Genomic DNA, 108792 nt, shown 5'->3' on the forward strand with positions numbered 1-108792 from the left:
TCCCCCGTCACCGGACCCGGCTTCAAGACCGAGATCCGCCGGGTCACCACCATCGACGAGTTCCCCCAGGACAACGAGTGGATCCGCAAGGAACGGGCCTGGCGCGAGGCCACCGGCCAGCTCTGAGAGGCGAGGACCATGGCTGACCCCACCGGCCGGGAGGCCGTCGCCGCCGTCTGGCGGATCGAGTCCGCGCGGATCGTCGGCGCGCTCGCGCGCTACACCGGCGACTTCGCGCTCGCCGAGGACCTGGCCCAGGAGGCGCTGGCCGAGGCCCTGGTGACCTGGCCGCGTGAGGGCGTGCCCCGCAACCCCGCGGGGTGGCTGCTGACCGTGGGGCGGCGGCGCGCGATCGACACCTTCCGCCGGCGCGCCGCCCGCGACGAGCGCTACGCCGTCCTGGCCCGTGACCTGGGCGAGGGCGGCACGGCCTCGGGGGGTGCGCCCGCCGACCCGGCCCGGGAGGCCGAGGACGTGCTGTGGGATCCGGACCAGATCGACGACGACGTGCTCGCGCTGATGTTCGTCTCCTGCCACCCGGTGCTCTCGCGCGAGGCCCGGGTGGCGCTGACCCTGCGGGTGGTCGGCGGTCTGACCAGCGACGAGATCGCGCGGGCGTTCCTCGTTCCGACCGCGACCGTGCAGGCCCGGATCACCCGGGCGAAGAAGACCCTGGGGGCGGCCCGGGTGCCGTTCGCGGTGCCGGCGGCCCGGGAGCGGATCGCGCGGCTGGGCTCGGTGCTCAACGTGGTCTACGTGATCTTCACCGAGGGGTCCTCGGCCAGCTTCGGCAAGGACCTGCTCCGGTGGGACCTGGCGGGTGAGGCGCAGCGCCTGGCGAGGCTGTTGAGCCGTCTGGTGCCCGAGGAACCGGAGACGCACGGCTTGTTGGCGCTGCTGGAGCTGACCGCGGCGCGTTTTCCGGCGCGTACCGGGGCGGACGGGCGGCCGGTGCTGCTGGAGCACCAGGACCGGCGCCGCTGGGACCGTTCGGCGATCGTGCGGGGGCGGGCCGCCCTGGCCCGGGCCGAGCGGGCGGGTCGGGGCCTGGGCGCCTACGGCCTGCAGGCCGCCATCGCCGAGTGCCACGCGCTGGCCCCGTCGGTGGAGGAGACCGACTGGGAGCGGATCGTGGTCCTGTACGAGGCCCTGGGGCGTCTGGCGCCCTCGCCGGTGGTCGAGCTCAACCGGGCGGTGGCGGTCTCGATGGCCCGGGGGCCCGCCGCGGCGCTGCCGGTGGTGGAGGCGCTGGCGGACGCCCGGGAGCTGGCGCACTCGCACCTGCTGCCGAGCGTGCGCGGGGAGCTGCTCGTGCGTGCGGGCCGCAGGGAGGAGGCGCGCGTGGAACTGGAGCGGGCCGTGAAGCTGTGCGGCAACGACGCGGAGCGGGCGGTGTTGGAGGGCAAGATCGCCGATCTGGGCTGAGGAGGGGCCGAACCAGGATGCGGTGGGGGGCGTCGTACGGTGTCAAGGCGGTTGTGCCCTGAGTGTCCCGACACGAGCAGGAGAACCACGATGACGTTCCGGCCATACCACGACGGCACGGTCACCTCTCTGTCCCGGCGTCGCTTCGGCCGACTCGCGGCCCTGGGGTTGGCCGCCGGGGTGGGCGCGGTCGCGGGGCCCGGCCCGGCCGCGGCCGACGGAGGCGGCGGACAGGCCTACTACGACCGCGCCCGCAGGCGCGCCGGACAGGACCCGGTCCTGTCGGCCCTGGTCAGGGCGCTGTCTCCGGATGTCGTCTACCCCGAGCTGGACGCGCCCGCCCCGGTGATGCTGTTCGACGACCTGGCGATGCTGAGCGTGGGTTTCGTGCACGCCATGGCGCTTTCGACCAGTGACGGGATCGTGCTGATCGACGCGCTGCGCTCCGAGCGGGACGCGGAGGAGGTCATCGTCCCGGGACTGCGTGAGCTGGGCGCCGACCCGCGGGATATCCGGTACGTCGTGGTCACCCACGGCCACTACGACCACTTCGGCGGTGCCCGCCACCTCGCCGACCGGTACGGGGCGCGGGTGCTGATGTCGCCCGCCGACTGGGACCTGGTCGAGAGCACCCGGCCCGAGGACGCGCCGGTGCGGGACCTGGAGATCGCGGACGGGCAGCGGCTCACGCTGGGCGGCACGACGGTCGGCCTGCACCACACGCCGGGCCACACGCCGGGCACCGTCTCGCCGGTCTTCCCGGTGCGCTGGGGGGCGCGGCGCCACACGGCCATGCTGTGGGGCGGCACCAACCCTCCCGGGACCCCCGCGGAACTGCGCACCTATCTGGCGTCCATCCGCTCCTTCCGTGAGCGGATGCGCCGTGCGGGGGTGGACGTGGAGCTGTCCAACCACCCGATCGACCACGGGCTCCAGCGCGCCGAGCAGGTGCGTGACCAGCCCGAGGAGAACCCCTTCGTGCTCGGGCGGTCGGGTACGGACCGGTTCATGGCGGTGATGGATCTGATGTTGCGCGGCAGGCTCGCCGACGCGGAGGCGGCGGGGAGCTGAACCCGGGTGCGCTCGGGGGTGGGGGGCGCGCGGGTGCGGGCGTAGAATCCGGCCAAGGTTGGCGCACAACAGCAGACGGGGTCGGTCATGGCGGAGTTCGTGCACGTGGTGGTTCCCGTCTTCGCCGCGGTGGCGAGCGGCCTGTTCGCCGGGTTGTTCTTCACCTTCTCGGTCGCGGTCATGCCCGGTCTGGCCCGGGCCGGTGACCGGGTGATGATCGAGGCGATGCAGGGCGTCAACGTGGCCATCCTCAACCCGTTCTTCGCGCTGGTCTTCATCGGTGCGCCCGTCGCGGTGCTGGCCTGCCTGGTGCTCCACGCCAGTGTCGGCGCGGCGGCCGCGGCGGGGTGGAGCGCGGCGGCGCTGGCCTGTCTGGTGGCCGCCATGCTGATCACCTTCGGGGTGAACGTGCCGCGCAACAACGCCCTGGAGCGGGTGGGCCCGCCCGAGCGGGTCGCCGACCCGGCCGCGGTGCGCGGGGCCTTCGAGGGGGTGTGGGTGCGCTGGAACCACCTGCGCACCCTGTTCTCGGTGGTCGGCCTGGTCTGCGCGGTGACGGCCCTGACGGTGCGCTGACCGGCGGCCGAGTGCGCCCGCCACAGCCGTCGGCTCTGCGACCTGTGACACCGGGAGTTCCCGCAGGGGAGGAAACCCGTGGTGGTGGGTATTGTCGAGCCGACACGGTAGGGCGATCCGGAAGGCTCCAGTGGACGCGGTGGTGGTACTCGCTCTGGTGGCGGGGTTCGTGCTGTTGGTCGCCGGAGGGGAGTCACTGGTTCGGGGCGCCGGTTCGCTTGCCCGGACGCTGGGCATGTCCTCGCTGGTCGTGGGTTTGACGGTGGTGTCCTTCACCACGTCGGCGCCGGAGCTGGCGGTGAGCACCGACGCCGCGCTCTCGGGGTATCCGGGGCTGGCCGTGGGCAACGTGGTGGGCAGCAACATCGCCAACATCCTGTTCGTGCTGGGGGCGGCGGCGCTGTTCGTGCCGTTGGCGGTGAGCTCCCAGGTGGTGCGCGCCGATATCCCGGTGATGGTGGTGCTGTCGGGTGTGGTGCTCCTGATGGCGCTGGACGACCGTCTGAGCCGTCTCGACGGGGCGATACTGTTCGCGGCCCTGGTGGTCTATGTGACCGTCACGGTGCTCCTCTCCCGCAGGCGCGTGCTCGCCTCCGCCTCCCCCGCACCGGAGGACGCCCTGGGTGGGGATCCGGCGGGTGCCGACGGGCGGGTCCGGTCGGTCCTGAGGGACCTGGGGTTGGTGGTTCTGGGCACGGTCATGCTGGTGGCGGGTGCGCGGCTGCTGGTGTACTCGGCCAGCACGATCGCGGCCGCGTTGGGGGTGAGCGACCTGCTCATCGGGCTGACCGTGGTGGCGGTCGGTACGTCGCTGCCCGAGCTGGTGACCTGTGTCGTGGCGGTGCTGCGGGGTGAGCGCGACATGGCGGTGGGCAACATCGTGGGCAGCAACGTGTTCAACATCGGGGCGGTGCTCGGTGTGACCGCCGTGGTCGCCCCGGAGGGGATCGCGGTGGCGCCCGCGGCGCTGCGGTTCGACCTGCCGGTCATGCTGGCGGTGGCGCTGGTGCTGGTCCCGGTGGCCCTGACCGGGTTGGGCGTGGCCCGCTGGGAGGGGGCGCTGTTCGTCGGCTTCTACGCCGCCTACCTCGCCTACCTGGTGCTGGAGGCCACCGGGCACGCGGCGCTGCGGCCCTACAGCGCGGCGATGCTGTGGTTCGTCATTCCGCTCACCGCACTGTGGCTCGTGGCGGTGGCGGTCTACGAGGTGGGGGCGGGGCGCCGCGGAAGGCGGTCCCGGGCGGCCCGGGAGCCGGCTGAGAGGGACTGAGATCCGCGGCCCTCGGGGCCGCCCGCGCGGGCGGTCGGCGGAGGAGCGGCCGGTCCGATGGTCGCGGGAGCCCGTGGGGCCACCGGTTCAGGTGAGTTCGGCGCTGCCCTCGCGGTAGATCTTCGCCGAGGCGATGCGTCCGTCGCGCACCCGGTAGAACCCGGCGATGGGGAAGGTCCGCTCCCGGCCCTCCACGGTCAGCGTCTCCGTCATCTGGCAGGCGACCCGGTCGTGCGCACAGAGGAGTTCGTGGAGGGTCAGGGTGGGCAGCAGGTGCCTCATCGCGTCGGCGAACAGCGCGGTGAGTTCCTCCCGCCCGCGGGCCGTGGTGGTGCCGGTGACCCAGGAGGCGTCGGCGGTGAACCCCGCCATCAGGGCGTCGAGGTCGCGGGCGTTGAAGGCGGCCACGTGCGCCCGCACGGCGGCCGCGGCCTCGGGGTGGTCCATGGTGGGAGTCTGGCAGGCCCCCACCGGACGTGCCACGGGTTTATGTGCTCGAGGCGGTCAGGATCCGGGAAGCGCGGGGGTCCCGGGCGCGGCTAGCGTCACAGGCGTTGCACACCGATCAGACCAGGAGGGCGGTAGCGATGGGCACGGACACCGGTGCGAGGGGCACGGGCGGTTTCTCGGAGGAGGAACGCGCCTCCATGAGGGCGCGCGCGGAGGAGCTGCGGCGCGAGGCCGGCGGGGGGCGTGGCGCCAAGGCGGCGGCCGCGGAACTCGAGGTGCTGGCCAAGATCGCGGAGATGGAGGCGCCGGGCCGGGCGGTGGCCGAGCGCGTGCACGCCATCGTCACCGCCAACGCCCCGGAGCTGGCGCCCAAGCTGTGGTACGGGCAGCCGGCCTACGCGAGGAGGGGCAGGGTCGTGTGCTTCTTCCGGAGCGGGCACGCGGACAAGGAGCGGTACTCGACCTTCGGCTTCACCCCCGAGGCCGCTCTGGACGAGGACGGCGGCCTGTGGCCCACGTCCTATGCGGTGACCGAGTTGGGCGAGGAGGCCGAGCAGGCGATCGCCGCCCTGGTCAGGAGGGCCGTGGGGTGAGGCCCTGCATGCCCGACAGCAGGGCCTGGACGTCGCGCACGCACCCGCCGCAGCCGGTGGTGGCGCGGGTCTTGGCGGCGATGGCCTCGCGGGTGCGCGCCCCGTCCATCCAGGCCTGTTCGATGTCGGTGCGGCTGACCGCGTTGCACCGGCACACCAGCGCCTCCCCCTGGTCCCGGCCGGGTGCGTCGGGGGTGGAGGTGGGCAGTCCCTGGAGCAGGGCCAGCCGGTCGGCGGGGACCGGGGTGCCGGTGTCGTAGAGCTGGGCCAGGGTGGCGGCGGCCTCGGGGAAGCCGAGCAGGACCGCGCCGACGACCTTCTCCTGGCGCACCGACAGTTTGGCGTAGCGTCCGCCGTAGGGGTCGCTGATGGTGACGGTCTCCAGGCCCTCGGCGTCGTCGTCCTCGTGGACCTCGCCGAACGCGGTCAGTTCGATGCCCTCGGCCTTGAGGCGGGTCAGGGGCCGGGCCCCGGCGTAGGCCGCGTGCGGGGCGGTCCCGGTCAGGCGCCGGGCGAGCACGGCGGCCTGTTCCCAGCCGGGCTGGATGAGCCCGGCGCCGCCTCCGGGGTGTTGGGCGCAGTCGCCGATGGCGTGGACGCGCGCGTCGGAGGTGGCCAGGTGGTCGTTGACCAGGACGCCGTGTTCGGTGGCGATTCCGGCGTCCTTGGCCAGTTCGATGTTGCCGCGCACTCCGGCGGTGACCACGAGGGCGTCGCCGGGCAGGACGCGTCCGTCGTCGAGTTCCAGGCCGGTGCCCGGGATCCACCGGGAGGCCACCCGCCAGGAGTGGACCTCCACGCCCAGGGCGGCGTAGAGGTCGGCGAGGATGCGCGCGGCGGGCTTGTCGATCTGGCGGCGCATGATCCAGGGCGAGGACTCCACCACGGACACGCGCATGCCGCGGCCGACCAGGCCGCGGGCGGCCTCCAGGCCGAGGATGCCGCCGCCGAGCACGACCACGGGGGCGCCGGGGCGGGCCAGGGCGAGCAGGCGCTGGCAGTCGGCCAGGTCGCGCAGGGCGGTCACCCCCTCCCCCGGGGTTCCGTCGGCCTCGGCCACGCCGGTGATGGGGGGGAAGGAGGCGCGTGCGCCGGTGGCCAGGACGAGTTCGTCGTAGGGCAGGGTGGTGCCGTCGTCCAGGGTGAGGGTGCGGTGTTCGGTGTCCAGGGCGGTGGCGGTGATGCCGGTTCGTACGCGCACGCCGGGGCTGTCGGGGACGGGCAGGCGGATCTGGTCGGGGGTGTAGTCCCCGGCGACCACGCCCGAGAGCAGCACCCGGTTGTAGGCGGGGTGGTGCTCGGTGCCCACGACGGTGACGCGGACCCGTTCGGCGGCGGGGTCCAGGCGGGCGACCTCCTCGGCGAAGCGGGCGCCGACCATCCCGTTGCCGACGACGACGATCTGACGCGGGGACGCGCCCTGCACGGTGCTCAACTGCGGCCTCCTGGGGTGGGTGTGTGCGCTCCCGGGCGGCGTCGGCCGGGGTGGTGCGGGTGGGGGTCGGTCGGCATCAGGACTCGGTGGCGGGTTCGGGCTCCAGGCGTACGGCGCTGACCTTGAACTCGGGCATGCGGCTAATGGGGTCCAGGGCGGGGTGGGTGAGGTTGTTGGCGGCCTGGGTCCCGGGGAAGTGGAAGGGCAGGAAGACCGTGTCCAGGCGGGCGGTAGGGGTCAGGCGTACCCGGGCGCGGGTGCGGCCGCGCCGGGAGGTGACGCGGGCCCAGTCCCCGGCGGCCAGTCCGGCGCGGGCGGCGGTGTCGGGGTGGACCTCGACGTAGACCTCGGGTTCGGCGTGGTCGAGTTCGCTGACGCGGCGGGTCTGGGCGCCGGTCTGGTAGTGGCCCATGAGCCGTCCGGTGGTGGCGACGAGCGGGTAGTCGGTGTCGGTGGTCTCGGCGGGGGACCGGTGGGCGACCGGGATGAAGCGGGCGCGGCCGTCGGGGTGGGCGAAGGAGTCCAGGAACAGGCGGGGTGTGGGCTCGCCGTCGGCGCGTACCGGCCAGTGCAGGGCCTGGCCGCTGTCCAGCCGTTCGGGGGTGACGCCGGAGTAGTCGGAGGCGCCTCCGGCGGAGGCGCGGCCGAGTTCGGCCAGGACGGTGTCGGGGTCGGTGGGGAAGCGCGGGGCGGGCTGGCCCAGGCGGGCGGCCAGGGCGGAGAGGACCTCCAGGTCGGTGCGCACGCCCGGGGGCGGGGAGGTGGCGCGGGTGCGGCGCAGGACGCGCCCCTCCAGGTTGGTCATGGTGCCCGACTCCTCGGCCCACTGGGCCACGGGCAGGACCACGTCGGCCATGGCGGCGGTCTCGGAGAGGACGAAGTCGGCGGCCACCAGCAGGTCCAGGGAGGCCAGGCGGGCGCGGACGCGTTCGGCGTCGGGGGCCGAGACGACGGGGTTGGAGCCGAAGAGCAGCAGGGCGCGCGGGCCGTGGTCGGTGCCCAGGGCGTCGAGGAGTTCGAAGGCGGACCGGCCGGGGCCGGGCAGGGTGTGGGGGTCCACGCCCCAGACCCCGGCCACGTGGGCGCGGGCGGCGGGGTCGTCGATCATGCGGTAGCCGGGGAGCTGGTCGGCTTTCTGGCCGTGTTCGCGGCCGCCCTGGCCGTTGCCCTGGCCGGTGATGCAGCCGTAGCCGGAGCCTCGGCGTCCGGGTAGGCCCAGGGCCAGGGCGAGGTTGATCCAGGCCGAGACGGTGTCGGTGCCCTTGGCGTGCTGTTCGGTGCCGCGTCCGGTCAGGACGTAGGCCGACCGGTTGCGGGCGGCGGTGCCCAGCAGGTCGGCGGCGGCGCGGATGCGGGCGGCGGGGACGCCGGTGACCTGTTCGGTGCGTTCGGGCCACCAGGCGGCGGCGTGTGCCCAGGCGGCCTCGAAGCCGGTGGTGCGGTCGGTGATGAAGGTGTCGTCGCACCAGCCCTGGACGCGTGCGGCGTGCAGCAGGCCCAGGGCCAGGGCCAGGTCGGTGCCGGGGCGGGGGGCCAGGTGCACTCCCCCGTTGTCCAGGGCGACCTGTGCGGTGGCGGAGCGGCGGGGGTCGATGACGATGAGGGTGGGCGCGGACAGGTGGCCCATCATCGGCGGCATGGTCTCGGCGGGGTTGGCTCCGGCGAGCAGGACCACTTCGGCCTCGGCGACGTCGGTGAGGGGGAAGGGCATCCCCCGGTCCAGGCCGAAGGCCCGCATGCCCCCGGCGGCCGCCGAGGACATGCAGAACCGGCCGTTGTAGTCGATCTGGGAGGTGGCCAGGGCCAGGCGGGCGAACTTGCCCAGAGTGTAGGACTTCTCGTTGGTGAGGCTGCCACTGCCGAAGACCGCGACGCTGTCGGGGCCGGACTCGGCGCGCAGCGCCAGGAGGCGTTCGGCGACGTGGTCCAGGGCGGTGTCCCAGTCGGTCTCCTCCAGCTCCGAGATACGGTCCTTGCGGATCAGGGGGCGGGTGAGGCGGTCGGGGACGGTGAGGACCTCGGCTGAGGTCCAGCCCTTGCGGCACAGCCCGCCCCGGTTGGTGGGGAAGGGGGCCGGGCGGGCGGCCAGGCGGCCGTCCGGCCCGGGCTCCAGGTGCATGGCGCACTGCAGCGCGCAGTAGGGGCAGTGGGTGGTGGTCATCGGTTGGTGCTCTCCACGCTGGCGGCGGCCGCGGCGGGGGTGGTGGCGCGGGAGGGGCGGCGCAGGTACACGGTCCAGGTGACGGTAGCGCACACGAGGTAGAAGAGGCCGAAGGCGACGAAGGCGGGGGCGGTGGTGCCGGTGGCGGCGAAGGACTCGCGGAAGCCGACGTTGACCCCGACCCCGCCCAGGGCGCCGACGGCGCCGATGAGGCCGAGCACGGAGGAGGCGACGCGCTTGGTGCGGGCCAGGGCCTGCTCGCGGGGTTCCCCGGCGGCGATGGCGTCCTCGGCCCGGGCGGCGTAGAGGGAGGGGATCATCTTGTAGGTGGAGCCGTTGCCCAGTCCGGTGAGGACGAACATCACCGCGAAGGCGCCGATGAACAGGGCCAGTTGGGCGGCCTGGACGGCCAGGACGAGGACGGCGGCACAGGCGGCCATGGCGAGGAAGACCCACAGGGTGACGCGGGCCCCGCCCAGGGAGTCGGCCATCCGGCCGCCCACGGGGCGGATGAGGGAGCCGATGACCGGGCCCAGGACGGCGATCCCGGCGGCCTGTACGGGGGCCAGGCCGAACTGGGACTGCAGCAGCAGGCCGAAGGCGAAGCCGGTGCCGATGAAGGAGCCGAAGGTGCCCACGTACAGCAGCGACATGATCCAGAAATGGCGGTCGCGCACGGCCGACATCTGGGCGGCGACGTCGTTGCGCACGTGGACCAGGTTGTTCATGGAGCGCGCGGCCCACCAGGCCGAGAGCAGGATCAGCGGCGCGTAGAAGAGGGGCACCAGGTAGCCGGAGGAGGTGGTGAACAGGGCGATGACGCCCAGTCCCACCAGTTGCACGGTGGCCACCCCGATGTTGCCGCCGCCCGCGTTCAAACCCAGCGCCCACCCCTTCTCCCGTTCGGGGAAGTAGGAGTTGATGTTGGCCATGGAGGAGGAGAAGTTGCCGCCGCCCACGCCGGCGGTGGCGGCCAGTACCAGGAACACCCAGAAGGGGGTCTGGGGGTTGCTGATGAGGAAGAGGGCCGCGGCGGTGGGGACGATGAGGGTGAGGCTGGAGATGATCGTCCAGTTGCGGCCGCCGAAGGCGGGTACCGCCAGGGTGTAGGGCACGCGCAGGATGGCGCCCACGAGGGTGACCACCGACAGGAGCAGGAACTTCTGCTCGGGGGTGGTGGTGAAGCCGTTGTCGGGGGTCATGAAGAGCACGAGCACCGACCACAGGCTCCACACGGAGAAGCCGATGTGCTCGGAGGCGATGGAGGCCCACAGGTTTCGCCGGGCCACGCGGCGTCCGCCGTCGTTCCAGAACCCCTCGTCCTCGGGGTCCCAGCGGGAGATCCAGCTCTTGCCGGTACGTGGTGCGCGCTGGCCAGGGGTCACGTCCGTGCCTTCCTGCTTGAGGGCTACTGACGAAACCGAAGGTAGGGAGGCCGCGTTGCCTGGAGGTGTCCAGCCGTAACACACGGGAAACAGTAGGCTCACCCGGAGGGTGTGACCTCGGTGAGAACCCCGTCGTCGCTGGTCATCGCGGTGCGCTGGCGGTCAGGGTGTGGTGTTCACCACGTTGGGGTTGGGGCTACTCCTTCTTCCTTCCCGTGGCCTGGCCGAAAGCCACGCCCAGGGCCAGGCCGACCGCGACGCCCACCGCCGGGTCGTCCAGGGCCATGCCGATGGGCAGGCCGAAGGCCACCCCCAGGGCGAGGCCGAGTCCGAGGCTGTTCTTCTTGTCCATGGTGTCTCCTCACGTGTTCGTGGTGCCGCGTCTGGGACGCGGGGCGGCCGGGCCGGGTTCCGTTCAGGGCGCGGGGTCCAGGGATTCGGAGACGTGTTTGCGGGCGCTGTCGTAGATGATCTGGCTGCGGAAGGCGGCCACCTCGCGGCGTTGGGTGAGCCGGTCGATGAGGAAGCTGTGCAGCGCGTCCAGCGAGGGCACGGACACGTGCACCAGGAAGTCCTGCTCCCCCGCCACCACATAGACCGCCATCACCTGGGGCAGGGCGACCATGGCGGCCTTGAAGCCCTCGATCACCTGGCGGCTGGGCGGGCGCAGCTGCACCGAGACGAAGGCCTCCACCTGCCGGTTGAGTGCGGCCGGGTCGATGTCGGCGTGGTAGCCGCGGATCACGCCGCGCTGGTGCAGCAGGCGCACGCGCTCCAGGCAGGTGGAGGGCGCCACCCCGAGCTTGTGGGCCAGGGCGCGGTTGGTCTGCCGGGCATCCTGCTGGAGTTCGCGGACGATCGCCGAATCAAGTTCGTCCATACGACCCACACTAGGGCCATGGCCGAATAGTATTCGCCGGACTCTCCATCGTATTGTTCTTATGGCTAATTTCTTTCCCGTTCACACGTCATATGAACGGGGAAAGTCATGCGTATGGCCACCAAGATCGTCGTCGTCCTGCGCCAGGGCCTGGAGCCCGCCCTGGCCGCCAACGCCGGGGTGGTGCTCGGGCTGGCGCTGGGGGCGCGGCTGGAGAACTCCCTGGCCTCGGACGGCAAGGACGCGGGCGGCGGGGTGCACGCCGGGATCAACCCGCACCCGGTCCCGGTGCTGCAGGCCTCGGGGGAGCAGCTGCGCGAGCTCAAGGCCGGGGCCGACGACCTTGCGGTGACGGTGGTGGGCTTCAACGAGGTGGCCCGCCGCTCCCGCGACTACGTGGAGTACCTGGAGGCCCTGGCGGTCACCGAGCCCCGGGACGTGGACTACGTGGGACTGGCGGTCACCGGCCCGCGCAAGGAGGTCAACAAGCTCACCGGCAAGCTCGCGCTCCTGCGCTGAGGGACGCCGCGCCAGAACGCCCGGGGGCGGCACCTCCGTTCGCTCCGTCCCCGGGAGCGCTGGAACAACGGCCGGCCGGAGACCACTCCCCCATCCGTCGACGGGGCTCGGGTCACCCGGGGTCCGGGGGCGCTTGCGGGGGCCGGGTGTAGAGGACGTCGCGGGCCTGTTCGGCGGCGCGCAGGATGGTCTCGCTGACGAAGTCGCTGAAGCGGGCGATGTTCTCCAGCCGCACGGCGGCCGGGGTGCCCGGGCCCAGGATAGTGACGCCCTGCCGTGCCGTCTCGGCGACCTGGGCGGTGCCCCGCGCGCTGGCGACCGTGGACTGGTACCACACGCCCTCGTCGGCGACGTAGCGCTCGCGGCGGCCCTGGTCGCGCTCGCGGCGGACCAGGCCCTGCTCCTCCAGGAACGTGATCGCCTTGGACACGGAGGCCGGGCTGACCTGGAGGCGCTGGACGAGTTCAGCGGCGGTCAGGCTGCCCGTGTCGGAGATGAACAGGCAGGTCAGGACCCGGGCGGTCATCTTGGTCAGGCCCTGGCGCATCAGCAGGGTGGCGAAGGCCTCCTCGTACTCGCGCACCTCCTCGGGGTCGCGCCCGTGGGCCCGCACGGGCGCCCCGGGGCCCCGGGGCGCGGTCTGCCTGCGGCGGCGGGCACGGTGTTCGCTGGCTCGGTGGGCCAGGTCGGCCCGGTAGCCGGTGGGGCCGCCGTTGCGCATCACCTCGCGCGTGACCGTGGAGGTCGGCCGGCCCAGGCCCCGGGCGATCTCCGCGTAGGCCAGCCCCTCGGCCAGCCCCGCCGCGATCTGCTGCCGTTCGGTCTGGGTGAGTCTGCGTCCCGACACCGTGGTCCCCCTCGTGCGTCCTGTGGCCCGGTGGCGCCAGCGTAGCGTTCCCCCACAACCCAACGCAACAAACAGCACGTCCGTCGTTGCGTCTACATCAAATCCATCGCAACGAAATATTAGCTATGAGCTGTGCTTATAAGACTTCCGTGCAACATATTCGTTGCACGATCTGTGAACACAACGTAGCTTTTCTTTCGTTGGAAACGAAGGGCGCCAAGGCGCCCCGGACGCACCCTCCCCGCCGCCACCCGGACGGGCCCGGCGGAGCGAACACCGTACGCACAGGAGGCTCATCATGGGACACGGCAACCGAGGCCTCTCCAAGGCGGGGCTGCGCAGAATGCGCGACGTACTGGAACGGCATGTGGGGTCCGGGAGGATTCCCGGCCTCGTCGCCCTGGTCGGCCGGGGCGAGGAGACGCACGTCGAGGCGATGGGGACGATGCGCCACGACGGCGGTCCGCCGATGCGCCGGGACACCCTCTTCCGGATGGCCTCCACGTCCAAGCCGGTCTCGGTCGCGGCGGCGATGGTCCTGCTCGACGAGTGCCGCCTGCGGCTGGACGACCTGGTGGAGCGGTGGCTGCCCGAACTCGCCGACCGGCGGGTGCTGAAGCGGGTCGACGGCCCGCTGGAGGAGACCGTCCCGGCACGGCGGCCGATCACCGTGCGGGACGTGCTGACCTCCACGTTCGGGCTCGGCATGGACCACACCTCGCTGGGCACCCCGATCATGAACGCGCTCTTCGAGCAGGGGCTCACTCCCAACCTGCCGGAGCCGATGCCCGAGTCGGACGAGTGGATGCGCCGCCTAAGCGCGCTCCCGCTGACGCACCAGCCCGGGGAGCACTGGCAGTACCACGTCAGCAGCGACCTGCTCGGCGTGCTCGTGGCCAGGGTCACGGGCCGACCGTTCGAGGAGTTCCTGCGCGAGCGCGTCTTCGAGCCCCTGGGTATGGGGGACACCGGTTTCCACGTGCCCGCCGACCGGATGGACCGGCTGCCGCCCCTGTACGCCCCCGACCCCCAAAGCGGGGAGTTCCTGGTGTGGGACGAGGCCGAGGGGGGACGCCACAGCCGGCCTCCGGCGTTCCCCGGCGGCGGTGGCGGGCTGGTCTCCACCGTCGACGACTACCACGCCTACTTCCGGATGCTGCTGAACCAGGGCAGGCACGGGAGCGAGCGCATCCTGTCCCGGCCCGCCGTCGAGCTGATGACCACCAACCGCCTCACGCCCGGGCAGCGGGCCGCGCGCGACGCCATGGCCGCCGACCACGTCCACGTGTCCTTCGGTCAGGGGCAGCACGGCGGCTGGGGCATGGGGATGGCGGTGCGCACCTACCGCGGCGACTACGCGCCCGTGGGCCAGTTCGGCTGGGACGGGGGAAGCGGCACCACCGCCTACGCCGACCCCCACCACCAGCTCACCGGAATCCTGCTCACCCAGGTCGGGATGTCCGTCCCGGACTCGGCGCGGCTCATCCACGACTTCTGGACCACGCTCTACCAGGCGGTCGACGACTGACACCGCGGCCGCCTGCGCCCCCACCCCCCGCTCACCCGGGGCTGGGGGCGCAGGCGGGGCGGCCCATGAACCCGCGTTCGCGCAGCGGGGGCAGGCCCAGCCGGGCTCCGGTCTCCTCGTCGAAGCCGTCCAGGAAGTCGTGCAGGATCTCGGCGAGCCGGTCCAGGTCCTCCACGAGGTAGAGCACCGGCTGGTATCCGGCGACCTGGTAGGGGCGGGTGGCGATCTCGCGCAGGTCCCAGGGGCGGACCTCGGCCCGCTCCAGGCGTTGCAGTTCCCCGAAGGAGGACAGCAGTGCGGCGCCGTAGGCCCGCACTCCCCCGGCTTCGCGGACCACCCCGTATTCGAGGCTGTGCCAGTAGACCCGGCTGACCAGGTCCAGGGCGTCCTCGCTGTCCACCCGCGCCGCGGCCCGGCCGACCGTGCGGTACAGGTCGGCGAAGAAGAGCGAGGTCAGGTGGGTGCCGTGGCCGAAGACGTCGTGGATGACGTCGGGTTCGGGGGTGTACAGGGGCATGGCGGGGTGGCGTACGTACTGCACGGCGTGGAAGTAGCCGTCGGCCATCGCGCCCAGGAAGCGTTTGTTGGGCACGATGCCGCCCGCCAGGGTGAAGGAGAACCCGGTCAGGGCTCTGAGCCGGTCGCCGACCTCGGCGTGCTGGGGGATGCGGTCGCCGGGGATGGGCGCCTGCTCGCGGGCGCGTTCGACGGCCCTGCACACGCGCCCCTCGTGGGCCCGCCGCAGGGCGCGGTGCACGGTGCGCCAGGTCTCGTGCTCGGACTCGGTGTAGTCCACGTGCGGCGCCGGGGCGCCGACGCGGTGGCCCTCGGCGCGTGCGGCCAGAAGGTCGCGGCGGCGGACGTAGTCCGGATCGGCGAAGCCGGGGTGCTCCTCGGCGGGGCCCAGGCGGCCGTCGGGTGTGACAGGAGTCTGTGTCAGTTCGTCGCTCATGTCCTCATCGTGTGCCAGGAGGCCGCGATGACCTGCGATGACGCGCCGCTGAGGGGCGGGCGGAGGTGTCAGCGCCAGGTGATGACGCCGCCGCCGGTGGGGCGGAAGACGCCGAAGCAGGCGTGCACCAGTTCGTCGGCCTCCTCGTCCCCCAGGTCCGGATGGAACGCGCGGGGGCGGTGCTCGGGTTCGGGGCTCTGGTGGACCGGAGCCGGATCGGGGGAGTTGTTGGCGTCCATGCGCACCTCATCGGCAGCGGTCACCTGTTGCCGCGACTCCACGCCACGCTCGGTCTGGGAACCGTGGTCGGGGCGCTTCTCGCCGCGTTCCTGGCGAGCGTGTCGGTGCCTCTGCCGAGCCAGAGCCTGGGAATGGCCGGCCTGCTGGTGTTGACGGCTCTTCTGCTCAGGCGGGTTGCCCAAGGCCCCGACACGCATGTCACACGCGCGCCCGGAGACCTGCTGCTGGCCTCCTGGCGTGAACGGCGGACCCTCCTCATCGGAATATGCGTCCTGGGGTTCGCCTTCACCGAAGGCACGGCCAACGAATGGATCGCCTATGTCTGGTCGACGGTTACGGCGCCGCCGAGCACATGGGAGCCCTGGCGTTCGCCGCCTTCGTGGCGGCCATGACGGCGGGGCGCCTCACCGGAGGTGCTCTCGTCGCCCGCTTCGGCCGCGCCGGCGTCCTTCGCGCCTCAGCCGGACTGGCCCTGTGCGGCGTACTCGTCGTGGCCTTCAGTGACGCGGTCGCGTGGGCTCTCGTGGGAGCGCTTCTGTGGGGCCTGGGGTCCGCCATGGGGTTCCCGGTCGGCATCGCGGCGGCGGCGGACGATCCCGCGAGAGCCGCGGCGGGGGTGTCGGTCATCAGTTCGTTGGGCTATGCGGCCTTCCTGGGCGGTCCGCCGCTGCTGGGGTTGCTCGGCGGGCTCTACGGCATCCAGCAGGCGATACTGATCGTCTGCGCGGCGCTTTCGGTGACCTTCCTCGCGGCGGGATCCACCCGGCAGGTCACCGCCACCGCGGACAAGGGGAAGCCCGGCGGGCCCCGGTAGGGAGGGGACGGGTCGCGGCCTCCCCCTGGCGAACGCGCTCACCGGGGCCCGGCGGCGTACAGGTACAGCAGCGCGCTCATCGAGGTGCCGCTGACCAGGCGGCCCCGGCGCACCAGCTCGGGGACCCGCTCCAACGGAACCCACTCCACCCGTTCGGCCTCCCAGGTGTCCTCGGGCTCCCCGATCCGCTCGGCCTCCTCGGCGAGGAACACGTGGTGCTCGCTGTCGGTCAGCCCGCTGGAGGGCTGGGTGTACACCAGCGGGCGCAGCGGCCCCGGCTCCCACCCGGTCTCCTCGCGTACCTCCCGTGCGGCGGCCGCCTCGGGGCTCTCCCCCGGCTGCACCCCGCCCATGGGGATCTCATAGCCCCAGGTGTCGGTGATGAACCGGTGCCGCCACAGCAGCAGTACGTGCCCGGAGCCGTCGCGCACCACCGCTCCGGCGCCGGGCGGGCGCCGGATGAGCCGGTGGTCGAACCGCTGGCCGTCGGGCAGTTCCACGTCGGCGGCCCGCAGGTCGATCCACGGGTCGGTGTAGAGGGACTTCTCGGAGTGGACCATCCAGCGCACAGGCGACTTCTTCCCGGTCGAGGGGGCGTGGACACCAGCCTTCCACGGCGGTCGGCCCATCGTTTCCACGTTCCGCGGATCCCCGTGCGTCCACGGCGCATCACAGTGGACATGACCGATGGAGGCATTGGCACGCTCCTGGTGGACGACCTGCTCGTCCTGGCCACCACCCCCGCTTCGGGCGGGTCGCCACCTCCCTCAGCTACGACACCGCCCTGGTCGGCTCGGTGCTCACCGAGATGGTCCTCACCGGAACCGTGCGCTTGGAGGGAAAGCTGGTGCTGCCGGGGACGGCACCGGCGCCCTCCCCCGCGCACGAGGTGTTCGCGGCCGGGATCCGGGAGCAGCCGCGACGGCGCGGCCCCGCGTGGTGGCTGGCCCGCTCCCGGGACCCGCGGAGGCTCCGGCGGGTGTGCGAGGAGGCGGTCGGACGCGGTGCGGTGCGGCACTCCAGCATCCCCGGCACCCTGGACCTGTACACGGTCGACCCGCGGCGGCGCGCGGTGCTCGTCGAACACCTGGGCGCGGTCCCACCGGCCGGGGCCCGCTCCGCGGCGCTGTTGGCGCCGTGCCACGGAGCGGGCCTGGGGCACCTGGTCGCCTCCGGCCTCACGGCACGGGAGCGGACCGTGCGGATTCGGCAGTTGCTGGAGGACACCCCCATGTCCGTGGAGGCGGACGTGCGTACGGTCGTCCGCTGGGGGCTGGTGGGCCGGTCGGCCCTGGCCGAACCTCACGGCCGAGGGTTTCCTCGCCTTCTTGTCGGGCCTGTGGTTCAGCTGAGGGGCCCGGCCGCCTACGCCGGGGTCTTCCCGGGCGCGTGCTCCTGTCGGGCGGCCTGCCTGCGAGCTCGGTAGGCCGCGGCCTTGACCCGGTTGCCGCACCCCTCCATGCCGCACCACGTACGGCGTGCGCCGCGGGAGCGGTCCAGGTACAGGCGGGTACAGCCCGCACGAGCGCACTCCTTCACACACGCGTGGCGGTCGGCGAGCACGACGATGCCGCTGCGTGCGACGTGGGCCAGCGCGGAGCGCAGGTCTCCCGATCGGCGCAGACCCGTGTCGCTGAGCTCGACCTTGGGCGGTGGTCCGGCGGCGACTCGGTTGACGAGGTCCAGGCTGGTCGGCGTGAAGCGACGGTTCCGCACGCGGTCGAGCGCCAGCTGGTAGAGCGCCTCGCGCAGCCGCACCGCGGCGGCGAGGGCCGGGGCGTCGGCGCTCACCTGGTCGGGAAGCTCGTCGCATTCCAGGACCCACCGCTCAAGGTCGGCTGGGGCGGCCAGGAGGTCGACGGGCCTGTCCCGGCGGGACTGCACGGTGCCGACCAGGTCCAGGGCTGGGTTTCCACTCACGAACGCGAACCTCACGTCACCATCTTGACGGGTGACGCGGGGCTCGGCAAAGATCGTCACCAGTTGAACTGGTGACGCGATCGGGTCGTGACGAGACCGGCCGCCGTGGACGGGAGGGCTGATGAGTGGGGTGGGTGGCATCGAGGCCGTGGTCCTTGACGTCCTCGGAACGATGGTCGATGAGCCGGGCGGGCTACGGGAGGCCGTACGCGAGGCGGTACCCGCGTGTGACGAGGCCTCTGTCGAGCGGCTGCTCACCGTGTGGCGGGGGCATGTCGAGCACGAGCAGCGACGTGTCGGGGAGGGGCTCCGGGAGTACGCCAACAGCGAGGTCCTTGACCGTGAGGCGGCCCGACGCGTGGCTGACCGTGCCGGGGTCACCGACCCGGAGGCCGTTGAGCGCCTGGCCACCGCGGGACAGCGCCTGGAACCCTGGGCGGACTCCCAGTACGGACTCATGCGTCTGGCTCAACGGTTTCCCGTGCTGGGGCTCTCCAACGCCAGCCGCACGGCTCTGGTTCGGCTCAGCGCTCACGCCGGACTGCGCTGGCACCACGCCCTGTCGGCCGAGGAAGCCCAGGCCTACAAACCCGCGGAGCGGGTCTACCGGCTCGCGGTCAAGGCGGCGGGATGCGCACCCGAGCGCATGTTGATGGTCGCCGCCCACGCCTGGGACCTGCGCGGAGCCCAGGCGCTGGGTATGCGCACCGCCTACGTCGAGCGCCCCGGCGGGGATCCTCCGAAGAGGACCGACACCTTCGACGCGAGTTCAGCCAGCCTGGACGCGTTGGCCGCCGCACTGGAGTGAGGCGGGACGGTGTAGCGCACGAGTGGCTCCCCCGGCGACCCGTGCGCCGTCCGGGTCCTGACTCCCCGGATCGGGCTGCTCGCCCCGGCCGCCTACGCCTCCTGGCGGGCGGCGTTGGCGGCGAAGGCCTCGCGCAGGAAGACGCTCAGGCCCTCGGCGTGGGCGTCGATGGTCGCGGTGAAGCGCTCGTCGTCCACGTACATCCGCCCCAGGCACCGGTGGATGTCGGTGCCGCAGTCGTAGAACCAGCGGGTGATGTGCGCGCGGTGCCGCTCGGCCAGGTCCATGGCGGCGGTGCTGTCGGGAGCCGCCCCCTCCTCCATGGCCCGGGCCAGGTCCCGGTAGATCTGCTCGGCCTCGGCGTTGATCCGCTCCCAGTCGGCCTTGGTGTAGGCGGCCGTCCTGCGCTGGGACGGGGCGTAGGCCTCGGTGCGGCCCCAGCGCTGGCGGACCTCCTCGGCGTACTCGTCCGGGTCGTGGTCGCCGAAGAGCTCGAGGCGTTCGGCGGCGGTGAGGTTCAGACGCATGGTGTCGGCCTCCATCAGCCGTTCCAGGGCCTGCGCCATCTCGCGCAGGCGTGCGATGCGTGCGGTCACCAGTCGGTGCTGACGGGTCAGGTGGGCGCGGGTGTCGGTGGCGGGGTCGTCGAGCAGCGCGGCGATCTGGTCCAGCCCGAACCCCAGTTCCCGGTAGGTCAGGATCTGGCGGAGCCGTTCGAGGTCGGCGTCGCTGTAGCTGCGGTAGCCCGCGCGGGTGCGCCCGGCCGGAACGAGCAGTCCGATCCGGTCGTAGTGGTGCAGGGTGCGCACGGTCTGCCCGCTGAGCCGGGCGACCTCACCGACGGTGTGTCCCATCTGCGGTGTGTCCTCACTGGTGGTGACGTGCGCACGACGCTAGGGGCTGACGCCGCGTCAGGGTCAACGTGTTTTCCGGCTGGCCGGGCGCGGTCTCCCCCATTTGCTTTACTGGCCGGTAACATCGGCTCATGAGTCTTGACCACACCGCCGAGGGCTTCCAGTTCGACCGGGACACCCGGGTCGAGAAGCGGGCCGACGGCGAGTTCGCAGCCACCCTCACCGACGCCTGGACCACCTTCACCTCCCACCCCAACGGCGGCTACGTGTTGGGCGCGGCACTCAACGCGCTGCGCCAGAACCTGAGCCAGCCCGATCCGCTGGCCGTCTCGGCGTTCTTCCTGCGCCCCGCCGCCCCCGGTGAGGCCACCGTGCGCACCGAGGTCGTCCGCGAGGGGCGGCGCACCGCCACCGGGCAGGCCGTCCTGGAGCAGGGCGGCAAGGAGATCGTGCGGGCCACCGCCACCTACGGCGACCTGACCCCCGACCCGGCGGCGCGCGTGCTGGTCCTGGACGAGCCCCCGCGCCTGCCCGCCCCCGAGGACTGCCCCGTTCCGGCCGAGTTCGACAGCCCCCGAGGGCTGGGCATCGCGCACAGCGTCGAGTACCGCTACCCCCAGCGGCCGGGCTGGCTGGACGGTAAGAAGGACGGCCGCCCCCACGCCGAGTTCTGGATGCGCTTCGCCGACGGCCGCGAGGCCGACACGCACTCCCTGGCCTCCATGGTGGACTTCGCTCCCCCGGCGGTGCTGGAGATCGGCGAGTTCACCACCATCACCGTGGAACTGAGCGTGCACGTGCGCGCCCGGCCCGCCCCGGGGTGGCTGGCCTGCCGGGTGTTCACCAAGCACGTCTCCGGTGGCCTGCACGAGGAGGACATGGAGATCTGGGACGCCACGGGCACCCTGGTGGCCCAGTGCCGCCAGCTGGCCATGCTGCTCTGAACACCCCGTGCGGGGGCGGGCCCCGCCCCCGCACGGGGGGCGTGCTCAGACCACCGCGCGAAAGTGCGTGGTCAGGCGGTGGTCCTCCCCCAGCACGTGGAAGGCCACCCCCGGCGGCTGGTCACGGTTGGCGGCCGGCTCGCCCTCCCAGGGCATGCGCAGGGTCCAGGTGACCCCGGGGGCCAGCAGCAGGGGCCGTCCGGCGAAGGTGGTGGCGCCGCCGGTGTGGGCGTGTCCGACCAGGATGCCCGCCACCCGCGGGTGGGCCCGCAGCAGCCCGGCCAGGTCGTCGGCGTTGTCCAGGCGCATGGAGTCGGGCAGCGGGTGGTGCACCCGCACGGGCGGGTGGTGCAGGGCCAGCAGGGCGGGCATGTGGGCGGGCAGGTCGCTCAGGGTGTCGTTGATCCACACCAGGGTGGCCGGGTCCAGGTGGCCGCCGTCCTGTCCCGGAACCGTGGAGTCGCAGGCCAGCACGGCCGCGCCGCCCACCTCGCGCACCCGGTTGAGCGGTTCCTTGGCGGGCCGCTCGCCCAACAGGAGCGCGCGCATCGCCCCGCGGTCGTCGTGGTTGCCGGGGCACAGCAGCACCGGGAAGGGCAGGTCCAGCAGGCGGGCCGCCTCCCGGTACTCCTCGTCGGCGGCGTGCTCGGCGATGTCCCCGGAGACCAGCAGCGCGTCCGGCGCCTGGGGAAGGGTGCGCAGGTAGTCCAGGGTGCGCGCCGCGCGCTCGCTGGCGCGCGCCGTTCCGTCCAGGTGCAGGTCGCTGACGTGGGCGAGCAGAAGCGTCATGGGCGTCCTTCGCGGTCGTGAATGTGTTCACGGTCCCGAGGCGTTCGGCGGCGGTCACGGGCCTCGTGCGGCGGTCACGGGCCGCCCCGGGGCGGCCCGTGACCGCCGCCTCCTCCTCGGATAGCCGCAGACTAAACCGCGCTTTCGGGGCCGAGCAGGAGGGGACGACGGCCGCCAGCGGCCCGTGGAGCCGGGCGCGGAGCGGGCCGAAGACGGCGGGTGGGTCCCTCCCAGCCGGGGAGGGACCCACCCGCGCTGGTTCTCAGGCGACCCGGATCATGCTGGAGTCGTAGCCGCCTCCGCCCAGGTAGGACCACGCGCCGGTCACGCTGTCGCCGTCGGCGCTGAACTCGCCCCGGTAGAAGGCGGGCGAGCCCTTCTCCCCCGCCCAGATGGTGAGGGTGCGGTCCCGCAGTTCGTAGACGTAGTCGAAGGTGTTGCCCTGGTTGTCGTAGAAGCGCGACCTCAGGTCCTCACCGGGACGCTCGGCGCCGAAGGGCCGCTCGCGGCCGATGACCTCCATCCCCACGATGTCGTGGCCGTCCTGATGGAGCCGGACGTCCTGGATGAGGAAGAAGGAGCCCTCCATCCAGCGGAAGGCGACGGTGCCCTCGGCACCGCCGCTGACCTTCCAGGTGCCGACCAGGCGGTCCAGGGCGCTCAGGGCCTCGTCGGTGTGCGCGGTGCGCTGCGCGTACTCGGTCACGGTCTGCCTCTTTCGGGTTCCGGGGCGGCGGCACGGCGCCGCCACCCGCTGACACCCCTATGACCGGAGCGGAACGGAAAAGGAATCGGTCGGCGGAGGAGGGAGTTCCGGTTGCGGAGCCGGGCCGCCGGGGAACGCCGTGTCAGAGGGTCGGCGCCAGGCCGAAGGCGGGGAGCAGCTCGGGACCGAACGTGGTGATCTCCGCGATCAGCCCCTCCTCGACGCGCAGCACGTCGATGTTGACCGCCGTGTGGACCGCCTCCCCCGGGCCGCGTACGTAGTTGGCCGCGCCGGGCTGGCGGTTGGCGTCCAGGGGGGCCGTGATCCAGTCGCCCCAGGCCTGATCACCGGAGAGCACCGGGCGCCACATGTCCAGGATGGCCGAGCGCCCGTCGTAGACCAGCGACGCCGGGGGCATGGTCTGGCGCGCGTCCTCGCGCAGCAGGGCGGCCAGCGCGTCGAGGTCGGCGCGCTGGGAGGCCTCGACGTAGCGCCGCAGGACGGCGCGCTCCTCCCGGCTGGGCGCGGTGGCCGCGCCCCAGGCGGCCCGGCGTTCGGGCAGGACGCGGCGCAGCGTGCCCCGGGCCCGTTGCAGGGCGCTCTTGAGGGCCGGGACCGACATCTCCAGTGCGCGCGATGCCTCGGGGGCGGGCCAGCCCAGGACGTCGCGCAGGATGAGGGCGGCGCGCTGGCGGGGCGGCAGGTGCTGGATGGCGGCCAGGAAGGCCAGTTCCACGGTCTCCCGGGCGATGGCCGCCGACTCCGGGCCCTCCTCGGCCGGGGCCGCCCGGTCCAGGACCTCGTCCGGGCAGGGCTGGAGCCAGGGGACCTCGGCGAAGGCGGAGGCGCCCGGCGCCTGCGGGGAGGGGACACGGCGCGAGGCCAGCGCGTCCAGGCAGGTGTTGGTCGCGATCCGGTACAGCCAGGCCCGGACGGTGGAGCGCCCCTCGAAGGTGTCCCGGTGGCGCCACGCCCTGAGCAGGGTCTCCTGTACCAGGTCCTCGGCCTCGGTGAAGGAGCCGGTCATCCGGTAGCAGTGCACCCGCAGTTCGTGCCGGTGGCGTTCGGCCAGCGCGGTGAAAGAACCCTCGTCTCCCACGCCTGCGGGCTCGCGGTCGCCTTCCCATCCCGTGCCTGCGCCCACCGTAGTCTCCCCGTTCCGTGCCGTCGGCCCGAGCGTAGGGCGCGGCGGCGACGTTCCGCGGGGCGGGCGGGCTCAGCGGGAGGCGGCGCGCGCCCGGAGCCTGCGGGCGGCGCGGCCGCGCCGGAGCACGCCGTGGCGGGGCGCGAACAGGTAGGCCAGGGCGAACGCCCCGGCCTGGGTGAGCACGATGGCGCCGCCGGTGGACACGTTCAGGTGGAAGCTGGTGAAGACCCCCGCCACCGCGGCGGCCACCGCCACGGCCGCCGAGATGCCCAGCATCCGCTCGAAGCGGTCGGTGAGCAGGTAGGCGGTCGCGCCGGGGATGATGACCATGGCCACCACGAGGATGATGCCCACCGCCTGCAGCGCCACCACCACGGTCACCGCGAGCAGCCCCAGCAGCAGGGTCTCCAGCAGGCGCGGGTTGATGCCCAGGGCGTGGGCGTGGACCGGGTCGAAGGCGTACAGGGTCAGGTCGCGGTGTTTGTACCAGACCACCGCCAGGACCACCGCGGCCAGCAGCAGGACCTGCCAGATGTCGGCGTCGGAGACGCCGAGCACGTTGCCGAAGAGGATGTGGCCCAGGTCGGTCTGGCTGGGTACGCGGGAGACCAGGACCAGGCCCAGGGCGAACATGGCGGTGAAGACCACGCCGATGACGGCGTCCTCCTTGACCCGGGAGGTGCGGTTGACCGCGCCGATCAGGGCGACCGAGCCGGCGCCGAAGACCAGGGCGCCCAGAGCGAAGGGCAGGCCGAACACGTAGGAGAGCACCACGCCTGGCAGGACGGCGTGGGAGACGGCGTCGCCCATGAGCGACCAGCCCACCAGGGTCATCCAGCAGGAGAGCACGGCGCACACCACCCCGGCGGCCACGCTGACCAGCAGGGCGCGCTGGACGAACTCGAAGCCCAGGGGCACCGTGAACCACGCCGCGACCGCGGTCAGGGCGTCCATGCGGGTTCCTCCTCCTGGGCGGGGGCTCCGAAGGCCGCCATGAGGGTCTCCGGCCGCAGAACCTCCTCGGGTGGCCCGTGGGCCAGGACGCGTTGCTGCAGCAGCACCGCCTCGTCGCACAGGGCGGGCACCTGGGCCAGGTCGTGGGTGGACACCAGCAGGGTGCGGCCCTCCTGGCGCAGGCGCAGGAGAAGTTCGGTGATGTGGGCCTCCGAGCGCTTGTCGACCCCGGCGAAGGGCTCGTCGAGCAGCAGCACGGCGGCGTCCTGGGCGATGGCGCGGGCGACGAAGGCGCGTTTGCGCTGGCCGCCGGAGAGCGCGCCGATCTGGCGGTCGGCCAGTTCGCTCAGGTGGGTGCGTTCCAGGGCGTGGGCGACGGCCTCGCGGTCGGCGGTGCGGGCTTTGCGGCGGCGCCCCATGTGTCCGTAGCGGCCCATCATCACCACGTCGCGTACGCGTACGGGGAAGGCCCAGTCGACCTGTTCGGACTGGGGGACGTAGCCGACCAGGCCGCGGCGGCGGGCCACGGGGCCGGTGCGGCCGAGGACGCGTACGCGGCCGCGGTCGGTGGGGACCAGGCCGAGCACGGTCTTGAACAGGGTGGACTTTCCCGACCCGTTGGTGCCGAGCAGGCCGCAGACGCGGCCCTGGGCCACGGTCAGGGTGACGCCGTCCAGGGCCAGTACGTCTCCGTAGCGGACGGTGGCGTCGGTGACCTCGATGGCGGCGCTCACCTGTCCTCCTCCTTGAGTCCGGTGACGATGGCCTCGGCGTCGTGGCGCAGCAAATCCAGGTAGGTGGGCACGGGTCCGTCCTCCTCCGAAAGGGAGTCCACGTACAGGGTGGGGCCCATCCGCGCGCCGGTCTCGCGGGCCACCGAGCGCTGGGCGCCGTCGTTGACGGTGCTCTCGCAGAAGACGGCGGGGACCTCGTTGTCGCGGACGAACTCGGTTACGGCGGCGGTCTGCTGGGGGGTGCCCTGGGACTCGGCGTTGACCGGCCACAGGTACATCTCGGTCAGGTCGGAGTCGCGGGCCAGGTAGGAGAAGGCGCCCTCGCAGGTGACCAGGGCGCGGGAGCTGTCGGGGACCTCGGCCAGTTCGGTGCGCAGGTAGTCGCCGACCTCGCTGATCCGGTCCTTGTAGGCCTCGGCGGCCTCGGCGTAGGCGGCCTCGCCCGGGGGGTCGAGTTCGGTGAGGGCGTCGCGGATGTTGTCGACGTAGACGTGGGCGTTGTCGGGGGACATCCAGGCGTGCGGGTTGGGTGCGCCCTCGTACTCGCCCGAGGTGATGGGGATGGTCTCCACGCCGTCGCTGAGCACGGCGGTGGGCGCCTGGACGCGTTCGGTGAACTGCTGGAACCAGGCTTCCAGGCCCAGGCCGTTCTCCAGGATGAGGTCGGCCTCCTGGCCGCGGACGAGGTCGTCGGGGGTGGGCTCGTAGCCGTGGATCTCGGCGCCGGGACGGGTGAGGGAGGCGACCTCGACGCGTCCGTCGGCGACGTTGCGGGTCATGTCGGCCAGGACGGTGAAGGTGGTCAGGACCAGGAGGCGTTCGTCGTCGCGCGCCTGTCCGGCGGAGGCGGAGCAGGCGCCCAGGGTCAGAGCAAGGGTCAGGGCGACCGGGAGTCCCGCCGCCCGGCGGTGTGAGGAGACCTTATCTCTGAAGTTCGGCACGCCTAACTTTTTACCATAACTGAGCCAAACTACACATCTCGTCCGCGGTCTGTTCCTGGTCGGGGACCCGCTCCCGTCAGTGCGGCTACCCGGTTCCGGGCCCGGCACGCCTGCGGCTGCCCCGCCCCGGGATCGGTGGGCCCGGCGCCGCATCGTCGGGACACTTCCGGGGCAGGCTCCAGGAGGGACCCCGCGCACGGCCGCAGCGGGGCCCGGTGGCGGTACGCCGCGATCCTGCCCTTCCGTGGCCCTGAGGAGAACTCCGTGAGCGCCACCTCGATCACCGCCAGCGTCCAACTCTCCATCAGCCAACCCGACGCCGACGACGTCAAGGTGTTCTGGCGCGAGGACAACCCCGAGCTCCTGGCCCTGGCCCTGGTCGACGTGGCGCCCGGCGTGACCCTGCACCTGCACGACGACAGCAGGGACCGCCCCTACCTGGACAAGCTGATCGCGACCCTGTCCCAGGTGCGGGAGCGGATGTCCGACCAGGGCTAGCCGGCGGCGGAGGAGTTTCCGTGCGGGGCCGCGCCGCCGCTGCCGGATCCCACCGCCCCGGCTGCACGGTCCGCGGCCAGCCGGGCGGCGAGGCCACCTGGGGGCCGCCCGCCCGGGCCGCGCTGCGGCGCCTCACCGGGGGCCTGGGGGCCTTCGGCTGACAGCGGGGCGCACCACCACGCGGGTGCGCGGTGTGCGGCACGTCCCCGACGTGTTCAGTCCAGGCCCGCCAGGCGCGTGCGGGCGGCGGCGGCCCAGTGCGCGGCCCCGGCCCGGTCGGCCACCTCCAGGGCGAGGCGGTGGTGCTCGGCGGCGCGTTCGCGGCGGCCGAGCGCACGGGCCAGCTCGCCCAGCTCCTGGGCCACCGGGCCCAGCGCCAGCAGTCCGCTGCCCGCGCCGGCCACCTCCCCTGCGGCGGGCAGCAGCTGGTGGTAGGCGCGCTCCATCGCCCCGTGGTCCGCGGCGGCCCTGGCGGAGCGGGCGGCCAGGCAGGTCAGGGCCTCCTGGAGCAGGTCGGGAGGCGCGTCGGGGGCGGGTTCGCCGGGATCGGCCAGCGCGCGGGCCCAGGGGGCGTAGGGGCCCCAGTCCTGGCGCGGGTCCACCCGGGCGGGTTCGCCCGCCTGCAGGCGCAGGCACAGCAGCGCCAGGGGCAGGATGCCCTGTTCCAGGCCGGGCATCCCGGTCCCGGCCAGCCGTGTGCTCGCGGCCCGGTAGGCGGCCTCGGCCTCGGCCGTGCGCCCGGCCACGGTGAGGCGCACCGCCCGGTACCAGGCGGTGAACACGCCCACGAGCGGGATCTCGTAGCGGGCGCCCAGCCGGCCGGCGGCGGCCGCGTGGGCGTCGGCGGCGGGCAGGTCGGCCAGGGCGGCGCGAGCCTGGACCAGGACGAGGTGGCCCAGCACCTCGAAGGTCACCAGCTGGTGGCGTGCGGCCAGGTCGACCAGTTCGGCGCCCAGGTCCGCGCGCCGGGGTGCCAGCCCGGTGGTGTCGAAGGACTGCAGGAAGCGGGCGTTGAGCGCCAGGGCGAGCAGGGCCGGGTCCCCCAGCTCGCGGGCGGTCTCCTCCGCCCTGAGGGCGGCGCGGCGGCCGCGGCCCCCGGTGTCGGCGCGCAGCTCCAGGGCCAGGGTGGACAGTAGGCGGGCCCGCTGCTCCCGGTCGCCGGGGGGCAGGGCGGCCAGGGTGCGTTCGGCGGCCTCGGCGACCCGGCGGGCCAGTTCCTCGTCGTCGGTGCGCGTCCACAGGGCGGGGACGTCGAAGGCGGTGATGACCCGCGCGGTCAGGGCGGTGTCCCCCAGTTCCTCGGCGGCGGTCACGGCCGAGGAGCGGTGGCGGCGGGCCTCCTCCAGCCGTCCGGTCACGGCCAGGGCGCGCACCATGCCCATGACGGCCTCCAGGCGGCCGCGCGGGTCCGGGTTCCCGGACCGGTCGTGGGCGGCCAGGGCCTGGCGCCAGAGGCGGGCGGCCTCGTGGGGGGCGAACCGTTCCTGGGCCCGGAGGGCGGCCAGGCGAGCGTGGTGCGCGGCCCGGTCGGCGGTGGCGCGGGTGGCGGCCTTGGCGAAGTGGTGGGCCAGCAGGGCGTCGCGGTCGGGGCGCAGGCCGTGGAGGGCCTCGGCGACGGCCGTGTGCCAGTGCGCGCGGCGCGGGCCGGACAGGTCCTCGTAGACGGTGTCGCGCACCAGGACGTGCGCGAAGCGCAGGGCGCCCCCGTGTTCGGTGAGCAGACCCGCGCGCAGGACCTCGTCCAGGGCGTCGAGCAGTTCCTCGGCGTCGGGGGCCAGGGCGCCCAGGAGGTCGGGGTCGACGTCGCGGCCGATGACGGCCGCCTGGGTGAGCAGGCGCCGGGCCGGGGGTGTCAGCGCGGTGGTGCGGTGCCGGATGACGTCGCGGACCCCGTCGGGGACCGTGTCCAGGGCGGCGGCGCCCCCGGCGGCCAGGAGGCGGGCCAGTTCGCGGGAGAAGAAGGGGTTGCCGCCGCTGCGGCGGTGCAGGGCCTCCAGCACGGGGGCCCCGACCTCCCCGTGGACCAGGGAGCGGACCAGGCGGGCCGTCGCCTCGGCGGGCAGGCCGCCCAGGTAGAGGCGGACCGGTTCGCGCGGGGCCAGGCGGGCCAGGGCGGCGGACAGGGGCGGGGAGACCTCACCGGACCGGTGGGTGGCCACCACGAGTACCGGTCCGGGCAGGGGTTCGGCGGTCAGGGCGGTGAGCAGTTCCAGGGTCTCCTCCCCCGCCCGGTGCAGGTCCTCGAAGACCAGCAGGACCGGGCCGCGTTCGGCCGCCGCTGCCAGCAGGCGCACGGCCGAGCGCAGGGCCCGGAAGCGGGCCCGTGCGGGGTCCGGGGGCGCGTCCGCGGGGGCGTGCGGGGGGTCCTCGGGCGCCGTGCCGGTGAGCGCGGTGGCGATCTGCGTCCAGGGCCAGTCCCCGGGAGCCCCCTCGTGTTCGGGGCCGCGGCCCCAGGCGGCGGCCCACCCCTGCCGGCCCAGCCGCCGGGTGAGCTCCTCGGCCAGGGCCGTCTTGCCGGCGCCGGGGTCGCCCGAGACCAGTGCCACCCGGGCCGCCGCGTGCGGGGCGGCGGAGGCGGCGGCCTCCTCCAGCAGGGCCAGCTCCCGGTCGCGGCCCACGAGCACGGGTGGTGCGTCGGGGGAGGCCGTGCGGGCCGGGGCGGGCGGGGTGCGGGGAGCAAGGCGGGGCGCCTGGGCCAGGATGTCGGCCTCCAGGTCGCGCAGCGCCGGGCCGGGGTCGACCCCCAGTTCCCGTACCAGGGTCTGGCGGGCGCGGCGCAGGGCCAGCAGTGCGTCGCCCTGGCGGTCCGAGCGGTACAGGGCCAGGGCCAGGTGGTGCCAGGCCTCCTCGCGCAGGGGGTGCTCGCGCACGTGGGCCTCCAGGGCGGGGACGGCCTCCCCGGCCCGGCCCAGGCGCAGCAGGGCCTCGGCGTCGCGTTCCACGGCCAGCAGGCGCAGCGCGTCCAGGCGGTCGGCCTCCGCGCGCGCCCAGGGGTAGCCGGTGAACTCGGCGTAGGCGGGTCCGCGCCACAGCTGCCGTGCCTCGCGCAGGGTCGCCAGCGCGTCGGCGGGGCGGTGCTCGGCCAGGAGCGCGCCGCCGCGGGCCAGGGCGGTCTCGAAGCGGTGGGCGTCGACGTCCTCCGGTGCGGTGTGCAGCGCGTACCCGGGTGGCACGGTCACCAGCAGCCGAGCGGGCCGGCGGGCGGGCCGGTCGGGTTCCAGGGCGCGGCGCAGGGCGGAGACGAAGGTGCGCACCGAGGCCACGGCCCCTTCGGGGGGCTCGGGCCACAGGTCCTCGACGAGGCGGTCCACGGGGACGACCTGCCCCCGGGCCGCCACCAGGCGGGCCAGTACCGCGCGGTGCCGGGGTCCGGGCAGGCGCAGGGGTCCGTGCGCGTCGAGGGCCTCCAGCGGTCCCAGCACCCGCAGGCGCACCGCCGCGCCCCCTCCGACCTGCCCCGTCATGCCAGCCAATGTAGCGGCCCGCGCGTGCTCATCGGTCGCTCATCGAACGCTCATCGGCGCCCGCCAGGCTCGGAAGCGAGCCCCCACCGAGTGAACGACCAAGGAGACCGCCATGGAACCCCGGATCCCCGGCTTCGACTACCAGCGCGTGCCCGTCGCCGAAGGGGTGTCGCTGAACGCCGCCGTCGGCGGCTCGGGCAGCCCGCTCGTGCTGCTGCACGGCTTTCCGCAGACCCACCTGATGTGGCGGCACGTGGCGGCCGACCTGGCCGCCGACCACACCGTCATCTGTCCTGACCTGCGCGGTTACGGGGACAGCGACAAGCCGGCCGACACCGACGGGCGGGCCTACTCCAAGCGCACCATGGCCGAGGACGTCGTCGCGCTCGCCGACGCCCTGGGCTTCGGGCGCTTCGCGCTGGCCGGGCACGACCGGGGGGCGCTGGTGGCCGTGCGCGCCGGACTGGACCACCCCGGGGCGGTCACCCACCTGGCCTCGCTCGACGTGCTGCCGACCCTGGACATGTGGGAGGTGCTGCGGGGGACCTCGGCGGCGGTGGGCTTCCACCTGTACCTGATGGCGCAGCCGCCCGGTCTGCCCGAGCAGCTGATCGGTGCCAGCGCGGACGTGTTCTTCGGCCATTTCCTGGACGTGTGGACGCGCGACCCCGGGGCGATCCCGGCGCCGGTGCGCGCCGCCTATCTCAGGGCCTCCCGCGAGGCGGTGACCTCCATCGTGGCCGACTACCGGGCCTCGGCCGGGATCGACGTCGAGCACGACGCCGCCGACCGCGCGGCGGGCAACCGGCTGCGGATGCCGGTGTCGGTGCTGCAGCAGGACTGGGGTGCGGCCCTGGGCTACGACGCGGCCGCGGTGTGGCGGGCCTGGGCGCCGGACCTGGAGCACAGCACGGTCACGTGCGGGCACTTCATGGCCGAGGAGGCCCCGGCCGAGGTGGCCGGGGCGCTGCGCGACCTGCTGGCCCGGTAGGGCCCCGGCCGCGCTCCCACGGTGGTGCGGGCGTGCGGGGCGGCCTGGGCGGGCCCGGGCGGTGGACCGGGGCGGGGGTGAATTCTCCCCTCCCCTTCCGGCGGGCCGCGGTCCCGGTACCTGCGGTGCCGCCCGCCCGGCCGCCCCCCGGGGGCCGGGGCCCGGGGGGCGGAGCGGTTCGGGGCTGGTCGGGGTCTCAGTACTATGGTCGCCCGGCGAGCGCGGAAGGCCCGCTGTCCCCGTGCGCCTTCGTCATCCACGGGGTCGTGACGGCCCGTACCGCAAGGGAGTCCCATGGGGTCCGAGCCGCACCGCGTACTGCGTGGCCGCTACCAGCTGCTGGCCGAGATCGGCCGGGGCGGGATGGGCCGGGTCTGGCGGGCCCACGACACCGAGCTCAACCGCACCGTGGCGGTCAAGGAGATCCTGCTGGGCCCGGGCCTGGACGAGGCCGAACGCGAGCGGATGGCGGCCAGGGCCCGGCGTGAGGCGCAGGCCGCCGCGATGGGCGGCCACCCCAACATCGTGGCGGTGCACGACATCGTGCAGGACGACGGGCGCCCGTGGATCGTCATGGAGTTCCTCACCGGGCGGTCCCTGCAGACGCTGGTGGGCCAGGACGGCCCGCGCGGCCCCCGGGTCGCGGCCGCGTGGGGGCTGGACCTGCTCAGCGCGCTCACCACGGCGCACGGGCGGGGCGTCACGCACCGCGACGTCAAGCCGGAGAACGTCATGGTCACCGACTCCGGGCGGGTGGTGCTCACCGACTTCGGCATCGCGACCATCGCCGACACCAGCGCCGTCACCCAGACGGCCGGGGTGTTGGGTTCGCCCGCCTACCTGGCGCCCGAGCGGTTGGCGGCGCGTCCGGCGACCCCGGCCAGCGACCTGTGGTCGCTGGGCGCGACCCTGTACCACCTGGCCACCGGGACCTCCCCCTTCCGCCGCGAGGGCATTCCCGCGACGCTGCACGCCATCACCTCCGAGGAACCGCCCGACGTCCTGGGCCCGGGGTCGTTGGGCCAGGCGGTGCGCGGGTTGCTGATCAAGGACCCGGAACGGCGGATCGACGCCGACCGGTGCCGGGAGCTGCTGTCCGCCGAGGCCGGCGGCGCGACCGCCGCGGCGGCCTTCGCTCCTCCCGCCGCCGCGACCGGTTCCGTGCCCGCGGCGCCCGCCGCGGGGGCCGCCACCGTCCCGACCCGCCCGCCCGTACCCGCGGTCCAGGCCGCGGGGGCGACGGTGGCGTCCGCGCCGCGGCGGAGCGGACTGTCCTGGCCGCTGGTGGTCCTCACCCTGGGGCTGGCCTCCGTGGTGGCGGCGGCCGTGCTGCTGGTGGTGCTCAACCCGTGGGAGGGCGAACCCGGGGGCACCGACGCCGCCTCCGGCCGGGAGAGCGGGACCGGGGCGGGAGCGGAAACCGCGTCGGGGGACGGCGTCGGGTCCGGGGACGGGCAGAGCACGGCCCCCGGGACCAGTGAGGCGGCCGAGAGCGGCGCGCCGGTGGAGGGGGGCGCTCAGGAGGGCGGCCTGGCGCAGGAGGCGGACTGGAACGACGATCCCCGGGGGTTCGGCATCCGGGTCCCCCAGGGGTGGGTCCGCAGGGAGTCGGGGAACAGCGTCTTCTACGACGCCCCCGACGGAGTCAGCTACCTCCAGGTCGACCTGACCGAGCACCCCACCGACGACCAGTACCAGCACGTGCTGACCCTGGACCGGGAGACCCGGGACTCCTCCCGGCTGCCCGGCTACGAGCGGTTGCGCCTGGACGACCTCACCGGGGCCAACGACTTCTCCTCGGCCGCCGAGTGGGAGTTCACCTGGGAGGGGGACGGGGGACGGCGCCGGGTGGTGACCCGCACCGTCACCGTGCGGCCGGGAGCGCACTACGCGATCGCCTGGGCCTCCGCCGAGTCCGACTGGTACGCCCAGGGGGAGCTGCGCGCCGCCGTCCTGGACTCCTTCCGCCCCGCCTGACCGGGCCCCGGCGGGCGACCCCGGGAACCGGGGGAACACCTGCCCCTGACGGTTGCTCCGTCGAACCGTGTCGCGAGAACGCGGCGGACGCCCCGCAGGGGGCGGTGTGCGGTTTCGTGCGGGCTGCACCAGCCCGGGTCCGCCCGCGGCGGACAGCCGGTTCCGACCTCGGAGGCCCGCGCCCCGGGTGAGCTGGTCTGGAGGGCGAGCTGCGCCAACTGGAGCTGGCCCGCCGCCTGCGGTTGACCAAGAGCACGGTCAGCCGCCCTACCGGGGTCGGCCGGTGCGCCCGCCTCCGGGGGTGGTGGCCAGGTCGGTGAGTTGGCGCACCAGCGCCTCCTCGGCCCAGGCCCGCCACCGCCGCGGTGTCCAGCCGCGGTGCACGGTGTGGAGGGTGTACACCTCCGGGCTGAGCAGGGCGAGCGCGGTGTCGGCCGCCTCCTCCACGTCCAGGCCGGGGCGCAGCGCCCCCCGGTCGGCGAGGGCGGTGGCGAACACGCGCTGCACCGCGCGGCGCTGGTCGACGTTGGTACGCCACAGTGCGGCCAGGTCGGGATCGGAGCCGGCCGCGCCGCGCACCACCTCCACCAGGGCGGCCACCCGCTCCAGGACCACCGTGGTGCCCGCCACGTGCAGGCGGATCTGCTCGCGCGCGTCCCCGGCGGCCAGGGCCCGGCGCACCCAGGGACGGTCCAGGGTGGCCACGGGCTCGGCGTCCCCGGCCACGGCCTGGTCGAGCGCCTCCTTGAGCAGGGCGGGCTTGGTGCCGAAGGAGTTGTACACGGTCTGCGCCGCCACGCCCGCCTCCCGGGCGACGCTCTGGACGCTGGTGGCGGTGTAGCCGTGCTCGGTGAAGAGGCGGGCGGCCACGGCGGCGACCCGGGCGCGGGTGGCGCGGGAGCGGGCGGCGCGCCCGTCGACGGTGTCCATGCGGCCGATTCTACGACTTGACTGTAGTGGCACTACACATATCTTTATGGAGTACCACTACAGAAATCTGGGTCGGAAGGGCGAGGGCGCCCCGGAGGAGGACGGCATGCGGATACTCATCCTGGGCGGGTACGGGGCCGTTGGTGCCCCAACCACCGCCCTGCTGCGCCGGGCCGGGCACACCTGCTGGACGGCCGGACGCGACCGGACCAGGGCCGACCGGCCGGTGGACCTGGCCGAGCACGGCCTGGGCGGCTACCGCGCGGCCCTGGCCGGGGCGGACGCGGTGGTCAACGCCTCCGGCGCCGAGGACCCGGCCCTGGCCGGGGCGGCGGCCGAGCACGGCGCGGCCTTCGTCGACGCCACCGCCACCACCGCCTACGTGCGGAGCCTGGAGCGGCTGGCCCCGCGCGCACCGGTCCTGCTCAGCGTCGGTCTGGCCCCGGGGCTGACCAACCTGCTGGCCGCGGACCTGCACGCCGCCGCCCCCGGCGGCACGGAGATGGACCTGGCGGTGGCGCTGGGCGTCGGGGAACGGCACGGCGCCGCCGCCACGGCCTGGTCCTACGGTCTGCTGGGGCGCACGTTCGCCGATCCGGCCACGGGCGAGCCGGTGCGCAACCTCACCCGGCCCCGGACCTTCGACCTGCCGGGGCTGGGACGTCGGCGGCTGTACCGGGCCGACTTCTGCGACCAGCACGTGCTCACCCGCGACCTGGGCAGGCCGGTGCGCACCCGCTTCGGGGTGGACTCGCGCGCGCTCACCGCCGCCCTGGCCCTGCTCGGCCGTCTTCCGGGCGCCCGCGGCCTGCCCACCGGAATCCACCTGCCCGGCTCGGACGCCTGGGTGGTGCTCGCCCAGGCGGGTGGACACCGGCGCTGGGCGCGGGGGCGGGGCCAGTCCCTGGCCACCGCGGCCCTGACCGCCTGGGCGGTCTCGCTGGTGGGCGGACTGGATCCGGGGGTGCACCACCTGCACCGGGTGGCCGCGCTCGGCGACCTGCCCCCGGACCTGCCCCTGGACCTGGGCGCCTCCGGTCCCGCCCGCCGGGAGGACCCCGGCCGGGCTCAGGAACCCAGGTAGCGCACCACGGCCCCCGGTGCAGCGGCCGGTGCGGTGCTCCTCCGGGCGGGGGGTGGGGTTTTCCGCAGGGTGGCGCGCACCGGGGTGAGCCTTCGTGCTCACGGGCGCAGCAGGTGTTCCCCGGCGAGCCGGAGGACCTCCTCCGTGGTGTACCCGGTGTGGTCCGCGACGATGAAGTGGCGGCCGATGGAGAGCGCGAACGCCAGGGTGCTGCGCGCCTCGACCTCGTCGGGGTCGTCGACGAGCTCGCCGAACACCTTCCGCAGGAACTCCATGCGCGTGTTGTCGATGCGCCGCAGGCGCGCCGCGACGGCCGCGTCCTGGCGTGCCCAGGCCCGGACCGCCAGGTCGATGCGGTGCAGGTCCTCGGAGAAGGTCAGCTGGCCGACGCGCCGGAACTTCTCGGCGGCGTCGCCGCCCTCGGCCTCGGTCTGGGCGATGACCTGCCTGGTGGAGCGCCGCTCCCACTCGTCGAGCATCTCCGTGAGCAGGGCGGAGCGTCCGGCGAAGTACCCGTAGAACCCGCCCTTGGTCACACCGAGCCCGGCGGCGAGCGCCTCGACGCGGACCGCCTCGGGGCCTCCCCGGGCGAGGGCCTGCAGGCCCGCCTCGATCCAGCGGGCTCGTGTCGTGCGGGTCACAGCGGGAATCGTGCCACCTCCCCTGGTTCGTCCTGGCTTTATACGCTACCGTACACATCAAATATACGGAGGCGTACAGATGAGAGGCCCGGTCATGCCGAGACGCGCACAGGCCGACCACACCGAACAACCGTGGCGCGTCCACGAGTTCACGAGAGACTTCCGGGTCGAGGACGTGTGGTCCTTCCGCGCCCCCGGAGCCGGGCCGGACGACTTCCCCCGGATGCTCGCGGTGATCAGGGCCGCCGACGGCCCCCAGGAGCAGTCCTGGCCCGTGCGCTTCCTGTTCGCGGTGCGGTGGAAACTCGGCGCACTCCTGGGCTGGGACGGACCAGGGGCGGGCACCGGCGGGCGGGTCGCCTCCCTGCGCGAACGCCTGCCCGAGGACCTCCGTGACGCTTCCCCCGGGCCGGACGAGGAGGGCTCGCCCTTCACTCCCGTCTACGAGCTCCACACCGAGTCCGCCCGCGAGCTGGCCAACAGGACCGTGCACACCGTGATGCACCTCGGCTGGGTACCCGGGGCCAGTGGCGACCATGAGTTGCGGATGACCGTCCTCGTCAAGCCCAACGGATGGCTCGGACGGCTCTACATGGCGGGCATCGCGCCCTTCCGCCACCTCGTGGTCTACCCGGCCCTGACCCGGCAGTGGGAACAGGCCTGGCGCGACCGTGGGGTGATCGCCGGGCACGGAGGGGAGAGCGCACGATGAGGCCCACCGGGCGGCTGCTCCGCTGGGCCGGCGCGATCATGCTGGTGCTGGGGGCGGGACACCTGTCCCTGCTGGCGTTCCTCACGTGGGAGGACGTCACCGGCTGGGTGGAGGCGGGGGTGTGGGCGGCCGTCCCGATCGCGGACGGGGGCGGTGCCCGGACGCCGGAGGCCCTCCGGAACGAGTCCGCCTTCTGGGCCGGGCCGGGGAGCTTCTCCGTGCCCCTGGTTCTCCTGGGCTGCCTGACCTGGCACCTGGCCGAACGCGGGATCACCGTGCCCGCCGGTATCGGCTGGGGCCTGGTGGCGCCCGGATCCGCCGAAACCGCCTCGTCCCCTACCAGGTGGTTCTCGGGCCGCGCGAGGCCGCCGACGGGCGCCTGTCCCTGCGCCTGCGCGACGGGCGCCGCCTCGACCCCCTGCCCGCCGGGCAGGTCCTGGACCGCGTCGGCGCGCTGGTCGGCGCGCACGGCACCGAACTGTGGGACGAGGAGGTCCGCTGACCGGTCCAACCGTTTCGTCCCGGGTGGGGCCCGCGCACCGATAGCCTCGGTCCCGTTCCCTGTTGCAGGAGGTGCGCGGTGTCCCGGACCTGGACCGCGATCGACTTCGAGACCGCCAACCACGACCGCGGCAGCGCGTGCGCGGTCGGGCTCGTGCGGGTGCGCGACGGCGTGGTCGTGGACCGCTACAGCACGCTGATCCGGCCGCCGCGGCAGGTGGGTTTCTTCTCCCGCCACAACACGGCCGTGCACGGCATCACCGCGGCCGACGTGGCCGACGCCCCGAACTGGCCGCGGGTGCACGCGCGCATCGTGGAGTTCTGCGACGGGGATCCGCTGGTGGCGCACAACGCCGCCTTCGACATGGGGGTGCTGCGCCAGGCCTGCGGGCACACCGGGCTGTCCCACCCGGCGTGGGAGTACGCGTGCACGCTGGCGCTGTCGCGGCGCACCTGGGCCGAGCTGCCCGACCACAAGCTGCCGACCGTGTGCGCCCACATCGGCCACCGGATCACCCGCCACCACCGGGCCGACGCCGACGCCGAGGCGGCCGCGCACATCGTGGTCGCCGCCATGGACCGCTACGGCACCGCCTCGCTGACCGAGCTGGCCCGCGCCGCCCGGCTGGACCTGCGCCGGATGGGGGCCGCCGCGCCCCGGCCCGCCCCGGCCGCGGCGCCGCCGGCCCCCGCGGGCGGGGACCGGTTCGGCCGCTGGCAGCGCGACGCCCAGGCGCCGCTGCCCGAGCCCTCCCCCGACGCCGACCCCTCCGGGCCGCTGTACGGGCGCACCGTGTGCGTCTCGGGCGACCTGGTCTCCATGGACAAGCCCGAGGTGTGGCGGCGCGTGGCCGAGGCGGGCGGACACCCCGCCAAGAACGTCACCCGCAAGACCGACATGCTCGTGTTGGGCCGGCACGAGGGCCCCGGCCGTACCGCCAAGCACGTGCGTGCCGAGGCCTACCGTGAGCGCGGCCAACGCATCGACTTCGTCACCGAGGCCGAGCTCCTGGCCCTGCTGGGCATGGCCACCGGTTCCTGAACGCGCGGGAGCCGCCCGCGCGTGTGACGCGGGCGGCTCGCCGGGACGGTCAGGCCTCCTCGCGGGACTTGGGGAAGCGCAGGACGGCGCCGTTCTCGGAGCTGGTGTGGCCGTGGTCGAGGACCTCGGTGAACTCGGCGTCGGAGACCATCGCCGAGCGCAGCATCAGCGCGCTGGCCGGAGCCCGGAACGCCGCGTCCGGGTCGTCCAGCTCCGAGGCCTTGGCCGCGACCAGCACGGGCTCGTTGGGCGAGCCCCACAGGTCGGGTTCGCCGTCGCGCTCCGCGCCCAGCAGCAGGGTGCGCACCCGCGCCTCCGAGAGCATCGGCAGGATCTGCTCGGTGCCGCGCACCGCCTGTTCGTTGGCGAGCTTCTGGTGGAAGTCGGCGAGGGCGTCGTCGTGGCCGTCGATGACGAAGTCGCGCAGCGCCTCCGCCGCCGCCTCGTGCAGGCGCTCCTCGGCGTCGGGGCCGCCCCGGCCGCCGGGCACCAGCTTGATCGGGATCTTCAGCTGGCGCTCGCCGATGTTGTCGCGCAGGAAGGCGATGGCCTCCTCGTCGCCGCCGACGAAGATGACGCGGGCGTCCACCTCGGCGACCGCGTCGCGCACGTGCTGGGCGATCCTGCTGGCGTTCTCCCGCCAGGTCTCGCGCGGGAAGTGCTTGCCGTCGAAGCGGCCGTTGTACCCGCTCAGGACCCCGGGGCCGCCCCGGCCCATGGTGTCGATGTTGCGCAGGTCGGCGCCGGAGAACTCCTGCTCGGAGACCGGTCCGGCGGCGGGCCGGGCGGTGTAGGCGAACACCTTGGCGTTGACCCGGTCCAGCGCCACCAGCACGTGGGGCAGGTAGCGGCCCCGGTCCACGACCAGGGGCAGGGGATCGGGGACCGGCAACAGCCGGGCGTAGCTCTTTCGAGGCGCCTCGGAGAGGGTGAACGATCCCAGCAGTCGTCCCTCGGAGGCGAACAGGGAGTGTCCGTGGTTGCCGAAGGCCCGGGAGGAGCCCTCCCGCACCGCCTCCTCCAGCACGTCCAGGGTGGCCTTGTCGGCGCCCAGCGAGGACAGGTCCTCGCGCAGGTGGCGCCAGCGCAGCTCCAGTTCCTTGCCCGCGTCGGTCCGGTCACGGCTGGTGTCCAGGTGCACCGACGCGACCGGTGCGTCGCTCTCGTACAGAGGTCGCAGAAAACCCAGGTCCATGTATCCGCGGGGCGCGTTTCCCCGCCCCGCCCACCTCCTTCACGGGGTCGGTCTGCGGGCCATCCTCGGGCCCATGCTGCTCACTCCGGGTACGCCACGTCGACCCAGACACGCTCGTTGCCCAAGGATTTGCTGGCCTTGGGCCTCCCCTACCCCGTCCGGCGCCCGGCAGTGGTGGACCGACCGCAGCGGGTCGGCAGGTGTCGGGTGCGGTGGGGCCCGAGTTCCTAACGTCGGTGGTGAACGAGGAGGAGGACACCATGCTGGACCGGCTCAACCGGGCGCTGGAGAAGGTCGAGGAGGACACCGGGGCCCCGGTGGACGCGGCGGAGATGGCGCGGATCGCGCTCACCTCCGAGCACCACCTGCGCCGCCTGTTCTCCGCGCTGGCGGGCATGCCCCTGTCGGAGTACGTGCGGCGGCGCAGGCTCACCCTGGCGGGCGCCGAGGTGCTGCACGGCACCGACAGCCTGCTCGACGTCGCGGTCCGCTACGGCTACGGGTCCGCCGAGGCCTTCGCCCGGGCCTTTCGCGCCCTGCACGGCGTGGGGCCGGGCGAGGCCCGCAGGACCGGCGCGGTGCTCACCTCCCAGCCGAGGATGACGTTTCGTCTGACCGTCGAAGGGAGCACGCCCATGCGTTACCGCATCGTGGACAAGGAGGCCTTCACCCTCGTGGGGCCCAGGGCCAGGGTGCCGTTGGTGCCCGAGGGGGAGAACCCGGCCATCACCGCGTTCGTGCGGGGTCTGGGCCGAGGGGTCCACCGGAGGCTGGCGGAGTTGTCCGACCAGGAGCCGCGCGGTGTCCTGTCGGTCACCGACAACGTGGACTCCTCCCGGGCGGAGGGCAGCGAACTGGACTACTACCAGGCCGCGGCCACCTCCTCCCCCGCCCCGGAGGGGATGGAGACCCTGCGGGTGCCCGCGGGCACCTGGGTGGTCTTCCCCTTCGCCGGGTCCTCGGGGGACTTCCCCGAGTCGCTGCAGCGGATGTGGGCCGACGCGTTCGGGCAGTGGTTCCCCTCCCACCCCGCCTACCGGACCGCGGCGGGGCCGGAGATACTGCGGGTGGAGTACGGGGAGGACCACGCCTCCGCCGAGGGTGAGCTGTGGCTGCCCGTGGAGCGCGTCTGAGGACGGTGCGCGGTCCCGCGTGCGGCCCCTGCCGCACGCGGGACCGCGCACCGGCCGGTCTTCTAGACGCGGGTGCGGCAGCGGTCCAGGAAGCGGCGCAGCACCGCGTTGAAGCGCTCGGGGCGTTCCAGGTTGGGCAGGTGCCCGGCTCCCTCGATGATCTCCACGACCGAGTCGGGGACGAGCACGTGCATGGACTCGGTGAAGTCCGGCGGGGTGAACGTGTCGTACTGACCGCCCACGAGCAGGGTCGGCGCCGACACCCGGCGCAGCAGGGGGACGTAGTCCTGGCGGCGGGCGCGGCCCAGCAGCGCCGCGGCGGCGCCCTCGGGCGGGGCCGCGTACATCATGGCCCGCACGTGGTCGGCCACCTCGGGCAGCTCCCGCACGTTCTGGGCGGTCATCATGCCCACGAGCATCTCGTCGGTGTAGCCGCGCATGCCCTCCACGCGCAGCCGCCGGGCCAGGGCCGCGCGCGCGGCCCTGCCCTGTTCGGTCTCGGCGCGCGGGTTGGTGGCGGCCAGGGTGAGTGAGTCGACCCGGTCGGGGAAGAGGCGGTAGAGCTCCAGCGCGATCTGGCCGCCCATGGACAGCCCCACCACGCTCACCACGTTCAGCCGCAGGTGGTCCAGCAGGGCTGCCAGGTCGCGGGCGAAGGTGTCCAGGTTGGTGGTGCCGGGCACGACGGTGCTGCCCCCGTATCCGCGCAGGTCGGGCACGATCACCCGGTAGCCGCGTCCGGCCAGCGCCCGGACCTGCGGTTCCCACATGGTGCGGTCGAAGGGGTGGCCGTGGATGAAGAGAATCGGGTACCCCGCCCCGCGGTCGGTGTAGGTGACGCTGATTCCGCGCACGGAGGCGATGTCCGGGCCGTCACTGTTCGCGGTGTTCGTCGTCTGGTGTGCCACAAAAGACGATGCTATTCAGGCACGCAAGGGGCGCTTCCACCGGGAGGGGGACAGGTGCGGCGCGACCGGGGGCCGGGCCGCGGGCGTTCCCGCGGTGCCCCCGGTCGCGTGCCCGCCGGGACGGGGCGCGCGCCGCCGTCCGTCAGAGGCCCGTGGCCGGGGCCGAACGGACGCCCCCGCGCCCCAGGAACAGCGCCGCCACCAGGTAGGGCACGGCGAACAGCGCGAAGGCGCCGCCGTGCCCCACCAGCGCGAACACACCGGCGTAGAGCAGGTAGGCGGAGGTGGTGCACGCGTCGGTGCCCAGTCCCGCCAGGGAGGTGACCGTGGCCCGGCTGGGCCCGGTGATGCGGTCCTGGAGACGGGCGTCGGCGACCACTTCCGCCATCTGGCACACGCCGAAGCCGACGCCGAGCAGCACCCATCCGGGCGGTCCGCCCCACAGGGCGCCCAGGGCGATGGCGGGGGCGGCCAGACCCAGCAGCAGGGCCAGGGTCCGCACGGGCAGCCGGGAGGCGGGACCGGCCAGCAGGCCGCCGGCGGTGATGCACGCCCACACCACCAGCACCACCAGGGGCACGGTGGCGGTGGGGACCCCGGCGTCGGCGGCCAGCAGGGGCACGTACTCCTCCAGCATCTGCCAGAAGGAGGCCACCACGACCACCAGGAGGATCGCACCGCGCACCCCGCGGTGGGAGCGGGCCTCCCGCAGCCCTTCACGCAGGGCCTCCCGGTAACCGGAGGGCTCCTCCCCACCGGCGTCCGGGCCCGGGGCGCGCCGCTCGGGCAGGGCCAGCGCGGCCAGGGCGCACAGCACGCACGCGGCCACGCTGCCCGCGCCGACGGCCGGGTAGCCGCCGTGGGCCATGACGGGGACCGCCAGCAGGGTGGCGGCGCCGACCGCGGCCACGTCCAGTGCGCGGGCCCGGCCCATCACCCGGGCGTAGCGGTCGGCGGCGCCCCGGTGCGCCAGTTCGGTGTAGACCAGGGCCTCCAGGGCGCCGGAGGAGAGAGCGCCGCCCGCACCCCACAGGACGAAGCCCAGGGCGAAGGCGGGGTAGCCGGGCCAGAGCAGCCACAGCGAGAACCCCGCCGCGGCCAGTAGCGGGGAGGCGGCCAGCAGGTGGCGGCGGGGCACCACGTCGGCCCAGGCCCCGGCGGGGACGGAGACGGCGACGGAGGTCAGCGACCAGAGCACGAACAGCGAGCTGACCTGGGCCACGGACAGGCCGCTGGCCTCGAACAGCAGCGCGTACAGCGGGTAGAGGAGCACGAACTCCCCCAGCGCCGCGTAGGCGTACAGGGGCCAGGACAGGCGGGAGACGCGCGCGGCGGGCGCACGCGGGGACAGGGTGGTCATCAAGGTCCTTCGGTCGGGCGGGAAAGGGGTACCGGGGCGCGGACGTCCCGGTGGGCCCCTCGCTCGGGCCGAGGACCCGGGGAGGACTTAATGTCGCTGGAACATGTCTCCAGCCTAGACCCGCGGGCCCCGCGCGGGCCAGGGGTTCGCCGCCGACCGCGGGGCGGTGCGGGCCCGGCGCCGGTACCAGGCGGTGAACAGGGCGACGCCCAGGAGGAGTTCGGCCAGGTCGCCGCCGTAGTACATCAGCTGCGCGGCCTCGCGTGCCCCCGTGGTGTGCCCGTGCCCTGGCGGCCAGATTCCGGGATGGGCGTACAGGAGCTTGGCCAGGAAGGCGTGTGCGGCGGCGGCGAGGAACAGCGCGGTGAGGCGGGTGGCCGTTCCGGGGCGGCGGGGCGCGGGGTCGGGGCCCGCGACCGACCAGGCGAAGAGGTATCCGGCGGCGAGGTAGTGCAGCAGGACCAGGGCGTGCACTCCGGGACGGGTCTGGGCCGCCGCGTGCAGGGGGGTGAGGTGGACCAGGTAGAGGCCGCCGGTGTCGAGCAGCAGCGCCGTGAGGGGGTGTCCCAGGACGTGGAGCGCGCGGCTGCGCAGCAGGCGGGCCAGGGGGCGGCGGCGCCGGGGGCCGAGGGCGGCCAGGGCCAGGCTGACCGGCGCGGCCATGGCCAGGGCCAGGGGCGTGTACATGCCGATGAGCAGGTGTTGGGCCATGTGTGTGCGGGGGTCGTGGCCAAGCAGCGGGGGCAGTAGGAGGGAGGCGGCCACCAGCAGCGCCCCGAGCGTGAAGGAGGCCGTGCGCGCGCGGCTCCAGCCGCGCGGCGCGCGCCGCGCGGCCAGGGCGTAGGCGGCCACGGCCAGGGCGAGTAGGACCAGGACGGGGACCACCCCCCACCCCGCCCCCTGGTGCGCGGCGGAGGCCGCGGTCACCGTGTGCGGTCGGGGGCCCGGCGGGCCCGGACGAGCACGACCGTCCCGGCGGCCAGCAGCAGGAGTGCCGCGCCGTTCCACGCCAGGTCGTAGGGCAGCAGGTCGACGCCGTAGCGGATCTGGTGCAGGCGCAGGAGCTTGTGGTCGACGATGCCGTCGAAGAGCTGGAAGCCGCCCAGTCCCAGCAGCAGACCCGCCCAGGCGGCCCCTCGGTGCAGGGCCTGGTGGCGGCGCAGGTCGGCGAAGAGGAAGAAGCCCGCGACCAGCGCGAGGAGTTCACCGGCGTGCAGCAGCCCGTCGGAGAGCAGCCCCACCATCGGGGTGGAGCGGTCGTAGAAGTGGTGCCAGCCCAGGATCTGGTGGAAGACGATCTCGTCGACCGCGGCCATCAGGCCGACGCCGATCACGGCCGTGGCCGCCAGGGATCGGCCGAACCGTGCGCCGTGTTCGCGGTGCGCTCGCCTGGGTCCCGTCGCCATGGTCCCTCTCGGGGGGTCGGTGCGTGCTCGCGCGGCGGGCCCGCCGCGGACGAGCGCCACGATGCCACGGCCGGGCGTCCGGGAGGCGGCGCCGCGCCGGGCGGTCAGCCGCCGTGCAGTTCGCGGGCCCAGGCCTCCAGCCCCGCGGCGAAGCCCTCCCGCTGGCTCGGGGAAGCCGCTCGAAGGTCCGCAGCAGGGGTCGGGCCCTGCGGGCCATGAAGGTGCGCATCAGGTCGCGGTGCTCCCGGGACACGCGGACCAGGACGCGCCGCCGGTTGACGGGGTCCTTGCGGCGGGTCACCAGGCCCACCTGGACCAGGTCGCCGACCAGTTCGCTGACGGTGGAGGCGCCCACCTCCAGCCGGGCGGCGAGCTCTCCCATCCCCAGCTCCTGGTCGGCGAGGACGCTCAGCGCCGCGTGCAGACGCCCGGCCTGCTCCGGGCGGACCGGGCGCGCCAGCGACTCCAGGGAGGGGCGCGCGAAGGCCGGGGTGCGCCCACCGGGCGGGCCCAGGCGGTCGCCCACCCTGATCGCGGGCAGCCCGCGTAGGCGACCGATCTCCCCGGCCCGCAGCACGCGGTCCCGCTCCTGCTCGGCGCCCACCACCTCCAGGTGGGTGAGGCGGCCCCGGTGGGGTTCGGCGCCGGGGCGCTCGAAGACGACGCGGTCGCGCACGGCCAGGCTTCCCGAGCGCAACCGCAGGTAGGCGGTCTTCTCCCCCGAGGCCGAGCGCTCCACGGAGAACACCGTGCCCCGGGGCGCGTCGTCGGCGGCCCCGGGGCGCTGCCCGGAACCAGGTCGGCCAGCGCGGCGGCCAGTTCCCGGGTGCCCCGGCCGGTCAGGGCGGACCCGAACATCACCGGGTACACCCGCGCCCGGGCGGTCTGCGCCGCCAGCCGGGCGCGCAGGTCCTCCGGGCCGGGCGGGGCAGGTCCTCCACCAGGCGCGCGAGCAGCTCCTGGTCGTGCTCGGCGAGGACCTCGGCGGCCTGCCGTGCGGTGCCGGGGTCCTCCAGGGCCAGGGGCAGGGTGCGCGCGGCGGCCGTGCCCGCGCCCCGGACCCGGTTCAGGGCCACCGTGTGCGGGGACAGCAGGCGCCGGATGTCGCGCAGCACCTCCTCCGGACGGGCGCCGCGGCGGTCGGTCTTGTTGACGAACAGGACGGTGGGCAGGTCCGCCTCAGCCAGGATGCGCATCAGCACCCGGGTGTGGGCCTGCACGCCCTCGACCGCGGACAGCACCAGGACCGCCCCGTCGAGTACGGACAGGGCGCGCTCGACCTCGGCCACGAAGTCGGTGTGGCCGGGGGTGTCAACGAGGTTGATCTGGACGCGGCCCACGCGCAGCGTCGCCACGGCGGTGCGCACGGTGATGCCGCGGGCGCGTTCGATGCGCCCGCTGTCGGTTCGGGTGTCGCCGTAGTCGACGCCGCCGAGCCGGTCGATGGCGCCCGCGTCGAAGAGCAGGCGCTCGGTGAGGCTGGTCTTACCGGCGTCGACGTGGGCGAGGACGCCGATGTTGAGCGTGCGGGAAGGGTGAGACAAGAGTGGAGGTGTCCTCGGAGATTCGTGTCCGGATATGGGGCGCGAGATGTCCGTGGGACCGCCGCATGCCGTTGACCCTTCCTGTCGCGGTGCCTGACCCTTCCGATCCTGCCCGGGCGACCCGGCACGGACAACGGGTTTTCCGTTACCCGGCGTGTTGCCGACCTGACCTGCGCCGCAACGGAAGGTCACCTACTGGTCACCCGGAGGGGACCAACGTTCACCACGCGGTGGTTGGGACGTTCCGGCTTCCGTGGCCGGATAGAGCACGGTCCCCGCCCGGGCCGCCCCGTGCCCGGGCGCTCCCCGCAACCGTCAGGAGACCGCCCATGCCGGGTACCCCCGACGCCCCCGCTCCCCTGCCCCCCGCCACCCCCGCCACCACCCGCCGCCAGGTCCTGGCCGGCGGTGCGGCCGCCCTGGGCGCCGTCGCCCTGGGCACCGCGTGGAGCCCCGAGGCCCGCGCCGAGACCACCACCCGGGCCAGCCGCGTCGTCGAGCCCTTCACCCTCGGTGTCGCCTCCGGCGAGCCCTTCCACAGCAGCGTGGTGCTGTGGACCCGACTGGCCCCCGACCCGCTGGCCGAGGACGGGCTCGGTGGTATGCCCGACCGCGCGGTCGAGGTTGAGTGGCAGGTGTCCGAGGACGAGGACTTCGCCCGCCTGGCCGCCTCCGGAACCGTGGAGACCGGCCCGCGGGACGCCCACGCCGTGCACGTGGAGGCCAGGGGCCTGCGCCCGGGAGCCCAGTACTTCTACCGCTTCCGCGCGGACGGCGAGATAAGCCCGGTGGGGCGCACCAGGACCGCCACTCCCCCCGGCCAGCGCCTGGACCGGTTCGCCTTCGCGTTCGCCAGCTGCCAGAACTACACCCACGGCCACTACACCGCCCAGGCCCACCTGGCCCAGGAGGACCTGGACCTGGTCGCCTTCCTGGGCGACTACATCTACGAGGGCCCCGAACAGGGCACCGTCGGCCGCGGGCACCTGTCCCGGGTGGAGGTGCGCTCGCTGGCCGAGTACCGGATCCGGCACGCCCAGTACAAGAGCGACACCGACCTGCAGGCCGCGCACGCCGCGTTCCCGTGGGCGGTGGTCTTCGACGACCACGAGCTGGAGAACAACTGGGCCGACGACCAGTCCGACGGGGAGGTCATCTCCCCGGAGGACTTCCTGCGCCGCCGCGCCCAGGCGTTCAAGGCCTACTACGAGCACATGCCGCTGCGCCGCTCCCAGCTGCCCACCGGTCCGGACATGCGCCTCCACCGCAGGCTGACCTTCGGGAACCTGGTGGACATGCACCTGCTCGACACCCGCCAGTACCGCGACAAGCAGGACCAGGCGCAGCGGGAGAACCCCGACCGCACCCTGCTGGGCGCCGAGCAGAAGCAGTGGCTGTTCGAGGGGCTCTCCTCCTCCCGGGCCCGGTGGAACGTCCTGGCCCAGCAGGTGTTCTTCTCCCAGCGCGACTTCGCCGCCGGCGAGGCCAGGCGCTTCAGTGACGACTCCTGGGACAACTACGTCGTGGAGCGCGACGAGGTGCGCGACCGCCTGGCCCGGGTGCGCAACGGCGTGGTGATCACCGGGGACGTACACGCCAACTACGTGAACGACGTCAAGGCCGACTTCGACGACCCCGCGTCGGCGACGGTGGCCACCGAACTCGTGGGCACCTCCTTCAGCAGCGGCGGTGACGGGGCGGAGCAGAACCCGGGCGACGCGGTGCAGCTGAGCGAGAACCCGCATATCCGGTTCATCAACCGCAGGCGCGGCTACGTGCGCAACGTCGTCACGCCCACCGAGTGGACGGCCGACTACCGGGTCGTGGACTACGTGAGCGAGCCGGGCGCGCCCATCCGCGACCGGGCGCGGTTCGTGGTCGAGGACGGTGTGGCGGGCGTGCGCGCCGAGGGGTGAACACAGGTCGGCGGTACGCGGTCCGGGGCGGTCATGCCGCCCCGGACCGCGCCGGTCAGCGGGGTCCGCGCCCGAGAGTGCTCAGGTCCACATCGATGTCGAAGGGCGCGGGCGCCTTGAGGTGCTCCCGGTAGACCGTTGGCCTGGCATATCCCCCGGTGGGGGCGAGTTCGTGGACGAAGACCACGGCGTCCCGTCCGTCCTGCTGTACCAGCCAGAAGTAGGGGATTCCGGCGTCAGCGTAGATCTGTGGCTTGCGCTCACGGTCCCGTAGCTCCGACTCCGGGGACTCGACCACCAGCTCCACCGCCTCCGGTGGAAGCCACGTTCCGTCCAGGTCGCCTATGGCCTGTGGGTGCGTGACCACCAGATCCGGCTCGGGGCGCCGGCGCCGTCCGACGCGGACGGCCACCTCCCGGCGGACCGCGAGGTGTTCCGGTGCCGCTCGTACAGGGTTCGGCCCAGGAGGGGCAGTACGAAGGTGCGGGAGGACCTCTGGGGTGCCACGGGCACCAGGCTTCCGTGGATGGGTTCCGTATGCGGCGGAAGATCCGGGATGCGGTCCAGGTCGTCCGCCGTGAAACCTCCGAGGGGAGGCATCGGCAGGGAGTACCGGGGGTCGGTGGAGACCTGGCGTCCGGCCACGGGGAAAGCGGGCATGTCGCTGCCTCCGGCCTTTGGACCGTTCTCATCACCCGCGGTAGCGACTCCCGCCATCTCCGGCGGAGCTTTCCCGACCTCCCTACCCCTCACCGTCCGGGGAGATCCACAGGGCCTCGGCGGCCACCAGCCCCAGGGACTGGGAGCGCTCGGGGGAGTCCTCGTCGGCGCGCACGGTGATCTCCATGGACCCGGCGAAGGGCTGGCGTTCGACCACCTCCACCCGCATCCCGATCCCGATCCCGATGTCGTCCAGGTAGCGCAGCAGGTCGGGGTCGGTGTCGTTGACGCGCACGATCACCCCGCCGACGCCCTTGTCGGCCTCCGAGAGAAGGAGGGTCTCGCGCTGGACGATGTGCCCCTCCCGGGTGGGGATGGGGTCGCCGTGGGGGTCGACGACGGGGTCGCCCAGGTGGGTGGCGATGCGGTCGACGAACTTGTCCGAAACCACGTGTTCGAGGATTTCGGCCTCGTCGTGCACCTCGTCCCAGGAGTAGCCCAGCTCGGCCACCAGGTAGGTCTCCAGCAGCCGGTGGCGGCGCAGCACCGACAGGGCCGCCCTGGTTCCGGGCTCGGTGAGGTTGACCGCGCCGTAGCGCTGGTGTTCCACCAGGCCCAGGTCACTGAGTTTGCGGAGCATGCCCGACACCGAGGAGTTGGACACCGACAGGCGCTCGGCCATCCCGGAGATGGTCACCGGCCCGGTGCCGCGTTCCTGGAGGTCGTAGATGACCTTCACGTAGTCCTCAACCGACGTGGACGGTCGTGTCGGTGCGTTGTCCATGACCGTAACCGTATCGCGGACCGCTCACCAGGCACCATCCGCGCGGCGCGCCTGTGGACGGCGGGACCCCCGGGTTTGGCGTCGGGCGGTCCCTCTGGTCGAATCGAGGCGTGGAACAGCACAGTACACCCCATCCCCCTCGTACCCCCGACCGCCTGGACCGCTGGCGTTCCGTCACCGAACTGCCCCTGGTCGCGGCGGCGCTGGTGTTCGTCGGCGCCTACGCCTGGCCGGTCCTGGACCCCGACATCCCCTCCTACTGGCGCGACCTGTGCCAGGTGGTCATCACCGCCGTGTGGGTGGCCTTCGCCGCGGACTACGCCACACGCCTGTACCTGTCGCCCGACCGGTGGGCGTTCGTCCGGAAGAACGTCCTGGACCTGCTGATCGTGGTGCTGCCCGTGCTGCGCCCCCTCCACCTGGTCCGCCTGCTGACCGTCGTGTCGCTCCTGCACCGCCACATGACCGTGTCGCTGCGCGGCCACGTGCTGCTGTACACCGCCGTGATCACGTCCGTCATGCTGCTCATGGCCTCGCTGAGCATCCTGCGCGTGGAACAGCACGTTCCCGAGGCCAACATCACCACGTTCCCCGACGCGTTCTGGTGGTCGCTGGTGACGGTCTCCACCGTCGGCTACGGGGACCTGTACCCGGTCACCGGTTCGGGCAGGGTGATCGCCGCCTGCCTGTTCGTCGGGGGTATCGGCCTGCTCGGCGTCATCACCGGCACCCTGTCGAGCTGGTTGGTCCAGCGGGTGGAGGAGAAGGACGAGAGCCGTGAGCGGGCCGCGGAGGAGGAGCTCCGGGAGCAGCTGCGCGAGCTCACCGAGCAGGTGCGCGCCCTGCGCTCCGAACTGGACGGCTCCGTCCGCTCCCCGGAAACAGAGGTGCCCCGTCCGGTCTCGGAGGGTTAGGTTCGCGGGTATGAGCCACTCGCACCTCCCGCGCGGATCCTCCTTCTACGACCGCCCCCGGGTGGGAGAGCGCTACGCGCGGCGCCGCCACGGCGGCGTGCGCAGCCCCAACACCGTGATGGAGGAACCGGCCCTGTTGGGCGAGCTGGAGCCGGTCCAGGGACTGGAGGTGCTCGACCTGGGGTGCGGTGACGCCGACCTGGGCCGGACCCTGTTGCGGGCGGGGTGCGGCGGCTACCTGGGAGTGGACGGCTCCGCGGCGATGGTGGAGCGGGCCCGCGACCTGCTGCGCGGCACCGGCGGCGGTGTGGTGCGCGCGTACATGGAGGAGTTCGCCTCCGTGCCGGAGCGTTTCGACCTGGAGGTGTCCCGGACGGCCCTGCACTACGTGGAGGACCTCACCGCCCTGCTGGGGTCGGTGCGCCGTTGGCTGCGCCCGGGCGGGCGCGTGGTGTTCACCGTCCCGCACCCGGTACTGACCTGCCATGACGCCTCCACCGGCCGTCCCCGGCAGGACTGGGTGGTGGACGCCTACTTCGTTCCCGGGCCCCGCGAGCGGAAGTGGATGGGCGAAACGGTGACGTGGCACCACCGCACCGTGGAGGACCACGTCCGGGCGCTGCACGCCGCCGGGTTCCGTCTCACGGCTCTGCGCGAGTGCGCTCCCGACCCCGAGGCGTTCGGCGGGGACGAGGAGGAGTACGAGCGGCGCCGCCGGGTGCCGCTCTTCCTGCTGCTCGCCGGGGACTGACCGCCGTCGCGCGCTGGCCGCCCTCTTCGACGGGCTGCGACCGGTCGCCGGGTCCTGGGGCGGGGGCGCTCGGTGACGCCCGCGCCGGCCCCGGGGTCACGCCTGCCCGGGCGGGGTGAGGACGTCGGCTCCGCCGTCGGTGATGGCGATCGTGTGCTCGCTGTGCGCCGTCCGGCAGCCCGTCGCGCTGCGGAGCGTCCACCCGTCGGCGTCGGTGACGAGCTCGGCGGTGTCCGCCATGACCCACGGCTCCAGGGCGAGCAGCATCCCCGGGCGCAGTCGGTACCCGCGACCGGGCCGTCCGGTGTTGGCGACGTGCGGCTCCTGGTGCATCGTGGAGCCGATGCCGTGGCCTCCGTACTCGGTGTTGATCTGGTACCCCGCCTGGCTGAGGACCGTGCCGATGGCGTGGGAGACGTCCCCGACGCGGGCTCCGGGCCGGGCCGCGGCGATGCCCGCGCTCAGCGCGCGCTCGGTCGCGTCGATCATCGCCACGCTCTCCGGGGGCCGTGCGCCGCCCACGAGGAAGCTGACGGCGGAGTCCGCGGCGACCCCTCCCAGGGAGACGGCGAGGTCGAGCGTCAGCAGGTCGCCGTCGGCGAGTGTGCGGTCGTGGGGGCGCCCGTGGAGCACGGCGTCGTTGACGGCCGTGCAGATGTGGTGGCCGAACGGCCCGCGGCCGAAGGGCGGCGCGTAGTCGACGTAGCAGGACTGCGCCCCGGCCTCGGTGATCATGTCCCGGGCCCACCGGTCGATGTCCAGGAGGTTCGTGCCGACCGCGGCACGGCCCCTCAGCGTCTGCAGGATGTGCGCGACCAGGGCCCCCGTCTTCTTGGCGCGGGGCAGTGTGGCGGCGTCCAGGATCTCGATCATGCGGCGCCTTCCTCAGGTTGCCAATAACTATACCGGCCATACTAGGCCGCCCCTGGGGTCGTCGGGCCCCGCCGCGTCGCCGCTGAGGCTTCCCGTGGGATCGAGGGCCGCCCGCCGGTCCGGTGCTCAGGCGACGGGTGTTCCCTGGTGGTGGTAGAGGCGCCACCGCCCGTCCGCGCCCAGGCGCCACAGCGAGCTGCGCAGGGCGCGGACGCCGTCCACCTCGGTGGCGTAGGCCAGGTGCACCAGCCCCGGGGCCGGCATCCGGCCCACCATGTCGCGGACCCGCACGCGGGGGCCCTCCTGCGGCCCGGGCCCGTCCATGGTCGGCAGCGCGGCCAGGATCGACTCCCGGTCCCACCGGCGGCCCGACTTGCCGATCTCGGTGAACTCGGGGTCCAACAGCTCCCCCGCGAGCCGGCGCGAGGCGCGCACCCGGGGGTCCAGCAGCCGCAGCTCCCCCTCGATCGCCTGGCGTACCGCCTCGTCCGCGTTCTGGGACATCCCCTTGCTCCCTGTCTGGTCTCGTCCGAAGAGAGTGCACCGATTGTTAACGTGTGCCCGGTTCCGGTCCCCCCGGTGCCTCACTAGCCTGTGGGGGTTTCGTCCACCCCCGCATCCCCTAGGAGACACCTATGGCGAAGGACCACGGCCTCTCCCGGCGCGGCGTCCTCGGCGGGCTGAGCGCCGCGAGCGCCCTCGCCCTGGCGGGCTGGCCCGGCACGGCCGCCGCCTCTTCCTCCCGCGACGCCCTCATCACCGTCATGGGCACGTCCGACCTGCACGGATACTGCCTGAACTGGGACTACTTCAAGAACGCCGAGTACCAGGACTCCCAGGGCAACCACATCGGCATCGCCAAGGCCGCCAGCCTCATCAAGCAGGTCCGCGCCGAGCGCGGCGCCAACAACACCCTGCTCTTCGACTCCGGCGACACCATCCAGGGCGCCCCGCTGGCCACCTACTACAACACCGTCGAGCCCATCACCGAGACCGGGCAGACCCACCCGATGGCGCGGGCGATGAACGCCGTCGGATACGACGCCGTGGCCCTGGGCAACCACGAGTTCAACTACGGCACGGAACTCCTGGACACCTGGATCGACCAGATGGACGCCCCCGTCCTGGCCGCCAACGCCGTCCACCACGGCACCGACGACCCCGCCTACCGCCCCTACGTGCTCAAGCGCATGCGGGTGGACTGCGGTGACAAGCGCGGCACCCAGCCCCTGGTGGTCGGCGTGCTGGGGCTGACCAACCCCGGGTCCATCATCTGGGACCGCCACCACGTCGAGGGCAGGCTGGAGTTCCGCGACCTGGTGGAGACCGCACGCCGCTGGGTGCCGATCATGCGCCGCAAGGGCGCCGACCTGGTCATCGTCAGCGCCCACTCCGGCGACAGCGGCACCTCCTCCTACGGCGACGACATCCCGGTGGAGAACGCCTCGGCCACGGTCGCCGAGGAGGTGCCCGGCATCGACGCGATCCTGTTCGGGCACTCCCACCGCGAGGTCCCCGAGCGCTTCGTCACCAACAAGGTCACCGGTGAGCAGGTCCTGATGACCATGCCCTCCTACTGGGGGCGGCGGCTGTCGGTCATGGACCTGGCGCTGCGCCGGGAGAGGGGCCGCTGGCGGGTCGTCTCCAAGAGCGCGGTCACCCTCAACAGCAACACCGTGGAGGAGGACCCCGAGATCGTGGAGGTCATCGCCGACCAGCACGCCACGACGGTGGAGTACGTCAACCAGGTGGTGGCGACCTCGGTGGAGGAGCTGAGCGCGGCCGAGGCCTGCTGGCGCGACACCGCGATCCTGGACTACATCCAGCACGTGCAGATCCAGACGGTCAAGGCGGCGCTGCGGGGCACCGCCGAGGCGGACCTGCCGGTGCTGTCGATCGCGGCTCCGTTCAGCCGCTCGGCGGTCTTCCCCGCCGGGGAGGTCTCGGTCCGCGACATCGCAGGGCTCTACATCTACGACAACACGCTGCTGGCCAGCGTGCTCACCGGAGCCCAGCTGCGCGAGTACCTGGAGTACAGCGCGCGCTACTTCCACCAGGTGCCCGCCACGGGCGCGGTGGCCCCGGCCGACCTGACCAACGCCAACGGCACCCCCGACTACAACTTCGACCAGGTCGCGGGCCTGGAGTACGACATCGACGTGTCCCGGCCGGTCGGCGAGCGGATCTCCTCGCTGCGCCACGGGGGCGGTGAGGTCGCCGACGACCAGCGGTTCGTGCTCGCGGTGAACAACTACCGCCAGTCGGGCGGCGGCGGGTTCCCGCACATCACCGGCGCCCCGGTGGTCTACAACGAGCAGGTCGAGGTCCGCCAGGCGCTGATCAACCACGCCACGGCCACCGGCACCATCGACCCGGCCGACTTCCACGTCGTCAACTGGCGCCTGGTCCGCGGCGGCGAGCCCGTCTTCGAGTAGGAACCAGCGGTGCGACGGCCCCGTTCCCGGCCCCTCCGGTGCCGGGAACGGGGCCCCGCTGGCGCGCACCCCAGCGGGTCGTCGGGGGCCGCAGGTGGTCCAGGTCCCCCTCCGCGACCGGGTAGGGCCGCTCGGCGGGCAGCAGCCGGGCCGCCGCGTCGGTGTCGCCCGCCCGGACCGGGGCGTGTACCCGGCGGGCCAGGGGCGTGACGTCGGTGACGGAGACGATCCACGTGTCGGGGAAGCGCCCGTCCCGGGCCGCGGGCAGCCCGAGGGCGGGGGCGTAGGCCTGGTAGACGGTGACCGCGGTGTCGGTGTAGCGCGCGCGGATCTGGTGGCGGGGGAGGTCCATGGGGCCCAGCGTGGTGGCCCCGCCCCGGGCACGGCAAACGGTTTTTCCCGCCGTCGGCCCTCAGCGGCCCCGGGCGGGGACGGCGGCCTTGAGCAGCATCTCCTCGTACTCCTCCTCGGGGTCGGAGTCCAGGACGACGGCGCCGCCCGCGCCGATGGTCAGCTCGCCGTCGGCCAGCACGGCCGTGCGGATGACGATGTTGAGGTCGGCCGTGCCGGAGGAGGACACATAGCCCAGCGCCCCGGAGTAGACGCCGCGCGCCGAGGACTCCAGCCGGTCCAGGATCCGCATGGTGCGCTCCTTGGGGGCGCCGGTCATCGAACCGCCGGGGAAGCAGGCGCGAACCGCCGCCAGGGCCGACACCTCCGGGCGCAGGCGGCCGCGCACGGTGGAGACCAGCTGGTGCACGGTGGCGTAGGACTCGGTGTACATGAACGCGGGCACCTCGACGCTGCCGACCTCGCACACCCGGCCCAGGTCGTTGCGGAGCAGGTCCACGATCATGAGGTTCTCTGCGCGGGTCTTGGCACCGGTGCGCAGCTCCTCGGCCGCGCGCGCGTCGGCGGCCGGGTCGGGGCGGCGCGGCGCGGTCCCCTTGATGGGGCGGCTCTCGGCCGTGCGGTCGGCGGCCACGCGCAGGAACCGCTCGGGTGAGGCGCTGAGCACGCTCATCGGGCCCAGGCGTAGCAGGGCGGCGTAGGGCGCGGGGCTGGCGGCGCGCATCCGACGGTAGGTGTCCAGGTCAGAGCCGGTGTGGGGCAGGCGCAGGCGGTTGGTCAGGCAGATCTCGTAGCTCTCCCCCGCCGTGAGCTGGGCCAGGCACTCCTTGACGTCGTCGACATAGCCCTCGTGCCCGCGTTCCAGGGCGCGGGCCAGGTCGGCGGCGGGCGCGGCGGGGGCGGGCGGGTCCAGGGGGGCCAGGTCGGCGAGGGCGCCCGCGGTGCGCTCCAGCCAGGCGTCGCCGTCGGAGTCCTCGTCGGCGCACACCGCGTAGGTGCGCCCCTGGTGGTGGTCCACGGCCACGAAGCGGTCGCAGCGCAGCCACACGGCGTCGGGGTGGGGCGAGGTGTGGGCCCGGTCGGCGCCGCAGTCGGCCTTGAGCTCGTAGCCGAGGTAGCCGACGTAGCCGCCGTTGAAGTCGAAGGGCAGTCCGGAGGGCGCGGGGCGGGGGACCCGGCGGTCCAGGGCGTCGAAGACGCTGCCCGGCTCGGTGCTCTCGGTGCCGTCCGCGGCGCGGACGCGGACGGCACCGCCGACCCGGTAGGTGAGGATCTCGCCGGTGGCGGCGCCGAGGAAGGAGAAGCGGGCGGGCCCCTCGGGGCGGGAGCTGTCCAGCCAGAACGCGTACTCGGCCCCGCCGTACAGACGGGCGAAGGCGGCCTCGGTGTCCACCGCCACCGGTAGGACGCGGGTGCGCGGTCGGGGGGTGCGCGCGGCGGGCGGGGCGGGCTCGCGTACGGGGCCCGCGGTCGCGGTCGGCGTGCCGGAGCGGTCCCGGGCCAGGTCCAGGAAGGCGGTGACCAGTTCGGCGCCGTACTCGCTGGCCACCGACTCGGGGTGGAACTGCACGCCCCACCGGGGCAGGTCGCGGTGTTCCAGGCCCATGACGACGCCGTCCTCGGCCCAGGCGGTCGCCCTCAGCGGCGCGGGCAGGGGTTCGGGGACGGCCAGGGAGTGGTAGCGCACGGCGGTGAAGTCCTGGGGCAGGCCCCGGAACAGGCCCGTGCCGGTGTGCCGGATCCGGGTCAGGTGGCCGTGGCGCGGCTGGGGGGCGGAGAGCACGTCCGCGCCCGCCAGGTGGGCGATGGCCTGGTGTCCCAGGCACACCCCCAGGACGGGCAGGCGGGTGCGGTCCAGGAGTTCGGGGAGGCGGCCCAGGTCGCGCGGGTTCTGGGGACGGCCCGGGCCGGGCGAGACGACCACGGCCCCGATCCCGGCGGGGTCGAGGGTGTCCCAGTCGGGGTCGTCGTGGGTGAGCACCACGGGGGGCTGGCCGTGGACGCGCGCCAGGAGTTGGAAGAGGTTGTATGTATACGAATCGTGGTTGTCCACGAGGAGGACGCGCATTCCACCCCTTTCGTCCGGATCGCGACACTCCAGGTTACGGCGATTCCGGGCGGGGTGTTCGTCCACAGGTGCGAAGAATCCTGGAGAAGGGCTCCCGTTGCGGGTACACAGGGGAGTAGGAAGAGCGGTCCCCCACTAGGAGCGCGAAATGGGCTACGTGATGGCCACGGTCATGATCCTCATCATGGTGTCGCTGGGAGTCTTCGTCGTCGTCACGATCGCGTCCGTGGGCGGCGCGGTCCGCAGCGAGCGCCAGCGCTCCGCCACCGACTCCCCCGAGCGGCGGGGCGTGGACGCGGCGCAGGAGGAGCTGCGGATCAGATACGCGCGCGGCGAGATCGACCGTGAGGAGTTCCTCCAGCGCAAGATCGACCTGGAACCCTGAGGTCCCGGCCGTCCCCACCGCGGCTGAGCACCAGGTCAACGCCGCGGTCCGCCCGGCGGCCCCGGGAAGTGAGCGAAGAACTCCTCAGAGCCTGACGCCCCGGGTACGCCCAAGGCGTGGGGCGCCTACGGGCGGCCCGCACCGCGGTGCCTAGGGTGGGAGCCCCAGCGGGCCCTGAACAGAAGGCGGGTGGCGATGGCCCCGGTCGTGGAGTCGGTCAGCAGCAGCGGCGAGCACACCTTCAGCAAACCCGCGCGGTCGCGGATCCGCCTGTTGGCCGGGCTGGGGGTGGAGGGGGACGCCCACCAGGGCCGGACGGTCAAGCACCGCTCGCGCGTGGCGGTCGATCCCAGCCAGCCCAACCTGCGCCAGGTGCACCTGATCCACGCCGAACTGCTGGAGGAGGTGGCGCTGGCCGGGTTCTCGGTGCGGCCGGGGCAGATGGGTGAGAACATCACCACGCGCGGACTGGACCTGTTGGGGTTGTCCCGTGGCACCGTGTTGGGTTTCGGCCAGGCACGCGTGGAGGTCACCGGGCTGCGCAATCCCTGCGCGCAGATCGACGGGTTCTCCCCGGGGCTGCTCAAGCAGACGGTGTACCGCGACGGGGAGGGCGCGTTGGTGCGGCGGGCCGGGATCATGGGCGTCGTGCTGGAGGGCGGTGTCGTCGAGCCCGGGATGACGGTCGGTGTGTACGAGCCGGAAGGGCCGCACGTGCCCCTGGAGAAGGTCTGATCCCACCGGGTCGGCGGCGCACGCGGGAACGACGGCGGCCGCACACGGCCCCTGCCGTGTGCGGCCGCCGGAGCGCGCCCCCTATTTGCCCCCAGGAGCTCGCAATGCGGGCCCCTGGGGAGTGAGAAAGCGGCGCTGGGCTGGCTACCCCTGCATCTCCTCCAGGGTCTTGCCCTTGGTCTCCCTGACGAAGCGCCACACGAAGAAGAAGGACAGTAGCGCGAAGAACGCGTACAGCACGTAGGTGCCGCTCAGGCTCCAGTCCCGCAGGCTCGGGAAGCTCACCGTGATCAGCCAGTTGGTCAGCCACTGGGTCGCGGTGGCCACGGCCATCGCGGCGGCGCGGATGCGCAGCGGGAACATCTCCCCCAGCAGCACCCACACGACCACACCCCAGGACAGGGCGAAGAAGAGCACGAACAGGCTGGCCGCGGTCAGCGCCACCGCGCCCCACACGAAGGGCAGCGACACCTCCTCGCCCTGGACCACCGCGTGGCTGAAGGCATAGGAGGCCAGTGCCAGCGCCACCGTCATTCCCGCCGAGCCCACCAGCAGCAGTGGCTTGCGGCCCACCCGGTCCACCAGCAGGATCGCCACGAACGTACCCACGATGTTGACGATGGAGGTGAACAGGCTCAGCAGCAGCGAGTCGGACTCGGCCACGCCCACCGACTGCCACAGCGAACTGGAGTAGTAGAAGATGACGTTGATCCCGACCAGCTGCTGGAACGCCGAGATGGCCATACCGATCCACACGATCGGCAGCAGGCCGTAGCGCCCGGTCAGGTCGCTCAGCTTGGGCCGCATCTCCGTGCCCAGCGCCTCACGGATCTCCCCGATGCGGTGGTCCACCCGCTCGGTGCTGCCGCCCTCCACCTCGGCCAGGATGCGGCGGGCCCGGGCCATCTGCCCCACGCGTACCAGGTAGCGGGGGGACTCGGGGATGAGCAGGCTCAGCCCCACGTAGAGCAGGGCGGGCAGGACCTCCACGCCCAGCATCCACTGCCAGGCCTGGATCGGTCCCAGCTGGTTGCTGGCGCTGCCGTCGGCGATCTGGGCGATGCCGTAGTTGACCAGCTGGGAGGTGGCGATGCCCAGCACGATCGCGAGCTGTTGCAGCGAGGCCAGGCGGCCCCGGTAGGAGGCCGGGGAGACCTCGGCGATGTAGGTGGGGGCGATCACCGAGGCCAGGCCGATGGCCGCACCGCCCAGGACCCGCCACAGGGTCAGGTCCCACACCGAGAAGGGCAGGGCCGACCCGATGGCGCTGAGGGCGAAGAGGAAACCGGCGATCTGCATGACCCGGATGCGGCCGAGCCGGTCGGCCAGGGTGCCCGCGGTCGCGGCACCCACCACGCAGCCCAGGAGCGCGGAGGCGACGATGAAGCCGAGCGTGGCCGGACCCACCTCGAACCGCTCCCGGATGGCCGGTACCGCACCGTTGATGACGGCGCTGTCGTAACCGAAGAGGAAGCCCCCCATCGCCGCGGCCATGGCGATCATGGTCACGTGGACGATGTTGGCTTCCCCCTCGGGGGCCTGTCCGACCCCGAACTGTCTGGCTCCGCTCACATCCGCTTCCTTCCCCCGTATACAGTCGTCGCTCACTTAGCGTGAAACACGTCAAAGGGGCATGCTCGCAGACAAAACGCCCAAAGGACAAAAGATGTCCACTGCTTGGTGTAGACCACGTGCACTCCCCCGCCGTGGGGAACCGTCCCGGTGCCCACGCCGTACCGCTGCCCGACCCGCGCGCCCGCACACGTACCATCGGGGCGAGCCCGCGACGGTCCACGACGGAAAGGGTGCACCCTTGACTCTGCTCTTCGACCTGTTCGGCGTCATCGCCCGCCACCAGTCCGAGGAGGGCAAGGACCTGCTGGTGCGCACGGCGGGCGTGCCCGCCCCCGCCTTCTGGGAGGCCTACTGGGCCCGGCGCCACCCCTACGACCGCGCGGACGTGACCGCGGCCCGGTACTGGGCGCAGGTGGCCGACGACCTGGGCACGAGCTTCGACCAGGAGCGGACCGCCGCGCTCGTGGCGGCCGACGTCGCCAGCTGGAGCGCCGTGGACGAGACCATGGTCGCCCTGGTCGGGGAGCTCGCGGACTCCGGTCGGCGCCTGGGGCTGCTCTCCAACATCCCCGAGGAGCTGGCCGCGCACTACGAGGCGCACCACCCCTGGCTCGACCGCTTCGACGTCCTGGCCTTCTCCTGCCGCATCCGGCGGGCCAAGCCCGAGCCGGAGGCCTACCTCTGGTGCCGGGAGGCCCTGGGAGTGGGGGCCGACCGCGTTCTCTTCGTCGACGACCGGGCCGGCAACGTCGAGGGCGCCCGGTCCGTGGGGATGCGCGGCCACGTGTTCACCGGTGTGGACGAACTGCGCCGTGAGCTCGTGCGCGGGGACGCCGCCGCCCGGGGGTGAGCGTCCGACCACCTTGTGTACCGTCCGAACGCCGCGGCGCAAACACCGGCCCCGTACAAGACTTGGGCCGCGTTTTTGGCTGCTTCCACCGCTGCGCGCTTCCCGGCCGGGGCTTCAGGATCGTCACCGTGACCACATTCCTTCCCCTGGCCGAGAAGGCCCTTCGCCGTGAGACGCCCACCCGCGAGGAACTCCTGCAGGTCCTGCGCAGCTCCGACGAGGAGCTGATGGACCTGGTCGCCGCCGCCTTTCGGGTCCGGCTGCGCTACTTCGAGCGACGCGTCAAGCTCAACTACCTGGTGAACGTCAAGAGCGGTCTGTGCCCGGAGGACTGCTTCTACTGCTCCCAGCGCCTGGGGTCGGAAGCGGAGATCGTCAAGTACACCTGGCTCAAACCCGAGCAGACCCGCGAGGCCGCCTCCCACGGGGTCCGTGCGGGAGCCACCCGGGTCTGCCTGGTGGCCAGCGGGCGCGGTCCCACCGACCGCGACGTGGCACGCCTGGCCCCGGCCATCGAGGGCATCAAGGCCGAGTACCCGGGTGTGGAGGTGTGCGCGTGCCTGGGCCTGCTCTCCGATGGCCAGGCCGACCGGCTGCGCGAGGCCGGGGCCGACGCCTACAACCACAACCTCAACACCTCCGAGGAGCGCTACGCCGACATCTGCACCACGCACGAGTTCGCCGACCGGGTGAGCACCGTGGAGCAGGCCAAGCACGCCGGGCTCTCGCCCTGCTCGGGGCTGATCGCGGGAATGCGCGAGAGCGACGACGACCTCGTCGACGCCCTGTTCGCGCTGCGCGAGCTGGAGCCGGACTCGGTGCCGGTCAACTTCCTCATGCCCTTCGAGGGCACCCCGCTGGAGGGCACCTGGGAGCTGACCCCGCAGCGGTGCCTGCGCATCCTGGCCGCCGCCCGCTTCGTCTTCCCCGACGTGGAGGTGCGCCTGGCGGGCGGACGGGAGATCCACCTGCGCTCCCTGCAGCCGCTGGCGCTGCACATCGCCAACTCGATCTTCCTGGGGGACTACCTCACCAGTGAGGGGCAGGAGGGCCGGGCGGACCTGGAGATGATCGCCGACGCCGGGTTCACCGTGCAGGGCGCGGGCGAGCCCACCCTGCCCGGCGAGCGCCACGACCTGCTCAGGACCCGCCAGCGGGGCGCGGGCACCGCCCTTCCGCCCAACGCCTGACCCGGGGGCCGGGCCCTCCGGGGACCCTGGGAGGGCCCGGCGGTCTTCAGGGGCGGGGCTGCTCGCCGCCGCTCCAGATCGGGACCTGCTGGTAGTGCTGGGCCGCCTCCGCGGCCAGAGCGTCCTCCTGGCGGTCGCGCACGCACTTGGCGAGGGTGAACGTGGAGGTGATCACGTACAGCAGGCCCATGCCGAGGAAGGCTCGGATCCACAGGTCGACGGGGAGGAAGACGATGCCGGCGCCCACCCCGACCGAGGCCGCTCCGAAGGACAGGGCGGACTGCAGGAAGAACTGGGGTGTGGAGCGGGGCTGGGGGGTGTAGGTGTTCATGGGTCCATGGTGTCGACTCCCCCGCCGCCGCGCCTGAGTACGGCTACTCATCGGCGCCCGGGGAGTCAGACGGGCTCCATCGGCCGGTCGGGCCGGAAGGGCTCCAGGTCCGTCCCGGGGTCCTCCCCCATCGCCAGGCGGGCCGCGACCAGGCCCTGGAAGGGGCCGAAGGTCAGCCCCTCACCGCCCAGGCCGGTGGCCACCACCACCCCGGGCAGCCGTTCCAGGGGCCCCAGCAGCTGCTGCCCGTCGTGGGTGACCGGCCGCAGGCCCACCCGCGTCTCCACCACCGTGGCCTCGGCGAGTCCGGGCAGCACCTCCAGCGCGGTGGAGAGGTTGTGCAGCATCCCCGAGGCGGTCACCCGGCGGTCGAACCCGGCCTCGGGCTCCCAGGTGCCGCCGGTGGCGACCCGGTCCGGGCCGAAGGCGCACACGTGGTACCCGCGCTCGCCGAAGCGCACCACCGGCCAGGAGCGGGTGTCCTGCCCGGGCAGTGCGAAGTGGGTCGTCTGCCCGCGTGCGGGGCGCACGCGCAGGTCCACCCCGGCCACCGCGAGCAGTTCGGCCGACCACGCGCCCGCCGCCACCACGACCACGGGCGCCTCCAGGTCCTCGGCGCCCACCCGCACGCCCGTCACCCGGTGCCCGTTCCACAGCAGGTGGGCCCGGCCCTTGAAGTAGCGCAGCCCCCGCTCCTCGGCCGCGTTGAACAGCGCTGCCCGCGCCACCGCGCCGTTGACGCGGGCCATGCCCTCCACGAACACCCCGCCGTAGGACTCGGGTACCAGGGGGAAGCGCTCGCGCGGCTCCCCGGGGGCCAGCCGCTCCACCCGGCCCATGGTGGCGAGCTCCGGGCGCTCGGAGAGGTTGCGTACCAGGTCGAACCCGGCGTCGTCCCCCTCCAGGTCCACGGACATGCCCCCGACCACCTCGTAGCCGGTGGCCTGGCCGTCCTCGGCCAGCTCGGCCATGAGCCGCGGGTAGTGCTCGGCGGCTCGGGCCTTGAAGTCCCACACCGGCCGGGCGTCCCACGGAAACGGCCACGGGAAGACCACCCCCAGCCCCGCGGCCGTGGCCTGACCCGTGTGCGCGGTGTCCACGAGCGCGGTGGACACGCCCCTGCGGGCCAGGTGGAACGCCGCACTCGTCCCCACGATTCCGCCGCCGACAACGATCACGTCCATGGCACCACCCTGCCGGTCCCCCTCCTCGCGAACAAGCCGAACGGTCCGCGTGCCGCGGTCCGGGAGCGGGTATGGGTGCGCCGTCGTCACCCCGCACCGCACACCTGGAGGACGCGTACGTGGACGGATACACCTACCGCGGGGTCGCCCTGATGCGCCGCCCCGGCCCCGACCTGGCCCGGGGCATCGTCACCCACATCCCCCGCACCGCGGTGGACCCGGTCCTGGCCGCGCGCCAGTACACGATCTACCAGGAGGCCGTGGCCTCGGCCGGGTGGCGGGTGCGTGAGGTGGAGGCGGCGCCCGAGCACCCCGACGCGGTGTTCGTGGAGGACACCGTGGTGGTGTGCGCGGACCTGGCCGTGCTGACCCGCCCCGGCGCCGGGGCGCGCCGCGGTGAGGTGGCGGGGGTCGAGCCGGCGGTGCGCGCGCTGGGGCTGCGGGTGGCGCGGGTGGAGGCCCCCGGGACCCTGGACGGCGGCGACGTGCTCCAGGTGGGCTCCACCGTCTACGTGGGGGTGGGCGGGCGCACCAACGCCGAGGGGGCCGCGCAGTTCGAACGGCTGCTCAAACCGCTGGGCCGCGAGGTCGTCCGGGTGCGCCTGGAGGGGGCGCTGCACCTGAAGTCGGCCGTGACCGCGCTTCCCGACGGCACGCTCGTGGGCCTGCCCGACCTGGTGGGGGCCGACGTCCTGCCGCCGGTGCGGCGCGCGGCGGAGGAGCCGGGGGCGCACGTGCTGCCGCTGGGCGGGCGCGACGTGCTGGTCAGCGCGGCGGCGCACGAGACCATCCACCAGCTGACCGCCGACGACTGGCGGGTGCTGCCGGTGGACATCTCCGAGTTCGAGAGGCTGGAGGCGTGCGTGACCTGCCTGAGCGTGCTGGTCCCGGACCGCACCGCCGCGCCCTGAGCGGGTCCGGCACGGGCGGCTCCCGGGACCGAGCGGCAGGAGGCGGGGCGCCGACGACCGTGCCGGGTACTAGTCGGGCCGGGCGAAGCGCCGCGCCGCCAGCAGCAGGCACAGCGCGCCGAAGGCGCCCAGGACCGCCAGCTCCTCCTCCAGTGAGGGGCGCAGCCCGGCCACCCGCAGGCTTCCGAACAGGGAGTCCGGGACGGCGGGCAGGTACCCGGTGAGGATGCGCCGGGCCGCGTCCACCGCGTGGGTCAGCGGGTTGAGCGCCGTGGGCCCGGCCAGCCAGGCGGGGAGGCGGTCCAGGGGGAAGAAGGCCCCGGACAGGAACACCAGGGGGCCCATGAGCAGGCCGGTCGCGGCCTGGAAGGCCTGGAGGCTGGGCAGGAACACCGCCAGCAGCGCCCCCAGGCAGGTCATCGCGAACGAGGCCAGGGCCAGCACCGCCACGAGCGCGGCGAACAGCACGGGGTCGTAGGGCACTCCCGCCACGCCGGAGAAGGCCAGCAGGGCCGCTCCGTGGCAGGTGGCGATGGTGGTACCGGAGAGCACCTTGCCCAGGAGCAGGGACTCGCGGCGCACGGGTGCCACGAGCATCTCGCGCAGGAAGCCGAACTCGCGGTCCCACAGGATCGAGGCGCCCGAGGCGAAGGCCGGGGCCTGGGTCGCCATCACCAGCACGCCGGGGAAGAGGAAGGTCACGTAGCCCACGCCCGCCCCGTCGTCGGGCACCACCGTGCCCAGTCCCACGCCCAGGGCGGCCAGCAGCAGCAGCGGTTGCAGCAGGCCGAGCACCAGGCGCGTGCGCTCGCGCAGGAAGGCGGTGGTCTCGCGCCGCCACACCGCGGCCACCGCGCGCGCCTCGGTGTCCAGGCGTGTTGCCACGGTCGTGCTCACGTGCGGGCCTCCGTGCGCAGTTCCCGTCCCGTGTAGTGCAGGAACACGTCGTCCAGACTCGGTTGGGACAGGGTCGCCGAGCTGACCGCGCCGCCGAGGGCGGTCACGAGCTCGGGCAGCAGGCGGGCGCCGTCGGCGGCCCGCACGACGAGGGCGCCGTCCAGGACCGTCGGATGCAGTCCGAGGGTGCGGGTGAGGCGTTCGGCGGCGCGGGCGGGGTCGTCGGTCACCAGTAGGACGCGGTCGTCACCCACCCGCGAGCGCAGTTCTGCGGGGCTGCCCAGGGCCACTACCCGGCCGCGGTCGACGATGGCCAGCCGGTCGCAGTGGTCGGCCTCGGCCAGGTGGTGGGTGGTCAGCAGCACCGTGGCCCCGCACTCGTGGCGCATGCGGTGCACGTGGTCCCACATCTCGACGCGGCTGTGCGGGTCCAATCCGGCGGTGGGCTCGTCCAGGAACAGCACCTGGGGCCGGTGCAGCAGGCCCCGGGCGATCTCCAGACGGCGCCGCATGCCCCCCGAGAGGGTGCGCACCAGGCTGCGCCGCCGGTCGGCCAGGTCGGCCAGGTCCAGCATCGCGCCGACGCGCGGGCGCACCTGTGCGCGCGGCACGCCGTACAGGGCGGCGTGGACGCGCAGGTTCTCCTCGACGGTGAGCTTGCCGTCCAGGGTGGACTCCTGGAACACCACGCCGATCGAGCGCCGCACGGCGGCCGGGGCGGTGTAGACGTCGTGCCCGGCCACCCACAGGCTTCCGGAGGTGGGCCGGGTCAGCGCGCACAGCATGGCGACGGTGGTGGACTTGCCCGCCCCGTTGGGGCCCAGGAGGCCGAAGAGCTCCCCCGGGGGTACCAGCAGGTCGAGTCCGCGGACGGCCTCCACACCGGGGTAGGTCTTGACCAGGCCCTCGGCCCGGATCGCCGGAGGGCGCGGGGGTGCGCTCCGGGCGCCTTCGGGGAACGTCGCTCCGAGCGGGGTCTCGGCGCGGATTCCTGGTTTCACTGCACACCTCATAGCGACACAACGCCCAGAACCTAACGGGCAGGGTAGAACCACCCGCCAAGGAAACCGTCTCTCGCGCGCCTTCGGGGACCAAGCGCACAATAAAGCTACCCTACGTAGCTTTCCAATGACAAAAAGTCGTTGATAAGGAGAGAGGGCCATGCCCACAACGGAGACACCCCGCGACGCCGGAACGCTCGACACCACCGCCCTGGCCTACCTGGACGGCGAAGCGGCTCAGACGGGAACGGACGGGGCCTCCTGCGTCTCGACGTGCACGTGGTTTCTGACCCTGACCTGCGACGCGTCCACACTGCAGGTGTGACCGCACCGCGCCCCGGGACGGCCGACCGTCCCGGCCGTCCCCCGAAGGTGAAGGAGACAGGGTGACCGACCAGGACGACGCGGGAGTGTGCACACCCGAACAGCGGGAGCGGATCCGCCGGGCGGGGCGCTTCGTCGCCGACCGCGGCCCCTGGACGGACGTCCTGCCGCCCGACCTCGACCTCCCGCCCCAGGGATGGAAGATCCACGTGTCCGCCCGCCCCGAGACGCTGGCGCCCACGGCCGAACGCGTCCTGCCCCTGCTGCTGCGCACACCGTGCCGCTTCAAGTTCGCGCGGACCGCGCGGGTCATGCGCGAACTCAACTCCTCGACCAACCGCCCCGGCGGCGTGGGCAAGGCCGTCACCGTCTACCCGCGCCCCGGGGACTTTCCCGCCCTGGCCGAGAAGCTGGCCGCCGAACTCGTGGGCATGGAGGGGCCCCGCAGCCCCAGCGACCGCCGCCTGCGTCCCGACGCCCCCGTCCACTACCGCTACGCCCCCTTCTCCCCGCTCTACGGCGACAACGGCCAGGGCGACTTCCACCTGGTGGTCCGCGACACCTGGGGCCGTGAGCACCCGGGCGCGGCCACCGGACGCTACACCGCCCCCGCCTGGCTCCCCGACCCCTTCACCGGAGAGATGGTCCGCCACGCCCCGGCGCACCCCGCGGCGGCCGTGCTGCTGGGCGGGCGCTACCTCGTCCCCGGCGTGCCCCGGGTCCTGGACCACTTCCGGCACGGGTCCGACGAGTTCCTCGTCACCGACCGGGTCGGCCCGCGCGACCTGGGCGCGCTGGCCCGCGGGCTGCTGCGGGTGCTCGACGCGGTCCACGAACGCGGGGTCCTGGTTCGCGACCTGGGCCCCAGCAACGTCGTCCTGGCCGAGGACGGAACCCCCTGCCTGGTGGACTTCGAGATCAGCCACCTGGACGGGCACCGTCCGCACGGGTGGACGCCCGGCTACTCCTCACCCGAACAGGAACGCGGCGAACCCGCCCGCGCCGAGGACGACCTGTACTCGCTGGGCGCCACCCTGCTGTATGCGGTCACCGGCATCGACCCGCCCGCGCGCTCCACCCGGGGCGTGCCCGACGACGGGCGCGCCCGCACCGTCCTGGCGGCGCTGGGCACGGCGGCACCCCCGAGGCCCGGGCCGTCCCCGGCCTGCTCTCCCCCGGCCCCGCGCACCGCCGGGAGGCCGCCCGCCAGCTACGCGAGGGCCTGACCCCTCCCGGCTGCCGGGCCGACCCCCGCTACACGGTCGGCCCCGCCGACCTGCCCGGCCTGGTGGCCGGGGCGCTGGCCCAGACCCACGGCGTGGCCCGCGCCCTGCCCACTGACGGCGGCCTGACCCCCGTCGGCCTGCCCAGCCCCGTCAACCAGTACCGGGGAGCGGCGGGCGTGGGCATGGAACTGCTGCGCCACCAGGACCCGGACTCGCGCACACTGGACCAGCGGCTTCCTCACCCTGCGCACCTTCGCGCCCGGTTTGCAGATGGGCGAGGCGGGCACCGCCTTGTTCCTGGCCGAGGCCGCCCGGGAGCTGGACGAACCGGTGCTCGGTGAGACGGTCCGCCCCCTGGCGCGCACGGCCCCGGAGCTGGTGGAGGGCACCGACCACACCGGCGGACTGGCCGGGATCGGGGAGTTCCTGCTGGACGCGGCCGAGTACACCGGACAGGAGGACTACCGCGACGCGGCCCTGGAGGCGGCCGGAATGCTCCTGGTGCGCTCGGACGGGACCCCCGAGGCGCCCGTGTACCTGGACCACACCCGTGAGCCCGGAGGGGGTGGCCTGCGGCGCGGCCGGGGTCCTGGCCTTCCTGCGCAGGCTGCACCGGGGCGGGGGACGGGACTGGTTGGGCGACGACCTGCTGCCCCCGCCCGCACGGGCGACGCCGGCGGCGCCCTGAGGACGGGCGCTGTTACGGTGTTCTCCGCAACCGCAGAGCCGTGGGCCCCGCCGCCGGGGCGTTCGGCGACGACCCCCGAGGAGAGACGATGAACGCGGTCACCCTGGTGCGCAGCCAGTTCCTGGCCCCCACGGTGGAGTACGCCTACGCCGCGACCGCCCCGGCCCGGGGGCACGTGGTGTGGACCGCGGGAGCCTGTCCGCTCGACGCCGAGGGCGCCACCGTCGCCCCGGGCGACCTCATCGCCCAGGCCGAGCAGGTGATGCGCAACCTGCGTACCGCCCTGGCCGAGGCCGGCGCCGGACTGGCCGACATCGTCAAGACCACCGTGTACGTGGCCACCACCCGCCAGGAGGACCTGGTGGCGGCGTGGAAGGTGGTCCGCGACCACATGGGCGGCCACGACGCCCCCAGCACCCTGCTCGGCGTAACCGTGCTCGGCTACCCGGACCAACTGGTGGAGGTGGAGGCGGTCGCCGTCACCTCCGGCGTCTGACCGTCCCCCGCCGCGGCGCGGTGTGCGGCCACCCGGGCCCGGGTGGCGCAGCGGCGCGGACAGTACCGGCGCGGGCTGCCGCTGCCGCAGTCCACGAACGCCCGCGCGCACCCGTGCGCCGCGCACAGTCCGCCCGGGGGGCGCTGGCGGTCGGTGAGCAGCAGCGCCAGCACCAGGCACGAGGAGGCCAGGAACCACTCGTCCAGCGGTGCGTCGTCGTGGGAGTCCACGTGCACGTGCCAGTGGGTGGTACCGCCGTGGTCGGTCAGCCGGGGCGGCCGGGTCTCGGCCAGCAGGCGGTTGACCAGCTCGGCGGCACCGTCGGTGTCCTCCGCGGCCAACACAGCGCGGACGCGGTGGGCTGCTCCGCGCATCCGCTCGACGTCGGCCCCGGTGACGGGCTCCCTCTCCCCGTGGGCGCGCGGCACCCGGGCCACGTCCGCCGGGCCGGTGCCCTCCTCGGCCAGGACGTTGAGCAGGTCGGTGGTGCGCGCGGCCACGGCGCGCACCGAGCGCCCGGCGATCGCGTGGGAGGTCGACATGGCAGACCAGCCTACGGTCGGGCCGGCACCGGCTCCAGCGGGGCGGTCCCGCCCCGCTCCCCCGCGCGCCGTTCGGTGGCGTCGATGTAGGCGAGCAGGGTCTGGCGGGAGCGGACGAGGGTGTCGATGTGCGCGTCGATCCCGCTCAGGCGTCCCCGCAGGGTGAGCAGGAGCTCGTCGCAGGGTTCCAGCTCGGGGGTCGTGCCGGTGGCGCAGGGCAGCAGGTACGCGATCTCCTGGGTGGAGAGCCCGGCCGCGAGCAGTTGCCTGATCTGTGCCACCGTCAGGACCGCGTCCTCGTCGTACTCGCGGTAGCCGTTGGCACCGCGACGCGGTTCGAGCAGCCCCTGGGCCTCGTAGTAGCGCAACTGGTGTGCGCGGACCCCGGTCCGCCGGCACAGTTCCCCGATCCGCACGGCACTCCCCCTTGACCTTCACACCGATATGAGGGTTGAGGATTCTGCCATGACCCACCACCACGTATCCACGGAGTTTCCGGTGTCAGACCGACCCCCCGGCCCCGCACCCGTGACGGTGATCGGCCTCGGGCTGATGGGCCGGGCACTGGCCTCGGCCTTCCTCGGCGCGGGCCACCCCACGACCGTGTGGAACCGCACGGCGGCCAGGGCGGAGGAACTGTCCGCCCGGGGCGCGAAACCCGCCGGCTCGGCCGAGGAGGCCGTGGCCGCCAGCCCGCTCGTGGTCGTCTGTGTCTCGGACCACGACGCCGTGCACGCGATCCTCGACCCACTGGACGCGCGGACCCTGCGCGACCGCGTCCTGGTGAACCTGTCCTCGGGGACCTCGGCGCAGGCCCGCGCGAACGCCGTGTGGGCGCGGGAGCGAGGCACCGTTCTCCTCGACGGCGCGATCATGGCCGCCCCGGCGGATATGGGAACGGCGCGGGCCGCCCTCCTCTACAGCGGACCGCGCCCGGCCTTCGACCTGCACGCACCGGCCCTGGCAAGCCTCGGCGCGGGGACCCACCTCGGTGAGGACCACGGCCTGTCGTCGTTGTACGAGGTGGCCGTGATGGGAATGATGTGGGGCATGCTCAACTCCTTCCTGCACGGCGCCGCGCTGCTGCGCGCGGCGGGTGTGGAGGCCGCGGCGTTCCCCCCGGTCGTGCGCGGGGGGATCGCGACCGTGGCCGAGTGGCTGCCCGACTTCGCGCGGCAGGTCGACGACGGCTCCTACCCCGCCCCCGACGCCACCGTGGGCACCCACCTGGCCGCGATGGAGCACCTGGTCGACGAGAGCGAGTCCCTCGGTGTGGACGCCGGGCTCCCCCGGTTCGTCCAGGGCCTCGCCGAACGGGCCGTGGCCGCCGGGCACGGCGGCAGCGGCTACGCGGCGCTGGTCGAGCTCTTCCGCGCCCCCTCGGAGGTGCGGTCGTGAACGGCGCCCCCTTCGACCCCCGGGCCCTGCTCGCGGACAGCCGCCTCGGTGTCCTGGCCACGATCAAGTCCGACGGACGGCCCCAGCTCTCCCCGGTCATGCCCTTCTACGACCGTGAGGCCGACGTCCTCTACGTGTCGATGACCGAGGGGCGGGCCAAGACGGCGAACCTGCGGCGCGACCCCCGGGCCGCGCTGGAGGTCACCAGCCCCGACGGCTGGTCGTGGGCCACCGCCGAGGGCACGGCGACCCTCACCGGGCCGGGGGCCGATCCCCACGGCCCCGAGGTCCAGGCGCTGGTGGACTACTACCGGGCCGCCGCCGGGGAGCACCCGGACTGGGACGAGTACCGGGCGGTGATGGTGTCCGACCGCAGGGTCCTCATGGCGATGGCGGTCGAGCACGTCTACGGCGCCAGGCTCCGCTGAGGGCGCGCACCGCGCCCGGAACGGGGAGCCGAAAGCCGGAGGGGCTTTCACCAGCCCGTGTAACGCCTCTTCTGAGTTGAGGCGTTACCCCGTAGCGTTCCGGGCGTGTCACGGCACGGCGGTTGGGGGCGGTACCTGGCGGGCGCGGCCAGCGCGCGCACGGGTGATGAGATGTCCGGTCCGGCCCTGCTGGCCGCGGCCCTGGCCCTGTACGCGACGGGGTTGGCCGCCCTCGCCCTGAGCGTGGGCCGCCTGCCCCTGCCCCTGCTTGTGGGCCCGACCTGGCCGTCGGCCTGGTCGGGCCCGTGCTGTCGGGCGGGTGGACGGCACAGCTGCCCCGGGTGCTGGCACCCGGGCGCCTGGAACGGGCCAGCGCCTGGGACGCGATGACCTTCGGCGCGGCCAGTCTGCTCGGACCGGCGCTGGCGGGTGTGGTCGCCTCACTCTGGGGCGCCGTGGCGCTGGTCGCCCTGGCCGTGCCCGCCGCGTGGCGGCTGCCCGCGCGCGGCCCCCGCCCGGCGGGGACTCCCGCCGAGGCCGGTCCGCTGGCCGGGGCGGGCGCGGTGTGGGGCAACCGGGCCCTGGCACGGGCATGCTGGTGGTGTGCGCACCCGTGGCGGGACTGCGGCTGATGGGCGCCCCGGAGAGCGGCGCGCTGCTGCTGTCGGGCATGGCCGTGTGCTCGCTGCTGGCCAACCTTGCGCTGGCCCGCGCACCCGTGGCGGCGCGTCCGGACAGGGTGATCGCGGTGTGCGTCCTGGTGCAGGGCGCGGGCGCGGCGGCCCTGGCCTCCGGACCCGCCCTGCTCCTGGCGGGTGCCGCCCTGGTGGGAGCGGCCGAGGGGCCGCAGCTGACCGCCCTGTTCGCGGTGCGCCACCGGGAGGCCCCCGAGGAGCTGCGCGCGCGGGTCTTCCCCACCGGCGCCAGCCTGAAGATCTCCGCCCTGGCCCTGGGCGCCGCTGCCGGGGCGCAGGCCCTGGCCGCGCCGCTGTACCCGGTGTTCGGTTCCGTGCGAGGACGGCTGTGAGTACAGGACGGAAACCGTCCTCGACTCCTGGGAGACTGCGCCCATGAAAGCGACTTCCGCGCGCCTGCTGCGCCTGCTCTCCCTGTTGCAGACCCGCAAGGACTGGCCCGGCGGCGAACTCGCCTCCCGGCTCCAGGTGAGCCCGCGCACCGTGCGCCGGGACGTGGACCGGCTCCGCGAGCTGGGCTACCCCATCCAGGCCACCATGGGCACCGGGGGCGGCTACCAACTGGGCGCCGGGGCCTCGCTGCCCCCGCTGCTGCTGGACGACGACGAGGCCGTGGCGGTGGCCGTGGGTCTGCGCACCGCCGCCCAGGGCGGGGTGTCGGGGATCGAGGAGACCTCCGTGCGCGCGCTGGCCAAACTCCTGCAGGTGCTGCCCTCGCGGCTGCGCCGCCGGGTGGACACGCTGGGCACCTTCACGGTCCCCGTGCCCTCGCCGGGCCCGGTGGTCGACGCCGACACCCTGGCCCTGGTGGCCGCCGCCTGCCGGGACAGCGAGCGGCTGCGCTTCGACTACCGCAGCCACGACGGCGACACCTCCCGCCGCGTCGTGGAGCCCCACCGGCTGGCCGCGCGGGGACGGCGCTGGTACCTGGTGGCCTGGGACACCGCGCGCGGCGACTGGCGGACCTTCCGGGTGGACCGGATGCGCCCCCTGCCCCCGACCGGTCCGCGGGTGCCGCCGCGCGACCCGCCCGGGCAGGGGGTGGCCGCCTACCTGGAGGAGCGGATGAGGGTGCACGCGGGGTCCGTGCGCGCCCGGGTCCGCCTCCTCGTCCCGGCCGAGGAGGGGGTCCGCCTGGCGGGGGCCTTCGGCCGGGTGGAGCCGGTGGACGAGGGTTCGTGCGTGCTCGTGCTGGCGGGGGGCTCGTCGCTGCACATGGCCTGCTACCTGGGCATGCTCGACGTCGATATGCGGGTGGAGGAGCCGGAGGAGCTGCGCGAGCAGATGGGGTGCCTGTCCGCCCGGTTCCGCCGCGCGGCGGAACCGGGGTGAGCGCGGTCGTACCCGCTCGGAAGGGCTGGCCCCGCCGCCTGTGACACGCCCCCGGTCCCGGGCGCACCGGGACACCGCGCCCGGCGCCCATCCGGCGGACCTGCGGCGAAGCCCGTCGGGCGAAGGCGCGGCACACGCCCTCCCCCCACCGCCGGGGCGGCTGAGAACCCCCTGACCCGGGGGATGGGGCGGTCCGATTGGGCGAAGTCGGCCCAAACGAGCACCCAAACAACTACTTTGGGGATTCACTTGAATCCTGAGAGTAGTGAAGGTTGGGGTCAACCCGTGTCCGTCCAACAGAACTCCGAGCTGCGCGGCCTCAGCGCGCCACCGACCGTACGCGACCTGTGCACCGGCTACCGCGTGGCCCGCTGGGACTGCCCCGGCGCCCTGTCCCCGTCGTGCCGCGAACGCCTGCACCGCACCCTGCGCGAGCTGGCGGCGCGCGCCTTCGGCGCCGACCACTCCGATTACTGGCGCACCCGCGTGGACACCGGGTTCTTCGACCAGATCACCACCCTGGCGCTCATCCTGGGCCCCGACGGCGCCCCGGTGGGCTGGGGCGGCTACCACCGACGCCGCTTCGCCGCACGGCGCGCCCTGTACCTGGACGCGGCGGGCGTGGTGCCCGCCCACCGCAGGTTCGGCCTCTCCGCCGCTCTGACCACGCACTTCCTGGCCCGGGAGGTCTTCCTCCACCCCCTGCGGCGCACCTACGTGGTGATGCGCACCCGCCACCCCGCCGTCTACGCGGCCTGGCGCAAGGGCCTGGGCCACGGCCACGTCTTCCCCAACGAGCGCCGCCCCCTCCCCGCTCGGGTCCGGCGCATCGCCCAGGAGGCCGCCGCGTGGCTGGGCGACGGCCCCGGCCTGGACCCCGACACCCTGCTCGTCCGCGACGCCTACCGGGTGTTCGACGGCGAGATCTACGGCACCCGGCCCCGCAGCGGCCACACCCCGCTGGACGAGTACTTCGCCCAGCGGGTGGGTCCCAAGGACGCGGTCCTGGTGGTGGCCCGCATGAGCGCGCCCGCCCTGGCCCGGATCCGCGCCGCCCGTGCCCTGCGGGCCCGCGCCCAGGGCCTTCCGGCGGCGGGGGGCCGACCCGTGCGCGGCGCCGACCCCCTGGACCCGGTCTCCGGCGCCGGGCCAGGCCCGGCGGGCGCGGCCGGGCTCATGCCAGGGGTACGGCCTTGACGGTGGGCGGGCTGTGGACCAGGCCGCCCACGTCGCGGATCTGGTCGGTGAGCCGGGCCAGGCGAAGGCTCTCGGCCCAGGGCATGTCGGGGCTCTCCCGCTCGCCCGCGGCCACGCGCCGCGCGACCTCCTCGGCCTCGTACTCGTAGCCGTTGGCGCGGAAGGGCCGGTGGAACGCCTCGGGTTCGGCGCCGTCGCGGTGCAGTACCACGTCGGTGGCCGCGTAGAACTGCGGGATCTCCAGCCAGCCCCTGGTCCCGGCCAGGACAGCCCGGTTGGGCAGCGTGGTGCGTGAGGCGCACGCCAGCACGCCCGTGCCCCCGTTCTCTCCCCGTACGAGCACGGTGGTGTGGGTGTCCACCATCCGGTCGGGGGAGAGCTGGCGGGTGGCCCCCACCACGGTCAGCTCGCCCAGGTACCGGGAGGCCAGGGCCAGCGGGTACACGCCCAGGTCCAGCAGGGCGCCGCCGCCCAGGTCGGCGTTGAACAGCCGGTGGTCGGGGTCGTAGGGGGCGTTGACGCCGAACTCGGCCGAGACCCAGTGCACCTCGCCGATCGCGCCGTCGGCCACCAGGTCGCGGACCAGGCGGGAGGCGGGCAGATAGCGGGTCCACATCGCCTCCATCAGGAAGCGGTCGTTGGCGCGGGCCGCCGCGGTCATCTCCGCCACCTGCAGGGCGTTCATGGCCATGGGTTTTTCGACCAGCACGTGCTTGCCCGCGTTCAGGCAGGTCAGGGCGTTGGGGTGGTGCCAGGGGTGGGGGGTGGCCACGTACACGGCGTCCACGTGGGGGCTGGCGGCCAGCTCCGCGTAACTGCCGTGGCGTTCGGGAACGTCCCAGGCGTCGGCGAACTCGTCCGCCCTGTCCCGGGTGCGTGAGCCGACCGCGGTGACCCGACCGGTGGGGGTGGCCCTGAGCGCCTCGACGAAGGAGTGCGCGATACCGCCGGTTCCGATCACGCCCCAGCGGAGCCCGCCGTTGTCATGTGTCATGCAGGCATCCTAGGAACACGGTTCCCCGCGGCCACCACCCGGGTTCGCGGCTCGGCCCGTTGGTCCGGAGCCTTACCGCAGCTCCGGACCCGCCACGTCCGGGCCCGGGCTCACGGCGTCGGTGATCGGGGCGGCCGCGTAGAAGCGCACCCCCATCTCACCGGCCACCAGGGGGTTGGCGCAGGCCACCGGGTCGGCCAGTGCGCCGGGGATCACCAGGGCGTCGTCGGAGCAGATCGCCGAGGCGCACAGCCCGGGGTCACGGCCGATCTCCCTGACCCCTTCCAAGCCGCGGGCGGCCTTGAACCAGATCCGGTCGGTGTCCACGATCGTCACCGAGGCTGTCGGGGTCTCCAGCAGGCGGGCGGCCAACCCCGCGACCCGGTCGAAGGCCCCGTCGGGCGGGGTGTCGAGGATGTCGTAGCGGCGGACCGCCTCGACGCGCCGTTCCTCCTGTCCGGGCAGCGGTACCGGTTCACGCGTCTGGTTATCGGGCGTTTTCGCCTGCGGCATAGAGCCGGGTCTCCTCGTTTCGCCCGAACTCTCCTGACCCTCTCAGCAGTTTTTCACCCTAGAACCGAGCCTGGAGGAGGATCCGTCCACACACTGGCGGCTCCACCGCCCCGCCCGGGGCCCGGGGTGCCGGTGCCGGAAAATCACGGTCATCTGCGAACCGGGGCGGGGAGGGTACTCGGATTCCCCGTCCCGGCCCCGTACGGTGTCGGGGAAGGCGGGCCAGGCCGCCCGTCAGGCCACGGAACGGAGGAGGACATGTCGGACACCCTGTCCCAGAAGCTCGGCGTTCGTCCGGGCGACCGGCTGCTCGTCCTCAACGCCCCCGAACGCTACCTACGACTGCTGGACCCGCCTCCCGACCTGCACGTCGACCTGGGGCCCATCGAGGGCGCCGAGTACGACCACGTGCACCTGTTCACCCTGGACCGGGGGACCGTGGGCCGCGAGGTGCCCCGCACGCTGCCACTGGTGGGCCCGGAGACCCGGCTGTGGGTGTGCTACCCCCGGCGCGGCGGCACCATCATCACCGACCTGACCGCCGAGAAGGGCTGGGACCTGCTCGTGGAGGCCGGATGGCGCTCCGCCGCCCAGGTACCGATCGACTCGGACTGGGCGGCGCTGCGCTTCGAGCGCTCCTGAGGGGCGCACCGGGCCGGTGGGGTCCTCGCCCGCCCGGGAGCCCGGTCAGGAAGAGGTGATGGAGACCGAACCGCTGACGGTGTTGGCGTCGATCCGCGACTTCGCCCCCGGTGAGGTGTCCACCTCCAGGTCGCGGCTGCCGGACGTGGAGTCCCCGGTGACCCGGTAGCTGCCCTCGGGCACCACGGCCTGGACGGAGCCGCTGGTGCTCTCCATCGACAGAAGGTCGAAGGGGGTGTCCGTGTCCACCCAGATCGACCCGGAGACCGTGGAGACCTCCGCGCTGGTGAAGCCCCCGCCGACCCGCACACCGCCGCTGGTGGACTCGACCTCGACCGTGCGGGCCCGGAACTCGGACGCCTCCACCGTCCCGGACGTCGTGCTGACGCGCAGGCTCTCGCCCTCGCCCTCGGCGGTGATCCGGCCGCTGGTGGACTCCGCCACCAGCGCGCCCTCCACCCCGGACACGTCGACCTGTCCGCTGACGGTCTCCACGGTGACGTCCGCGGCGTTGCCCGAGACGTCCACCCGTCCGCTGGTGGTGGACAGGCGCAGTTCGCCGTCGACGTTCTCGGTGCTGACCGGGCCGCTGGCGGTGTCCACCCTCACGGCGGTCCCCACCGGGACGGTGACCACGTAGTCGACCGTGCAGTGGCCGAACAGGCCCACGAGGGGCACCCCCGAGCACGAGGCCTCCAGGCTCAGCTCCCCTCCCCCCTCGCTTACCCGCTCCCCGGGGTCGGACAGGGGGCTGCCGCGCATGACGCGCTCGACCAGCACCTCCTCGCCGCCACCGGTGAGGGAGACACCGCCGCCGGTACGGTTGTCGATCTCCACGGCCTCGGGCGCGGCGAAGGAGTCGCTGCTCTCGCCCCGGTCCACGCTCACGTTGCCCAGGACCGCCGCGGCGGTCGCCACCACCAGCCCCGCCACCACCAGCGCTCCCAGGACCAGCCACGGCCCCAGGCGGAACCGGCGCGGCTCCTTGCTCGACGAGGCGTACAGGCCCCGTGCCCTGAATGTCACGTCTCTTCCTTCCCGGCAGGCCCCCGGCCCCCGTGGTCGTCGGTGTCTCAGTCCCGGTCAGCGCCGCGCAGGTAGTGCAGCACTGCCTGGACCCTGCGGTGGTCGTGGTCGTCCTGGCCCAGGTCGAGCTTGGTGAAGATCGAACGGATGTGCTTTTCCACGGCTCGTTCGGTGACGCTCAGGCGGGCCGCGATACCCGCGTTGTTGAGCCCCTGCGCCATCACCTCCAGCACCTCGCCCTCGCGGGGGGTGAGGCGGTCCAGGGCGCTGTCCCGGCGGCGGCTGAGCAGCTGGGTGACCACCTCCGGGTCGATGGCGGCGCCTCCCGCGGCCACACGGCGCAGCACCGCCAGGAACTCGTCGATGTCGGCCACGCGGTCCTTGAGCAGGTAGCCCACCCTGCTGGAGCCGCCGCCCAGCAGGTCGGCGGCGTAGCGGCTGACCACGTGCTGGGACAGCAGCAGCACCGCCACCCGCGGGTACCTCCGGCGGATGGCGATACCGGCCTGGATGCCCTCCTCGGAGTAGGTGGGCGGCATGCGGATGTCGACCAGGCACAGGTCCACGTCGGGGTGCTCCTCCACCGCGCGCAGCAGGGCGTCGGCGTCCCCGACCTGCGCGAGGATCTCCACGCCCGCGTCCTGCAGCAGACTGGCCATGCCGCTGCGCAGCAGCACCGAGTCCTCGGCGATGACCACGCGCGGGCCCCTCTCGTGCGCGGGCGCGGTGGTGTCGGTGTGCACGGTCATGCCTCCCAGGGGATGTCGGCGGTCAGGACGGTGCCCTGCCCGGGCGGGCTGTGCACGGCCAGGACGCCGTCGACCGCGTCCACGCGGTCCCACAGTCCGTACAGGCCGGTGCCCGCCTCGGGGTCGGCCCCTCCGGCGCCGTCGTCGGTGACGGTGATCCGCAGCAGGTCGCCGCCCCGGCGGGCGGGGCGCGCCACCCGGCGGGCGGCGACCGTGACCCTGCTGGCTCCGGCGTGCTTGGCGACGTTGGTCAGCGCCTCGCACACCACGTAGTAGGCGACGCCCTCCGCGCGCGGGGAGGGGCGTTCGTCGAGTTCCACGTCGACCCGAACGGGCACCGGGGAGCGCCCGGCGGCCACCGGCAGGGCCGAGCCCAGCCCGTGGTCGGTGAGCACCCGGGGGTGCAGGCCGCGCGCCACCTGGCGCAACTCGTCCATGACCTCGCGCGACTCGCGCTGGGCCTCGGTGATCAGCTCCAGCGCCGCGGCGGGGTCGGCGGCCACACGCGCACGCGCCCGGGTCAGGGTCATGGACAGCGCCAGCAGGCGTTGCTGGGCGCCGTCGTGCAGGTCGCGTTCGATGCGGCGCCGTTCGGCCTCGGCCGCGTCGACCATGCGCAGACGGCTGTCCTGGACGTGCACCAGTCGGCGGCGGATGCGCACCTCGGGGGCCTCGAACAGGAGCACGCGGTGCAGCAGGACCTCGGTGGCGACCAGATGGGGGGCCAGGCGCAGGCCCACCAGCACGCACAGCGGTCCCAGGGCGACCAGGATCAGGGGGCTGACCAGGTCGGCCGGGGTCCCCTGGACCAGAACGAACACGAGGCCGACCAGGGCGCCCAGGGCCGCCGCGCCGCCGCACACCACCAGCAGCGCCACCGCGCCCCCGGCCAGTAGGCCGTGCAGCGCCGCGACGGTGCCGTAGACCACCGAGGACCAGGCGTCGCGCCCGAACACGAACCGCCACGCGCGCAGGAGCCGGTCGTCGTCGGCCAGGGGGTCGGGCGGGCGGGTCTCCACGATCCCGAACACGTTGTCCAGCCGGTCGCGCTGGATGCGGCAGGCCAGGCGGGCCAGCAGGGTGGCGGCGGCCGGGAGGAGCAGGAGGAAGACGACCGCGTCCGTGGCCAGCCGGCCGACCGTGCGCTGGGGAGTGTCGGGCAGCCAGGGCGCGGTGACCGCGAAACCGACCCAGGTGGCCGAGACGACGAGCAGGCACGCGGGCAGCAGGTAGAACAGGGCCAGGGCCAGGGAGGTCATCAGGTGCAGGACCTCGACCAGGCGCACCCGCCAGGGCGCGCCGTAGGCTTCGGCGACGCGGGGCAGCCCGCGCGGGACCGGGGGGAAGCCACCCAGGTCCGCGCCCCGCGCGCCGTGGTGTGCGCTCTGTTCGCTCACGTCCACCAATCTAGGTTCGGCGGCGCCGGGGCACGAGGTCGTCACCACGTGGAACGCGGGTGGTGTTGGCACTACTCGCCGGAAAGGGGCAGGCGGTGCGGGAAAGGGCGCTGGGACCGGTGCTGGCCGACGTCGGCCGGATCAACGCGTTGTTCGCGCTGGAGGCGGGGCCCGCGGGCACGGGATGGCTGCCGCTGGAGGGGATCGACGGGGACACGGACGCGCTGGCCGCCGAGGTGGAGCGGGTGCGCGCGCACCTGGCACGCGCCTCCCGGTCACGGCCCGGGCGGGTGGAGTGGCGGGTGGCGGCGTCGGTGTTCCAGCAGGGTCTGGCGACGCGGGTGCTGTCCCCGGTGGTGGCCGCGGCGCTGTGCCACGGGGTGCTGGTGGACGCGGCCCGCTTCCACTGGGATCCGCACAGGGAGGGCCCGATGGTGCTGCGCACCGCCCAGCGGCGGGCCCGGCCGGCGCCCCGGGGCGGGGAGGCCGTGGCCGACTGGGTGGAGCACACGGTGGTCACGGGGGTGCTGGCGCGGCTGGCCCGGGGCCTGGCCGCGGTGGGCGGGGTGGCGCCGGGGCTGCTGCGGGGCAACACGGCCGCCGCCCTGGCCGGGACCGTGCGGGCGCTGTCCGCGGACCGCCCCGACAGCGCGGGGTCGGCCCACGCGCTCGCCCACGACCTGCTGGAGCGCCCCTCGCTGGCCGGGACCGGCGGGTACGCGGGTACGGACGACGAGGGGCTGGCGGTCTTCCGGCGCACCACGTGCTGCCTGTACTACCGGGTGCCCGGCGGCGGGTACTGCGGGGACTGCGCACTGGGCGGCTGAGGGCCCGACGGGAGAATCGTCGACGTCGGCTGCGGTCGGTCCGAGCCGCCGCGCGCCCCGAGCGCGACCGGCTTGGGAAGCGACCGCTCCGAGGGACCCGTCCGGCCCGGGTGCGCCGACGCCCGGGCCGGGGCTCCGCTCAGCCCGCGTCCATGGCGCGGCGGATCTCGGCGACGTCGATCCGGCCCATGGCGAGCATCGCCCGCATGGCCCGCCCGGCCCTCCCGGGGTCCGGGTCCTCGATCAGGTCGTCGAGTTCGGCCGGGTAGACCTGCCAGGACAGACCGAACCGGTCCTTGATCCAACCGCACGGGCCCTGCTGGCCGCCCTCGCTGAGCACCTTCCAGTAGTGGTCGGACTCCTCCTGGCCCTCGCAGACGACCTGGAGCGAGAACGCCTCGGAGAAGGAGAACTCGGGGCCGCCGTTGAGGGCGGTGATCTGCTGGCCGTCGATCTCGAAGTCCACGGTGAGCACCATGCCGGCGGGCCGGGGCCCCTCGGGGCCGTAGTGGCGGACCCGCAGGACGCGCGAGTCGTCGAACACCCCCACGTAGAAGTGGGCCGCCTCCTCGGCCTGGGTGTCGAACCACAGGCAGGGGGTGATCTTGTTCAGCCTGGTCATCGCCTCGTCCTCTCCGGGGTGCGGTACGGACGCGTCCTGTGCGCCCTACCCGGGTAGACACCCGGGGGACGCGGAACTCATCGGCCCCGGCACGCCTTTTCCGACCCCCCGGAGCGTCGCCGTGCGGGATCCGCGCCCCCGCGAATGGGCCCACCGGGCGCTCCTCCCGGAGAAGGACGCCGTGCGGGGCCTTCCGCCCTCCCTCACGCACGGTGTCCCTCATCCCCCCTCCAGACGGCGCGGTCGGTGCCCCACGGGGAGGGAGGGCTCGCCCAGGTCCGGGGGGACCCCTCGTAGCGGACCGGCGGGAGCGCGTGGCGCAGCGGGCCGTGGGGGGACGGGGTACGGGCCAGCCAGTCAGCGGCCTCGTAGGGGCCCTCCCCGGCGGGTTCCGGGACGACCCCGCCCAGCAGCCAGTCGGCGGTTCCCGCCAGTGAGAACCGCAGACGGCGTCCCCGGCCGTCGGTCTGCCGTGCGGCCAGCGCCCGCAGCACCCCTGCGGCCAGCAGGTAACCGGTGCCGTGGTCCAGCGCCTGGGCGGGCAGCGCGCCCGGGCGGCCCTCGGGGCCGGCCTCAGCCGCCGCGATGCCGCGGGCCGCCTGTACCAGGCTGTCGAACCCCCGCCGGTCCGCCCACGGGCCCGACCACCCCCAGGCGCACAGCTGGGCGACGACCAGACCGGGGCGGCGGGCCATCAGCTCCTCAGCGGTCATCCCGCGCCGTTCGAGGGAGCCCGGCCGGTACCCGGTCACGACCGCGTCGGCCGAGTCGAGCAGCGACTGGAAGGTGCTCCGCCCCTCGGCGGAGTCCAGGTCCAGCAGGGTGGAGCGCTTGCCCCACCCGGTGTCGATGTGGCTGTCGGGGTCCTCGGCGAGCCCGGGCGGATCCACGCGCAGCACGTCCGCTCCGAGCAGGGCGAGGGTCCGGGTGGCGACCGGACCGGCGATGACCCGTGTCAGGTCGAGGACCCGCACTCCGGTGGCGGGCAGAGGGGCGGACGGCAGCCGACGCCCGCCGGCCTCTTCCTCCTCCCTGATCTCGGCCAGGGGCTGGCGGTGCGCGCCGGAGCCCCTGTCGCGGTCGGGGGCCACGGCCACGGCCAGGCCGCCGGCCGCGTAGACCCTCTCCTGGACCTCCAGAGCGGTGAGCTCCGCCAACGCCTCGGTGAGCGGCCCGACCAGCGCCGCCCCGCGGTCGTCCCCGGTTCCGGGGCCGGCGCCGCCGCGCCCCTCGCCGGGGCCGATCCCCAGGGCCTCCAGCAGCCGGACGCGGTGGTGGGGGTAGTTCGCGTGGGTGCGCACCCACCCGTCGGCGGTCCTCCAGAAGCCCGACAGGGGTGCGAAGAGGGTGGCCTCGCGGCCGTTCACCCGCAGGTGCCGTTCACTGACGAAGGCGGTGGCCACGGCGGCCTCGTCCACCCTCACCCCGGGGACGCTCCCCCCGTTGCGCGCGGCCAGCAGCTCGGCCGCGGCGAGTGAGCACACCCCGACCGTCGCGCGCGCGAGTTCACGCACCGGCAGTACGGCGGGGAGCACCTCCCCCGCACTCTGGTAGGAGACCTTCGCGGCCAGCCCCGCGGTTCCGCCGACCGCTTCCCACGCCTGGGCGGTCGTCGCGTCGAGTCCGTTCGTCATGGCCTCATACTCCCCTCCCGTGTCCCGCGTCGGCGGACCGGAGCGGGGTTACGGACGGGGAGGGCGCCCGGCCCCGCGTCTGCTCACCGCTGCCGTCGCGGACGATGATTTTTCCGCGGCGTGCTGGTCTGTACGTCGAACACCGACTCACGGGGAGGCTGACGCCATGCGGAAACTGACCTTCGGCATGAACCTGAGCTTGGACGGCTACATCGCCGCACCCGGCGACGACATCGGCTGGAGTGTGCCGAGCGACGAACTGTTCCAGTGGTGGTCCGACCGGGTGGGGGCGACGGGCCTGGCGCTGTACGGGCGCAAGCTGTGGGAGACGATGAGCTCCTACTGGCCGACCGCCGACCAGCGGCCCGGCGCCACACCGGCGGAGACCGAGTTCTCCCACCGCTGGCGGGACATGCCGAAGGCGGTGTTCTCCTCGACGGTCAGCACAGTCGACTGGAACACCCGCCTGGTCACCGGCGACGCGGTCACCGAGATCACCCGGTTCAAGGCCGAGGACGGCGGCCCCATGGACATCGGCGGCGCCACACTCGCCGCGGCGGCTATGCGGGCCGGGCTGATTGACGAGTACGTGCTGGTCACCGCGCCGGTCTTGGTGGGCGGCGGCACGCCGTTCTTCGCGGCCCTGGACAACTGGGTGAACCTGACCCTGGTGGAGACCCGGACGTTTCCCGACGGTGTGGTCCTGACCAGGTACGAGACCAGGCGCTAAGTGCCCGACGTCGGATCAGAGCGGGCCCGGCCCCGCGCTTCGAGGACTCGGGGCACGGCTGATGGGCCAACGGCGGCTGTGACGCCACGCACGCGGTCGTCACGATCGGCGACCCGGCCAGGCTCGCCACCGCCATCCGCAACATCCGCTGCCGACGCTGAGAGCCCGGAGGAGGCACCGCACATGCGCGAGGGCACGATGCTGGCGGCGCTGTACGGGCTCCCCGCAGCAATCGCCGAAGATCCAACGAACCTGTCTCTGAACTGCGACTATTCAAGTTCTCTGGACGGTTGCCGATCTCCGCCGCTACGGTTCGTTGCGATCTGTATGCGTCTGCGGGGGTGGTGGGATGGCGACTCGGTTCCCCTCGGATGAGCGGGTGGAGCGGCTGCGGTCGTTTCCGGGCATCGGGAAGGAGGAGCCGTACCGGCATTTCACGCTGACGCGGGCGGATCTGGCGTTCATCGACAACATCGGCAAGGGCGGCGGCCGGGGCGCCGCCAGGCGTAGACGGTCTCGGTGCTGATGTCCAGATCGCGTGCCACGTCGGCGACCCTGCGTCCGGCCTGGACCAGGTCCAGCACCTTGCGGCGGAACTCGGCCGGGTATCCACGACGTCCCACGATGCCTCCTTGAGGTCACGTGGTCCCAGGATCCGGAAATCCGACTCCGAAAAACGCAGGACACACCAGTTACCTCGTCACCTTCGGTCGCGTCATGACAGTGACGGAGTTCGCGCAGGGAAGGTAACGACATGACCGGATCGGGGCCGCACGAAGCATTGGCGGCAGCCTTCGAACAGCGTCGCGAGCTCCTGGAGGCGGTCGCCCACCGGATGCTCGGATCGCGGGTGGACGCCGAGGACGCGGTGCAGGAGGCCTGGATCCGGCTGGCGCGCCAGGACACGGCCGCGATCGACAACCTGGTCGGCTGGCTGACCACCGTGGTCGGCCGGATCTGCATCGACGTGCTGCGCTCGCGCAAGACCCGGGCCGAGCGGTCGTACGAGGACGTCCTGCCCGAGCTGGTGGTGACCGTGGACGGCGGGGCGGCACCCGAGGACGACGCGGTACTCGCCGAATCGGTCGGGCTGGCACTGCTGGTGGTGCTCGACACCCTCACGCCCACCGAGCGGCTGGCGTTCGTACTGCATGACATGTTCGCGGTGCCCTTCGCCGAGATCGCCGAGATCATCGGCCGGTCTACCGACGCGACCAAGATGCTCGCCAGCCGGGCCCGCCGCAAGGTGCAGGGCACATCGCCGCCAGAGGAGGAGCCGCGGCGGCAGCGCGCAGTGGTCGACGCATTTCTTGCCGCGGCGCGCAACGGGGACTTCGAAGGGCTCGTACGGCTGCTGGATCCGAAGGTGACGTGGCGCACCTACCACCCGCAGGGCGTGATGACCACGGTCGGGGCGGCCGAGGTGGCCGGTCCGACCCTGCGCGGCATTCGGTCGATGACCTCGGTACTCCCGGTCCTGGTCAACGGCGAGCCCGGGTTCGTGGCCTGGGGCGCGAATGGCAAGGTGCTCGGCGTGGTGGCCTGCACCGTGATCGACGGCCGGATCATCGAGCTGCTGACCGTGAGCGACCGCAAGCGCCTCGACACCATGGCCCTGCCCGCGCCACCTGAGTAGCGCACGTCGAGCGCAGGTGGCTGTTACGTCTTCGCGGGGTGCTCCGTCGTAGTGGTGCAAGCATCCCAAGACGAAGGAGACCGAGATGGAAACCCGGATCAACCCCATGGTCAACGAGTTCGGGGCGAAGTGGGCCAAGTACGTCATCTCGTCGAACAAGGCCATCACCGACTCGACGCTGCCGAAGGCGGTGCAGGAACTGGTGAAGATCCGCGCCAGCCAGATCAACGGCTGCGGCGGCTGCCTCGACATGCACACCAAGGACGCCGCAGCCGCCGGCGAGAGCATGGTGCGGATCAACCTGGTCGGGGCATGGCGGGAGACGACCGTCTACACCGACGCGGAGCGGGCGGCGCTGGAACTCACCGAGCAGGGCACCCGCCTCGCCGACTCCAGCGGCGTCACCGACCAGGCGTGGGCGAACGCGGCCCGGCACTTCGACGAGGATCAGCTGATGGCCCTGGTGGCCCTGGTGGCCCTGATCTGCGTGATCAACGCCTTCAACCGGCTGAACGTGATCACCCGCACACCCGGCGGCGAGTACCAGCCCGGACAGTTCGGCTGACGCGGACATCCCCACTCAGGCTCTCAAGCGGACCCGGGACGACCCCGGGTCCGCCCACGGACACCACCCCCAGACATTGCGCCGAGGAGTAAGACTCATGAACACCGCACTGTGGATCATCACCGGCCTGCTGACCGCCGTCTACCTGGTCTCCGGCCTCGGGAAGCTGTTCGTTTCACGGGAGAGGATGGCCGCGATGGCCAAGGCCGCGCGCTGGGTCCTCGACTTCAAGCCCGGCACCCTCAAGGCCATCGGAACACTGGAGATCCTCGGTGCCGTGGGCCTGATCGTGCCCGCCTTGCTTGGCATCGCGCCGGTCCTGGTACCGCTGGCGGCCAGCGGCCTGACGCTGGTCATGACCGGCGCCATCATCATGCGGATCCGCCGAGGCGAGACCAAAGCCGCGCTAGCGGACGGCGGCTACCTCACCCTGACCACCTTCGTGGCGATAGGCCGCTTCGCACTGGAACCCCTCACCGGCTGACCAGCCCGTCACCCGCGGACCAGCCGCTGCAGCATCCTGGCTGCGGTGGTGTCCGGTGGCCGGAGCCGGGCGCGGTCGATCTCAGGTCCGAAGGGGCCTTGCCCGAGGCCCGCAAGGCGCAGCAGCGCGAGCGCGTCGCGGCGTTGTCGGACAGTTCCAGCACGTCGCCAGGCAGCATCATCATTCGCCCTTCGCCGGGCTCGTGCTCGATCGCGCGGCCCTCTCCAGCACCACCAGACTCCGCCCGGCCAGCGACGAGATCAACCCCCACCCCCTACGTGCGTCGCAACGAAATGTCACGTCAAGCGGTACGCCGACGGCGCCTTACCGCGACGTCTCACCGGGATGCTCGTCAGGCCCCGACCCCGCTCAGGTCCAAGCGTTGCTCGGGCACGCCTCCCCCGACGCCTACAGCCTCTTCCCCCGCCCGCTCCTCGGCGATGGCCTGGCTCACCGAGGCCGGACCCGGCGCCCACGGCGGCCTGTGGGGCGTGAACGACGCCGGGCAGGACGGTGAGCCGGGCACGATGACACGCAGGCTCTGGTTCCAGGCGGCGCTGACCCGGACCTGGCCCGGCGGGCCCAGGTCATCCTGGACGGCGGCCAGGTCCCCTCCGCCGCCGACGCGGCGCCCACGATGCCGTCGTGGCCGCGCCCGTGGAACCAGCACGTCTTCTCGTGCGATCCCACACCCGCCACAGGGGGTGCCGACGCGGCCGCTGCCTGCCGGGGGAGGGTCACAGCCGTTCCAGGAAGGCCCGGGCGAAGCGGTGGAGTTCCTCGGGCCCGAGGCCGGAGGCCAGCTAGACCTGCTCGGCCAGCGCTTCGGGCTCGTCCCCGGACAGGTCCGACGTCAGCTGCTCCTCAGCCGGGAGCTCGCCCCACTCCCTTGGGGCGGGACTGGCAGGAGTCGTTGATCGAGCGGTCCGCCCGCCGCTGGGACCTGGATCGTGCGAGGAGGCCCGGGCCGCGAACGCCCGCGTCTTCAACCCGCCGCCCCTCGCCCAGCACCCACACCCCGAGCCCGGAAGCCCAACGGCCGTATCCGCCCGCTTTTCGGCGGATACCACGTCGGCCCCCGTGGGGCCGATCCCTCCTTGTATCTCAAATTATGATATTTGTATCTCATATTAAGAGACATGGGTGTAGGGTCCGGGTGTCGGTACGCAGCGGCGACCCACGAGAGGGCGATCCATGACGCGCTACACCCACGGCCAGCACCCCACGGTCACCAACTCCTACCGCTGGCGCGACGCGGAGAACTCCGCCGCCTACGCCCTCGACGCGGTGGTCCCCGGCCGCTCCCTGCTGGACGTGGGCTGCGGCCCGGGCAGCATCACCGTCGACCTGGCCCGCCGGGTGGCCCCCGGGCGGGTCACCGCCGTGGACTCCTCGGCCGAGGCCGTGGAGCTGGCCCGCGCCACCGCGCGGGAGTCCGGGGCGGAGGACATCGAGTTCCTGGTCGGCGACGTGCACGCGCTGGACCTGCCCGACGGCACCTTCGACGTCGTCCACGCCCACCAGGTGCTGCAGCACGTCGCCGACCCGGTCCGGGCGCTGAGCGAGATGCGCCGGGTGGCCAGGCCGGGCGGGGTCGTGGCCGCCTGCGACAGCGACTACTCGGGCATGTACTGGTACCCGCGCCTGCCCGAGCTGGACGCGTGGATGGACCTGTACCAGCGCGTGGCTCGGCGCAACGGAGGTGAACCCGACGCGGGGCGGCGCATGGTGGCCTGGGCACGCGCGGCCGGGTTCACCGACGTCACCTACGTGGCCGAGGTCTGGAGCCACTCCGCGCCCGACCGACGCGCCTGGTGGGGCGGCATGTGGGCCCGGCGCATCCTGGACTCGGACATGGGCCGCCAGGCGGTCGCGGAGGGCCACGCCACCCGGGAGGAGCTGGAGCGCATCTCGGCGGGGTGGACGGCGTGGAGCCAGGACCCCGACGGGGTCTTCGTCATCCCCCGCGGCGCGGTCCTGTGCCGGGTCTGACCCGCCCCTGATCCCCGGGGCCCGGGGGGGAGGCCGCGCGTCCGGGGAAGACTCATGACAGGAGCGACACCCGCACGGGGCACTGGCGGTCCAGCGCGCGGCACCCTATTCTTCGGTCTCGCGCGGCACGGCAGTCCACCGAGGTCCGTCTGGAGGAGGCGTCATGTCCGACCTGCCGATCGGTTACTGGCTCAAACACCTGGACCGGCTCATCGAGAACGACCTGGACCGCGTCCTGGCCTCGGAGGACCTGGGGCGCCGCCACTGGCAGGTGCTCAACTCCCTGCACACCGACCCCGGGACCATCGCCGACCTGGACGACAGACTCACCCCCTTCCTGGACGAGGGCGAGGACACCGTCGCCCCCGTGGTGGAGCAGTTGCGTGAGCGCGGTTGGGTGGAGGGAGAGGGCTCCCTGAGACTGACCCCCGAGGGCCGCACCCGGCACGAGGCCCTGTTCACCAGGGTGCGCGAGGCCCGTGAGCGCATCTCGCGCGGGATCAGCGAGGAGGAGTACCGCACCGCCGTCGACGTGCTGGAGCGGATGTCGGCCAACCTCGAACAGGTCTGACCCCTCAGGCGGGCAGTTCCCGGGTGAGCTCGACGAAGGCCAGGTCGGCGCGACGGGGCAGGCCCAAGGTCTCGTCCCCGTAGGGGAAGGGCTCGGTCTTGCCGGTGCTGGTGTAGCCGCGCCGCTCGTACCAGGCGATCAGCTCCGGGCGCTGCTTGAGCACCTTCATCCGCATCAGGCGGCAGCCCCACTGCTGGGCGGCCCTGCGCTCGGCCTCGGCCAGGACGCGCTTGCCCAGGCCGCCGCCCTGGATGGCGGGCAGCACCGAGAACATGCCGAAGTAGGCGCCGTTGACGCCGCGCTGGAGCTCGCAGCAGGCCACGATGCGCCCCTGGGACTCGGCGACCAGGACCATCGTGTTGGTGCGCTCCAACAGCTCGGCCATGCCGTCGGCGTCCACGCGCTGGCCGTCGAGCAGGTGGGCTTCGGTGGTCCAGCCCTGGGTGGAGGACTCACCCCGGTAGCAGGAGTTGACCAGCTCGACCAGGGCCGGAACGTCGTCGGGGCGGGCTTGTCTGTAGGTCAGGTCGCTCTGCTGGACTGCTGCCGTCTCCCTGGTCTGACCGCTGCTCACACGCGCCTCCCCATCACTTTTGACCACTGGCACCCCCAGTATCGGACATCGTGTCCAGTGGGCGCGACGGTTTCCTCCCGCGGCTGTCAGGAGAAGGCGTCGTGGTCGCGCAGCGCCTCCCGCACGCGGGCCAGGAAGACACGCAACGACTGCCGGGCCCGGTCCGGTCCGGTTGTCGCCGGGCTGAGCACCAGTTGCAGGGCCAGGCCGTCGACGTAGGTGTGCAGGTGGCCGGACCACTCCTCCACCGCCGCTTCGGGGTGGGGGCCGGAGGGATCCGGCGCGGGGACCCCGGCCAGGGCCGCGACCAGTTGGCGGTAGAGCCCGCGCTGGGCGTTCCAGTGGCGCCCGCGCTCACGGTCGTACTCCCCCAGCAGCGCGGCGGACTCCCAGGCCCGGTACTCGGCGCGCCGGACCGGGTCCAGGGGCAGGAGCTGCTCGGCGTAGGCGGCCACCTGTTCCAGCAGGGGCGTGTGCGGGGACTGGGTGCGCCGCAGCTCCGCGATACGCCGGGTCACGCGCTCCTCCGACAGGTTCACGGCGAAGACCAGCAGGTCCTCGCGCGTGGCGAAGTAGTGGCGCAGCGCCCCGGGCGACCAGCCCGCCTCGGCGGCGACGGAGCGGATGGACACGGCCTCGGGTCCGGATTCGGCGATGACCCGCCACAGGGCCTCGGCCAGTTCCCTGCGGCGCTGTTCGTGGTCGACGATCTTGGGCACCCTCCCTTTTCTAGCACAGTCGTGTTATTTTATTTGGCACAGTCGTATGAAAAAGGAGGGTGGCCATGCCGCCGCTCGACGTGCTGCTCCCGGTCGCCGGCCTGGCCCTGCTCGACACGCTCAGCCCCGCCACCATCGGCGTGTCGCTGTACGTGTTGCTCAGCGGGGCGCGCTCGGTGGCGCGCCCCCTGTTCACCTACCTGGCCACCGTGGCCGCCTTCTACTTCACCCTGGGCTGCGCGCTCGTCCTCGGCTTCGGCGCCCTGTTCGACCTGCTCGGCGGTCTGGCCTACAGCCGCCTGCTCGGCTGGCCGCTGGCGGTCCTGGGCGCGGGGATGCTCCTGTACGCCCTGTTCATGCCCGACAAGCCGCGCCGGCGACGCAGGCCCGCCACCCTGGGGGCCGCCGCGATGGTCGGTCTGGGCCTGGTCACCGGACTGCTGGAGGCGGGCACGGCCCTGCCCTACTTCGGCGCGATCGGCGTCATCACCACCGCCGAACTCCACCCCGCGGTGTGGCTCCCCCTGCTCGCCGCCTACACCACCGTCATGGTGCTCCCCCCGACCCTGCTCTACCTGGGCCACCGCGCCCTGGGTGAGCGGCTGCACCCCCGTCTGGCGCGCTGGCGGGCCAGGGCCGAGTCCGGCTCCCGGGAGGCCGTGGGCTGGATCACCGGCATCGTGGGCTTCCTCGTCCTACGGCACGGGGTGGCCCTCACCGGCGTCCTGGAGGGAACCGGCGTCTCCCTGATCCCCCTGTGACGCCCCGGGCCGGCGCCTCCGCCGGGCGTAGCGTCGACACCATGGACACCTCCCCCTCGCTCCTGGCCCGACTGGCCGCCGACACCCGCTACACCCTGCTCGCCCTGCCCGTGGTCTCCTTCGCCGTCACCGCCGCCTGGTGGGCCGGGACGCTGGGCGGGCTGCTCCACCCGCTCTGGGGCTGGTCGCTGTACACGCTCCCGGACTACACGGGCGTGGGCACCTACCTGTACCCGCAGTCCCCGGTGCTGGCCACCACGGTGGTGCACATGGCCTGCGGCGCCCTGTTCGCGCTCACCCTGGTGCCGGTGGTGCGCGCCTGCGCCCACGCCCAGGCAACGCTGGGGCGCGCGCTGCTGCCGGCCCCCGAGGACCCCGGGTGCGGGTGTACACCGCCGCTCCCCCACCCGCGCGCCCCGCCCCGGAGGCGGCCCGCCGCACCGCTTCCCGCACGCCCGCCGACGCCCGAGGAAGGGCACCGGTCCGGGTCGGGGCGGGCCGTCCTCCCTCACACGGTGACGACTACCTTGGCGCGGGCGTGCTCCACCTCAAGGTGGCGGATGGCCTCGGGAGTCCGGGCCAGGGGGAAGGTGCGCTCCACGACGGGGACCACCTGGCCGGAGGCCAGGAGCCGTTCCAGTTCCGTGCGCGCCCGTGCGCGCGGCTCCTCTCCGAGCAGCAGCACGCGCTGGCGCAGCAGGGGTGCCAGCGCCCGACCGGTGAGCAGGAGCCGCATCGGCCCGACGGGGCTGCCGCCCCGGGACACGCCGCCTCCGGACAGGACGAGCGTCCCGGTGGGGGTCACGGCCCGGCGCAGCGCGCCCAGCGAGCGGTTGCCCACCAGGTCCAGGACGAGGTCGTGGCGCTGGCCCCCGCGGGTGAAGTCCTCCCGCGTGTAGTCGACCACGCGCTCCGCGCCCAGGGAGCGGACCAGGTCGGCGTTGCGCGTGGAGCACACGGCGGTCACCCGCGCGCCGAGCGCGCGTGCGATCTGCACGGCGAAGGTGCCGACGCCGCCGGAGGCCCCGTTGACCAGGACCCGGTGGCCCGGTTCCACCCGGCCCACCGGACCCAGGCCCGCCTGGGCGGTCGTCCCGGCCAGCGGCACGGCCGCCGCCTGCTCGAAGGTCAGGTTCGCGGGTTTGGGCAGGGCCGCGCCCTCGTCCACGCACACGTACTCGGCGAACGCGGCGTCGGCCTCCCCGTACACCTCGTCGCCGGGACGCCACCGGGTCACGCCTGCCCCGACCGCCTCCACCCGGCCCGCGAAGTCGCGGCCGCGGACGCGCACCCGAGGCCCGCGGAGGCCGAACACGGAGCGGTCCATCAGGCGCGCCAGGTACGGGTCGCCCCGCATGACGTGCCAGTCGTAGGCGTTGACCGAGGCCGCGTGGACCCTCACCAGCACCCCGTGGTCGCCGGGCACCGGCACGGGCACCCGTGCCACGCGCAGAACGTCGGGTGGGCCGTACCCGTCCTGCACGACCGCCCTCATCACGGCCGTGCTCACCGCGCCACCTCCGGACGGGGGGCCGAGGGGCTGTGTGCGGATCGGCGCGCGAGGCGGCGGATGACCCACTCGGCCACGACCACGTTGATCACCCAGCCCGCGCCCATGAGCACCGCCCTGCTGAGTTCGCCGGGCTCGCCCAGCAGCAGCGTCCAGGGCAGGTGGGTGAAGACCTGGGTGCCCGCCCCCTGGCCGATCGCGTAGCCGCGGATCATCCAGGCGCGGTGCCCGGCGATGTCGCGCCGCCGCACCGCCGCGAAACCGAGTACCAGGGCCGCGGCCATGGCCGAGCCGAACACCAGCCGCAACACCATGAGCAGGACGCCGTCCGGCGCGGGGGTGGCGTAGAACAAGGTCATCCACAGCCCCGTGAGCGCCGCGAGGAGCCCGAGCGGGACGAGCAGGCGGCCCGAGGCCCGGTGCCATCCCGGACGCCTGCGGCGCAGGGACGCGGAGAACTGGAAGGCGCCCAGGACGCAGTACGGGCTGGCGCTGACGATGTGCAGCACCACGGGGAGGGGGGAGTCGAAGAAGCGGGCGTTGTCGGGGGTGACCGGCGCGCCGCCGCCCAGTTCGCCCAAGCGGAAGCCGCCCGCGAGCACCGGGACCGCGCTGAGCAGGATCAGAAGGGCGGGAACGAGCCACGTGCGCCGGGGGGAGGATGTGTCCTTCGTTGCCATGCTTGCATCGTGGCGGTCGCGGGGGCGGGGGTTCATCGGAACTTGGGCCTGAACCGTATCGGCCGATAGTACGAGGAGCGGGTCCCACCCGGGCCGCGCACCGCCGCGCGGAGCTCAGCCGCGGGGGGAGCCCCCGTTCCCGAAACCGCTCCTGACCCGGTGCGTCTCGTAGGCCCACATGGCGATCTCGACGCGGTTGCGGGCACCGAGTTTGGCCATCAGGCTGGCGACGTGGGTCTTGACGGTGCTGAGCGTGATGTAGAACTCGGCGGCGATCTCGGCGTTGGTGCGCCCGTGCGCCACGGCCACGAGGATCTGCTCCTCCCGTTCGGTCAGGGCCTCGGCGGGCCGCACGGGCGGGGCCGCGGGGCCGGAGGCGGCGAACGCGCCGAGCAGCCGGGCGGTGACGCTGGGGGCGATGAGCGCGTCCCCCCGGGCGGCCGCGCGCACGGCCTCGGCGAGCAGGTCGGGGCCGGCGTCCTTGAGCAGGAACCCCCGGGCACCCGCCCGGAGCGCGGCGTAGACGTAGTCGTCCAGGTCGAAGACGGTGATCACGACGACGGCGAGCGGGTCCTCCACGGTCGGCCCGGCCAGGGAGCGGGTGGCCTCGATACCGTCGATCCCGGGCATGCGGACGTCGAACAGGCACACGTCGGGGCGCAGGCGCCGCGCCAGGTCGATCGCCGCCCGCCCGTCTGCGGCCTCCCCGACCACCTCGATGTCCGGTTGGGCGCTGAGGATCATGCTCAGGCCGGTGCGGACGATCTCCTGGTCGTCGGCGACGACCACCCGGATGCTCACGTGGCCGCTCCGGAGCGGGGCAGTACGGCGGTCACGGTCCAGCCGCGGTCGGGGTTGGGGGCGGCCCGGCAGGTGCCGCCGAGCAGGTCGGCGCGCTCGATCATGCCGCGGAGCCCGTACCCCGGCTCCGGAGCGGGACGCAGGGGGCTGAGGTCGCCGTCGTCGCTCACCCGCAGGCGCACCGACGTGTCGTCGGCGACCACGCGGACCCGGACGCGGGTGGCGTGGCGGGCGTGCCGTCGGGCGTTGGTGACCGATTCCTGGGCCAGGCGGTAGACGGTCGCCGCGACCGCCGGGGGCAGGTCGTCGAGGTCGCCCAGGAGTTCCACGTCCACGGTCGGTCCGGGCCCGGACCGACCCGCGAGCCGGCGCAGGTCGCCGACGCGCGGGCTGGGGGCCAGCTCCGCGGGTTCGTCGCGGCGCAGGACCCGGAGCATGGCACGCATGTCGGTGAGGGCGGCCCTGGCCTCGGACTCGATCACCCTCAGCGCCTCGACCGCCGCCTCCGGCCGCGCCGGGGCCGTGGCCAGCCCCGCCTGGGCGCGGATGGCCATCGCCGAGACGTGGTGGGCGACGGTGTCGTGCAGGTCGCGGGCCAGTCGCTCGCGTTCGACCAGCCGGGCCTGGTCGAGTTCACGCCGCCTGGCCCTGGCCCGGTACCGCAGGGCCGTGCCCAGGGCGGCCACCGCGAACAGGACGGCGAACCCTCCGACCGCGTCGGCGGGTCCGGGGGCCGGGAGGAGGAGCTTGGCGAGCACGATGGCCGACCCTGTCGCGACCTCGCGCCCCGAGCCCCACCGGAACAGCGCGTGGACCAGGAACAGGAAGCACACCGTGGTGTACATCTCCACGGGTTCGGCGCCCGGCACCAGCAGGAACAGCCCCGAGGCGCCGAAGGCCAGCGCGAGCGCCAGCAGAGGCCGGGTGCGGCGCCACAGCAGCGTGGGCACCAGCGCGACGACGAGCGCCACCGACGCTAACCGCAGGGGCAGGTCCGGGCGCAGGGCGCCCTCGACCACCGCGGCCACCGCGAACACCCCGACCAGCGCCCAGTCCCACCACCGCCGGGGAGGGGGGTCGCAGGGGCGGGGCTCGTCCCACACGGAGCGGAGGAGATCGTACACGCGTTCATCGTACGGGGCCGGGCCGCCGCGCGGACCGGTCAGAAGGAGGAGAGGCGCCCCGCTCCCCGACGGGCGCCGACCGCGCCCGGGGGCGGTCGGCGGCGGTCCCCCCGCCGTCGAACATGCCCCGGGCCGAGCCGCCACGGGTGTCCGCCGGGGGCGCGGCGACATTGACCTCAACATTTGTTGAGGTTCTAGTGTTCACCGCAACAGCCCCGACAGAGCCGGTGGACCACCATGAGTATGGAAATGGCCGCGTGGAACTCGATCTACCACGCGATGCACGCCCGTGAGGACCAGCGCCCCTTCTCCCTGCCCGTACTGCGCCGCATCGCCTCCTTCGCGCGGCCCCACGCACGACACCTGTCCTGGTTCGTGGCCCTGAGCGTGCTCACCGCGGTCCTCACCGTGGCCTCCCCCCTCCTGGCCGGAAGGGTCGTCAACACCCTCACCGGCGGCGGCGCCCTGGACACGGTGCTGTTCCTGGCCGCCCTCATCGCCGCCGTGTCCCTGCTGGAGGCGGGCCTGGGACTCCTCGTGCGCTGGCTCTCGGCCCGCGTCGGTGAGGGCCTCATCCTGGACCTGCGCACCACCGTCTACGACCACGTCCAGCGCATGCCGGTCGCCTTCTTCACCCGCACCCGCACCGGCGCCCTGGTCAGCCGCCTCAACAACGACGTCATCGGCGCCCAGCGCGCCTTCAGCGACGTGCTCTCCGGGGTGGTGAGCAACCTGGTCACCCTGGTGCTGACCCTGGCCGTGATGCTCGCCCTGTCCTGGCAGATCACCCTGCTCGCCCTCCTGCTCCTGCCGCTGTTCGTGGTGCCCGCCCGCCGCATGGGCGTTCGGCTGGCCCGCATCGAACGCGAGCGCACCGTGCACAACGCGGCCATGGGCACCCAGATGACCGAGCGCTTCTCCGCGCCCGGCGCCACCCTGGTCAAACTCTTCGGCCGCCCCCGGGAGGAGTCCGCGGAGTTCGCCCGCCGGGCCAGCCGGGTCCGCGACATCGGCGTGCGCACCGCCATGGTCCAGGAGGTCTTCTTCACCGCGCTGACCCTGGTCTCCGCCCTGGCCCTGGCCCTGGTCTACGGCCTGGGCGGGTTCTACGCGCTGCGCGGTCAGCTCGACGCGGGCACCGTGGTGTCCATGGGCATGCTGCTCACCCGCCTGTACGCCCCGCTCACCGCCCTGGCCAGCGCCCGCGTGGAGGTCATGAGCGCCCTGGTCAGCTTCAGCCGGGTCTTCGAGGTCCTGGACCTGCGGCCCCTGGTGGCCGAGAAGCCCGACGCCCGAACGGTCCCCCCGGGGCCGGTCTCGGTGGAGTTCGACGACGTCACCTTCGCCTACCCCACGGCGGAGAAGGTGTCACTGGCCTCCCTGGAGGAGGTCGCCACCCTCGACGTCACCGAGCAGCGCGAGGTCCTGCACGGGGTGTCCTTCCGCGTCGAACCCGGCCAGACGGTCGCCCTGGTCGGCTCCTCCGGCGCGGGCAAGTCCACCATCGCCCAGCTGGCCCCGCGCCTGTACGACGTGGACTCCGGGGCCGTGCGCCTGGGCGGGGTGGACGTGCGCGACCTGACCTTCGACTCGGTGCGCGCCACCCTGGGCATGGTCACCCAGGACGGGCACCTCTTCCACGAGTCCATCCGCGCCAACCTGCTGCTGGCCCGGCCCGGGGCCACCGAGGAGGACCTGTGGGACGTGCTGCGCCGCGCCCGCCTGGAGGAGCTCGTCGCGGCCCTGCCCGACGGGCTGGACACCGTGGTCGGCGAGCGGGGCTACCGCTTCTCCGGCGGTGAGCGCCAGCGGCTGACCATCGCCCGCCTGCTGCTGGCCGAGCCCGAGGTGGTCATCCTGGACGAGGCCACCTCGGCCCTGGACTCCACCTCCGAGGCCGCGGTGCAGGCCGCCCTCGCCGAGGCCCTGCGGGGGCGCACCGCCCTGGTCATCGCCCACCGGCTGTCCACGGTCCGCGCCGCCGACGCCATCCTCGTGGTCGAGGCCGGACGGATCGTGGAGCGCGGCACCCACCAGGAGCTGCTCGCTCGGGGCGGGCGCTACGCCGAGCTGTACCGGACCCAGTTCGCCGCCGGGGACCCCGCGCCCGCCGCGACCGGGTGAGCCCGCCCGCCCCGAACCCCGTCCTCCGGTGGCGCCACACCGGGGGACGGACCCCGTCGCCTCAGAGGCGGCGGATGACCCGGGCCGGGTTGCCGACCGCCACGACGTTGGCCGGAAGGTCGCGCACCACCACCGCACCGGCACCCACCACGGTGTTCTCCCCGATGCTCACACCCGGGCAGACGATCACCCCGCCGCCCAGCCACACGTTGTCCCCGATGGTGATCGGCTCGGCCGCCTCCCACTTGGCGCGCCGCTGCTCGGGGTCCACGGGGTGGGTGGGGGTGAGCAGCTGCACGTTCGGGCCGATCTGCACGTCCGCGCCGATCCGGATCGGCGCCACGTCCAGCATCACCGCGCCGCAGTTGACGAACGTGCGCGGTCCGATGCTGATCCGGTAGCCGTAGTCCACGCGCAGGGGCGGGCGGACCCAGGTGTCCTCGCCCAGCTCCCCCACCAGCTCGGCCAGCAGCTCCCGGCGGGCCGGGTCGTCGACCGAGGAGTCGTTGAACGCCTCGGAGCGCTTCTCGGCGCGGATGAGGTCGGCCTGCAGTTCGGGATCGTCGGCGCGGTAGAGCTCACCGGCGAGCATGCGTTCCTTCTGGCTGGTCACCACGGTCCCTTCGAGTCGGATGCGCCTCGAGCCTAGACCGGGCGCGTTGGACCGCGCCGACCGGCTCCGGGTGAGGCACGCCCTGGAGGCGTCCGAGCGGCACGTTCCGCTCAACCGCCTCGCCCGGGGTCAGGGAAGAAGGACCGTCTTGCCCGGCAGGCGCCCGGAGACGGCCTGGTCGTGCACCGCGGCCAGGCCGGCCAGCGGCAGCCGCTGGGCCACGGTGACCTCCAGCTCACCCGCGTCGACCCGGGCGACGAGTTCGGTGAGCCGGGCGGCGTCGCTGCGCGCGAACACGCGCACCGTGCGCACCCCGCGGCCCGCCTCCTCGGGGCCGGGGGTGGTGGTGCTGACGAGGGCTCCGCCGTCGGCGACCAGGTCCACCAGGGACGCGGTCTCCCCCGGCGTGGTGGTCACCAGGTTGAGCACCGCGTCGAAGCGCTCACCGCCACCCCGCTTCCGGAAGCGGGGTGGCGGTGTGGTCGATGATCCGGTCCGCGCCGTAGGCGCGCAGGCGCTCCCGGCTGCGTTCGCTGCCGGTCGCGGTGACGGTGACCCCGGCCCGCCGGGCGAGCTGGACGGCGTATCCGCCCACCGCGCCGCCCGCGCCGTTGATCAGGACGCTCTGCCCCGCGCGCAGCCGGGCGTGCTCGAACAGCGACTGGTGGGCGGTCAGGGCCGAGGAGGGCAGCGCCGCGGCGCCGCCCCGCCTCCCCCGCGGGCTGAGGCCGGGCCGGCCTTCCGGCCGCGGCACCGCCGCCGGGGCGCCGAAGGGCGTCGCGGCCGGAAAAACCCCTTGAGCCCCTCTCCGCGTCCTTGTAGGTTGCCCGCGGCCCCGCCGCCGTGAGGACAGGGGACGAACCAGCGTGACCCCGCCTGCTCTGCGGACCTGACACCTTCTTCCGCTCACCCTGAAGCCGACCCTCCCGTCGGCTCTGCCGGGCTGCCCGCGCGCGCCCGGTCGTACGGCGTTTGATGCCGCGCGCAATCGGCCTCGTGTCAGGTCCAGAGAGATCATGTCTTCCCAACCCCATACCGTGCTGCCCTGGATCGTGCGTCGGACCAGGCTGCCGCTGCTGTCGCCGCGGTGCGTGGACTGCCAGTCGGAGTCGGCCACCGCCGGCGAGGGCAGGTTCCGCGTCAACGCCAACGGCAAGCTGCTGGACGTGTGGCTGCTGGTCCGCTACGTCTCCTGCGGTCGCACGAGTAAGCCCACCGTGCACGAGCGGGCCTCGGTCAGGTCCCTCGACCCGTCCGAGCTCGACGGTTACCACGCCAACGATCCGGAGCTGGTGGCCTCCCGGCTGTTGGATCCGCTGCTCGCCCGGCGCAACCGCTTCGCCCTGGACTGGAGGGGGCCTGGCGGCTGGAGGCCCCGTCGGCGTGGCTCGACGAGGGGTGGCCGACCCGGGTGGAGGTCGTCTTCGCGGATCCGGTGCCGGTGCGCCCGGACCGGCTCATCGCGCGGGGGCTCGGCCTCAGCAGGAACGAGGTGCTGCGCCGGGTCGAGTGCGACGTGCCGTTGCGCCGCCCGGTGAGCACCGGGTTCACCTGCACCGTGCTGGCCGCGAACTAGCGGGGTCCGCGGCGGTCCCGCCCCGGGCGGGGACCGCCGCCTCGAACGGCGGGGGACAGGCACTTTCCCGGCCCCGGCTCAGCGGCCCAGGTAGGCGCGCAGGTGGCGGGCGGTGAGGGTGTCGGCCCCGGCCACCAGGGCGGCGGGGCTGCCCTCGAAGACCACCCGGCCGCCGTCGTGCCCGGCGCCCGGGCCCAGGTCGATGATGTGGTCGGCGTGTGCCATCACCGCCTGGTGGTGCTCGATGACCACCACCGTGTTGCCGTCGTCCACCAGGCGGTCCAGCAGCGCCAGCAGGCGGTCCACGTCGGCCAGGTGCAGGCCCGAGGTGGGCTCGTCCAGTACGTACACCGCCCCCTGCCGGGCCATGCTGACCGCCAGCTTGAGCCGCTGGCGCTCGCCTCCGGACAGGGTGGTCAGCGGCTGCCCCAGGGTGAGGTAGCCCAGTCCCACGTCGTGCAGCCGGTCCAGGATGGTGCGGGCCTGGCCGGAGGTGAGGAACTCCCGCGCCTGGACCACGGACATCTCCAGGACCTCGCTGACGTTCCTGCCGCGCAGCGTGTGGACCAGGACCTCGGGGCGGAACCGCCTGCCCCGGCACCGCTCGCAGGTGGAGGCCACCCCGGCCATCATCGCCAGGTCGGTGTAGACGACTCCGGCGCCCTTGCACTCGGGGCAGGCGCCCTCGGAGTTGGCGCTGAACAGCGATGCCCTGACCTTGTTGGCCCGGGCGAAGGCGGTGCGGATCGGATCCAGCAGCCCGGTGTAGGTGGCCGGGTTGGAGCGGCGCGACCCCCGGATCGGGGCCTGGTCGACCACCACCACGCCCTCGCGCCCGGGCAGGGCGCCGTGGACGAGCGAGCTCTTGCCCGACCCCGCGACCCCGGTGACCACGGTGAGCACCCCCAGCGGGATGTCCACGTCCACGTTCTTCAGGTTGTGGCTGGTGGCACCCCTGATGGGCAGGGCGCCGGCGGGCTGGCGCACCCGCTCGCGCAGCGCGGCCCGGTGGTCGCCGGTGAGCGTGCCCGAGGCGCGCAGCCCGGCCACGTCCCCGGAGTAGGTGACGTGCCCGCCCGCGGGACCGGCGCCGGGCCCCAGGTCCACCACGTGGTCGGCGATGGCGATGGTCTCGGGCTTGTGCTCGACCACCAGGACCGTGTTGCCCTTGTCGCGCAGGCTCAGTAGCAGGGTGTTCATCCGCTCGATGTCGTGCGGGTGCAGTCCCACGGTGGGCTCGTCGAAGACGTAGGTGACGTCGCTGAGGCTGGAGCCCAGGTGGCGGACCATCTTGACCCGCTGGGCCTCCCCGCCGGACAGGGTGCCCGACTCCCGGTCCAGGCTCAGGTAGCCCAGCCCCACCTGGACCAGGGACTCCAGGGTGTGGCCGAGGTTGTCCAGCAGCGGCTTGACGGAGGGTTCGTCCAGGCCGCGCACGAACGCGGCGAGGTCGTCGACCTGCATGGCCGAGCACTCGGTGATGGTGCGCCCGGCCACCCTGACCGACCGGGCCCGTTCGTTGAGGCGGGTGCCCTCGCATTCGGGGCAGGTGGAGAAGGTCACCGCGCGGTCGACGAACGCGCGGATCTGCGGCTGCATCGCCTCACGGTCCTTGGCCAGGTAGGTGCGTTTGAGCTTGACCAGCAAACCCTCGTAGGAGAAGGAGTTCGTGCCCACCTTGACGCGGGTGGCGGGCTGGTGCAGGAAGGTGTGCCACTCCTCCTCGGTGTAGTCGCGCAGCCTGCGATCGGGGTCCAACAGCCCGGAGTGGGCCATGACCTGCCAGTACCAGGCGCCCACCCCGTAGCCGGGGACGGTGATGGCGCCCTCGTTCAGGGACAGGTCGCGGTCGAAGAGCTCCTCCGTGTCGATCCGGTTGGTGCGGCCCAGGCCCTCGCACTCGGAGCACATGCCCTCGGCGTGGTTGAAGCTGAACGCGCTGGAGGGCTCCAGGCGCGGGGTGCCCGCCCGGCTGAAGACGATCCGCAGCATGGCGGCGGCGTCGGTGGCGGTGCCCACGGTGGAGCGGGAGTTGGCGCCCATCCGCTCCTGGTCGACGATGATGGCCGCGCTCAGGTTGCGCAGGCTGTCCACGTCGGGGCGTCCCAGGCTCGGCATGAAGCCCTGGACGAAGGTGCTGTAGGTCTCGTTGATGAGCCGCTGGGACTCGGCGGCGATAGTGCCGAAGACGAGCGAGGACTTCCCCGAGCCGGACAGGCCCGTGAAGACGCTCAACCTCCGCTTGGGGATGTCCAGGCTGACGTCGGCGAGGTTGTTCTCCCGGGCCCCCCGGACCTGGATGGTGTCGTGGGCGTCGGCGGCGGTCTCGGAAGGCACGCTGCTCCTCAGGATTCCTTATGCGATAAACTGATGGCCCGCGAAGGTTAGTTTATGCCCTAAGGAGATGCAAGTGGTGGTCTACGCCGGACAGGGCGACCCCCGTCGCTGCATGGCCCTGCTGTGGCGGGCCCCCGACGAGGGGCCCGCGCGCACCGCGCCGGGCCCCAAGCCCGAGCTCAGCGTGGACCTGGTGGTGGAGGCCGCCGTGGCCGTGGCCGACGACGAGGGGATGGGGGCGCTGTCCATGCGTGCGGTGGGCGAGCGCCTGGGCCGCACCGCCATGTCCCTGTACACCTACGTGGCCAGTAAGAACGATCTCGTCGAGCTGATGTACGACCACGTGTTCGCCGAACTGGTCGAGGCCGCCGAAGCCGACGGCGAGCCCGACTGGCGGGCGGCCACGACCTCCTGGGCGGTGCGACTGTGGCACTTCTTCCTGCGCCATCCCTGGACGCTGGAGGTCTCCCAGGCCCGCCCGGTGCTGGGGCCCAACCAGTACCGGCTCTTCGAGTCCCTGGCCCGGGTCCTGTACCGCGCCGGACTGGCCCCCGTCCGGATCCGCGGCGCCTACGGCAACCTGTTCACCCTGGTGCGCGGATCCGTCCAGACCGCCGCCGAGGCGCGGCGGGCCGAGGCGGTCACGGGGGTGCCTGAGGACGAGTGGTGGTACGCGCGCTCGGCGCAGCTGGAGGAGGTGGCCCCCGACTTCGCCGAGCGCTTCCCCACCCTGACCCTCATGGCCGAACAGGGCGCCTTCCTCAACGACGACGAGGACGAGCCCTACCTGGAACAGGAAGCCTGGGAGACCTTCCGGTTCGGGCTGGAGGCGCTGCTCGACGGCATCCAAGGCGCGATCGGCGCGCGGACCTGAGGACGGTGGAACCGGCCTGGGACCGGCGGCGCGCCGGGAGCGCGTCGGGGGCGGCCGGGGCGCCGCCCCCGAGCGGGCGGGGGCGGCGCGGGGGTGTCACAGGGTGTCGGTCACGCGCTTGCCGTCGGTCTTGTCGATGGTGAAGGAGTCCACGACGGTGCCGTCGGCGGTGCGGGCGGTGTAGTGCAGGCGGGCACCGTCCACCCGCACGGTCTGGAAGGTCTGGGTGTTGGCCAGCTGCACCCGCGCCTCGGCGCCGTTCTCGGTCCAGTTGGCGGTGGAGGCGCCGTACATCTTGGTTCCGGTGACCGCGACGGTGTAGACCGGCCCGGTCTGCACGGCCGGGTCCGAGGTGCGGTTGGCGGTCAGGTTGCCGCGCGCGTAGGAGTGGTCGTGGCCCTGCAGGACGAGGTCGACGTCGTGGGACTCCAGGGTGTCGAGCCAGGCGCGGCGCAGGGCGGCGTTGTCACGGCTGGGGCTGTTGGAGAAGACCGGGTGGTGGAAGGTGACCACGGTCCAGGGGTGGGGGTTGCCGGCCAGGGCCTGCTCCAGCCAGCGCTGCTGGGTGGCCAGCCAGGAGCTGCTGCTCAGCGGGGCCGCGGCGCGGTAGTTGGAGTTGAGGACGATGAAGCGCACGCCCTGGTAGTCGGTGTGGTAGACGGTCTGGGGCAGGTGGTTGCCGCTGGTGGGGCCGTTGCCGGCGCCGGGGAACTGCGGGGTCCAGTACCGGCTCAGGGAGAACAGGGAGTACTCGTGGTTGCCGGGGGTGGTGACGTGGTTCATGGTGCCGGTGGCCTCGGGGCCGAAGGCCTCGAACCACTCCGTCCACTGCGCCTCGCTGTTGGACGAGTCGACCAGGTCGCCGGCGTGCACGGCCAGTTCGGCGTCGGGTTCGGCGGCCAGGGCGGCGCGCACCACGGGCGCGGCGCCCGAGGAGATGCCGTTCTGGACGTCACCGAAGTACAGGAAGGTGAAGGGGTCGGCGTCGGAGGCGGCGGTGGTGAAGGTGCGCCAGGGACTGAAGTCGGTGCCGTCGCCCACCCGGTAGCGGTAGGCGGTGTCGGGGGCCAGCCCGGTGGCGGTGGCCCTGTGGAAGGTGCCGCCGACCGAGGCGGTGTTGGTGCCCGCCACGGTGGTGACCTGGCCGGGGGCCGAGGCCGGGGCGATCTGCAGGGTGGGGTTGGCGGAGGTGTCCGAGCGCCAGGTGAGGGTCTGGGAGGTGGCGGGGTCGGCGGTGGGCGACAGGAGGACGCGTTCGGGGGTGGTGGCCGCGGCCGCGGTGGGCGCGGTGGCCACCGCGGTGGTCAGGGCCAGCAGGGTCGTGCACAGCAGGGCGAGGGGTCGTCGTGCGCTGAAGGGGGACAAGACGGGGCCTTTCTGTCACGGGGAGGCTGACGCAGCGAAGGTAACCGCCCGTGGGCAACGTCCCGTGAACTCCCTGTGACTATCGGTAGCAACCAAGTGAACGCGACGGCCGTGTTCCGGGGACCCCTCCCGGCCGCGAGCGCGCGGGAAGCAGGGCCTTCGGCGCGGCGGGACGGGGGTTTCCGCCGCCGAGGGCCCTGCCCGCAGGTCACAGGTTGGTCCACCTGTGGGAGGAGACGTTGTTGTTCAGCGCCTGGCCGGAACCGGAACCGGTGCCCGGGTCGAAGGTCCACTGGCGCAGGTCGTTGAGGACCACGCCGTTGTGTACGCCCCGGCGGGCCCCGGAGTGGTTGAGCCCCCAGTAGGCCCACACGTCGTCGAGGTTGCCGGGGCAGCCGTTGTTCCACAGCGAGGAGGTGGTGTTGCGGCACGCCTTCCAGTTGGAGGAGTCGCCCGTCCAGGAGCCGCAGGGGCGGCCCGCGCGACTGGGAACGCTCCCAGACACGTAGGATCGCCCCCATGGAAACACGCGTACTCGGCCGCACCAGCACAAACGTCAGCGTCATCGGCTTCGGCGCCTGGCAGATCGGGGCCTCCTGGGGCGAGGTCAGCGAGACCGACGCCATGGACGCCCTGCACGCGGCAGCCGACGCCGGGGTCACCTTCTTCGACACCGCCGACGTCTACGGCGACGGGCGCAGCGAGCGGCTCGTCGGCCGGCTGCTCAGGGAACGCCCCGGCCTCACCGTGGCCACCAAGATGGGCCGCCGCCTGGAGCAGGTCCCCGCCAACTACAACCCCGACAACTTCCGCGCCTGGAACGACCGCTCCCGCGCCAACCTGGGCGTGGACACCATCGACCTGGTCCAGCTGCACTGCCCGCCCTCCAGCGTCATCGCCACCGACGCCGTCTTCGACGACCTGGACGCCATGGTCGAGGAGGGCCGCATGCGCGCCTACGGGGTCTCGGTGGAGACCGTGGACGAGGCCCTGACCGCGATAGCGCGCCCGCACGTGGCCAGCGTCCAGATCATCCTCAACGCCTTCCGGCACAAGCCCCTGGAGCGGGTCCTGCCCGCCGCCCGCGAGGCCGGGGTGGGCGTCATCGCCCGCGTCCCCCTGGCCAGCGGCCTGCTCTCGGGCAGGTTCAGCGCAGACACCGCCTTCAGCGAGGACGACCACCGCAACTTCAACCGCGAGGGCCAGGCCTTCGACCGGGGTGAGACCTTCTCCGGTATCGACTACGCCACCGGCCTGAAGGCGGTCGAGCGTCTGCGCCCCCTGGTGCCCGAGGGCGCCACCATGGCGCAGTTCGCACTGCGCTGGATCCTGGACCAGGAGGGCGTCAGCGTCGTCATCCCCGGCGCCCGCAACGCCGCCCAGGCCCGGGGCAACGCGGCCGCCGCCGAGCTGCCCCCGCTGGACGCCGCCACCCGCGCCCGGGTCCGCGAGGTCTACGACGAGCTGATCCGCCCCCAGGTCCACCACCTGTGGTGACCCGCGCGTGGGGGCGGGGCCGTGCGCCCCGCCCCCACGCGTCAGACCGCCGGTTCCCCCTGGCGCAGCAGCTCCAGCACGGGCGCGTACATGCGCTCCTTGATCGTGCCCAGGGTGGCGGCGTCCTTGGGGGCCAGGGAGCGGGCCAGCTCCACGGCGGTGGAGCGCACCGCCGCCTCCTCCACCGCCTGGTCCACGATGCCCGCGGCCGCGGCGTCGTGGCCGCCGTAGCGGCGGGCGGTCACCATCGCCTCGTGGGCCACCCGGGGGGACAGCCGCGCCTGGATGAGCGCGGACATCGCCGGGGTGAAGGGGATGTTGATGTCGGCCTCGGGCAGGCACCAGAAGCCGCGGTCGGCGCGCATCACCCGCACGTCCTGGCACAGCGCGAACATCGCCCCCGCGGCGAAGGTGTGGCCCTGCAGGGCGGCCACGGTGGGCATGGGCAGGGCCAGCAGGCGCGCGAACAGGTGCTGGACGCTGGCGAGGTACTCCTGGTGGCGGTCGGCGTTGGCGCCCAGCCACTCCAGGTCCAGGCCGTTGGAGTAGAACTTGCCCGTGGCGGCGGTGACCAGGGCGCGGGGCCCGGTGACCCGCTCGGCCTCGTCCAGGGCGGAGTCGACGGCGGCGATCCAGTCGGGGTGGAAGCGGTTCTCACCGTCGCCCAGGTCCAGGACGAGGACCTCGTCGTGGTGTTCGAGCACGGGCATGGGGGCTCCTTCTACTGGCCAGTAACTTGTGCTGGACAGCATAGGCCAGCCGCTCAGGCCCCCGCCGCGAACGGCCCGCCGTCGAAGACCCGCGCGGCGAAGCGCTCACCGATGCGGCGGTGCGCGGCGGCGTCGGGGTGCAGCCCTTCGGGCAGCGGCAGCTCGGCGAAGTCCGCCTCCCCGTACAGCTCGCGCCCGTCGAGGTAGTACAGGTGCGGGTCCCGCCCCGCCCGCTCGCCCACGATCCGCTCCAGCTCCCGCCGGATGACGGTCAGCGTCAGCTTGCCCTCGGCCACCTGGGCCGGGTCCCCGGTGGCCCGGAACCCCAGCCTGCCCTCGCCCAGGGCGCCCAGGTCGAAGGCGCCGGGGCCGGGGGTGTCCTCGTGCAGGGGGCAGTACAGCGGCGAGACCACCAGCAGCGGAGCGTCGGTGTGCCCCTCGCGCAGGGTGTCGAGGAAGCCGTGCACCGCGGGCCCGAAGGCGCGCAGGCGCATCGGGTCGCTGTTGACCAGGTTGATGCCGATCTTGACGCTGAGCAGGTCGGCGGAGGCGTCGCGCATGGTGCGCGCGGTGAAGGGGTCCAGCAGCGCGCTGCCGCCCAGCCCCAGGTTGACCAGGTCCGCACCGCCCAGGGAGGCGGTCAGCGCGGGCCAGGTGGTGGTCGGGCTGGCCGCGTCCGAGCCGTGGCTGATCGAACTGCCGTGGTGCAGCCACACCGCACGGCCCCGGTCGGGCGCGGGCCCGGGCGGGCAGCCGGTGCGCCAGCACGCCCCGTTCGGTGTGCTCCACCTCCAGGGCGCCGCGCAGCAGCCCGGGGGTGAGGGGCGTGGTGGTCCATGCGGAGATGTCGTGCATCGTCCTCGACCTGTCGGAGTGCGGGAGGCGGGCGTGTCCAGGGTTCAGGGAGCGGGCCAGTGGCGCAGCAGGGCGTCCAGGGCGTCCAGGGTCCGCGACCAGGTCTGCTCGGTGTCGGGCGCGCTGTGGCTGAACCCGCCGCCCAGCTCCAGGGACACGTAGCCGTGGAAGACGCTGCCCAGCAGGCGGACCGCGTGGGTCTGCTCCGGCTCGGCCAGGTCGTAGCCGCGCAGGACCGCCCGGGTCATCCGGGCGTGCCGGACCCCGGCGCTGGCGGCCGCCGTGGCCGGGTCCAGCCGCAGCTGGGCCGCGGCGTAGCGGCCGGGGTGCTCGCGCGCGTAGTCGCGGTAGACGTTGGCCAGGGCGGCCAGGGCCTCCCTGCCCGCGCGCCCGGCCAGGGCCTCGGAGGCCCGGTCGGCCATCTCCTCCAGGGCCAGCAGGGCGATCCGGGTCCGCAGGTCCTGGGAGTTGCGCACGTGCGAGTACAGGCTCGCGACCGTGACCCCGAGCCGCCGGGCCAGCGCCGAGGCGGTCACCTGGTCGAAGCCGACCTCGTCGGCCAGCTCCGCGCCCGCCCGCACCACCCGTTCGGTGGACAGCCCCGCCCGAACCATAAACTTCCTCCCTGTTCCTATGGACAACCCTAGATTTGCCTAAAGACTTTAGGTAAATCCAACTCTTCTTCAGGTAGCTGTCGTCCAAGCGCTGGATTCAGGGCACGGGCCCGCGAGGGGTTCGACGGCGTTCCCCCGTCCCCGGCGCCTGCGCGGGGACGGCTGTGAGGAGCTGGGCTACGTCGAGGGCGAGGTGGCGCTTCCGCCCTTCCCCGCCTGGGCGCTGGCCGAGGAGACGCTGTGCTCGACCGCCGCACTCCTGCGCCGCCACCACCGGGCCGCCGCGCCCTGCCCGCGACCGCCCGGGCCTTCGTGGCCGCCCGGGTCGCCTCCGGGGACGCGCTCTTCCTCCGCACTCTGGAGCGGCTCGGCGGCTGGGGACGGTGACCGCCGCCAGGCGTGGCTGGCCGACCAGTGGCCGGTGTTCCTGGCCGCGCTGACCGGCCCCGCGACCTGAGCGTGCCGCCCCGGGTGCGCACACCGTCCACGGAGACCAGAGGGGAGGGGCTGCTCCGGCCCGGAGAGCCCCTCCCCACCACGCCTTGGGGCCCTAGACGAGCCCCTGGGCGGGCATCGCGCCCGCGACCCGCTCGAACCCGGCCACGTTCGCGCCCAGGACGTAGTCGCCAGGGGACCCGTAGCGCTCGGCCGCCTCCTCGCAGCGGTCGTGGATGCCCGCCATCGTCTCGGCCAGCTCCGCCTCGGCGTGCTCGAAGGACCACGAGGTCCTGCGCGCGTTCTGGCGCATCTCCAGCACGCTGGTGGCCACCCCCCCGGCGTTGGCGGCCTTGCCCGGCGCGAACAGCACACCGGCCTCGCGGAACACCCTGACCGCCTCGGGCGTGGTGGGCATGTTCGCGCCCTCGGCGACCGCCAGCACGCCGTTGGCGGCCAGCGTGCGCGCGGCGTCCGCGTTCAGCTCGTTCTGGGTGGCCGAGGGCAGCGCCACCTCACACGGCACGTCCCACACGCTGCCGCCCTCCACGTAGCGGGCCCCACCGCCGCGCCGCTCGGCGTAGACGCTGATCCGCTCCCGCTCGACCTCCTTCACCTGCTTGAGCAGGTCGAGGTCGATGCCCTTGTCGTCGACCACGTAGCCGCCCGAGTCGGAGCAGGCCACCACGGTGGCGCCCAACTGCTGGGCCTTCTCCACCGAGTAGATCGCCACGTTGCCCGAACCCGAGACCACCACGCGCCGCCCCTCCAGGGTCTTGCCCGCGCGCTCCAGCATCCTCTGCGTGAACAGCACGCTGCCGTACCCGGTGGCCTCGGTGCGCACCCGCGACCCGCCCCACTCCAGGCCCTTGCCGGTGATCACCCCGGCCTCCCAGCGGTTGGCCAGACGCCGGTACTGCCCGAACAGGTAGCCGATCTCCCGGGCGCCCACGCCGATGTCCCCGGCCGGGACGTCGGTGTGCTCACCCAGGTGGCGGTGCAGCTCGGTCATGAAGGACTGGCAGAACCGCTCGATCTCGGCGTCCGAGCGCCCCTTGGGGTCGAAGTCGCTGCCGCCCTTGCCGCCGCCGATGTTCATACCGGTCAGCGCGTTCTTGAAGATCTGCTCGAAGCCCAGGAACTTGACCACGCCCAGGTTCACGCTGGGGTGGAAGCGCAGGCCGCCCTTGTAGGGGCCCAGCGCGCTGTTGAACTCCACTCGGAAACCGCGGTTGACGTGCACCCGCCCCTGGTCGTCGCGCCAGGGAACGCGGAAGATCACCTGGCGCTCGGGCTCGCACAGGCGCTCCAGGATGCGCTGCTCGGCGTACTCGGGGTGCCGGGCCAGCGCCGGTGAGAGGTCGTCCAGCACCTCCAGCACCGCCTGCTGGAACTCCGGCTCATCCGGGTTGCGGCGCACCACGTGCTCGTAGGCGGACCGCACGCCGGGGTGGTGGTCACGGCGTTCCTCGGAGGAGAAGGGCATGGGTGGGCGTTCCTTTCGACGCGGGGGTGGAGCGGGCACCCCACACACCGTTGTGCCGGGAACCCCGAACAGGCGCACGCTGACGCCGCACGATGGGCTGTTCCGCGGCGCCGGGCTCTCCCCACGCCTGCGGACCATGACTGTGTGAGGAGTGTATTTCCTCGTTGTGAACATGCCCCGCGCGGGTGCGGTGCGCCCGGGAGCGCACCGCACCCGCACAGCTCGGGAGTCCACACAGTCAGCAGGGGGTGCCCGGCGGGGGCACGCCCCGGACTCCGACCCGGGGTCG

At 73.6% G+C, this 108792-nt stretch carries 116 protein-coding genes and 6 pseudogenes; 56 read left to right on the top strand and 66 right to left on the bottom strand.

The window, feature by feature from the left end:
* The 5 genes and pseudogenes from FYW95_RS17965 to FYW95_RS17985 form a co-directional block, all read left to right on the top strand.
* Positions 1–126 (top strand): annotated as a pseudogene (locus tag FYW95_RS17965) (transcription initiation protein); the annotation flags it as partial.
* A 12-nt stretch (positions 127–138) separates the two neighbouring features.
* Positions 139–1425, top strand: a complete 1287-nt coding sequence (locus tag FYW95_RS17970; protein WP_160050574.1) for an RNA polymerase sigma factor — start codon at positions 139–141, stop codon at positions 1423–1425.
* A 90-nt stretch (positions 1426–1515) separates the two neighbouring features.
* Positions 1516–2496, top strand: coding sequence for an MBL fold metallo-hydrolase (locus FYW95_RS17975; RefSeq protein WP_160050575.1), 981 nt, complete (start codon positions 1516–1518; stop codon positions 2494–2496).
* A gap of 87 nt (positions 2497–2583) precedes the next feature.
* Positions 2584–3072, top strand: coding sequence for an anthrone oxygenase family protein (locus FYW95_RS17980; protein WP_160050576.1), 489 nt, complete (start codon positions 2584–2586; stop codon positions 3070–3072).
* A gap of 139 nt (positions 3073–3211) precedes the next feature.
* Positions 3212–4342 (top strand): calcium/sodium antiporter, encoded by a 1131-nt coding sequence (locus FYW95_RS17985; RefSeq protein ID WP_236572227.1) that lies wholly within the window; start codon positions 3212–3214, stop codon positions 4340–4342.
* An 87-nt stretch (positions 4343–4429) separates the two neighbouring features.
* On the opposite strand, the gene FYW95_RS17990 is transcribed toward FYW95_RS17985, so the two are convergent.
* The gene (locus FYW95_RS17990) at positions 4430–4789 is read right to left on the bottom strand and encodes a nuclear transport factor 2 family protein (RefSeq protein WP_159945369.1); all 360 of its coding nucleotides are present in this window, start codon (positions 4787–4789) and stop codon (positions 4430–4432) included.
* Between the two features lie 140 nt (positions 4790–4929).
* On the opposite strand from FYW95_RS17990, the gene FYW95_RS17995 reads away from it, so the two are divergent.
* Positions 4930–5385 carry a DUF1801 domain-containing protein gene (locus tag FYW95_RS17995; RefSeq protein WP_160050578.1) on the top strand — a complete coding sequence of 152 codons (456 nt, stop codon included), beginning with the start codon at positions 4930–4932 and terminating at the stop codon, positions 5383–5385.
* Here FYW95_RS17995 and FYW95_RS18000 read toward each other — a convergent pair.
* The 5 genes from FYW95_RS18000 to FYW95_RS18020 form a co-directional block, all read right to left on the bottom strand.
* A complete protein-coding gene (locus FYW95_RS18000) occupies positions 5366–6820 on the bottom strand; it encodes an FAD-dependent oxidoreductase (RefSeq protein WP_160050579.1) in 1455 nt (484 codons plus the stop codon). The two genes, FYW95_RS17995 and FYW95_RS18000, sit on opposite strands and share 20 nt — an antisense overlap.
* Before the next feature lie 76 nt (positions 6821–6896).
* Positions 6897–8981, bottom strand: a complete 2085-nt coding sequence (locus tag FYW95_RS18005) for a molybdopterin oxidoreductase family protein (protein WP_160050580.1) — start codon at positions 8979–8981, stop codon at positions 6897–6899.
* Positions 8978–10366: an MFS transporter gene (locus FYW95_RS18010; RefSeq protein ID WP_159945373.1), complete on the bottom strand. Its 1389-nt coding sequence runs from the start codon at positions 10364–10366 to the stop codon at positions 8978–8980. Before FYW95_RS18010 ends, FYW95_RS18005 begins: the two co-directional genes overlap by 4 nt.
* Positions 10367–10562: 196 nt before the next feature.
* Positions 10563–10718: a glycine zipper domain-containing protein gene (locus FYW95_RS18015; protein WP_159945374.1), complete on the bottom strand. Its 156-nt coding sequence runs from the start codon at positions 10716–10718 to the stop codon at positions 10563–10565.
* 63 nt (positions 10719–10781) lie between these two features.
* A complete protein-coding gene (locus FYW95_RS18020; RefSeq protein WP_159945375.1) occupies positions 10782–11246 on the bottom strand; it encodes an Lrp/AsnC family transcriptional regulator in 465 nt (154 codons plus the stop codon).
* A 108-nt stretch (positions 11247–11354) separates the two neighbouring features.
* On the opposite strand from FYW95_RS18020, the gene FYW95_RS18025 reads away from it, so the two are divergent.
* The gene (locus tag FYW95_RS18025; protein WP_159945376.1) at positions 11355–11765 is read left to right on the top strand and encodes a DUF2000 domain-containing protein; all 411 of its coding nucleotides are present in this window, start codon (positions 11355–11357) and stop codon (positions 11763–11765) included.
* Between the two features lie 112 nt (positions 11766–11877).
* Here the strand turns inward: FYW95_RS18025 and FYW95_RS18030 are convergent, their stop codons facing one another.
* The gene (locus FYW95_RS18030) at positions 11878–12612 is read right to left on the bottom strand and encodes a GbsR/MarR family transcriptional regulator (protein ID WP_160050581.1); all 735 of its coding nucleotides are present in this window, start codon (positions 12610–12612) and stop codon (positions 11878–11880) included.
* Positions 12613–12910: 298 nt separating this feature from the next.
* On the opposite strand from FYW95_RS18030, the gene FYW95_RS18035 reads away from it, so the two are divergent.
* Complete coding sequence (locus tag FYW95_RS18035) at positions 12911–14140, top strand: serine hydrolase domain-containing protein (protein WP_160050582.1); 1230 nt, start codon at positions 12911–12913, stop codon at positions 14138–14140.
* A 31-nt stretch (positions 14141–14171) separates the two neighbouring features.
* Here FYW95_RS18035 and FYW95_RS18040 read toward each other — a convergent pair whose 3' ends face one another.
* Together FYW95_RS18040 and FYW95_RS18045 are read right to left on the bottom strand one after the other, a co-directional pair.
* Positions 14172–15092, bottom strand: a complete 921-nt coding sequence (locus FYW95_RS18040) for a phenylalanine 4-monooxygenase (RefSeq protein WP_159945379.1) — start codon at positions 15090–15092, stop codon at positions 14172–14174.
* A gap of 68 nt (positions 15093–15160) precedes the next feature.
* The gene (locus FYW95_RS18045) at positions 15161–15355 is read right to left on the bottom strand and encodes a hypothetical protein (protein WP_201294928.1); all 195 of its coding nucleotides are present in this window, start codon (positions 15353–15355) and stop codon (positions 15161–15163) included.
* 284 nt (positions 15356–15639) lie between these two features.
* Between FYW95_RS18045 and FYW95_RS28320 the strand changes: the two genes are divergently transcribed.
* Positions 15640–16146 carry an MFS transporter gene (locus FYW95_RS28320; protein WP_236568113.1) on the top strand — a complete coding sequence of 169 codons (507 nt, stop codon included), beginning with the start codon at positions 15640–15642 and terminating at the stop codon, positions 16144–16146.
* Between the two features lie 38 nt (positions 16147–16184).
* Here FYW95_RS28320 and FYW95_RS18055 read toward each other — a convergent pair whose 3' ends face one another.
* Positions 16185–16715 (bottom strand): NUDIX hydrolase, encoded by a 531-nt coding sequence (locus tag FYW95_RS18055; RefSeq protein ID WP_159945380.1) that lies wholly within the window; start codon positions 16713–16715, stop codon positions 16185–16187.
* 176 nt (positions 16716–16891) lie between these two features.
* Here FYW95_RS18055 and FYW95_RS18060 point away from each other — a divergent pair.
* Positions 16892–17572: pseudogene (locus FYW95_RS18060) on the top strand (GPP34 family phosphoprotein); the annotation flags it as partial.
* On the opposite strand, the gene FYW95_RS18065 reads toward FYW95_RS18060, so the two are convergent.
* The gene (locus FYW95_RS18065) at positions 17512–18066 is read right to left on the bottom strand and encodes a CGNR zinc finger domain-containing protein (RefSeq protein ID WP_236568114.1); all 555 of its coding nucleotides are present in this window, start codon (positions 18064–18066) and stop codon (positions 17512–17514) included. The pseudogene FYW95_RS18060 and the gene FYW95_RS18065 overlap by 61 nt on opposite strands.
* A gap of 121 nt (positions 18067–18187) precedes the next feature.
* Between FYW95_RS18065 and FYW95_RS18070 the strand changes: the two genes are divergently transcribed.
* Complete coding sequence (locus FYW95_RS18070) at positions 18188–18874, top strand: haloacid dehalogenase type II (RefSeq protein ID WP_159945382.1); 687 nt, start codon at positions 18188–18190, stop codon at positions 18872–18874.
* 92 nt (positions 18875–18966) lie between these two features.
* Here the strand turns inward: FYW95_RS18070 and FYW95_RS18075 are convergent, their stop codons facing one another.
* Positions 18967–19728, bottom strand: a complete 762-nt coding sequence (locus FYW95_RS18075; protein WP_159945383.1) for a MerR family transcriptional regulator — start codon at positions 19726–19728, stop codon at positions 18967–18969.
* A gap of 131 nt (positions 19729–19859) precedes the next feature.
* Here FYW95_RS18075 and FYW95_RS18080 point away from each other — a divergent pair, with 131 nt between their 5' ends.
* Positions 19860–20672 (top strand): thioesterase family protein, encoded by an 813-nt coding sequence (locus FYW95_RS18080; protein ID WP_160050584.1) that lies wholly within the window; start codon positions 19860–19862, stop codon positions 20670–20672.
* Positions 20673–20717: 45 nt separating this feature from the next.
* On the opposite strand, the gene FYW95_RS18085 is transcribed toward FYW95_RS18080, so the two are convergent.
* The 6 genes from FYW95_RS18085 to FYW95_RS18110 all read right to left on the bottom strand — a co-directional run bounded on the left by FYW95_RS18085 (position 20718) and on the right by FYW95_RS18110 (position 25943).
* Entirely contained in the window at positions 20718–21461 is a 744-nt protein-coding gene (locus FYW95_RS18085; RefSeq protein ID WP_160050585.1) for a metallophosphoesterase, read from the bottom strand.
* Between the two features lie 262 nt (positions 21462–21723).
* Positions 21724–22167: a hypothetical protein gene (locus tag FYW95_RS18090; protein WP_159945386.1), complete on the bottom strand. Its 444-nt coding sequence runs from the start codon at positions 22165–22167 to the stop codon at positions 21724–21726.
* Between the two features lie 142 nt (positions 22168–22309).
* A complete protein-coding gene (locus FYW95_RS18095; RefSeq protein WP_159945387.1) occupies positions 22310–23311 on the bottom strand; it encodes an RNA polymerase subunit sigma-70 in 1002 nt (333 codons plus the stop codon).
* Between the two features lie 72 nt (positions 23312–23383).
* Positions 23384–24268, bottom strand: a complete 885-nt coding sequence (locus FYW95_RS18100) for a metal ABC transporter permease (protein ID WP_159945388.1) — start codon at positions 24266–24268, stop codon at positions 23384–23386.
* A complete protein-coding gene (locus FYW95_RS18105) occupies positions 24256–25002 on the bottom strand; it encodes a metal ABC transporter ATP-binding protein (protein ID WP_159945389.1) in 747 nt (248 codons plus the stop codon). The genes FYW95_RS18100 and FYW95_RS18105 overlap by 13 nt, the downstream gene beginning before the upstream one ends.
* On the bottom strand, positions 24999–25943 hold the full coding sequence (locus FYW95_RS18110) for a metal ABC transporter substrate-binding protein (RefSeq protein WP_159945390.1): 945 nt from the start codon (positions 25941–25943) through the stop codon (positions 24999–25001). Before FYW95_RS18110 ends, FYW95_RS18105 begins: the two co-directional genes overlap by 4 nt.
* A gap of 264 nt (positions 25944–26207) precedes the next feature.
* On the opposite strand from FYW95_RS18110, the gene FYW95_RS18115 reads away from it, so the two are divergent.
* Both FYW95_RS18115 and FYW95_RS18120 read left to right on the top strand, forming a co-directional pair.
* Positions 26208–26441 (top strand): hypothetical protein, encoded by a 234-nt coding sequence (locus FYW95_RS18115; protein WP_159945391.1) that lies wholly within the window; start codon positions 26208–26210, stop codon positions 26439–26441.
* Positions 26442–26461: 20 nt separating this feature from the next.
* Positions 26462–26602, top strand: a complete 141-nt coding sequence (locus FYW95_RS18120; RefSeq protein ID WP_159945392.1) for a hypothetical protein — start codon at positions 26462–26464, stop codon at positions 26600–26602.
* Positions 26603–26656: 54 nt separating this feature from the next.
* On the opposite strand, the gene FYW95_RS18125 is transcribed toward FYW95_RS18120, so the two are convergent.
* Positions 26657–29905, bottom strand: a complete 3249-nt coding sequence (locus FYW95_RS18125) for an ATP-binding protein (RefSeq protein WP_159945393.1) — start codon at positions 29903–29905, stop codon at positions 26657–26659.
* Between the two features lie 112 nt (positions 29906–30017).
* On the opposite strand from FYW95_RS18125, the gene FYW95_RS18130 reads away from it, so the two are divergent.
* Together FYW95_RS18130 and FYW95_RS18135 are read left to right on the top strand one after the other, a co-directional pair.
* A complete protein-coding gene (locus FYW95_RS18130; RefSeq protein ID WP_159945394.1) occupies positions 30018–30896 on the top strand; it encodes an alpha/beta fold hydrolase in 879 nt (292 codons plus the stop codon).
* Positions 30897–31190: 294 nt separating this feature from the next.
* Complete coding sequence (locus FYW95_RS18135) at positions 31191–32873, top strand: serine/threonine-protein kinase (protein ID WP_159945395.1); 1683 nt, start codon at positions 31191–31193, stop codon at positions 32871–32873.
* 267 nt (positions 32874–33140) lie between these two features.
* Here FYW95_RS18135 and FYW95_RS18140 read toward each other — a convergent pair whose 3' ends face one another.
* On the bottom strand, positions 33141–33803 hold the full coding sequence (locus FYW95_RS18140) for a TetR/AcrR family transcriptional regulator (RefSeq protein WP_159945396.1): 663 nt from the start codon (positions 33801–33803) through the stop codon (positions 33141–33143).
* Between the two features lie 46 nt (positions 33804–33849).
* On the opposite strand from FYW95_RS18140, the gene FYW95_RS18145 reads away from it, so the two are divergent.
* Positions 33850–34887 (top strand): saccharopine dehydrogenase, encoded by a 1038-nt coding sequence (locus FYW95_RS18145; protein WP_236568115.1) that lies wholly within the window; start codon positions 33850–33852, stop codon positions 34885–34887.
* A gap of 98 nt (positions 34888–34985) precedes the next feature.
* On the opposite strand, the gene FYW95_RS18150 is transcribed toward FYW95_RS18145, so the two are convergent.
* Positions 34986–35528, bottom strand: coding sequence for a TetR/AcrR family transcriptional regulator (locus FYW95_RS18150; RefSeq protein WP_236568116.1), 543 nt, complete (start codon positions 35526–35528; stop codon positions 34986–34988).
* A gap of 94 nt (positions 35529–35622) precedes the next feature.
* On the opposite strand from FYW95_RS18150, the gene FYW95_RS18155 reads away from it, so the two are divergent.
* The 4 genes and pseudogenes from FYW95_RS18155 to FYW95_RS18165 all read left to right on the top strand — a co-directional run bounded on the left by FYW95_RS18155 (position 35623) and on the right by FYW95_RS18165 (position 37783).
* Positions 35623–36240 (top strand): DUF2867 domain-containing protein, encoded by a 618-nt coding sequence (locus FYW95_RS18155; protein ID WP_159945397.1) that lies wholly within the window; start codon positions 35623–35625, stop codon positions 36238–36240.
* 38 nt (positions 36241–36278) lie between these two features.
* Positions 36279–36518: pseudogene (locus FYW95_RS28950) on the top strand (hypothetical protein); the annotation flags it as partial.
* Between the two features lie 65 nt (positions 36519–36583).
* Positions 36584–36742: a hypothetical protein gene (locus tag FYW95_RS18160; protein WP_201294914.1), complete on the top strand. Its 159-nt coding sequence runs from the start codon at positions 36584–36586 to the stop codon at positions 36740–36742.
* Positions 36743–36820: 78 nt separating this feature from the next.
* Positions 36821–37783, top strand: a complete 963-nt coding sequence (locus FYW95_RS18165; RefSeq protein WP_160050586.1) for an exonuclease domain-containing protein — start codon at positions 36821–36823, stop codon at positions 37781–37783.
* A 49-nt stretch (positions 37784–37832) separates the two neighbouring features.
* On the opposite strand, the gene FYW95_RS18170 is transcribed toward FYW95_RS18165, so the two are convergent.
* Entirely contained in the window at positions 37833–38978 is a 1146-nt protein-coding gene (locus FYW95_RS18170) for a baeRF2 domain-containing protein (RefSeq protein ID WP_159944415.1), read from the bottom strand.
* A gap of 260 nt (positions 38979–39238) precedes the next feature.
* Between FYW95_RS18170 and FYW95_RS18175 the strand changes: the two genes are divergently transcribed.
* Positions 39239–40111, top strand: a complete 873-nt coding sequence (locus FYW95_RS18175) for an AraC family transcriptional regulator (protein WP_159944499.1) — start codon at positions 39239–39241, stop codon at positions 40109–40111.
* Positions 40112–40173: 62 nt separating this feature from the next.
* Here the strand turns inward: FYW95_RS18175 and FYW95_RS18180 are convergent, their stop codons facing one another.
* The 6 genes from FYW95_RS18180 to FYW95_RS28330 form a co-directional block, all read right to left on the bottom strand.
* Positions 40174–41019, bottom strand: a complete 846-nt coding sequence (locus tag FYW95_RS18180) for an alpha/beta fold hydrolase (protein WP_255459475.1) — start codon at positions 41017–41019, stop codon at positions 40174–40176.
* A gap of 142 nt (positions 41020–41161) precedes the next feature.
* Positions 41162–42379, bottom strand: a complete 1218-nt coding sequence (locus tag FYW95_RS18185) for an MFS transporter (RefSeq protein WP_159944416.1) — start codon at positions 42377–42379, stop codon at positions 41162–41164.
* A gap of 114 nt (positions 42380–42493) precedes the next feature.
* Complete coding sequence (locus FYW95_RS18190) at positions 42494–43306, bottom strand: cytochrome c oxidase assembly protein (protein WP_159944417.1); 813 nt, start codon at positions 43304–43306, stop codon at positions 42494–42496.
* Positions 43303–43695, bottom strand: coding sequence for a DUF2243 domain-containing protein (locus FYW95_RS18195; protein WP_236567976.1), 393 nt, complete (start codon positions 43693–43695; stop codon positions 43303–43305). The genes FYW95_RS18190 and FYW95_RS18195 overlap by 4 nt, the downstream gene beginning before the upstream one ends.
* Positions 43583–44524 (bottom strand): MarR family transcriptional regulator, encoded by a 942-nt coding sequence (locus FYW95_RS28325; protein ID WP_236572230.1) that lies wholly within the window; start codon positions 44522–44524, stop codon positions 43583–43585. Before FYW95_RS28325 ends, FYW95_RS18195 begins: the two co-directional genes overlap by 113 nt.
* Positions 44525–44642: 118 nt before the next feature.
* Positions 44643–45329: a GTP-binding protein gene (locus tag FYW95_RS28330; RefSeq protein WP_236572233.1), complete on the bottom strand. Its 687-nt coding sequence runs from the start codon at positions 45327–45329 to the stop codon at positions 44643–44645.
* Between the two features lie 329 nt (positions 45330–45658).
* Between FYW95_RS28330 and FYW95_RS18210 the strand changes: the two genes are divergently transcribed.
* Positions 45659–47245, top strand: a complete 1587-nt coding sequence (locus tag FYW95_RS18210; RefSeq protein ID WP_160050587.1) for an alkaline phosphatase D family protein — start codon at positions 45659–45661, stop codon at positions 47243–47245.
* Positions 47246–47300: 55 nt separating this feature from the next.
* On the opposite strand, the gene FYW95_RS28955 is transcribed toward FYW95_RS18210, so the two are convergent.
* Complete coding sequence (locus FYW95_RS28955) at positions 47301–47612, bottom strand: Uma2 family endonuclease (RefSeq protein ID WP_370462422.1); 312 nt, start codon at positions 47610–47612, stop codon at positions 47301–47303.
* 375 nt (positions 47613–47987) lie between these two features.
* Positions 47988–48689, bottom strand: coding sequence for a metal-dependent transcriptional regulator (locus tag FYW95_RS18220; RefSeq protein WP_159944421.1), 702 nt, complete (start codon positions 48687–48689; stop codon positions 47988–47990).
* 110 nt (positions 48690–48799) lie between these two features.
* Here FYW95_RS18220 and FYW95_RS18225 point away from each other — a divergent pair, with 110 nt between their 5' ends.
* Both FYW95_RS18225 and FYW95_RS18230 read left to right on the top strand, forming a co-directional pair.
* Positions 48800–49603 (top strand): potassium channel family protein, encoded by an 804-nt coding sequence (locus tag FYW95_RS18225; protein WP_159944422.1) that lies wholly within the window; start codon positions 48800–48802, stop codon positions 49601–49603.
* A gap of 10 nt (positions 49604–49613) precedes the next feature.
* Entirely contained in the window at positions 49614–50354 is a 741-nt protein-coding gene (locus FYW95_RS18230) for a class I SAM-dependent methyltransferase (protein WP_160050588.1), read from the top strand.
* Positions 50355–50450: 96 nt separating this feature from the next.
* Here FYW95_RS18230 and map read toward each other — a convergent pair whose 3' ends face one another.
* On the bottom strand, positions 50451–51227 hold the full coding sequence (map, locus tag FYW95_RS18235; protein WP_159944424.1) for a type I methionyl aminopeptidase: 777 nt from the start codon (positions 51225–51227) through the stop codon (positions 50451–50453).
* 126 nt (positions 51228–51353) lie between these two features.
* Entirely contained in the window at positions 51354–51731 is a 378-nt protein-coding gene (locus FYW95_RS18240; RefSeq protein WP_159944425.1) for a nuclear transport factor 2 family protein, read from the bottom strand.
* 131 nt (positions 51732–51862) lie between these two features.
* Here FYW95_RS18240 and FYW95_RS18245 point away from each other — a divergent pair, with 131 nt between their 5' ends.
* Positions 51863–53662, top strand: a complete 1800-nt coding sequence (locus tag FYW95_RS18245) for a bifunctional metallophosphatase/5'-nucleotidase (protein WP_159944426.1) — start codon at positions 51863–51865, stop codon at positions 53660–53662.
* Here the strand turns inward: FYW95_RS18245 and FYW95_RS18250 are convergent.
* Both FYW95_RS18250 and pabB read right to left on the bottom strand, forming a co-directional pair.
* Positions 53619–54014, bottom strand: a complete 396-nt coding sequence (locus FYW95_RS18250) for a DUF4291 domain-containing protein (protein WP_370462423.1) — start codon at positions 54012–54014, stop codon at positions 53619–53621. The two genes, FYW95_RS18245 and FYW95_RS18250, sit on opposite strands and share 44 nt — an antisense overlap.
* A gap of 60 nt (positions 54015–54074) precedes the next feature.
* Positions 54075–56081, bottom strand: a complete 2007-nt coding sequence (gene pabB / locus FYW95_RS18255; RefSeq protein ID WP_159944427.1) for an aminodeoxychorismate synthase component I — start codon at positions 56079–56081, stop codon at positions 54075–54077.
* Positions 56082–56229: 148 nt separating this feature from the next.
* On the opposite strand from pabB, the gene FYW95_RS18260 reads away from it, so the two are divergent.
* Together FYW95_RS18260 and FYW95_RS18265 are read left to right on the top strand one after the other, a co-directional pair.
* A complete protein-coding gene (locus FYW95_RS18260) occupies positions 56230–56466 on the top strand; it encodes an SHOCT domain-containing protein (RefSeq protein WP_159944428.1) in 237 nt (78 codons plus the stop codon).
* 195 nt (positions 56467–56661) lie between these two features.
* Complete coding sequence (locus FYW95_RS18265; RefSeq protein WP_159944501.1) at positions 56662–57201, top strand: MOSC domain-containing protein; 540 nt, start codon at positions 56662–56664, stop codon at positions 57199–57201.
* A gap of 144 nt (positions 57202–57345) precedes the next feature.
* Here the strand turns inward: FYW95_RS18265 and FYW95_RS18270 are convergent, their stop codons facing one another.
* Positions 57346–58773 carry a sugar porter family MFS transporter gene (locus tag FYW95_RS18270; protein ID WP_159944429.1) on the bottom strand — a complete coding sequence of 476 codons (1428 nt, stop codon included), beginning with the start codon at positions 58771–58773 and terminating at the stop codon, positions 57346–57348.
* A gap of 241 nt (positions 58774–59014) precedes the next feature.
* Here FYW95_RS18270 and FYW95_RS18275 point away from each other — a divergent pair, with 241 nt between their 5' ends.
* Together FYW95_RS18275 and bioB are read left to right on the top strand one after the other, a co-directional pair.
* Complete coding sequence (locus FYW95_RS18275) at positions 59015–59626, top strand: HAD family hydrolase (protein WP_159944430.1); 612 nt, start codon at positions 59015–59017, stop codon at positions 59624–59626.
* 128 nt (positions 59627–59754) lie between these two features.
* A complete protein-coding gene (gene bioB / locus FYW95_RS18280) occupies positions 59755–60816 on the top strand; it encodes a biotin synthase BioB (protein WP_159944431.1) in 1062 nt (353 codons plus the stop codon).
* 46 nt (positions 60817–60862) lie between these two features.
* Here the strand turns inward: bioB and FYW95_RS18285 are convergent, their stop codons facing one another.
* Both FYW95_RS18285 and FYW95_RS18290 read right to left on the bottom strand, forming a co-directional pair.
* The gene (locus FYW95_RS18285; RefSeq protein WP_159944432.1) at positions 60863–61147 is read right to left on the bottom strand and encodes a YiaA/YiaB family inner membrane protein; all 285 of its coding nucleotides are present in this window, start codon (positions 61145–61147) and stop codon (positions 60863–60865) included.
* Between the two features lie 65 nt (positions 61148–61212).
* Complete coding sequence (locus tag FYW95_RS18290) at positions 61213–62331, bottom strand: NAD(P)/FAD-dependent oxidoreductase (RefSeq protein ID WP_160050589.1); 1119 nt, start codon at positions 62329–62331, stop codon at positions 61213–61215.
* Positions 62332–62450: 119 nt separating this feature from the next.
* Between FYW95_RS18290 and ddaH the strand changes: the two genes are divergently transcribed.
* Positions 62451–63242 (top strand): dimethylargininase, encoded by a 792-nt coding sequence (gene ddaH, locus FYW95_RS18295; RefSeq protein WP_159944434.1) that lies wholly within the window; start codon positions 62451–62453, stop codon positions 63240–63242.
* Positions 63243–63311: 69 nt separating this feature from the next.
* Here the strand turns inward: ddaH and FYW95_RS18300 are convergent, their stop codons facing one another.
* Together FYW95_RS18300 and FYW95_RS18305 are read right to left on the bottom strand one after the other, a co-directional pair.
* Positions 63312–64139 (bottom strand): ABC transporter permease, encoded by an 828-nt coding sequence (locus FYW95_RS18300; protein ID WP_160050590.1) that lies wholly within the window; start codon positions 64137–64139, stop codon positions 63312–63314.
* Complete coding sequence (locus FYW95_RS18305; protein ID WP_236572235.1) at positions 64136–65140, bottom strand: ABC transporter ATP-binding protein; 1005 nt, start codon at positions 65138–65140, stop codon at positions 64136–64138. The genes FYW95_RS18300 and FYW95_RS18305 overlap by 4 nt, the downstream gene beginning before the upstream one ends.
* Positions 65141–65300: 160 nt before the next feature.
* Here FYW95_RS18305 and FYW95_RS18310 point away from each other — a divergent pair, with 160 nt between their 5' ends.
* The 4 genes from FYW95_RS18310 to FYW95_RS18325 all read left to right on the top strand — a co-directional run bounded on the left by FYW95_RS18310 (position 65301) and on the right by FYW95_RS18325 (position 67874).
* A complete protein-coding gene (locus FYW95_RS18310) occupies positions 65301–65465 on the top strand; it encodes a hypothetical protein (protein WP_159944437.1) in 165 nt (54 codons plus the stop codon).
* A gap of 61 nt (positions 65466–65526) precedes the next feature.
* Positions 65527–66690: a class III lanthionine synthetase LanKC N-terminal domain-containing protein gene (locus FYW95_RS18315; protein ID WP_159944438.1), complete on the top strand. Its 1164-nt coding sequence runs from the start codon at positions 65527–65529 to the stop codon at positions 66688–66690.
* A gap of 270 nt (positions 66691–66960) precedes the next feature.
* The gene (locus FYW95_RS18320; RefSeq protein ID WP_159944440.1) at positions 66961–67470 is read left to right on the top strand and encodes a glycoside hydrolase family protein; all 510 of its coding nucleotides are present in this window, start codon (positions 66961–66963) and stop codon (positions 67468–67470) included.
* Positions 67467–67874 (top strand): RidA family protein, encoded by a 408-nt coding sequence (locus tag FYW95_RS18325; RefSeq protein WP_159944441.1) that lies wholly within the window; start codon positions 67467–67469, stop codon positions 67872–67874. The genes FYW95_RS18320 and FYW95_RS18325 overlap by 4 nt, the downstream gene beginning before the upstream one ends.
* Here FYW95_RS18325 and FYW95_RS18330 read toward each other — a convergent pair.
* Both FYW95_RS18330 and FYW95_RS18335 read right to left on the bottom strand, forming a co-directional pair.
* On the bottom strand, positions 67820–68416 hold the full coding sequence (locus tag FYW95_RS18330) for a CGNR zinc finger domain-containing protein (protein WP_159944442.1): 597 nt from the start codon (positions 68414–68416) through the stop codon (positions 67820–67822). The two genes, FYW95_RS18325 and FYW95_RS18330, sit on opposite strands and share 55 nt — an antisense overlap.
* 11 nt (positions 68417–68427) lie before the next feature.
* Positions 68428–68832: a MerR family transcriptional regulator gene (locus tag FYW95_RS18335; protein WP_159944443.1), complete on the bottom strand. Its 405-nt coding sequence runs from the start codon at positions 68830–68832 to the stop codon at positions 68428–68430.
* A gap of 82 nt (positions 68833–68914) precedes the next feature.
* Here FYW95_RS18335 and FYW95_RS18340 point away from each other — a divergent pair, with 82 nt between their 5' ends.
* The 6 genes from FYW95_RS18340 to FYW95_RS18365 all read left to right on the top strand — a co-directional run bounded on the left by FYW95_RS18340 (position 68915) and on the right by FYW95_RS18365 (position 73466).
* Positions 68915–69814, top strand: coding sequence for an NAD(P)-dependent oxidoreductase (locus tag FYW95_RS18340; protein WP_236567978.1), 900 nt, complete (start codon positions 68915–68917; stop codon positions 69812–69814).
* Positions 69811–70242 (top strand): PPOX class F420-dependent oxidoreductase, encoded by a 432-nt coding sequence (locus FYW95_RS18345; RefSeq protein WP_159944445.1) that lies wholly within the window; start codon positions 69811–69813, stop codon positions 70240–70242. The genes FYW95_RS18340 and FYW95_RS18345 overlap by 4 nt, the downstream gene beginning before the upstream one ends.
* A gap of 305 nt (positions 70243–70547) precedes the next feature.
* Entirely contained in the window at positions 70548–70874 is a 327-nt protein-coding gene (locus tag FYW95_RS18350; RefSeq protein ID WP_159944446.1) for a hypothetical protein, read from the top strand.
* Positions 70835–71269, top strand: coding sequence for a hypothetical protein (locus FYW95_RS18355; protein ID WP_159944447.1), 435 nt, complete (start codon positions 70835–70837; stop codon positions 71267–71269). Before FYW95_RS18350 ends, FYW95_RS18355 begins: the two co-directional genes overlap by 40 nt.
* 43 nt (positions 71270–71312) lie before the next feature.
* The gene (locus FYW95_RS18360; protein ID WP_160050592.1) at positions 71313–72269 is read left to right on the top strand and encodes a helix-turn-helix transcriptional regulator; all 957 of its coding nucleotides are present in this window, start codon (positions 71313–71315) and stop codon (positions 72267–72269) included.
* Between the two features lie 285 nt (positions 72270–72554).
* Entirely contained in the window at positions 72555–73466 is a 912-nt protein-coding gene (locus FYW95_RS18365; RefSeq protein WP_159944449.1) for a GNAT family N-acetyltransferase, read from the top strand.
* Here FYW95_RS18365 and FYW95_RS18370 read toward each other — a convergent pair.
* Complete coding sequence (locus FYW95_RS18370; RefSeq protein WP_159944450.1) at positions 73444–74460, bottom strand: Gfo/Idh/MocA family protein; 1017 nt, start codon at positions 74458–74460, stop codon at positions 73444–73446. The two genes, FYW95_RS18365 and FYW95_RS18370, sit on opposite strands and share 23 nt — an antisense overlap.
* A gap of 72 nt (positions 74461–74532) precedes the next feature.
* Positions 74533–74973 (bottom strand): GAF domain-containing protein, encoded by a 441-nt coding sequence (locus FYW95_RS18375; protein WP_201294916.1) that lies wholly within the window; start codon positions 74971–74973, stop codon positions 74533–74535.
* Between the two features lie 258 nt (positions 74974–75231).
* Between FYW95_RS18375 and FYW95_RS18380 the strand changes: the two genes are divergently transcribed.
* A complete protein-coding gene (locus FYW95_RS18380) occupies positions 75232–75615 on the top strand; it encodes a hypothetical protein (protein WP_159944451.1) in 384 nt (127 codons plus the stop codon).
* A 45-nt stretch (positions 75616–75660) separates the two neighbouring features.
* Here the strand turns inward: FYW95_RS18380 and FYW95_RS18385 are convergent, their stop codons facing one another.
* Genes FYW95_RS18385 through FYW95_RS18395 form a run of 3 tightly spaced genes read right to left on the bottom strand, consistent with a single transcriptional unit; the run spans position 75661 to position 78649 of the window.
* Positions 75661–76641, bottom strand: a complete 981-nt coding sequence (locus FYW95_RS18385; RefSeq protein ID WP_159944452.1) for a DUF4097 family beta strand repeat-containing protein — start codon at positions 76639–76641, stop codon at positions 75661–75663.
* A gap of 47 nt (positions 76642–76688) precedes the next feature.
* The gene (locus FYW95_RS18390) at positions 76689–77390 is read right to left on the bottom strand and encodes a response regulator transcription factor (RefSeq protein WP_159944453.1); all 702 of its coding nucleotides are present in this window, start codon (positions 77388–77390) and stop codon (positions 76689–76691) included.
* Positions 77387–78649: a sensor histidine kinase gene (locus FYW95_RS18395; RefSeq protein WP_159944502.1), complete on the bottom strand. Its 1263-nt coding sequence runs from the start codon at positions 78647–78649 to the stop codon at positions 77387–77389. The genes FYW95_RS18390 and FYW95_RS18395 overlap by 4 nt, the downstream gene beginning before the upstream one ends.
* 197 nt (positions 78650–78846) lie before the next feature.
* Between FYW95_RS18395 and FYW95_RS18400 the strand changes: the two genes are divergently transcribed.
* Entirely contained in the window at positions 78847–79614 is a 768-nt protein-coding gene (locus tag FYW95_RS18400; protein WP_370462997.1) for a (2Fe-2S)-binding protein, read from the top strand.
* A gap of 139 nt (positions 79615–79753) precedes the next feature.
* On the opposite strand, the gene FYW95_RS18405 is transcribed toward FYW95_RS18400, so the two are convergent.
* Both FYW95_RS18405 and FYW95_RS18410 read right to left on the bottom strand, forming a co-directional pair.
* Positions 79754–80236 (bottom strand): VOC family protein, encoded by a 483-nt coding sequence (locus FYW95_RS18405; RefSeq protein WP_159944454.1) that lies wholly within the window; start codon positions 80234–80236, stop codon positions 79754–79756.
* Between the two features lie 203 nt (positions 80237–80439).
* A complete protein-coding gene (locus FYW95_RS18410; protein ID WP_159944455.1) occupies positions 80440–81870 on the bottom strand; it encodes a CoA transferase in 1431 nt (476 codons plus the stop codon).
* A gap of 166 nt (positions 81871–82036) precedes the next feature.
* On the opposite strand from FYW95_RS18410, the gene FYW95_RS18415 reads away from it, so the two are divergent.
* Positions 82037–82600: a dihydrofolate reductase family protein gene (locus FYW95_RS18415; protein ID WP_159944456.1), complete on the top strand. Its 564-nt coding sequence runs from the start codon at positions 82037–82039 to the stop codon at positions 82598–82600.
* Positions 82601–83061: 461 nt separating this feature from the next.
* On the opposite strand, the gene FYW95_RS18420 is transcribed toward FYW95_RS18415, so the two are convergent.
* Entirely contained in the window at positions 83062–83223 is a 162-nt protein-coding gene (locus FYW95_RS18420; RefSeq protein ID WP_159944457.1) for a transposase, read from the bottom strand.
* A 131-nt stretch (positions 83224–83354) separates the two neighbouring features.
* Here FYW95_RS18420 and FYW95_RS18425 point away from each other — a divergent pair, with 131 nt between their 5' ends.
* From FYW95_RS18425 to FYW95_RS18435, 3 genes are all read left to right on the top strand, one after another.
* Complete coding sequence (locus FYW95_RS18425; RefSeq protein ID WP_160050593.1) at positions 83355–84236, top strand: sigma-70 family RNA polymerase sigma factor; 882 nt, start codon at positions 83355–83357, stop codon at positions 84234–84236.
* An 85-nt stretch (positions 84237–84321) separates the two neighbouring features.
* On the top strand, positions 84322–84801 hold the full coding sequence (locus FYW95_RS18430; RefSeq protein ID WP_159944459.1) for a carboxymuconolactone decarboxylase family protein: 480 nt from the start codon (positions 84322–84324) through the stop codon (positions 84799–84801).
* Positions 84802–84898: 97 nt separating this feature from the next.
* A complete protein-coding gene (locus FYW95_RS18435) occupies positions 84899–85285 on the top strand; it encodes a DoxX family protein (protein ID WP_159944460.1) in 387 nt (128 codons plus the stop codon).
* A 352-nt stretch (positions 85286–85637) separates the two neighbouring features.
* Here FYW95_RS18435 and FYW95_RS18440 read toward each other — a convergent pair whose 3' ends face one another.
* Entirely contained in the window at positions 85638–85955 is a 318-nt protein-coding gene (locus FYW95_RS18440) for a hypothetical protein (RefSeq protein ID WP_159944461.1), read from the bottom strand.
* 524 nt (positions 85956–86479) lie between these two features.
* On the opposite strand from FYW95_RS18440, the gene FYW95_RS18445 reads away from it, so the two are divergent.
* On the top strand, positions 86480–87277 hold the full coding sequence (locus FYW95_RS18445) for a class I SAM-dependent methyltransferase (protein ID WP_159944462.1): 798 nt from the start codon (positions 86480–86482) through the stop codon (positions 87275–87277).
* A 163-nt stretch (positions 87278–87440) separates the two neighbouring features.
* Complete coding sequence (locus FYW95_RS18450) at positions 87441–87848, top strand: MarR family winged helix-turn-helix transcriptional regulator (RefSeq protein WP_159944463.1); 408 nt, start codon at positions 87441–87443, stop codon at positions 87846–87848.
* Between the two features lie 4 nt (positions 87849–87852).
* Here the strand turns inward: FYW95_RS18450 and FYW95_RS18455 are convergent, their stop codons facing one another.
* Entirely contained in the window at positions 87853–88374 is a 522-nt protein-coding gene (locus FYW95_RS18455) for a GNAT family N-acetyltransferase (RefSeq protein ID WP_370462425.1), read from the bottom strand.
* Positions 88375–88508: 134 nt separating this feature from the next.
* Entirely contained in the window at positions 88509–89141 is a 633-nt protein-coding gene (locus FYW95_RS18460) for a TetR/AcrR family transcriptional regulator (protein WP_159944465.1), read from the bottom strand.
* A 65-nt stretch (positions 89142–89206) separates the two neighbouring features.
* On the opposite strand from FYW95_RS18460, the gene FYW95_RS18465 reads away from it, so the two are divergent.
* Together FYW95_RS18465 and FYW95_RS18470 are read left to right on the top strand one after the other, a co-directional pair.
* Complete coding sequence (locus FYW95_RS18465; protein WP_159944466.1) at positions 89207–89902, top strand: GAP family protein; 696 nt, start codon at positions 89207–89209, stop codon at positions 89900–89902.
* 41 nt (positions 89903–89943) lie between these two features.
* Positions 89944–90201: pseudogene (locus FYW95_RS18470) on the top strand (histidine kinase); the annotation flags it as partial.
* 209 nt (positions 90202–90410) lie between these two features.
* Here FYW95_RS18470 and FYW95_RS18475 read toward each other — a convergent pair.
* The 4 genes from FYW95_RS18475 to FYW95_RS18490 form a co-directional block, all read right to left on the bottom strand.
* A complete protein-coding gene (locus tag FYW95_RS18475) occupies positions 90411–91412 on the bottom strand; it encodes an NAD(P)-dependent alcohol dehydrogenase (protein WP_236567979.1) in 1002 nt (333 codons plus the stop codon).
* On the bottom strand, positions 91409–92092 hold the full coding sequence (locus FYW95_RS18480; RefSeq protein ID WP_159944467.1) for a DUF2306 domain-containing protein: 684 nt from the start codon (positions 92090–92092) through the stop codon (positions 91409–91411). The genes FYW95_RS18475 and FYW95_RS18480 overlap by 4 nt, the downstream gene beginning before the upstream one ends.
* Positions 92093–92206: 114 nt before the next feature.
* Positions 92207–92893: a response regulator gene (locus FYW95_RS18485; RefSeq protein ID WP_159944468.1), complete on the bottom strand. Its 687-nt coding sequence runs from the start codon at positions 92891–92893 to the stop codon at positions 92207–92209.
* Positions 92890–94017 (bottom strand): sensor histidine kinase, encoded by a 1128-nt coding sequence (locus FYW95_RS18490; RefSeq protein ID WP_159944469.1) that lies wholly within the window; start codon positions 94015–94017, stop codon positions 92890–92892. Before FYW95_RS18490 ends, FYW95_RS18485 begins: the two co-directional genes overlap by 4 nt.
* 237 nt (positions 94018–94254) lie before the next feature.
* Between FYW95_RS18490 and FYW95_RS18495 the strand changes: the two genes are divergently transcribed.
* Entirely contained in the window at positions 94255–96141 is a 1887-nt protein-coding gene (locus FYW95_RS18495) for an ABC transporter ATP-binding protein (RefSeq protein WP_201294919.1), read from the top strand.
* Positions 96142–96202: 61 nt separating this feature from the next.
* On the opposite strand, the gene FYW95_RS18500 is transcribed toward FYW95_RS18495, so the two are convergent.
* The 3 genes from FYW95_RS18500 to FYW95_RS27775 form a co-directional block, all read right to left on the bottom strand.
* Positions 96203–96733 (bottom strand): sugar O-acetyltransferase, encoded by a 531-nt coding sequence (locus FYW95_RS18500; RefSeq protein WP_201294926.1) that lies wholly within the window; start codon positions 96731–96733, stop codon positions 96203–96205.
* 150 nt (positions 96734–96883) lie between these two features.
* Positions 96884–97171, bottom strand: coding sequence for a zinc-binding dehydrogenase (locus FYW95_RS27770; protein WP_236567980.1), 288 nt, complete (start codon positions 97169–97171; stop codon positions 96884–96886).
* 25 nt (positions 97172–97196) lie between these two features.
* Complete coding sequence (locus tag FYW95_RS27775; protein ID WP_201294921.1) at positions 97197–97508, bottom strand: MDR/zinc-dependent alcohol dehydrogenase-like family protein; 312 nt, start codon at positions 97506–97508, stop codon at positions 97197–97199.
* 262 nt (positions 97509–97770) lie between these two features.
* Here FYW95_RS27775 and FYW95_RS18510 point away from each other — a divergent pair.
* Positions 97771–98330: pseudogene (locus tag FYW95_RS18510) on the top strand (DUF1062 domain-containing protein).
* A 78-nt stretch (positions 98331–98408) separates the two neighbouring features.
* Here FYW95_RS18510 and FYW95_RS18515 read toward each other — a convergent pair.
* Entirely contained in the window at positions 98409–100667 is a 2259-nt protein-coding gene (locus tag FYW95_RS18515) for an ATP-binding cassette domain-containing protein (protein ID WP_160050594.1), read from the bottom strand.
* 73 nt (positions 100668–100740) lie between these two features.
* Between FYW95_RS18515 and FYW95_RS18520 the strand changes: the two genes are divergently transcribed.
* Positions 100741–101541, top strand: a complete 801-nt coding sequence (locus FYW95_RS18520) for a TetR/AcrR family transcriptional regulator (protein ID WP_159944506.1) — start codon at positions 100741–100743, stop codon at positions 101539–101541.
* Positions 101542–101637: 96 nt separating this feature from the next.
* Here FYW95_RS18520 and FYW95_RS18525 read toward each other — a convergent pair whose 3' ends face one another.
* Complete coding sequence (locus tag FYW95_RS18525; RefSeq protein ID WP_159944472.1) at positions 101638–102906, bottom strand: purple acid phosphatase family protein; 1269 nt, start codon at positions 102904–102906, stop codon at positions 101638–101640.
* A gap of 208 nt (positions 102907–103114) precedes the next feature.
* On the bottom strand, positions 103115–103411 hold the full coding sequence (locus FYW95_RS18530; RefSeq protein ID WP_236567981.1) for a hypothetical protein: 297 nt from the start codon (positions 103409–103411) through the stop codon (positions 103115–103117).
* A 14-nt stretch (positions 103412–103425) separates the two neighbouring features.
* Between FYW95_RS18530 and FYW95_RS18535 the strand changes: the two genes are divergently transcribed.
* Positions 103426–104403 (top strand): aldo/keto reductase, encoded by a 978-nt coding sequence (locus FYW95_RS18535; RefSeq protein ID WP_159944473.1) that lies wholly within the window; start codon positions 103426–103428, stop codon positions 104401–104403.
* Between the two features lie 41 nt (positions 104404–104444).
* Here the strand turns inward: FYW95_RS18535 and FYW95_RS18540 are convergent, their stop codons facing one another.
* The 3 genes and pseudogenes from FYW95_RS18540 to FYW95_RS18550 all read right to left on the bottom strand — a co-directional run bounded on the left by FYW95_RS18540 (position 104445) and on the right by FYW95_RS18550 (position 106582).
* Positions 104445–105113: an enoyl-CoA hydratase-related protein gene (locus tag FYW95_RS18540; protein ID WP_159944474.1), complete on the bottom strand. Its 669-nt coding sequence runs from the start codon at positions 105111–105113 to the stop codon at positions 104445–104447.
* A gap of 53 nt (positions 105114–105166) precedes the next feature.
* Positions 105167–105856: pseudogene (locus tag FYW95_RS18545) on the bottom strand (GDSL-type esterase/lipase family protein); the annotation flags it as partial.
* Between the two features lie 156 nt (positions 105857–106012).
* Entirely contained in the window at positions 106013–106582 is a 570-nt protein-coding gene (locus tag FYW95_RS18550) for a TetR/AcrR family transcriptional regulator (protein WP_159944475.1), read from the bottom strand.
* A gap of 193 nt (positions 106583–106775) precedes the next feature.
* On the opposite strand from FYW95_RS18550, the gene FYW95_RS18555 reads away from it, so the two are divergent.
* A complete protein-coding gene (locus FYW95_RS18555; RefSeq protein WP_160051696.1) occupies positions 106776–107039 on the top strand; it encodes a hypothetical protein in 264 nt (87 codons plus the stop codon).
* Positions 107040–107132: 93 nt separating this feature from the next.
* On the opposite strand, the gene gdhA is transcribed toward FYW95_RS18555, so the two are convergent.
* Positions 107133–108503, bottom strand: coding sequence for an NADP-specific glutamate dehydrogenase (gene gdhA, locus FYW95_RS18560; protein WP_160050595.1), 1371 nt, complete (start codon positions 108501–108503; stop codon positions 107133–107135).
* Between the last annotated feature and the right edge of the window lie 289 nt (positions 108504–108792).

It is taken from the genome of Nocardiopsis sp. FR4, assembly GCF_009830945.1.
Classification (GTDB): Bacteria; Actinomycetota; Actinomycetes; order Streptosporangiales; family Streptosporangiaceae; genus Nocardiopsis.

What these genes read in the sequence shown, in the direction of transcription:
- FYW95_RS18500 (WP_201294926.1), bottom strand. Translation starts at nt 96,733, where the DNA reads ATGCTCGCCGGTGAGCTCTACCGCGCCGACGATCCCGAACTGCAGGCC.
- FYW95_RS18325 (WP_159944441.1), top strand. Translation starts at nt 67,467, where the DNA reads ATGAACGCGGTCACCCTGGTGCGCAGCCAGTTCCTGGCCCCCACGGTG.
- FYW95_RS18360 (WP_160050592.1), top strand. Translation starts at nt 71,313, where the DNA reads ATGAAAGCGACTTCCGCGCGCCTGCTGCGCCTGCTCTCCCTGTTGCAG.
- FYW95_RS18390 (WP_159944453.1), bottom strand. Translation starts at nt 77,390, where the DNA reads ATGACCGTGCACACCGACACCACCGCGCCCGCGCACGAGAGGGGCCCG.
- FYW95_RS18210 (WP_160050587.1), top strand. Translation starts at nt 45,659, where the DNA reads ATGCCGGGTACCCCCGACGCCCCCGCTCCCCTGCCCCCCGCCACCCCC.
- FYW95_RS18155 (WP_159945397.1), top strand. Translation starts at nt 35,623, where the DNA reads ATGCCGAGACGCGCACAGGCCGACCACACCGAACAACCGTGGCGCGTC.
- FYW95_RS18265 (WP_159944501.1), top strand. Translation starts at nt 56,662, where the DNA reads ATGGCCCCGGTCGTGGAGTCGGTCAGCAGCAGCGGCGAGCACACCTTC.
- FYW95_RS17980 (WP_160050576.1), top strand. Translation starts at nt 2,584, where the DNA reads ATGGCGGAGTTCGTGCACGTGGTGGTTCCCGTCTTCGCCGCGGTGGCG.
- FYW95_RS18230 (WP_160050588.1), top strand. Translation starts at nt 49,614, where the DNA reads ATGAGCCACTCGCACCTCCCGCGCGGATCCTCCTTCTACGACCGCCCC.
- FYW95_RS18535 (WP_159944473.1), top strand. Translation starts at nt 103,426, where the DNA reads ATGGAAACACGCGTACTCGGCCGCACCAGCACAAACGTCAGCGTCATC.
- FYW95_RS18330 (WP_159944442.1), bottom strand. Translation starts at nt 68,416, where the DNA reads ATGTCGACCTCCCACGCGATCGCCGGGCGCTCGGTGCGCGCCGTGGCC.
- FYW95_RS18260 (WP_159944428.1), top strand. Translation starts at nt 56,230, where the DNA reads ATGGGCTACGTGATGGCCACGGTCATGATCCTCATCATGGTGTCGCTG.
- FYW95_RS17975 (WP_160050575.1), top strand. Translation starts at nt 1,516, where the DNA reads ATGACGTTCCGGCCATACCACGACGGCACGGTCACCTCTCTGTCCCGG.
- FYW95_RS18245 (WP_159944426.1), top strand. Translation starts at nt 51,863, where the DNA reads ATGGCGAAGGACCACGGCCTCTCCCGGCGCGGCGTCCTCGGCGGGCTG.
- FYW95_RS18435 (WP_159944460.1), top strand. Translation starts at nt 84,899, where the DNA reads ATGAACACCGCACTGTGGATCATCACCGGCCTGCTGACCGCCGTCTAC.
- FYW95_RS18130 (WP_159945394.1), top strand. Translation starts at nt 30,018, where the DNA reads ATGGAACCCCGGATCCCCGGCTTCGACTACCAGCGCGTGCCCGTCGCC.
- FYW95_RS18380 (WP_159944451.1), top strand. Translation starts at nt 75,232, where the DNA reads ATGTCGGACACCCTGTCCCAGAAGCTCGGCGTTCGTCCGGGCGACCGG.
- FYW95_RS18040 (WP_159945379.1), bottom strand. Translation starts at nt 15,092, where the DNA reads ATGAGCGACGAACTGACACAGACTCCTGTCACACCCGACGGCCGCCTG.
- FYW95_RS18465 (WP_159944466.1), top strand. Translation starts at nt 89,207, where the DNA reads ATGCCGCCGCTCGACGTGCTGCTCCCGGTCGCCGGCCTGGCCCTGCTC.
- FYW95_RS18005 (WP_160050580.1), bottom strand. Translation starts at nt 8,981, where the DNA reads ATGACCACCACCCACTGCCCCTACTGCGCGCTGCAGTGCGCCATGCAC.
- FYW95_RS18135 (WP_159945395.1), top strand. Translation starts at nt 31,191, where the DNA reads ATGGGGTCCGAGCCGCACCGCGTACTGCGTGGCCGCTACCAGCTGCTG.
- FYW95_RS18020 (WP_159945375.1), bottom strand. Translation starts at nt 11,246, where the DNA reads ATGGACGAACTTGATTCGGCGATCGTCCGCGAACTCCAGCAGGATGCC.
- FYW95_RS18100 (WP_159945388.1), bottom strand. Translation starts at nt 24,268, where the DNA reads ATGGACGCCCTGACCGCGGTCGCGGCGTGGTTCACGGTGCCCCTGGGC.
- FYW95_RS18430 (WP_159944459.1), top strand. Translation starts at nt 84,322, where the DNA reads ATGGAAACCCGGATCAACCCCATGGTCAACGAGTTCGGGGCGAAGTGG.
- FYW95_RS18170 (WP_159944415.1), bottom strand. Translation starts at nt 38,978, where the DNA reads ATGGACCTGGGTTTTCTGCGACCTCTGTACGAGAGCGACGCACCGGTC.
- FYW95_RS28320 (WP_236568113.1), top strand. Translation starts at nt 15,640, where the DNA reads ATGGATCGCCTATGTCTGGTCGACGGTTACGGCGCCGCCGAGCACATG.
- FYW95_RS18445 (WP_159944462.1), top strand. Translation starts at nt 86,480, where the DNA reads ATGACGCGCTACACCCACGGCCAGCACCCCACGGTCACCAACTCCTAC.
- FYW95_RS18370 (WP_159944450.1), bottom strand. Translation starts at nt 74,460, where the DNA reads ATGACACATGACAACGGCGGGCTCCGCTGGGGCGTGATCGGAACCGGC.
- FYW95_RS18015 (WP_159945374.1), bottom strand. Translation starts at nt 10,718, where the DNA reads ATGGACAAGAAGAACAGCCTCGGACTCGGCCTCGCCCTGGGGGTGGCC.
- FYW95_RS17995 (WP_160050578.1), top strand. Translation starts at nt 4,930, where the DNA reads ATGGGCACGGACACCGGTGCGAGGGGCACGGGCGGTTTCTCGGAGGAG.
- FYW95_RS18025 (WP_159945376.1), top strand. Translation starts at nt 11,355, where the DNA reads ATGCGTATGGCCACCAAGATCGTCGTCGTCCTGCGCCAGGGCCTGGAG.
- FYW95_RS18220 (WP_159944421.1), bottom strand. Translation starts at nt 48,689, where the DNA reads ATGGACAACGCACCGACACGACCGTCCACGTCGGTTGAGGACTACGTG.
- FYW95_RS18480 (WP_159944467.1), bottom strand. Translation starts at nt 92,092, where the DNA reads ATGGCAACGAAGGACACATCCTCCCCCCGGCGCACGTGGCTCGTTCCC.
- FYW95_RS17990 (WP_159945369.1), bottom strand. Translation starts at nt 4,789, where the DNA reads ATGGACCACCCCGAGGCCGCGGCCGCCGTGCGGGCGCACGTGGCCGCC.
- FYW95_RS18425 (WP_160050593.1), top strand. Translation starts at nt 83,355, where the DNA reads ATGACCGGATCGGGGCCGCACGAAGCATTGGCGGCAGCCTTCGAACAG.
- FYW95_RS17970 (WP_160050574.1), top strand. Translation starts at nt 139, where the DNA reads ATGGCTGACCCCACCGGCCGGGAGGCCGTCGCCGCCGTCTGGCGGATC.
- FYW95_RS18140 (WP_159945396.1), bottom strand. Translation starts at nt 33,803, where the DNA reads ATGGACACCGTCGACGGGCGCGCCGCCCGCTCCCGCGCCACCCGCGCC.
- FYW95_RS18495 (WP_201294919.1), top strand. Translation starts at nt 94,255, where the DNA reads ATGAGTATGGAAATGGCCGCGTGGAACTCGATCTACCACGCGATGCAC.
- FYW95_RS18070 (WP_159945382.1), top strand. Translation starts at nt 18,188, where the DNA reads ATGAGTGGGGTGGGTGGCATCGAGGCCGTGGTCCTTGACGTCCTCGGA.
- FYW95_RS18125 (WP_159945393.1), bottom strand. Translation starts at nt 29,905, where the DNA reads ATGACGGGGCAGGTCGGAGGGGGCGCGGCGGTGCGCCTGCGGGTGCTG.
- FYW95_RS18355 (WP_159944447.1), top strand. Translation starts at nt 70,835, where the DNA reads ATGCTGGTGGTGTGCGCACCCGTGGCGGGACTGCGGCTGATGGGCGCC.
- FYW95_RS18290 (WP_160050589.1), bottom strand. Translation starts at nt 62,331, where the DNA reads ATGGACGTGATCGTTGTCGGCGGCGGAATCGTGGGGACGAGTGCGGCG.
- FYW95_RS18075 (WP_159945383.1), bottom strand. Translation starts at nt 19,728, where the DNA reads ATGGGACACACCGTCGGTGAGGTCGCCCGGCTCAGCGGGCAGACCGTG.
- FYW95_RS18085 (WP_160050585.1), bottom strand. Translation starts at nt 21,461, where the DNA reads ATGACGCTTCTGCTCGCCCACGTCAGCGACCTGCACCTGGACGGAACG.
- FYW95_RS18395 (WP_159944502.1), bottom strand. Translation starts at nt 78,649, where the DNA reads ATGACCTCCCTGGCCCTGGCCCTGTTCTACCTGCTGCCCGCGTGCCTG.
- FYW95_RS18080 (WP_160050584.1), top strand. Translation starts at nt 19,860, where the DNA reads ATGAGTCTTGACCACACCGCCGAGGGCTTCCAGTTCGACCGGGACACC.
- FYW95_RS18285 (WP_159944432.1), bottom strand. Translation starts at nt 61,147, where the DNA reads ATGAACACCTACACCCCCCAGCCCCGCTCCACACCCCAGTTCTTCCTG.
- FYW95_RS18035 (WP_160050582.1), top strand. Translation starts at nt 12,911, where the DNA reads ATGGGACACGGCAACCGAGGCCTCTCCAAGGCGGGGCTGCGCAGAATG.
- FYW95_RS18405 (WP_159944454.1), bottom strand. Translation starts at nt 80,236, where the DNA reads ATGACCAGGCTGAACAAGATCACCCCCTGCCTGTGGTTCGACACCCAG.
- FYW95_RS18250 (WP_370462423.1), bottom strand. Translation starts at nt 54,014, where the DNA reads ATGGACCTCCCCCGCCACCAGATCCGCGCGCGCTACACCGACACCGCG.
- FYW95_RS18320 (WP_159944440.1), top strand. Translation starts at nt 66,961, where the DNA reads ATGGGCGAGGCGGGCACCGCCTTGTTCCTGGCCGAGGCCGCCCGGGAG.
- gdhA (WP_160050595.1), bottom strand. Translation starts at nt 108,503, where the DNA reads ATGCCCTTCTCCTCCGAGGAACGCCGTGACCACCACCCCGGCGTGCGG.
- FYW95_RS18540 (WP_159944474.1), bottom strand. Translation starts at nt 105,113, where the DNA reads ATGCCCGTGCTCGAACACCACGACGAGGTCCTCGTCCTGGACCTGGGC.
- FYW95_RS18550 (WP_159944475.1), bottom strand. Translation starts at nt 106,582, where the DNA reads ATGGTTCGGGCGGGGCTGTCCACCGAACGGGTGGTGCGGGCGGGCGCG.
- pabB (WP_159944427.1), bottom strand. Translation starts at nt 56,081, where the DNA reads ATGCGCGTCCTCCTCGTGGACAACCACGATTCGTATACATACAACCTC.
- FYW95_RS18375 (WP_201294916.1), bottom strand. Translation starts at nt 74,973, where the DNA reads ATGCCGCAGGCGAAAACGCCCGATAACCAGACGCGTGAACCGGTACCG.
- FYW95_RS18175 (WP_159944499.1), top strand. Translation starts at nt 39,239, where the DNA reads ATGCTGGACCGGCTCAACCGGGCGCTGGAGAAGGTCGAGGAGGACACC.
- map (WP_159944424.1), bottom strand. Translation starts at nt 51,227, where the DNA reads ATGATCGAGATCCTGGACGCCGCCACACTGCCCCGCGCCAAGAAGACG.
- FYW95_RS18310 (WP_159944437.1), top strand. Translation starts at nt 65,301, where the DNA reads ATGCCCACAACGGAGACACCCCGCGACGCCGGAACGCTCGACACCACC.
- FYW95_RS18185 (WP_159944416.1), bottom strand. Translation starts at nt 42,379, where the DNA reads ATGACCACCCTGTCCCCGCGTGCGCCCGCCGCGCGCGTCTCCCGCCTG.
- FYW95_RS18450 (WP_159944463.1), top strand. Translation starts at nt 87,441, where the DNA reads ATGTCCGACCTGCCGATCGGTTACTGGCTCAAACACCTGGACCGGCTC.
- FYW95_RS18415 (WP_159944456.1), top strand. Translation starts at nt 82,037, where the DNA reads ATGCGGAAACTGACCTTCGGCATGAACCTGAGCTTGGACGGCTACATC.
- FYW95_RS18195 (WP_236567976.1), bottom strand. Translation starts at nt 43,695, where the DNA reads ATGGCCGCGGTCGACGAGATCGTCTTCCACCAGATCCTGGGCTGGCAC.
- FYW95_RS18240 (WP_159944425.1), bottom strand. Translation starts at nt 51,731, where the DNA reads ATGTCCCAGAACGCGGACGAGGCGGTACGCCAGGCGATCGAGGGGGAG.
- FYW95_RS18145 (WP_236568115.1), top strand. Translation starts at nt 33,850, where the DNA reads ATGGAGTACCACTACAGAAATCTGGGTCGGAAGGGCGAGGGCGCCCCG.
- FYW95_RS18410 (WP_159944455.1), bottom strand. Translation starts at nt 81,870, where the DNA reads ATGACGAACGGACTCGACGCGACGACCGCCCAGGCGTGGGAAGCGGTC.